The organism is Streptomyces sp. NPDC001728, from assembly GCF_040297565.1.
GTDB lineage: Bacteria > Actinomycetota > Actinomycetes > Streptomycetales > Streptomycetaceae > Streptomyces.
Genome location: NZ_JBEOZK010000025.1, coordinates 1 through 112,058 on the forward strand (window position 1 = coordinate 1; position 112,058 = coordinate 112,058).

Sequence of the window (112,058 nt, forward strand, 5' to 3'; positions counted from 1 at the left end):
CGCCCGGTTACATTCCGAACCCGGAAGCTAAGCCTTTCAGCGCCGATGGTACTGCAGGGGGGACCCTGTGGGAGAGTAGGACGCCGCCGAACAATTTTTAGCCTCAACCCCCGGACCTTGTCCGGGGGTTGAGGCATTTTTGCGTTCTGGCACGGGGGGAACCCTGTGCAACGGGGTGCCGTGGCTGAGGGTAAGGTCAGGGGGCATCGTCCGTACGTTCCCAGCAGGAGGCCCCCGGGTGGAGGTCCAGGAGACCCGCGTTCAGACCGACCGGGTCCTCACCATCCCCAATATTCTCAGCATGGCGCGCCTCGCCGGCGTGCCGCTGTTTCTGTGGTTGATTCTCCGTCCGGAGTTCGGTGGGCCCAACAGTGACGGCTGGGCGCTTCTCGTCCTGATGCTCAGCGGCGTCAGTGACTATCTCGACGGCAAATTGGCCCGGCGCTGGAACCAGATCAGCAACCTCGGCCGGCTCCTCGATCCCGCCGCCGACCGGTTGTACATCCTGTCCACGCTCGTGGGCCTCACCTGGCGCGAGATTCTGCCGTGGTGGCTGACTGCCGCCCTGCTGGCGCGTGAGGCCATGCTGCTGGTGATGGTGGGAATCCTCCGCCGGCACGGCTACCCGCCGCCGCAGGTGAACTTCCTCGGCAAAGCCGCGACATTCAACCTGATGTACGCGTTCCCGTTGCTGCTTCTCAGTGACGGAACGGGCTGGCTCTCGTCACTCGCTGAAGTTTTCGGGTGGGCCTTCGCCGGATGGGGTACAACTCTGTATTGGTGGGCAGGGATCCTCTACGTGGTCCAGGTCCGTCGACTCGTGAAGGCGGATACCGAGGCCGATTGAGCCCGTTCCTCCTGCGCCGAGCAGTGTCGCCGGCAACAACGAGGACGTCCGAGGGCCATTGGGCGGACAGAGGTGAAGTCGGCAGGACCGTCGTCTCTTCAAGGAGGACGCTTCCGACATGAAGGCCGTCGTGATGGCCGGTGGCGAAGGAACCCGACTTCGCCCCATGACCTCGAGCATGCCCAAGCCTCTACTGCCGGTGGTGAACCGGCCGATCATGGAGCACGTCCTACGACTGCTCAAGAGGCACGGTCTCAACGAGACCGTCGTGACCGTGCAGTTTCTCGCCTCTCTCGTCCGGAACTACTTCGGCGACGGCGAGGAGCTCGGGATGGAGCTCACGTATGCCAACGAGGAAAAGCCACTCGGTACAGCGGGAAGTGTGAAGAACGCCGAGGAGGCGCTGAAGGACGACGCCTTCCTCGTCATCTCGGGGGACGCGCTGACCGATTTCGACCTCACCGATCTCATTGCCTTCCACAAGGAGAAGGGCGCCCTCGTCACGGTCTGTCTCGCCAGGGTGCCGAATCCACTGGAATTCGGGATCACGATCGTCGACGAAGAAGGCAAGGTAGAGCGCTTTCTGGAGAAGCCGACCTGGGGGCAGGTCTTCTCGGACACGGTCAACACGGGCATCTACGTGATGGAGCCCGAGGTCTTCGACTACGTCCAGGCGGACACCCAGGTCGACTGGTCGGGTGATGTCTTCCCCCAGCTGATGAAGGAAGGCAAGCCGGTCTACGGCTATGTCGCCGAGGGCTACTGGGAGGATGTCGGCACACACGAGAGCTATGTGAAGGCCCAGGCGGACGTCCTGGAGGGCAAGGTCCAGGTCGACATCGACGGCTTCGAGATCTCGCCCGGGGTCTGGGTCGCCGAAGGCGCCGAGGTGCACCACGACGCCGTTCTGCGCGGACCGCTCTACATCGGTGACTACGCCAAGGTCGAGGCCGACGCCGAGATCCGTGAGCACACCGTCATCGGCTCGAACGTCGTCGTGAAGAGCGGGGCCTTCCTGCACAAGGCCGTCGTCCACGACAACGTGTACATCGGCCAGCAGAGCAATCTGCGCGGCTGTGTCATCGGGAAGAACACCGACATCATGCGGGCCGCCCGGATCGAGGACGGGGCCGTCATCGGGGACGAGTGCCTCGTCGGGGAGGAATCCATCGTCCAGGGGAACGTGCGCGTCTACCCCTTCAAGACGATCGAGGCCGGTGCCTTCGTCAACACCTCCGTCATCTGGGAGTCCCGCGGGCAGGCCCATCTCTTCGGGGCGCGCGGGGTCTCCGGCATCCTGAACGTGGAGATCACGCCCGAGCTGGCCGTACGGCTCGCGGGGGCGTACGCCACGACCCTCAAGAAGGGCTCGACCGTCACCACCGCCCGTGACCACTCACGAGGCGCGCGGGCGCTCAAGCGGGCGGTCATCTCGGCCCTGCAGGCCAGCGCCATCGACGTACGGGACCTGGAGAACGTGCCGCTGCCGGTGGCGCGGCAGCAGACCGCGCGGGGAAGCGCCGGCGGCATCATGGTGCGGACCTCGCCCGGCGTGCCCGACTCCGTCGACATCATGTTCTTCGACGAGCGCGGGGCCGACCTCTCACAGGGCGGGCAGCGCAAGCTCGACCGGGTGTTCGCACGGCAGGAGTACCGACGAGCCTTCCCCGGGGAGATCGGCGACCTGTCCTTCCCGGCGAGCGTCTTCGACTCGTACACCGGCTCGCTGCTGCGGAACGTCGACACCTCCGGGATCGCGGAAGCCGGTCTGAAGGTCGTCGTGGACGCCTCCAACGGCAGCGCCGGACTCGTACTGCCCAGTCTGCTCGGGCGGCTCCAGGTGGACTCGCTGACGATCAACCCCGGGCTCGACGAGTCGCGGCCCACCGAGTCGGCCGAGAGCCGGCGGGCCGGGCTCGTCCGGCTCGGGGAGATCGTGGCCTCGGCGCGGGCCGCCTTCGGAGTGCGGTTCGACCCCGTCGGCGAGCGGCTCTCGCTCGTGGACGAGCGCGGGCGGATCATCGAGGACGACCGCGCGCTCCTCGTCATGCTGGACCTGGTGGCCGCCGAGCGGCGGTCGGGGCGGGTGGCGCTGCCCGTGACCACGACACGGATCGCCGAGCAGGTCGCCGCCTACCACGGCACTCAGGTGGAGTGGACGACCACCTCGCCCGACGACCTCACCAGGGTCGGACGCGAGGAGTCGACGATCTTCGGCGGCGACGGGCGCGGCGGGTTCATCGTGCCCGAGTTCAGCAGCGTCTTCGATGGCGCCGCCGCCTTCGTACGACTCATCGGGCTCGTCGCGCGGACACAGCTCACCCTGAGCCAGATCGACGCGCGGATTCCGCGGGCGCATGTCCTCAAGAAGGACATCCCGACCCCGTGGGCCGTGAAGGGGCTGGTGATGCGCCGGGTCGTCGAGGCGGCGGGCAGCCGGTCCGTCGACACCACCGACGGCGTGCGGGTCGTCGAGGCCGACGGGCGCTGGGTGATGGTGCTGCCCGACCCAGCCGAGGCCGTCACCCATCTGTGGGCCGAGGGGCCCGACGACGCCTCCGCGCAGACCCTGCTCGACGAGTGGGCCGAGGTGGTCGACGGCGCAGGTCGCTGACCCGACGTGGCCGTCCTGTGGGGAGACGCCCGAGAGGCGCCTCCCCACAGGACCGAGGGGGCCATTCGGCGGTAGCCCGTTCGACGTGCGACGATGTGCGGCATGTCGCAGCAGCCCCCCGTTCGGAGCACCGGATCACCACCGCCGCGTCCGGACGCGTCGATGTCGCTGCTGAACAACGTGATCGACCACGCGCTCGACGACGGCTACGCGGAGGCGACCGCCCGGCGGGCCGCCGAGGGCCGGGGGGGACTGCCCCGTAGCCTGCGGGCCAAACTCGGTGTCGCCGCGGGCCTCGTGCTCGCCGCCGCCGTGGTGACCGTGGGCGCGGCCGAGGCGCGGATCTCCGCGCCGGTCGTCGCCAAGGAGCGCCAGGAGCTGATCGACCGGATCGAGACGGAGACGTCCACGGCCGATCAGCTGGAACAGGACGTCGAGCGGATCAGGTCCGAGGTCGGCGAACGCCAGCGGCAGGCACTCCAGCAGCACGGCGGCGACCAGGCCGAGCTGGTCGCGCTCCTCTCGGGCGCGACGCAGGTCCACGGCCCCGGGGTGAAGCTCGTCGTCGACGACGCCAAGGGCACCGACACCGGGGGAGGGGGTCCGCGCGAGAGCAGCGGCTTCTCCGACACGGGCCGGGTACGCGACCGGGACATGCAGCGAGTGATCAACGGACTGTGGGAGTCGGGCGCCGAGGCGGTCGCCATCAACGGCCAGCGGCTCACCTCGCTGTCCGCGATCCGGGCCGCGGGCGACGCCATACTGGTCGACAACAAGCCGCTGGTGCCGCCCTACACGATCCTCGCGGTCGGGAACGGACAGCGGCTGAGCACCACGTTCCAGGACAGCGCCGACGGGCAGTACCTGCACGCGCTGGTGGAGAACTTCGGGATCAGGAGCAGCGTCTCGGCCGAGGGCGACGTACGCCTGCCGGCCGCGCCGAGCCTGACCGTACGTACCGCAGAGCCGAGGGGGGCCGGGGCGGCGACGCCGTCCGGTCGGGCCACGGCCGACACAGGGAAGGGCACATCGTGATCGCCGTACTGGGCCTGATCGTCGGAGTCGTGGTCGGACTGTTGGTCCGCCCCGAAGTTCCGGCGGTGGTCGAGCCCTATCTTCCGATCGCCGTGGTCGCCGCCCTCGACGCGGTCTTCGGCGGCCTGCGGGCCATGCTCGACGGGATCTTCGTCGACAAGGTCTTCGTGGTCTCGTTCCTCTCCAACGTGGTCGTGGCCGCGCTGATCGTCTTCCTCGGCGACAAGCTGGGCGTGGGCGCGCAGCTGTCGACGGGTGTCGTCGTCGTGCTCGGCATCCGGATCTTCTCCAACGCGGCCGCCATCCGGCGCCATGTCTTCCGGGCGTGAGGCCGATGAGCGAGAACCCACAGGATCCGCAGGATCCGAAGCGCCCCCAGGAGCCGCAGGAGCCGCAGGGCCCGCAGCGTCCCCAGGAGCCCGAGAACGTCGGGAAGCCCGGGCGTGCTGCTGAGGCCGGCGAGCCCGAGGAGAGCCCGGAGGCCGTCTACGGCGGGACCGCGGACCACGACGTCCGGGTGGCCGTGACGCCGGCCGGCGCTCCCGGAACCGAGCCCAGTGGCCGGCGGAGGCTGGCCTCCGCGCTCTGGCCGCCACGGGTGACCAGGGCCCAACTCGTCGTCGCGCTGCTGCTGTTCGTCCTCGGTCTCGGTCTGGCCATCCAGGTCTCCTCGACCAGTGACAACAGCGCGCTGCGCGGGGCGCGGCAGGAGGACCTCGTCCGCATCCTCGACGAGCTCGACGACCGCACCCAGCGCCTGGAGGACGAGAAGGCGCGGCTGGAGAAGCAGCGCTCCGAGCTGGAGACCAGCTCGGACCAGGCCGAGGAGGCGCGCAAGCAGACCCAGGAGAAGGAGCAGCAGCTCGGCATCCTGGCCGGCACGGTCGCCGCCGAGGGGCCCGGCATCACCCTGACCGTCGGCGATCCCACCGGGGCCGTCGAGTCCGACATGCTCCTCGACGCCATCCAGGAGCTGCGCGCCGCCGGTGCCGAGGCGATCCAGGTCAACGGTGTGCGGGTCGTCGCGGACAGTTATTTCACCGGTAGTGGTGATGACATGCGGATCGATGGAACGAAGGTGGCCGCTCCGTACGTCTTCAAGGTCATCGGCAAGCCGGAGGATCTCGAGCCCGCGCTCAACATCCCCGGCGGTGTCGTGCAGACCCTGGAGAAGGAGCAGGCCACAGCCACGGTGGAGCGGGCGCCGAAGATCGTCGTCGATGCCTTGCGACCCGCGAAGCGGCCTGACTACGCTCAGTCGTCCTCCCCGTGAGAGGGGACGGAGGGGTCCCGCGACAAGCGCACGACGTTGCGGGGGGTCGGCGCACCACAACGGTGGTGCGTGGTGGAAACTGTCCGGAGGATACGGACGTTGTGAAGGTGTCCGGGTCGGCAGGTGTGATGGATCTCGGTTCGTCCTGCCCCACGGGCGGGTCTGTTTCGGTCAAGGGGAATCGCCCGTGAAGTTGTTTGCGAAGTTGTTCGGCAAGAGCGCACGCGAGGACGGCGGCAACGCCAGGCACCGCGCGTCGCGCCACGCCCAGAGCGAGGAGCAGGGTGGCGAGCGCCCCCTCTTCCGCGACGAGGTCGGTGGCCAGGGTGGTGACATTTCGGGCACTCAGGACGCGTCTTCTGTTGACCCCGCCGGTGCCGCCCGCATAGGTTTCGGAGAACCATCAACCTCAAGTACGGGTGGAGGGTTTACCCCCGATCCGTACGCGACACAGACCTCGGCGGGTCAGCCGCGGCAGGAGGATGCGTCCATGCCGGTGTGCACGAGGTGCGGTCACCGCAATACGGCCGACAGCCGTTTCTGCTCCCACTGCGGTACGCCGCTGCGGGGCGGGGTGGCCCCCGAGCGCGCTTCGGAGACGACGTCCACGATCTCCATCTCCGGGCTTGAGGCCTACGAGGCGGAGATCACCGGCCAGACGCAGCTGCCCTCGCTCTCTCCGGAGGCGCTGGCCGCCGTGGAGGCGCTGCCCTCCGGCTCCGCGCTCCTCGTGGTGCGCCGGGGTCCCAACTCCGGCAGTCGTTTCCTGCTCGACGGCGAGCTGACGACGGCCGGCCGTCACCCCCAGAGCGACATCTTCCTGGACGACTTCACGGTCTCCCGGCGGCATGTCGAGTTCCGGCGGGCACAGGACGGCAGTTTCACCGTTGCCGATGTCGGCAGCCTCAACGGCACGTACGTCAACCGTGAGCCGATCGACTCGGCCGTTCTGTCCAACGGCGACGAGGTGCAGATCGGCAAGTACCGGCTGGTCTTCTACTCGAGCCAGCGAGGCGTGTGACGCCTCGGAGAAGCCCTTCAGGGAAGGTCCATGCTGCGAACACCGACGGGCGGTGCCGGAACCGGCACCGCCTCCGCGGGCGACCGGCTGGTGAGCATCGGCACGGTGCTGAACCAGCTGCGCGACGAATTTCCCGAAGTGACCATCTCCAAGATCCGGTTCCTCGAGGCCGAGGGGCTCGTCGAGCCCCGGCGCACGGCCTCCGGATACCGCAAGTTCAGCCCGCAGGACGTGGAGCGGCTCGCTCAGATCCTGCGGATGCAGCGGGACCACTATCTTCCGCTCAAGGTGATCCGCGAGCACCTCGACGCCCTGGCCCGGGGGGAGCAGATCCCGCTCCCGGCCCCCGGGCGGCGGCGGGACCTGATCGAGGGGGCCTGGGAGACGGACCCCGAGCCGCCCACCGCCGCGCGCCTGGGGCGGGCCGAGCTGATGGCGGCGGCCGAGGTCACCGAGACCGAACTCGCCGAGTGGGAGTCGTACGGTCTGATCTCCGCGACGGAGGGCGGCGGCTACGACGCCGAGACCGTCACCGTCGCCCGGCTCGTCGCGGATCTGGGCCGTTTCGGCCTCGAACCCCGGCACCTGCGGGCCGTGAAGGCGGCGGCGGACCGGGAGGCCGGGCTGATCGAGCAGGTCGTCGCGCCGCTGCGCCGGCACCGTAATCCGCAGACCAGGGCCCATGCGGAGGAGACCGCTCGGGACCTCGCCGCGCAGTCGGTGCGGCTCCACGCAGCCCTCGTACAGACCGCGCTGGGGATTCGGCTCCAGTGACCCCGTAGGGGCTCGGCGGTGGCACGGAGGCGGCTCCGGGGGCGGCAGGGGGGCGGCTCGGCGGTGGCGCGGAGTCCCTTCGGCGGTGGTCTCGGGAGGGGCCCGACTATCCAAACCGGTCGGGCACGTCCTAGGGTTGCTGTGTGAACGAGCTCGACGTTGTGGGTGTCCGGGTGGAAATGCCCTCCAACCAGCCGATCGTGCTCCTGCGTGAAGTGGGAGGCGATCGGTACCTCCCCATCTGGATCGGACCGGGGGAGGCGACCGCCATTGCCTTCGCTCAGCAGGGGATGGCCCCTCCGCGGCCGCTGACGCACGACCTGTTCAAGGACGTGCTGGAGGCCGTGGGACAGGAACTCACCGAAGTCCGCATCACGGATCTGCGTGACGGGGTCTTCTACGCCGAGCTGGTCTTCGCCAGCGGCGTCGAGGTGAGCGCGCGCCCGTCGGACGCGATAGCCCTGGCCCTCCGGACCGGCACGCCGATCTTCGGCAGTGACGGTGTGCTGGACGATGCCGGCATCGCGATCCCGGACGAGCAGGAGGACGAGGTGGAGAAGTTCCGCGAGTTCCTCGACCAGATCTCACCGGAGGATTTCGGGACCAACAGTCAGTGAGGCGCAGCGGCGTGGCCGAGGGCCGTTCGCGGGGTGCTGTCAGGGCATTCGAGTAGCCTTTCCCCGGAGAGAGACACGGGAAACCACTCTCAGGGTGATTATCACTCGGCGTGCCGAGTGTGGCGATCGTTGACGCACCCCGAGTGACTGCCTACCTTCGTGTGGGCAGGTCAAGGACGGAGGGTCGGCGTGATGAGCAGCGCGGACGGTACGGCAGGGAGCTCGCTCGGACGTGTGTCCGGAGAGAGCGGTCCGTATCCGCTTCACGGCAGTGTGGGCGACTTCGGTACGGAGGCCGGTGCGGGCACCGGGCCGGGCGCGGCGGGCGAGGTGGTCGGCTATCGAGGCCCGACGGCCTGCGCGGCGGCCGGGATCACCTATCGACAGCTGGACTACTGGGCACGCACGGGGCTCGTGGAGCCGAGCGTGCGGCCCGCGTACGGGTCGGGGACCCAGCGGCTCTACAGCTTCCGCGACGTCGTCGTGTTGAAGATCGTCAAGAGGTTCCTCGACACCGGGGTCGCCCTCCAGAACATCCGGGCCGCGGTGCAGCACCTGCGCGCCCGGGGCTTCCGCGACCTGGAGCGGATGACGCTCATGAGCGACGGGGCCACGGTGTACGAGTGCTCCTCGCCCGACGAGGTCGTCAGCCTGCTCCAGGGCGGGCAGGGTGTCTTCGGCATCGCCGTCGGAGTGGTGTGGAGGGACGTCGAGGCGGCGCTCTCGCAGCTGCACGGGGAGCGGGTGGACACCGGCGAGACGCTGGTCGGGAACAACCCGGGGGACGAGCTGGCGAGGCGGCGGCGGGACAAGGCCGTCTAGACCGTGGGCGGGTCCCGCTCCGTGCTGGGGCGGGGTCCGCGCTGTACCCGGGCGGGCTCGGGCCGTGCCGGGGCGGCGTTGTCAGTGGCGTAGGGCAGCATCGGACGTGTGAGAGCCGCGCCGACGATCCTGCATCTCGACATGGATGCGTTCTTCGCCGCCGCCGAGCAGGCGGCGAAGCCCAGCCTGCGCGGGAAACCCGTGGTCGTCGGAGGCCTCGGGCCGCGCGGGGTGGTCGCCACCGCCTCGTACGAGGCGCGCCGCTTCGGCGTGCACTCGGCGATGCCGATGGGCCAGGCCCGGCGGCTCGCGCCGAACGCCGCTTACCTCGTGCCCCGCTTCGCCTTCTATCGGTCGATCAGTGAGCAGGTCATGGAACTGCTCGGCCGGCTCTCCCCGCTCGTCGAGCCGCTCAGCCTCGACGAGGCCTTCGTCGACCTGGAGGCGGGGGGCGTGGCCGACGACAGCGCGAGCGCGCGGGCGGCCGGGGAGCGGCTGCGGGTCGACATCCTGGCGACGACGGGACTCACCGGTTCCGTGGGGCTCGCAGGTTCCAAGATGATCGCGAAGATCGCCTCCGAGGAGGCCAAGCCCGACGGGCTCGTCCTGATCGAGCCCGGCACCGAGCGCGAGCTGCTCGGCCCTCGGTCGGTGCGGATCCTGCCCGGGGTGGGGCCGGCCACGGGAGAGCATCTGCGGCGGGCCGGGATGACCACCGTGACCGACCTCGCGGAAGCGGGCGAGGACGAGCTCGTACGGCTGCTGGGGCGGGCGCACGGGGCCTCGCTGTACAGGATGGCCCGGGGGTACGACGACCGGCCCGTGGTGGCCGAGCGGGACGCCAAGTCGGTGTCCGTCGAGGACACCTTCGACGTCGACCTGCACGACCGGGTACGCATCCGGGTCGAGGTCGAGCGGCTCGCGGAGCGTTGCGTGGGGCGGCTGCGGGCCTCGGGGCACTCCGGGCGGACCATCGTCCTGAAGGTGCGGCGCTACGACTTCTCCACGCTGACCCGGTCCGAGACGCTCCGGGGGCCCACCGACGACCCGGGGGTGGTGCGGGAGGCGGTGGGGCGGCTGCTGGAGGGCGTGGACACGACCGGGGGCGTGCGGCTGCTCGGAGTGGGGGTGAGCGGGCTCGCGGACTTCACGCAGGAGGATCTGTTCGCCCAGGCGGAGGCGCGGGGCGCGGCCGAAGCCCGCGCGGAGGGGGAGACGGGGAGCGGCGCCGAAGCCGGTGACCGTGTGGCGGAGGGGGCGGCTGGGGCTGCCGTGTCCGCGCCTGGCGGCGCAGAGGCCGTGACGGGCGGGGAGACGGGCTCAGGAGGGGCCGAGGGAGCCGTGGAGCGGCACTGGTCGCCCGGTCATGACGTACGGCACGCGGTGTACGGGGCCGGGTGGGTCCAGGGGAGCGGGGTCGGGCGGGTCACGGTGCGGTTCGAGGAGCCGTGGTCCGGGCCGGGGCGGGTGCGGACGTTCTCCGTGGACGACCCGGAGCTGGAGCCGTCGGAGCCGTTGCCGCTGGTGCGTCGGGACGTGGGGGCGTGAGGGGCGTGCCCGGCCGTCGGCCGCGGATGTACCCGCACCGACCGTGCGGCTCGGTGCGGGTATGTCGAGGCGGGCCCGCCCGGTGGGCGGGCCGGGCTTCTCGGTCAGGTGCCGTCCTGGCCCGCCAGGCGGCCGAAGTCCGTGTCCGGGGTGTCCGTGGGAGGCGGCGGGAGGGCCATGCTGTAGTGGCGGTAGAGCTGGAGTTCCTGTTCCGGGGAGAGGTGGCGGCCCACGCCGAAGTCGGGCGCGTCCTTGATGAGGGCGCGTTCGTAGGGGACGTGGAGGCCGTCGCCGGCCAGCTCGCTCGGCTCCAGCGGGACGAAGGCGTCCCGGCTGAACAGGCCGGTGCGGACCGCGGCCCATTCGGGGATGCCGGTCGCGTCGTCCAGGTACACCTCGTCCACGGTTCCGATCTTGTGTCCCTTCCGGTCGAACGCCTTGCGGCCGATCAGGCTGCGCGGATCGATGTCGGTCTGCACGGTCCCTCCAACTGGTCGCAACTGCTCTACACCCCTACGAAAGTGCACAACTGGGATGTCGGCCACTTGAGCGACGGCAGCCGCAACCGCGCTGGTAGGCTGGCTGTGGCTGTCGACCCCGTGCGGGAGAGTCCTCCGGAGAAACCTTCCGGTGGACGCCGAAGGAGCAAATCCTCCCCGGAATCTCTCAGGCCCCTGTACCGCGCGGACGAGGTCACTCTGGAAAGCAGAGCGGTGTCCGACGGCATGCGCTCTCACCGACGGTGAAAGCCGGTGTGCCGCGAGGCGTGCCGGTGAAACTCTCAGGTTGAGATGACAGAGGGGGAGGCCGTCCGGGTACCCGCGCCGCGGTGCCCCTCGCAGGTCGTGACGACCAGGAGGCCTCCGTACATGACCGCCAACCGCACTCCGCTCTCCGAGCTCGAACAGGGCATTCCGTTCGAGCAGCGGCACATCGGGCCCGACGCCGAGGCGCGCGCCAAGATGCTCGCCCAGGTCGGTTACGGCTCCCTCGACGAGCTCACGGCCGCCGCCGTGCCGGACGTCATCAAGAACACCGAGGCGCTCGGCCTGCCGTCCGCGCGCACTGAGGCCGAGGTCCTCGCCGAGCTGCGTGACCTCGCCGACCGCAACCAGGTCCTCGCGCCCATGATCGGCCTCGGCTACTACGGCACCTTCACCCCGCCGGTGATCCTGCGGAACGTGATGGAGAACCCGGCCTGGTACACCGCGTACACGCCGTACCAGCCGGAGATCTCCCAGGGTCGCCTGGAGGCCCTGCTGAACTTCCAGACCGTCGTCGCCGACCTGACCGGGCTGCCCACCTCCGGCGCCTCGCTGCTCGACGAGGGCACCGCCGCCGCCGAGGCCATGTCGCTCGCCCGGCGCGTCGGCAAGGTCAAGAACGGTGTCTTCCTCGTCGACGCCGACGCCCTGCCCCAGACGATCGCCGTCATCGAGACCCGCGCCGAGCCGACCGGTGTCGAGGTCGTCGTCGCCGACCTCTCGGCGGGGATCCCGGCCGAGATCGCCGAGCGCGGTGTCTTCGGTGTGCTCCTCCAGTACCCGGGTGCCTCCGGCGCCGTCCGCGACATCAAGCCTCTGATCGACGCCGCCCACGAGCTCGGCGCGATCGTCACCGTCGCCGCCGACCTGCTCGCGCTGACCCTGCTCACCTCGCCCGGTGAGCTGGGCGCGGACATCGCCGTCGGCACCACCCAGCGCTTCGGCGTCCCGATGGGCTTCGGCGGTCCGCACGCCGGCTACATGGCCGTCCAGGACAAGCACGCCCGCTCGCTGCCCGGCCGTCTCGTGGGCGTCTCCGTCGACGCCGACGGGAACCGCGCGTACCGCCTGGCCCTCCAGACCCGCGAGCAGCACATCCGCCGCGAGAAGGCCACCAGCAACATCTGTACCGCTCAGGTGCTGCTCGCGGTCATGGCCGGCATGTACGCCGTCTACCACGGCCCCGAGGGCCTCCAGGGCATCGCGCGCCGCACCCACCGCTACGCCGCGATCCTGGCCGCCGGCCTCACCGCCGGTGGCGTGGAGCTCACCCAGGGCGCCTTCTTCGACACCCTCACCGCCCGCGTGCCCGGCAAGGCCGACGAGGTCGTCGCCGCCGCCCGCGAGGCCGGCGTGAACCTCTACCGCGTCGACGCCGACCACGTCTCGATGTCCTGCGACGAGACCACCGGCCGCGCCCAGCTCACCGCCGTCTGGGGCGCCTTCGGCGTCAAGGCTGACCTCGCCGACATCACAGCCCTGGACGCCACCGCCGAGGAGACGCTGCCCGCCGGGCTGCTGCGCTCCGACGCGTTCCTGACCCACCCGGTCTTCCACGCGCACCGCTCCGAGACCTCGATGCTGCGCTACCTGCGCAAGCTCGCGGACCGCGACTACGCGCTCGACCGCGGCATGATCCCGCTCGGCTCCTGCACGATGAAGCTGAACGCGACGACCGAGATGGAGGCGGTGACCTGGCCCGAGTTCGGTCAGATGCACCCCTTCGCCCCGGTCGACCAGGCGCAGGGCTACGTCACGCTCATCACCGAGCTCGAGGAGCGCCTCGCCGAGGTCACCGGCTACGACAAGGTGTCGATCCAGCCGAACGCCGGTTCGCAGGGCGAGCTGGCCGGTCTGCTGGCCGTCCGCGCCTACCACCGCTCCAACGGCGACGCGCAGCGCACCGTCTGCCTCATCCCGTCCTCCGCGCACGGCACCAACGCAGCCTCCGCGGTCATGGCCGGCATGAAGGTCGTCGTCGTGAAGACCGCCGACGACGGCGAGGTCGACGTCGAGGACCTGCGGGCCAAGATCGCCCAGTACCGCGACGAGCTGTCCGTGCTGATGATCACCTACCCGTCGACGCACGGCGTCTTCGAGGAGCACGTCGCCGACATCTGCGCCGAGGTCCACGAGGCCGGCGGCCAGGTGTACGTCGACGGCGCCAACCTCAACGCGCTGGTCGGTCTGGCCAAGCCGGGCCACTTCGGTGGCGACGTCTCGCACCTGAACCTGCACAAGACCTTCTGCATCCCGCACGGCGGTGGCGGTCCGGGCGTCGGCCCGGTCGGCGTCCGCGCGCACCTCGCGCCGTTCCTGCCGAACCACCCGCTCCAGCCCACCGCGGGCCCGGAGACCGGCGTGGGCCCGATCTCGGCCGCCCCGTGGGGCTCCGCGGGCATCCTGCCGATCTCGTGGTCGTACGTGCGGCTGATGGGCGGCGAGGGCCTCAAGCGCGCCACCCAGGTCGCGGTGCTCGCGGCGAACTACATCGCCAAGCGCCTGGAGCCGCACTTCCCGGTGCTCTACACCGGTCCGGCCGGTCTCGTCGCGCACGAGTGCATCGTGGACCTGCGCCCGCTGTCCAAGGCGACGGGCGTCACGGTCGACGACATCGCCAAGCGCCTCATCGACTACGGCTTCCACGCGCCGACGATGTCGTTCCCGGTGGCCGGCACGCTGATGATCGAGCCGACCGAGTCCGAGGACCTGACCGAGATCGACCGCTTCTGCGACACGATGATCGCGATCCGGGGCGAGATCGAGAAGGTCGCCTCGGGCCAGTGGCCCGGGGACGACAACCCGCTGCACAACGCTCCGCACACCGCGGCGGCGCTGGGCGGCGAGTGGAACCACGCGTACACCCGCGACGAGGCCGTCTTCCCGGCCGGCGTCTCGGCCGCCGACAAGTACTGGCCGCCGGTGCGCCGCATCGACGGTGCCTTCGGCGACCGGAACCTGGTCTGCTCCTGCCCGCCGCTGGACGAGTACGACAACTGAGCCGGGCGGGGCCGTGAGCGGCCCCGGGCATCGAACGAGGGCCGGTTCGGAGGATCTTCCTCCGGGCCGGCCCTCGGCGTTTCCCTCGTAACGTGTCCTCACCGCCGCCCTCAGGCGGCCGTCGTCACCCGGCCCGTCATCAGCGGCCGGTGCGGGGCGATGATCTGCCCGTCCGGCAGCAGCTCACCGGTGTCCTCGAAGAGCAGGACGCCGTTGCACAGCAGGCTCCAGCCCTGCTCCGGGTGGTGTGCCGTCGGTCGGGCCGCCTCCCGGTCGGCGGAGTCGGCGGTGGGACAGGCGGGCTGGTGCTGGCACATGGGTGGGTTCTTTCGCTGCGTCGTGGTGGATGTCCTGCGGCTCTTGGCGCTCATGGCCGCCCCCGTCGGTCGGTTCGGTTCCGGTCCCAGTCTTGCCCCATGGACGGTCTTCCGCAGGGATTTCGCGGCAGCTCGTCCTCTCCTGGTAGGACGCGTCACCCGCAGGGGCGGTTCATCTCAACTGCACCGTCTCTTCGGGTGGTTCGGGGTGGCCCGAGTGGGCTAGTCCGTCCGGGAGGAGTGTTCGGGCGGTGTGTTCGGGCGCGTTCCCGGGGCAGCGGTGCGCCCCGTGACCGGCCGGGTCACGGGGCGGCGGTGACGCGCGTGCGGTGGGTCAGGCGGACGCCGCCCAGCCCAGGAGGGGCGGCGGCGCGAGGCGCGTACGGAGGACGGGCAGGAGATCGGCGACCCGGTACGCCCGGTGGGCGGCGATCCCGGGCGGCGCGGGGGCCAGCGGCACCATCAGATCGGCGGCGGGCGGGGCCGCGGTGACGTCCTCCTCCGGCTCCGCGTGCAGCCAGAGGGTCAGCATGTAGAGCTGCGGCACGGAGAGCAGCCTCGGCTGGTAGGCGCCGGGCAGGGCCTCGGCCTGAAGCAGCGCGCGCTCGGTGGCGGCGACGTACGGACCCTCGAAGAAGTGGGAGAAGGACCAGCCGTCGAGGGTGAGCATGGTGTCCGCGGCGGCGATGGCCCGGTCTCCGCTCCGGATCAGGAACCGCCAGCCGGCGAGCCGGGTGCGGGGCGCGTGGCCCGGCGCTCCGGCGACTCCGAGGATGTGCACGGGCAGCGGATGTTCGGGGCTCAGCGGTCCCTGCGCGGCCCTGAGGGCGGGCGTTCGCGCCTCGCGGACGGCGGTCGGCGAGCCGAGGGCCGCGAGGACGCTGCGGAGGGCCGGCGCAGGGGCCGGGGAGGGTCGGAGCATGATGGGTCGCCTCTCACTCAGGAGACACGGTGAAGCGTGGGCAGGTACGACGGCGCTGTCGGCGGCGGGGCCGGAGGTGGGCCGTACGGCCGCGGCCGGGCGCCAACACTCTGCCTCGTCCGCGGAGTTTATACGACACGTGTTCACAGAGTGTTTCCGCTAGACCGCGCCGGTATTCCTGACAAGGCGTCATCGAGCCGTAGGGCAACGGCAGTCGAAGCGGAATCCCCTGTCTGGTGCCGCCCCCACCTGCGTATTCCTCGCAGAGGCGGACGGCTGAATTCCGACCCCCGGTCAACGGGCAATAGGACATTGGTATATGTCGCTTGTTCCTTGCCCTCGGAATGTGCCGGTGGGGCTCTGCAATCAGCCTATCCTCCGAGAGGTCTCCTCCGCAGGCGTTGTGGATCAGTCGGCCGGGCATCATCGTCCGTGACGCGCGGCCGCCGTGGGCGGCTGCCCACTCGGGGAGGGACGCTTCGATGGGGGAGAAGGTCGTGGCCGACGGGTTCGCCCCGTCCGACCGGCAGCACTACCGGAGAAAGCTCCAGCAGTGCCTCGCGGGACTCGCGAGGCTCCTCGCGGAGAAGAGGTTCGACCGGCCGCGCAATCTGATGGGCGTGGAGATCGAACTCAATCTCGCGGGGGCGGACGGACTGCCCCGCATGCTGAACGGGCCGGTTCTGGAAAAGATCGCGAGCCCCGATTTCCAGACGGAACTCGGAATGTTCAACCTCGAAGTGAACATCGCGCCCCACCAGCTCGGCGGGCGCGTATTCGACCGGCTCGCCGAGGAGATCGGAACCGGAATCGGATACGCCGACCGCAAGGCGGCCGAACTCGACGCGGGCGTCGTCATGATCGGCATACTGCCCACGCTCACCGAGGACGACCTGGTCCTGGAGAACCTGTCGGCCGCCGACCGCTACACGCTCCTCAACGACCAGATCCTCGCCGCCAGGGGCGAGGACTTCACCCTCGACATCCACGGCGTCGAACGGCTGCTCTGCACCTCGGGGTCGATCGTTCCCGAAGCGGCCTGCACCTCGGTGCAGCTGCATCTCCAGGTGACGCCCGCCCGGTTCGCCTCCGTGTGGAACGCGGCGCAGGCCGTCTCGGGCGTACAGATCGCGCTGGGTGCCAACGCGCCCTTCGTCTTCGGGCGCGAGGTGTGGCGGGAGTCCCGGCCGCCGTTGTTCCAGCAGGCCACCGACACCCGGCCGCCCGAGCTGCAGTCCCAAGGCGTCCGGCCGCGCACCTGGTTCGGGGAGCGGTGGGTGGACTCGGTGTACGACCTCTTCGAGGAGAACGTGCGCTATTTCCCCGCGCTGCTGCCCATCTGTGACGAGGAGGACCCGCTGCTCGTCCTGGACCGGGGCCAGGTGCCGCGCCTCCAGGAACTCGTCCTGCACAACGGCACGGTCTACCGCTGGAACAGGCCCGTGTACGGCTGGGTCGACGGGGTCCCGCACCTGCGCGTCGAGAACCGGGTGCTGCCCGCGGGGCCGACCGTCACCGACGTCATCGCCAACGCGGCCTTCTACTACGGGCTGGTGCGCTCGCTCGCCGACGACCCCCGGCCGGTCTGGAAGCGGCTGGCCTTCGAGGACGCCGAGGCCAACTTCGACGCGGCCTGCCGCCACGGCATCGAGGCGGAGCTGCGGTGGCCCCGGGCGGGCCGGGCCGGGGGCGTCGCGACCCTCCCGGCGGTACGGCTGGTCCTCGACGAACTGTTGCCGCTCGCCGCGGCGGGGCTCGACGCCTGGCACATCGAGCCCGCCGACCGGGACTTCTACCTCGGGGTGATCGAACAGCGCTGTCTGCGGGGGGTGAACGGCGCCTCCTGGCAGGCCGACACCTTCCACCAGGCCATGGAGTCGGGCCTCGACCGTGCGGCGGCGCTCGCGGCGACCACCCGCCGCTACCGGACGCTGACGCGGGCCGGGGAGCCGGTGCACACCTGGCCGGTGGGGATCGACTGAGTCCGGATTCCCGGCGCCCGGTGGCGCGGCTGATCATGACAAAGTGGTCGGGGCCGCCGGAAGGGCGGCCGTCGGTGACCGGGAAGTGGAGACAGGCGTGGTGTCGGAGCAACGAGTGAGTGACGCTTCCCTGCCCCCCGAGGGTCTGTCGCGCCGGGTGCTGCGCTCCGAGACGTTCATCGTTCTGGCGCTCTCCCTCGGGGCGAGCGGGGTCTCGTCCCTCATCAGCTTCATCGGCTCGCTCACCAGGACCGGGGCGCTGAAGGAGCAGGCGGCGACGCTCAACGGCTCGTACGCGCCCGGCCGGCCGTGGCTCGACCTGTCCTGGCAGCTCTTCGGCATCGCCACGGCCCTCGTCCCCGTGCTCCTCGTCGCCCACCTGCTGATGCGCGAGGGCTCCGGACTGCGGGCCATCGGCTTCGACCGGACCCGGCCGTGGCCGGACCTCGGGCGGGGGACGCTGGTCGCCGCGGGCATCGGGAGCGCGGGACTCGCCTTCTACCTGGCGGCCAGGGCGACCGGCTTCAACCTGACGGTGGTTCCCGAGTCGCTGCCGGACGTGTGGTGGAAGTACCCGGTGCTGATCCTCTCGGCGGTGCAGAACTCGGTCCTGGAGGAGGTCGTCGTCGTCGGCTATCTGCTCCGCAGACTGGGGCAGTTGGGCTGGACGCCGATGGCCGCGCTGGTGGCGAGTTCGGTGCTGCGCGGCTCCTACCACCTGTACCAGGGGATCGGCGGCTTCGTCGGCAACGTCGTGATGGGCGCGGTCTTCGTCCTGCTGTATCGGCGCTGGGGCCGGGTCGGACCGCTGGTGGTGGCGCACGCGCTGCTCGACATCGTGGCCTTCGTCGGGTATGGGCTGCTCGCGGGCCGGGTGGACTGGCTGCCCACGGTCTGACGCGTGCCTTCGGCAGGGGCGTACGGGTTCTCCGTACGCCCCTGCTCGCGATTTTGCTCGCGGGTGGCCGGCCGGCTTCGCTAGGCGTACAGGTCGCCCTCCATGACCGTGACCGCGTGGCCGTTGAGGAGGGTGCGGTCGCCGCGCAGGCGGGTGCGGACGATGCCGGTACGGGCGCCGCCCTGGAAGCCGACGAGGTCGTCGCGGCCGAAGCGGGCCGACCAGTAGGGGGCGAGCGCGGTGTGGGCGCTGCCCGTCACCGGGTCCTCGTCGATGCCGAAGGCGGGGAAGAAGCCGCGGGAGACGAAGTCGTGGCCGACGGCGGGGTCCTCGGCGGCGGCGGTCGCGATGACGCCGCGCGAGGAGAGCCCTTTCAGGGCGGCGAGGTCCGGCCGGAGCGCGCGCACGGCGGACTCGTCGCGCAGCTCGACGAGGAGGTCCCCGATGTGGGCGGCGGTGTCGTGGACCGCGACGATCTCGGCGCCGAGCGCCGTCTCCAGGCCCTCGGGGACCGGGACGGCGGTGAGGGACGAGGTCGGGAAGTCCATGGTGATGGTGCCGTCGGTCTCGGCGGTGGCGCCGAGGACGCCGCAGCGCGCCGCGAAGCGGACGGTGCCGGTCGCCGTGCCGGTGGAGTGCAGGACGTGGGCGGTCGCCAGGGTGGCGTGGCCGCACATGTCGACCTCGGTGGTCGGGGTGAACCAGCGCAGGGCCCAGTCCGCCGCGCCGTCGGCCTCGCCGGCGGGCAGGGGGTGGGCGAAGGCCGTCTCGGAGAGGTTGACCTCGGCGGCGACCTTCTGGAGCCAGTCGTCGTCGTCGGGGAAGGAGTCCAGGAGGAGGACGCCGGCCGGGTTCCCGGAGAAGGGCCGGTCCGTGAAGGCGTCGACGATTCGGATGCGCATGGGGTGACCGTATCGGGGCCCGGATCGAGCGGACCAAGGCCAATCGCGGGGAACTGGACCCGGACCTGGGGCGGGAGGGGGGCAGTGGCTCGGGCGGGCGGCGCGAAGCAGTCGGGAGTGTTGCTCGGTGAACGGTTCCGATATATCGTTGAGGTATCGCGACAGTTCGACGATGCGATCCCGATGGAAGGAGCGTTGCGATGCGTTCACATGGGCACGAGTACGGAAACGGACACGGAGCCGGGCGTGGAGGCTGTGGCCCCGGGGCTCGTGGGGACTTCGAAGGGCGGCGGGCCGCGTTCGGGCCGTTCGGGCCGGGATTCGGCGGCGGGCCCTTCGGGGGCGGGCGCGGTCGGGGTGGCGGCCGGGGGCGGGCCAGGCGCGGTGATGTGAGGGCCTCGATCCTGGCCCTCCTGAAGGACCGCCCCATGCACGGCTACGAGATGATCCGGGAGATCGGCGAGCGCAGCGACGGGGCCTGGAAGCCCAGTCCCGGCTCGGTCTACCCGACCCTCCAGATGCTGGAGGACGAGGGGCTGATCATCAGCGCGAGCGAGGGCGGCAAGAAGCTGTTCACGCTCACCGACACCGGGCGTACCGAGGCCGAGGCCGGCCCCGAGGCGCCGTGGGAAGAGGCCGGGCGCGGGGTCGACTGGGAGGCCGTGAACGAGATCCGGCAGGCCGGCTTCGGTCTGATGGAGGCGTTCGGGCAGGTCTGGAAGACCGGCAGCGCCGAGCAGCGGCAGAAGGCGGTCGGCGTGATCAACGAGGCCCGCAAGAAGCTGTACCTGATCCTGGCCGACGAGGACTGAGCTGTGCCCGCTCGGCCGGAGGTCGCCTGAGGGCCCCGTGGCGTGTGCCACGGGCCCTCAGGCGCGTCAGGGGGCCGGGGCCCTCAGGCGACCAGGCCCGAGAGCTTGCGCAGCGACTCCGTGAGGGCCGCCGTCGCCGAGTCCTTGAGCTTGCCCGCCATCAGTGAGACCGCCGCGCCCGTGAACTCGCCGTCGATCCGCACGTTCGTCGCGTCCCCGTCCGACGTGAGTGAGTAGCGGGTGGTGACGAGCACCCCCATCGGGCCCTTGCCCTTGATCGCGAGGGCGCGCTCCGACTCCAGCTCCTCGATCGTCCAGAGCACCTCGGCGGGGAAGCCCATCAGCTTCATGTTCTCGGTGAAGGTGCCACCCGCCGCCAGGGTTTCCGGGCCGCCGTTCGGGAAGTTGGTGTGGGTGGCGTTCCACTCGCCGTACGAGGGGAAGTCCATGAGCTGGGCCCAGACCTTTCCGGCCGGTGCCTCGATCCGTGCCTCCGCGCTGACTTCGGCCATGAGACCACCCCTTCACGCGTGCCAACTGGGTTCCGGTGTCGCGGAACGTAGCCGGATGGCCGTGAACATTCAATACTGATGAACCGTCAGTTCTGTGACGGCCGGGCCTGTCCCGTCGCCGATCCACCAGATCTCCGCCGCGTCGAAGCTGTCCGAGGCGCGCGGAGCGCCGTCCTCCTCATGGCAGTGGAAGGCCGCCCAGAACAGGTCGGCGGGCAGTGCCTCCCGGGGTGCGTACACCCGGTAGACGTACTGCCGCCCGTCGAGCGCGAGCAGAGCCACCATCCAGAACATGATCGGAGGACGTACGGAGACGGTCCCGTGGTTGCATCAGGGGCGTGTGGCAAGACGGCGCGCGCCCCCTGAGGGCAACGCGCGCGATCTCATCCGTAAGGAGGAGGAACCGTGCGTGCGTGCCCAACTCCGGTGGGATGCGGACATGCTTCTCCTCGGTGATGCCCGGGGCGCCCCGGTCTGATGAGGTGAGAGGGTGCACCATCCCGTCCCGCTCCCTCAGTCACTCCGGCAGCCCGTCGCCCCGCGCGCGGAGCTCGCGCCCCTCCTGACGCCGTCCCTCGCGACGGTCGTGACGGGCGCGCGCCGAAGAGCCCTCAGGGACGGCGACCGGCAGATCGACACCGCGCACCTGCTGCACTCGCTCATCGAGTCCGACCGCGAGGCCGGCGCCGCCTTCGAGGGCCGTCACGAGCTCGCCCGCGTCCTCGGCTACCTCGTCCAGCGGTCCATCGGCTACGGGCTGCGCTGGCAGCGCTCGGTCGAGGACTCGCCCGCCGGGCGACTGCTGCCCGCCGTGCGCGGGGCCGAGCCCCAGGGCTCGCGGCCCTCGGGCTGGTCGCCGGCCGCGTCGGCCGCCTTCGAGGAAGCCTTCCGCCGGGCCGCCGGCCGGGGTGATTCCCGGGCCCGCGCCGTCGACGTGCTCGCCGCCGTCGCGGCCGACCCCGGCAGCCGGGCCGCCGAGGTGCTGCGCCGCGCGGGGGTCGACACGGACGCGCTGGTCGCGCGGATCACCCGTGGGCTCGAAGCCGGTCCCGACGCCCTGGAGGAGGCACCGGTTCCGGGTGCGTGACGGGAAGCCGTCTCAACAGGTGTAACGGGGGTTACGCGCCTGACCGCGTCCTGTCATCATGGCCCGATGCACGCGTCTCAGGGGAGAAGCGCCGGCCTGGGACTAGCCCTGGCCTCGGCCTTCGCATTCGGTGGTTCAGGAGTGGCGGCCAAGCCGCTCATCGAGGCGGGACTCGACCCGCTCCATGTGGTGTGGCTCCGGGTCGCCGGCGCCGCGCTCGTCATGCTTCCGGTGGCCTGGCGCCACCGCGACCTCCTGCGCCGCAAACCCGCCCTCCTCGTCGGCTTCGGCCTGCTCGCCGTCGCCGGGGTCCAGGCGTTCTACTTCGCCTCCATCTCCCGCATCCCCGTCGGCGTCGCGCTGCTCATCGAATACCTCGCCCCGGCGCTCGTCCTCGGCTGGGTCCGCTTCGTCCAGCGCCGGCCGGTCACCCGCGCCGCCGCCCTCGGCGTCGTCCTGGCCGTCGGCGGGCTCGCCTGCGTCGTCCAGATCTGGTCCGGGCTCACCTTCGACCTCGTCGGGCTGCTCCTGGCGCTCGCCGCCGCCTGCTGCCAGGTCGGCTACTTCGTCCTCTCCGACCAGGGCGCCGACGAGGCGGAGCAGGCCGAGCGGGCCGATCCGGTCGGAGTCATCGCCTACGGACTGCTCATCGGCGCGCTCGTCCTCACCGTGATCGCCCGCCCGTGGGGCATGGACTGGTCGCTGCTCGGCGGCAGCGCCGACATGGACGGCAGCGATGTGCCCGCGTGGCTGCTGCTCGGCTGGATCGTGCTGATCGCGACCGTCCTCGCGTACGTCACCGGGGTCATCTCGGTGCGCCGCCTCTCCCCGCAGGTCGCGGGTGTCGTGGCCTGTCTGGAGGCCGTCATCGCGACCGTGCTCGCCTGGGTCCTGCTCGGTGAGCACCTCGACGCGCCGCAGATCATCGGCGGCGCGGTGGTCCTCGTCGGGGCCTTCATCGCCCAGTCCTCGACGCCGAAGGCGCCGGCGGCGGGGCCGGTGGCGGGGTCCGGGGCGGCTTCTTCGTCAGCCGAGGCGGCGGGGTCCACGGAGGGCCGGGAGGCGGAAGTCTCCGAGTCCGACGGCAGGGACGCCGGGTTGCCCGCCGGGCGGAGCGCCCCCTAGGGTGCCGCTCATGCCTTCGACCGTGCTTCCGCCTCCCGCCGCCTAGCGCGCGCGGAGACACTCCTCGACGAAGACCGGGCTCGGCCGGGCGACTCCTCGCCCCCGAGCGGTTCGTCGCTGCCCGCGCGCGGAGCCGAGCGACCACCTTTCCCTCCTGTCTTCCACGGAGAAGTCACGTGTCGAACTCATCGGAATCCGCCCTGTCCGTCGGGCGGAGCCTGCTCTATCTGATCGTCGCCGGAGTCGCCTGGGGCACCGCCGGTGCCGCCGCCTCGCTGATCTTCCGGATCAGCGACATGGGCCCCCTCGCGCTCTCCTTCTGGCGGTGCGTCGGCGGGCTCGCCCTGCTGCTCGGCGCGCTGGCCCTGCGGCCCCGGCGCGCGGTCGCCCGTACCGCCGGGGAGACGCGCGGCCGTCGGACCGCCCGCATCCTCGGTACGGGGATCGGCCTGACCGTCTTCCAGAGCGCCTACTTCGCCGCCGTCCAGGCCACCGGCCTCGCGGTCGGCACCGTCGTCACCCTCGGCGCGGGACCCGTCCTCATCGCGGTCGGAGCCCGGCTCACCATGGGCGAACGCCTCGGCCGCGGCGGTGTCGCCGCCGTCACCGGAGCGCTCGCCGGGCTCGTCGTCCTGGTCCTGGGCGGCGGAGCGACGGAGGTCCGGCCGCTGGGCGTCGCACTCGCGGTCGTCTCGGCGGCCGGGTACGCGGCGATCACCCTGCTCACCCGGTGGCTCGGCCGCGACGGCGGGCGCACGGACGCCCTGGCGACCACCACCTGGGCCTTCGCGATCGGGGCGGCCGGGCTGCTGCCCGCCGCGCTCGCCGAGGGGCTCGTCCCGCGGACCGACGCGCCGGTGAGCGTCCTGCTGCTGCTCGTGTACGTGGCCGCCGTGCCGACCGCCCTCGCGTACGCGCTGTACTTCGCCGGTGCGGCGGTCGTCCGGGCCGCCACCGTCTCCGTGATCATGCTCCTGGAGCCGGTGAGCGCGGCGGTCATCGCCGTGTCGCTGCTGGGGGAGCGGCTCACCACCGCGATCGTGCTCGGCACCCTGCTGCTGCTCGCCGCCGTCACGGGCCTCGCGTTCGCGGAGGCGCGTGCGGCGGCGGCGGTGCGCAGGCAGGAGGAGGTCGTGGCGGTGTAGGCCTCCGGGCGGGTCAGTCCCCGGCGCGGCGGCGCAGCTGGTGGGCCCGTGCGGCCAGGTCGCCGGGGCCTGCCCGCTCCGCCAGGCGGTCCATGACACGGTCCTGGACCTCCGGCGGTTTGTTGCCGGCGTACTTGAACTTGGCCCGCACCTCGGTCACCTGAAGGCGCAGCACCCTGATCCCCGACAGGAGGCGGCCGAACGGGTCCTCGCCCGGGACGACGGGAGCCGTGCCCCCGTCCGGCTGGAAGTGGGCGACCTGGCGGTTGAGGAGTTCCGCCTTCTCCGCCGGGTCGTCGACCACGTGCGCGGTGCAGCGCAGCTGGACGGCGGCGTAGTACGAGGTGGGGGTGCCGTGCGCGGACGGGGTGCCCTCGGGCGCCGTCCACGAGCCCGGTACGAAGACATGGTCGTCGACCACGCTGAGCAGCACCGCCGGGTTCGCCTCCAGGGCGCGCCAGAGCGGGTTGGGCCGGGCCAGATGGACCAGGGCCTGCCCGTAGGGGCCCGGCTCGGCCTCGTACCGGAAATGGGTCGGCTGGACCCACGGCGGTTCTCCGGGCAGGCCGTTGACGGCGAGCTGCCCGAAGTCGTGCCGGGAGAGCCAGTCGCGCCACTCGCCGTCGTCGTGTGCGGCGTCCCAGGGGTGGATCAGCATCGTCGGTCCTTCCCTCCGTCGTTCGTCGGTATTCGGTGGCCGTACGGCTCAGAGCGCGGCGAGGTAGCCGGGCAGGGGGACGGCCGGGTCGAGGTCGTCGGCCGGGACCGGGGTGCCGTAGCCGCCGCGCACCGGGACGACGCCCGACCAGTGGGGCAGGCCCAGGTCCTCGGCGTCGTCGTTGGGGCCGGCGTCGCGGACTTTCGCCGAGACCTCGTCCAGGTCGAGCCGGAGCACGGCCGTGGCGGCGAGCTCCTTGGCGTTCGCGGGGCGCGAGTCGGCGGAGCGGCCAGGGACGACGTGGTCGACGAGCGCGTCGAGGGCGATGCGCAGCTCGTCGGGGTCGGTGACCTGGTGGGCTGTGCCGTGGACCACGACGGAGCGGTAGTTGAGGGAGTGGTGGAAGGCGGAGCGGGCGAGGACGAGGCCGTCGACGTGCGTCACGGTCAGGCAGACGGGCAGGCCGGGCGAGGCCACGCCGTCGCCGGCGGCGCGCAGCGGCCGGGAGCCGGTGGAGCCGTGCACATAGAGCCGGTCGCCGACGCGGCCGAAGAGCGTCGGCAGGACGACGGGCGCGCCGTCACGGACGAAGCCGAGGTGGCAGACGTAGGCCTCGTCGAGTATCGAGTGGACGAGTGCCTTGTCGTACGAAGCGCGCTGGCGGGCGCGGGTGGGGACGGTCCGGTCGGTCGGCGGGTACGTGTCGGCGGCGGCGGTCATTGTGCACTCCATTGCACTAGTGCATACTTGCGTTTGTGCTAGGAGAGTATCGGATCGAAGGTCGTCGCGCATCGGACATCGCCGCCAGCGTGGAGCGGGGGGTGGCCGCCGGGGCATTGCAGCCCAGCCAACTCCTGCCGCCCATGCGGGAGTTGGCGGCTACGCTCGGCGTGAACCCCAATACCGTGGCCGCCGCCTACCGCACCCTGCGCGAACGCGGGGTCATCGAGACCGACGGGCGGCGCGGCAGCCGGGTGCGCCCGCGCCCCGCCACCACCGCGCGCGGGTCGATCCGGGTGGCGGCCCCCCTCGGGGTCAGGGACGTGAGCAACGGCAGCCCCGACCCCGCCCTGCTGCCCCCGCTCGGAGAGGCCTTCGCCGAGGTCGCGCGGAGGTACGCCGAGCGGCCCGGCATGTACGGGGAGGCCCCCGTCGACGAGGAGTTCGGGCGTCTCGCGCGCGCCGCCTTCGACGCGGACGGGGTGCCCGCCGGGCCCGTCGGCGTCACCTCGGGCTCCCTCGACGCCGTCGAACGGGTGCTCGCCGTCCACCTCAGGCCGGGCGACGCCGTCGCCGTCGAGGACCCGGGCTGGGGCAGTCTCCTCGACCTGGTGCCCGCCCTCGGACTGCACCCCGTGCCGGTCGCCGTCGACGACGAGGGGCCGCTGCCCGAGGAGGTCGAGCGGGCGATCCGCAAGGACGGGGCGCGGGCGGTCATCGTGACCGACCGGGCGCAGAACCCGACCGGGGCGTGTGTGACCGAGGACCGGGCGCGGGAGCTGCGGCGGGTCCTCGCGGCGCACCCCGGCGTGCTGCTCGTCGAGGACGACCACGGGCACGGCATCGTCGCGCAGCCGCTCCACCCGGTGGCCGGCGGCACCGACCACTGGGTGCTGATCCGTTCCGTCGCCAAGGCCTACGGGCCCGATCTGCGGATCGCCGCCTTCACCGGCGACGCCGAGACCGTCGACCGGGTGCTCGGGCGGCAGCGGCTCGGCCCCGGCTGGGTCAGCCGTCTCCTCCAGGGGGTCGTCGCGCACCTCTGGGCCACGGAGGCCGTGGACCCCGCCGCCGTCGCCCGCGCGTACGGGAAGCGCCGCGACGCACTCGTACGGGCGCTGGCCCGGCGGGGCGTCGAGGCGCACGGCCGGGGCGGCATGAACGTATGGGTGCCGGTCGCCGACGAGACCGGCGCGGTGACGGGGCTTCTCGCCGCCGGGTGGGCGGTGGCCCCGGGCGCGCGGTTCCGGATGGACGCCGGGCCGGCCGTCCGGCTCACCGTCTCCGGCCTCGCCGCCGAGGACGTCGAACCCCTGGCGGAGGCGGTGACGCGGGCGACGGGGCCGGTGGTGGCGCGGAGTTACGGGTAGGGGGTGCGCGCCACTGTCAGAGGGAGGCGGCCTGGGGTGCAGGGTCTTGTGGCGTGACGGCGGCCGGGGCCTGGAGGGTGGCGGTGGCCGGGGGCTGTGGCGTGACGGCGGCCGGGTCCCCCTGGGCCGGGTTCCCGGCGCTGCGCCGGGAGGTGCGGGTCTGGGTGAGGGCCGCGCCCGCCAGGACCACGACCGCTCCGACCGGGGTGTTCCAGGTCAGGCCCTCGTCCAGGAGTGCGACGCCCGCCGTCGTGGCGATCACCGGGATGAAGTACGTGACCATGGAGGCCGTCGTCGGGCCCACCTCCGCGACCACGCCGTACTGGAGCAGCATCGCGTAGCCGGTGCCGAGCGCGCCGAGCGCGATCACGGCGAGCAGCGGCAGCAGCTCCACCGAGGTCGGCACGGAAGTGAACAGCGGCGTGACCACGGCCAGTTGCAGCGTCGCGAGCCCCACTTGCGACGTGGCCAGCGAGAGGTTCGAGACGCCGCTGCCGCTGAGGGTCCTGCGGACGTAGATCCAGCCGACCGCGTAACTGAACGAGGCGAGCAGTGCCAGGGCCGTACCCGTCACGTCGAGTCCGGAGAAGCCCTGCCACGCGCCGAGGACGGTGAGCACGCCCATGAAGCCGATGCCGAGCCCGGCCGCGCGGACCCGGGTCGGGCGGTCCTCGGAGAGGGCGACGAGGGAGAGCAGCATGCCCCACAGGGGGGTCGTCGCGTTGCAGATGCCCGCCAGGGTCGAGGGGATCGTCAGTTCCGCGTACGCGAAGAGCGAGAACGGCAGGGCGTTGAGGAGGAAGGCCGCGACCGTCAGGTGACCCCAGACGCGGGCGCCGCGCGGCAGCCGGTCGCGCTTCACGGCCAGCGCGACGGCCAGCACCGCCGTACCGAACAGAAGCCGTCCGAAGGTGACCTGGAAGGGGGCGAAGCCCTCCGTGCCGACCTTGATGAAGAGGAAGCTGAAGCCCCAGATGAGGGCCAGGACGCCGAACCTGACGCGCCAGTCGAGCAGGCGTGAGGTGCGGGCGGGGGACGGGAGGGGTGGGGCTGCGGGGCTCATGACACTCAGGGTGACGGCCGCGATGTCTTAGAACAAGCGAGAATTCCTCGACCCCTACCCTTAGCATCGCTTACATGTTGAACCTGGAGCGCCTGCGCACCCTCGACGCCTTCGCCCGGCACGGTTCGGTGAGCGGGGCGGCCGATGGGCTGCACGTCACCACGTCGGCCGTCTCCCAGCAGCTGTCCAAGCTGGAGCGCGAGGTGGGGCAGCAGCTGCTCGCCAAGAACGGGCGGGGCGTCCGCCTCACGGACGCGGGGCTGCTGCTCGCCGAGCACGCCGCCCGCATCCTCTCCCAGGTCCAGCTGGCCCAGGCCGACATCGAGGCCCAGCGCGGCCAGGTGGTGGGCGAGGTGCGTGCCGCGGCCTTCCCGACCGCGGCCCGGGGACTCTTCCCGGCCGCGCTCGCCGCCCTGCGCGCGGGCCACCCCGACCTCCGGGTCCGTACGGCGGAACTCGAACCGGAGCAGGGCGTGCGCGCGGTGCTGCGCGGCGACGCGGACCTCGCGATCGTCCTGGACTGGAGCAACAAGCGGGCGCCGGTGCCGGGCGGCCTGGAGCGCGCCCATCTCCTCGACGACTCCGCCGACGTCGCCCTCCCCGCCGGGCACCGGCTCGCGGGGCGGGACGCGGTGGACCTGGTGGACTTCGCCGACGAGGAGTGGGTGTCCTGGCCCGAGGGCGAGTTCTGCCACGACTGGCTGATGTTCACCCTGCGCTCCCAGGGCATCGAGCCCCGCATCGGACACCTGGCGGGCGAGCACCACACGCAGCTGGCGCTCGTCGCCGCCGGGCTCGGGGTCTGCGTGACGCCCCGGCTCGGCCGGCCGGTGCCGGACGGTGTGGTGTTCGTGCCCGTACGGCAGCAGGTGAGGCGCCATATCCACGCCACCTGGCGCGCCGACGCCGGGCGCCGCCCCTCCGTGCGGGCCGTGGTGGCCGCGCTGCGGGCGGCGGCGGAGCCACTGGCGAGCTGACGTGCGGGGACCTTCCGGGCGCAGCCCAGGGGTCACCCCAGCTTGCGGAAGTCCCAGGACGCGACCGCGTCCGGTGTCAGGCGCATCCAGGCGTGCCGGCCGTCGTGCGGCATCGCGTCGAGGCGGAAGTTCTTGGCGGCGAAGAGCCGCTCGATCACGTCGAGTTCGGGGCACGGCTCGCCCGTACGGGGTGCCTCGCCGACGAATTCGACCGTGCCCGAGAGCTCTGCCCCGCGCAGCTCCCCGTACTCCTCGCCGTCGTCCACCACGACGGCGATCCTCGGGTCGGAGCGCAGCTCCGCCCAACGCCGGCTGCGGGTCAGGGAGTACAGCCACAGGGAGGAGCCGTCCCAGGCGAACCACAACGCGCTCACATGCGGGCGGCCGTCGGCGGAGACGGTCGCGACCCGGCAGGTGCGCTGTTCGGCGAGGAAGGAGTCGAGCTCGGCCGGGGTCATCATGATCCGGCGTCCACGGCGCTGTGCGACGGTCATCGTCCGCACCCTTCTGGATTTCTGATGAGACGTCAGAAAGCATGGGGGCCCATTCGCGCGCGTGCAAGGGGAGAGCCATGGGACAGAGTGCGAGAGAGCGGCTCGGAGAGTGGATACGACCGGACGGCGGAGTCGCACTGCTCACCGTCGAGTGCCAGCAGGGAGTCGTCGGCCCGGACAGCGCACTGCCCGAACTGGCTGCCGTCGCCCGCGCGTCGGGAGCATTGGGGAATGTCGCCCGGCTCGTGGCCGCCGCCCACGAGGCCGACGTCCAGGTGATCCACGCCGTCGCGGAACGGCGCCCCGACGGACGCGGCGCCAACAGCAACGCCCGGCTGTTCCGGGCCGCCGCCCGGCTACCCGTGCAGCAGCACAGCGGCAGCACGGCGGTACGGATCGCCGAACCGATCCAGGTCGCGGACGAGGACCTCGTCGTACGGCGCCTGCACGGGCTCTCGCCGCTCGCCGGGACCGATGTCGACGCGCTGCTCCGCAACCTGGGCTGCCGGACCCTGATCGTCACCGGTGTCTCGGCCAACGTGGCCGTGCCCAACGCCGTCTTCGACGCGGTGAACCTCGGCTACACGGTGGTCGTCCCCGGGGACGCCATCGCGGGGGTGCCGGCCGACTACACCCCCGCGATGATCCGTCACACCCTCGCGCTCGTCGCCACGATCACCACGACCGACGAGGTGCTCGCCGGCTGGAAAGCGCCCCGGCGCGCCGGAGTTACGGGGGGCGCCGGGGGTGCCGTCAGCCGAGGCTGATCTCGTCGCCCACCACCTGGATCGGCTCCGGCGGCAGCGGCGAGGGCGCGGGGCCGGATTTCACGCTGCCGTCCGAGATGTCGAAGTGGCTCCGGTGGCACGGGCAGACGATGACCCCGTCCTTGACGCCGCTCACGGCGCAGCCCGCATGGGTGCACTTGGAGGAGAAGGCCTTGAACTCGCCGGCCTTCGGCTGGGTGATCACCAGACCCTTGTCGGCGAGGACCTTCCCGCCGCCCACCGGGATGTCCCCGGTACGCGCGAGCGTGCCGCCCTGCGCGGCCGGGTCCTTGTCGTCGGTGCCGCCGCCCCCGCACGCGGTGAGCGCCGCTGCCAGGCCCGCGCCTCCCGCCGCCGCGACCACCGTCCGGCGTGCCACTCCGCTCATGTACTGCCCCTCTTCCCTCGGTGCGCTGGTGTGTCGGCATCTGACGGTACGGCCGTGAGCTGTGTTCCGTTCACAGGACGCGTACTTCGGGAGCCCCACAGTTCGGGGTCCGTACCGGATCGCCACCTCGACCTGGCAGACTGCGGGCCTCACTGCCGCCTCCCCCCACACGTGAGCGGACCGCTCGACCGGGGAAGCGGCAAGCGACTCCTGGAGGCCTCCATGGCGCAGCGGCCCGGACACGCGGCCCACCCGAGCAGGTGCCCCCGCCCGCGACCACCCCGGCGGCGCCGGAGCGGGACGGGCGCCCGATGACGCTGTGCCGCACCCGGCGTGCCGACCCCGACACCCTCCTCGTCCGCAGCGCGCCCGCCGGGGCCGCCGCACCGGCCGCGGCCGTCCTGCTGCTGCACGGCGGCCGGGCCGACGGCCCCGAGCCGCCGCCCGCCCTCAACCTCCCCGCGCTGCGGATGCGGCCCTTCGCCGCCGCCGTCTCCCGCGCCGTGCGGGGCCGGGGCGTCCTCATCGCCGAGGTCCGCTACCGCCACCGGGGCTGGAACGGCGCGAGCGCCGACCCCGCCCAGGACGCCGAGGCCGCGCTCCTGCGCCTGCGTGAACTGGCCGGACCCGTGCCCGTCGTCCTCCTCGGCCACTCCATGGGCGGTCGCGCCGCCCTCCGCGCCGCCGGCGCTCCCGCCGTCCGGGGCGTCGTCGCCCTCGCGCCCTGGTGCCCCACCGACGAGCCCGTGGACCACCTCGGCGGCCGGCGGCTCTACCTGCTCCACGACGAGGCCGACCGCGTGACCTCGGCCCGTGCCTCCTGGGCCTTCGTCCGCAGGGCGCGGGCGGTGGGCGCGGACGCGGCGGGCATCCCGATGCCGACGGGCGGGCACGCCATGCTGCGCGGCGCCCATCTCTGGCACCGCCGCGCCGCCGAACTCACGGCCGCCCTGCTCTCCCACGGCTGAGGCGCCGCCCACGCGTTGGTGCTGGCCGACGACGTGTGCGGGCCGCCTCAGGCGGCGAGCAGTCCCGCGCAGGCCGCCCGGGTCGCCGCGTGGACCGCGCGGGCCAGACGGGCACCCCACAGGGAGCGGGGTCCCGCGAAGGGCTCGGCGGTGGTGCCCGGGGCGGCCGTGGGCGCTGCCACGCACACCGCGTCCGTGGGCGTGCCGGAGGCGTCGGCGCCCAGCTCGACCAGGGCCTGCACCTTGGCCTCGGTGGCGGTGGCGACCGCGTTGACGAGGGCGGCGTCCGTGAGGGGTGCGGGCAGCGACACGATGATGTTGATCGTGCCGGGACGCGGCACCATGACGCCGCCGGTCCCGGGGGCTGCCGCCCAGCCCCGTACCCCGATCCCGGCGGTCACCACGGCCCGCACCCCGCCGTCCACCGCGTGGCGGCGGTCCGCCACGGAGGCCGCCGTCATCAGGCCCACGCCCGTACCTTCGAGCCCCGCCCCGGCGGCCAGTTCACGAAGATGGGCGACCGGGTCGAGGCGGTCGTAGCCGGGCGGGACCTGGGCGTTGAGCACCCACGCGCGCGTGCCGATGCCCCCGCCGAGCACCGCGCTCGACACCATCCGCACGCCCGGCCCCGGCACCCACACCAGGAGCGGCCAGGCACGGCCCTGCTCGGTGTGCGTGAGGAGAGCCGCGTCGTCGAGGGAGGCGCTGGTCAGGAGGGATCGCGAAGGCACCCCCACACCCTAGGGGGTGTCGTATCGACGTCAGGTGGGCGGTAGCCGGGCGTGCGCCTCCGGTGCTGTGACCAGCGTCACTCGCTCCCGCCGTGATGTCCCGGGCCCCGCATCCGCTTGATCATCCGGCGAACGACGCCGCTACGAAGAGGAAGGGTGATCACGTATGGAGTGCGAGAACCTGACGGTGTCCGCGGCCGAAATGGAAGGTCACGCAGCCGCGTTCGTGGAGCGGGCCACCGCGAAAGCACGGCTTCCGCTGGACTACACCGCGGAGAGTCTCCGCGTCGTCGACCGGCTCGTCGACGGACTGAGACGCGGCGGCGCCGCCCGCGAGGAGGTCGCGGGACCGCTGCTGGCGATCGGCGCGTACGTCGGTGAGGTACTGGTCCGCGAGGCCGGGGCGGTCTGGGTGGACCTCCCGCCGGACCATCTGCTCCGCACCGTCTTCACCCACCCCGTCGGCTCCCGGATGCCGGACGGCCGGGTGTGGAACCCGCTCGGCCGGACGGTGAACCGCTTCGAGATCGGACCGGGGGAGTCCCTGCAGACGTACTTCCTCACCCTGCACGGGCGGCGCCCGCCGCGTACCCGCACACGGAGGGTCTGCGCACCTGACGGACGTGTGGCGGGCAGGTGTTGACTGTCTGACAGGATGACCGTGTTCCGGTACGCGGTGGTGACCGGAGGTCGACGAACGTACGGGCTGTGAAGAGGATCGCGTGGACGAGGGGACGGGGCACACGCCCACCACCGCGCGCGACGTGGAACTCGCCTCGGCCGTCGAACGGGCCCAGGAGGGCGACGAAGAGGCGTTCGCCCACGCCTACCGGGCCGTCTACCCGGGACTCCTCGGCTACCTCCGGGGCATCGTCGGCGAGGACGCCGAGGACGTCGCCTCCGAGGCGTGGCTCGAGATAGCCCGCGACCTCGGCCGCTTCCGGGGCGACGGCGTGGGGTTCCGGGGCTGGACCGCGACCATAGCCAGGCACCGGGCCCTCGACCACCTGCGCAGGGCGCGGTCACGGCCCCGCCCGGCCCTGCTCGTACCCGACGAACTCGAACTTCCCTCCCCCGCCGACACCGCGGGGGAGGCGCTCGAGGCCCTCTCGACCGAGCAGGCGGTCGCGCTTGTCATGGGCCTGCCGCGCGAACAGGCCGAGGCCGTGCTGCTCCGGGTCGTCGTCGGTCTCGACGGTCCGACCGCCGCCCGGGTTCTTGGCAAGCGTCCCGGTGCGGTACGGTCCGCCGCGCACCGGGGTCTGAAGCGGCTGGCCCGGGAACTCGGGGGAAGAGGGAGGTGACGGGATGACGTCCGACGAGCGCGGGCACGACGGCCTGGAGCGGGCGCTGCGGGCCGCGCTGCGCGGCGACCGGGGCGGGACGGCGGAGGCCACGGCCGACGAGGGGACCCGGAGAGCTGAGGGGACCGATCGGATGGACGGTGCCGATCGGAGTCGACGGGCGGCCGGGGCCGGCGACATCACGGGCGCGGGGCGGGGCGGGGGCCTTGGCGGTCTCGAAGGCTTCGGCGGCCTCGGGGGTGAGGAGGGTGCGCTCGCCGCCTTCCGTGCGGCGCGTGACGCCGGCCTGCACGGGACCCGGCGGACGCGCCGCCGGGACGACTGGGCCCCCGGTGGCGTACGACGGTTCCGCCAGCGCTCCCTGAGGACGAGCCTCGCCGCGCTCCTCGCGAGCGTGACGCTCGGCGGCGTGGCCATCGCCGCCGTGGACCTGCCCCGCCGCTTCGACGAGGAGCCCGCTCCCGTACCCGCGACGCCCGTTCCCGCGTTCGGCGAGGGGACCATCCGGCCGTCCGGCGGTACGACTCCTCCCGAGGCGACGCCCGTTCCCGCGAGTCCGGCGGGGCGGCCCGGGTCGCCCCCGGCCGACGGGTGGGAGCCTGCGTGCCGCGCCTACGGGGTGGGGAAGAAGGCGGAGAGCAAGGCCAAGGCCAAGGGCAAGGCCGGGGCGAAGGGGAAGGGCGAGCCTCCGAACGGCACGCCCTGCGACGAGCGCGGGCACGACCACGTGCCGTCGTACCCGGGTCAGGGTCTGGGGCAGGGGCAGGGGCAGGGGCAGGACAAGGGGAACGCGCCGAAGAAGGACCTGAAGGGCGCGCCGGAATCCGTTCCGGGAGCCGCGCAGAGGTTCGAGCCGAAGGCCGAACCCCGGGCCGTGCCCGGCCATATGGCGGAGAGGCCGGACCGCGGCTCCCAACGGGCCCTCGACGGGGTGCACATCTCCCCGGGGTAGCCGCCATGAAGATCATTCGTCGGCGCGGCGGACGGTCCGAGATGTTCGTGACCGGCGAGCCATGGGACCCCGCGTACGCCGAGCGGTTCGCGGACGGCACGTGCGACGGCCTGGTGGTCGGAGTGCCCACGTGCCTCAACTCCGGGCCCGCGACCGATCTGGCCTTCCTGCCCGGCGTCCCCGGGCTGCGGAGCCTCCGTGTGCTCAAGGGCCTTCCCGACCTTTCCTCCGTGGCGCGGTGCGTGGAGCTCGTACGGCTGAGCCTGCCCGCGTCCGCGACCCGGGAGCTGGACCTGACCGGGCTCACGGCACTCCGCGCACTGGAGGCCCCGTGGCCGGCCGTGGCCCGTTCCCTTTCCGCGCTGGACTCGCTCGACGAGCTCGTGGCCACGGAGTGGCGCGGCGCCTCCCTCTCCGCGCTCGGACCCAAGCCGGCCCTTCGGAAGCTGCGGCTCGAAACGGGCCGCGATCACGTCACCGACGCGGAAGGGACATCACTCCTCCCGTCCCTCGTCGAACTCCGCCTCTACGGAGGCCGGTTGGCCCACCCGGAGCTGCTGGCCGGAGCCGTGGCGCTGGAGGAGGTGTCCCTGCTGACCGCGAGGACCGGCAGCCTCGCCTTCGTCACGGGACTCCCGCGCCTGCGCCGCCTTGAGCTGGAGAACAGCGGAGACATCGGCTCGCTCGCCCCCGTCAGGGACCATCCGGCCCTCCGCGAGGTGATCCTCTCCGGCTCGACAACGGTGGCCGACGGAGACCTCTCGCCGCTGCTCGGCAACCCCCGGCTGACCTACGTCGCGCTCGAACGCGGCCACGCCCACTACAGCCACGCGCCGCGCGAGGTCCGCAAGGGCTGACGCGGCGGCCGGTTGCCCTGCGACGGCCGCCGCAGGGGGGAGATTCGGGTCCGCCTCGCCTCCGGCGACGGCCGCGCCGGAAGCGATTCGGGTCCGTCTCGCCCGTGATCACCCTCGGTTACGATGCACCTTCCATGGAAGAGATGGGTGGCCTGGGAAAGTGCTCACTGAGGTAGTCGCGACCCGCTATGTCACGCCCCTGCGTGAGGGCGGCTCGCTCCCCGGGATCGTCGAGGCGGACGATTGCGGCACATACGTCATGAAGTTCACCGGCGCCGGACAGGGGCGCAAGACGCTGGTCGCCGAGGTCATCTGCGGGCAGCTCGGCCGGAGGCTCGGCCTGCGGGTGCCGGAGCTGGTGACCATCCGGCTCGACCCGGTCATCGGGCTCTCCGAGCCCGACCAGGAGGTGCAGGAACTGCTCAAGGCGAGCGGCGGGCTCAACCTGGGCATGGACTTCCTGCCCGGTTCGCTGGGCTTCGACCCGCTGGCGTACGAGGTGGACCCGGTCGAGGCCGGCCGGGTCGTCTGGTTCGACGCGGTCATCAACAACGTCGACCGGTCCTGGCGGAACCCGAACATGCTCGTCTGGCACGGCGACCCGTGGCTCATCGACCACGGCGCCACCATGATCTGGCACCACAACTGGCCCGGCGCCCAGGCCTCCGCCGCCAAGCCGTACGACGCCTCCGACCACGTCCTCGCCCGCTTCGCGCCGGACGTCGCCGTGGCCGCCGCCGAGCTCGCGCCGCTCGTCACCCGCGCACTCCTCGACGAGGTCGCCGCCGACGTGCCCGACGAGTGGCTCGTCGACGAGCCCGGGTTCGCGAGCACCGACGAGGTGCGCGCCGCCTACGTCGAGGCGCTGCTGCCGCGCGCCGCCACCATCCACGAGCGGATCACGCTCGGACCGCGTACCGAGAACCGGCCCCAGCAGCCGCCCGGCTGGCTCGCCGAGCGCCTCGCGCCCCGGCCGCACACCACCGAGAAGGACAGCACCCCGTGACCGACCGCGACGTCTTCGAGTACGCGCTGCTGCGCGTGGTGCCCCGGGTCGAGCGCGGTGAGTGCTTCAACGCCGGCGTGGTCGTCTACTGCCGCGCCCGGTCCTATGTGGCTGCCCGGACCCATCTGGACGAGACGAAGCTCTCGGTGCTGGACCCGGCGGCCGACGTGACCGGTGTCCGGGCCGCGCTGAGGGCCGTCGAGGGGGTCTGCCTCGGCGGTGACGCCGCCGGCCAGGCCGCCGGTGACGACGCCGGGCGCCGCTTCCGCTGGCTCATCGCCCCGCGCTCCACGGTCGTCCAGCCCGGCCCCGTGCACACGGGCCTCACCGCCGATCCCGAGGCCGAGGTGGAGCGGCTCCTCGACCTGCTGGTGCGCTGAGCGCGGGCGCGCCGGGACGGGACGGTGCCCCGAGCGCACGCGCCCGGGGACGGGGAGTGACCAGGTGCACCCGGTGGGCCGTTGACACCGGGTGCCAGTGCTTCTAGCGTCTCGTTCTGCGGACGATACTAAGCGGTCGCTCATGTGTGGGACGCAGGAGCGGGTGACCGGTTCGGCCGCGACCAGGGACGATCCAAGGGCGAGGAGAACCAAGCATGTCCACCACCGAGCAGCGCGTAGCCGTCGTCACGGGTGCCGCACGGGGAATCGGCGCCGCCACCGCGCTGCGCCTCGCGGCCGAGGGCCGCGCCGTCGCCGTACTCGACCTCGACGAGGCGGCCTGCAAGGACACCGTCGAGAAGATCACCGCCGCGGGCGGCACCGCCCTCGGGGTCGGCTGCGACGTCTCCGACAGCGCCCAGGTGGAGGCCGCCGTCGCGCGCGTCGCCGCCGAACTCGGCGCGCCGACGATCCTCGTCAACAACGCGGGCGTGCTCCGCGACAACCTGCTCTTCAAGATGTCCGAGTCCGACTGGGACCTCGTCATGAACGTGCACCTCAAGGGTGCCTTCCTGATGGCGAAGGCCTGCCAGAAGCACATGGTGGACGCGGGCTTCGGCCGGATCGTCTCGCTCTCCTCCTCCTCGGCCCTCGGTAACCGGGGCCAGGCGAACTACTCGGCCGTGAAGGCCGGTCTGCAGGGTCTGACCAAGACGCTCGCCAAGGAGCTCGGCAAGTTCGGCATCACCGCCAACGCCGTCGCCCCGGGCTTCATCGTCACCGAGATGACCGCGCAGACCGCCGAGCGCGTCGGCATGGGCTTCGAGGAGTTCCAGGCCGCCGCCGCCTCCATGATCCCGGTGCAGCGGGTCGGCCGCCCCGAGGACGTCGCGAACGCGATCGCCTTCTTCGCGGGCGACGACGCCGGCTTCGTCTCCGGTCAGGTCATGTACGTGGCCGGCGGCCCGCTCAACTGACGCCCGGCGGCGAGAGGAGCACGGCAGACATGACCGCACAGGCACGGCCGGAGCCGTCCGGCAAGGTCGCCCTCGTCACCGGCGCGAGCCGGGGCATCGGCTACGGGATCGCCGAGGCGCTCGTCGCGCGCGGCGACCGGGTCGTCATCACCGGGCGCGGCGAGGAGGCCCTCAAGGAGGCCGTCGAGCGCCTCGGGGCCGACCGGGCGATCGCCGTCCCCGGCAAGGCCCACGACGAGGTCCACCAGGCAGCCGCCGTCGAGGCGGCGATGGACGGCTTCGGTCGTCTCGACTTCCTGGTCAACAACGCCGGGACGAATCCGGTCTTCGGCCCCATCGCGGACCTGGACCTCGGGGTGGCCCGGAAGGTCTTCGAGACGAACGTGGTCTCGGCGCTCGGTTTCGCCCAGCGCAGCTGGCACGCCTGGCAGAAGGAACACGGCGGAGCGATCGTGAACATCGCCTCGATCGCCGGCGTCTCCGCCTCGCCCTTCATCGGCGCGTACGGAATGAGCAAGGCCGCGATGGTCAATCTGACCCTTCAGCTGGCGCATGAATTCGCGCCGCTCGTGCGGGTCAACGCCATCGCACCGGCCGTCGTCAAGACGAAATTCGCGCAGGCGCTCTACGAGGGCCGGGAAGCGGAGGCGGCTGCCTCCTATCCGCTCGGCCGGCTCGGCGAGCCCGAGGACATCGGTGGCGCGGCGGCGTTCCTGACCTCCTCGCAGTCGGAGTGGATCACCGGCCAGACGCTCGTCGTCGACGGCGGGATTTTCCTGAACGCCGGAGTCGGGTGACCGATATCCGGACACTCTCCGGAAACAGTGTCCGGATTGGGCCCGGTTATACGTCGAATGACTCAAGTGCCCCGTCGGGCTCGACGATTGACCTGACGGGGTGCTGCGGTATCGTCGGCCGACCCCCGGCCGAACGAGGAGCGTGCACGTGTTCAACCGGACCAGTCTGCAGGCCGCTGCAGCCCTTGTGTCCATATCCCTGGTAACCGGATGCAGTGTCTTCTCGGACAGTGATTCCGCCGGGGATCAGAGAATCGTCATCGGTACGACGAGTTCTCCCACCACGCTTGACCCGGCCGCCGCCTGGGACAATTCCTGGGAGCTCTTCCGGAATGTCTTCCAGACCCTGGTGAGTTTCCCGACGGGAAGTACGACTCCACAGTCGGACGCCGCCGACTGCAAGTTCACCGACACCTCCAGCCGGGTCTTCGAATGCAAGCTCCTGGAGGGCCTCGTGTTCTCCAACGGGCACAAGCTGGACGCCAAGGCCGTGCAGTACTCGATCGAGCGCATCCGCACGATCAACTTCAAGGGCGGCCCCAACGGGATGCTCGGCTCCCTCGACAAGATCGAGACCGTCGGCGACCGCACCGTCGTCTTCCGGCTCAACAAGTCGGACGCCACCTTCCCGTTCATCCTGGCCACCCCGGCGATGTCCCTCGTGGACCCGGCCGACTACCCGGCCAACGCCCTCCGCAAGGACGGCAAGATCACCGGCTCGGGACCGTACGTCCTCGACTCCTACTCGGAGCGCAAGACGGCGGAGCTGACGAAGAACGCGATGTACAAGGGCTTCGCCGAACGCAAGAACGGCGGCGTGACCATTCGGTACTACGACCAGTCGGACGCGATGGTCGCCGCGCTCAGGAAGAACGAGATCGACGCCACCTACCGCGGCCTCACCGCCGAGGAGGTCGTCGCGCTCCAGGACGACAAGCCCGAGAACAAGGGCCTCCAGCTCGTCGAGTCGACGGGCGCGGACATCCGCTACCTGGTCTTCAACACCCAGGACCCCTCGGTCGCCAAGCTCGCCGTCCGCAAGGCCATCGCCCAGCTCGTCGACCGCGACGAACTGGTCAACAGGGTCTACCAGGGCACCGCCGAGCCCCTGTACTCGATGGTGCCCAAGGGCATCGCCGCCCACACCACCAAGTTCTTCGACCGCTTCGGTTCGCCCGACGCCGCCAAGGCCAAGGAGATCCTCCGCGACGCCGACATCACCGATCCCGTCGAGCTGACCTTCTGGTACACGACGGACCGGTACGGCTCCTCCACGGCCGCCGAGTTCGCCGAGCTCAAGCGGCAGCTCGAGGAGTCCGGCCTCTTCAAGATCACCCTCCACGGAAAGCCCTGGAAGGAGTTCACGGCGGGCTTCCAGAAGGGCGAGTACCCGGTCTTCGGCCGCGGCTGGTTCCCCGACTTCCCGGACCCGGACAACTTCGTCGCGCCCTTCATGGGCAAGGAGAACGTCCTCGGCACCCCGTACGTGAGCCCCAGGATCACCGACGTGCTGATCCCGAAGTCCCGTCGCGAGAGCGACCGGGGGACCGTCACGAACGAGTTCGTGGAGGCCCAGGAGATCATGGTCCAGGACGTCCGGCTGCTGCCGCTGTGGCAGGGCAAGCTGTACCTCGCGGCCCGTGAGGACATCGGCGGCGGCGAGCGCGCGCTCGACCCGCAGACGGTCATGCAGCTCTGGGAGCTGGAGCGCCGGGCCAGCTGGTAGACGGCCTGCGGGGGCCACTGTCAGTGGCCCCCGGTAGGTTCTGGGACGTAGACAGGAACGTCCACCGGAGGTTGTTGACCGTGACCGACACCAGCATGCTGCCCGAGTCCTGGCGGGGCGTTCTCGGCGAGGAACTGCGCAAGCCCTACTTCGCGCAGCTCACCGAGTTCGTCGAGGAGGAGCGCGCCAAGGGACCGGTCTTCCCCCCGAAGGACGAGGTCTTCGCCGCCCTCGACGCCACCCCGTACGACAAGGTCAAGGTCCTGATCCTCGGTCAGGACCCGTACCACGGAGAGGGGCAGGGGCACGGCCTCTGCTTCTCCGTCCGGCCCGGGGTCAAGACCCCGCCCTCCCTGCGGAACATCTACAAGGAGATGCAGGCCGAGCTCGGCCACCCGATCCCGGACAACGGCTATCTGATGCCCTGGGCCGAGCAGGGCGTCCTCCTGCTCAACGCCGTGCTGACGGTCCGCTCCGGCGAGGCGAACTCGCACAAGGGCAAGGGCTGGGAGAAGTTCACCGACGCGGTGATCACCGCCGTCGCCTCGCGGCCCGACCCGGCCGTCTTCGTCCTCTGGGGCAACTACGCCCAGAAGAAGCTGCCGCTCATCGACGAGGAACGGCACGTGGTCGTGAAGGGCGCCCACCCCTCGCCGCTCTCCGCGAAGAAGTTCTTCGGATCGCAGCCGTTCACCCAGATCGACGCGGCCGTCGCGGCTCAGGGACACGAGCCGATCGACTGGCGCGTCCCGGACCTCGGCTGAGCCTCGGCCCGATCGGGGGCGGGTGCGGCTAGCGTCGGCACTCCCAGTGGGTGAGGCGGTGGAGGTCGCGGTGACCGAGCAGCAGCAGGTGTCGGACGACGGGGTCATGACCAGGATCGGGCAGGCCATGATGCTGCTCCACGGCGGCGACCGTGAGGAGGCCCGCAACCGCTTCGGACTGCTGTGGCAGCAGATCGGCCCGGACGGGGACCCCCTCCACCGCTGCACCCTCGCCCACTACATGGCGGACGCGCAGGACGACCCCGACACCGAGCTGGCCTGGGACCTGCGGGCCCTGAGCGCCGCCGAGGGGCTGGCGGAGGAGCGGCTCGCCGCCCATGACTCGACGGCGGCGCTCCGCGCGCTGTACCCCTCGCTCCACCTCAACCTCGCGGCCGACTACCTGAAGCTCCAGCGGCCCGACGCCGCACGGACCCACCTCGCGCGGGCCCGCACGGCCTCGGACCACCTGGACGACGACGGCTACGGCAACGGGGTCAGGGCGGCGATCGAGCGACTGGAGCTGCGGCTCAGGGGGGAGTGAGGGCCGGACCGGATCCGGCTTCGGGCGGGGGCCGGCCCTGGGCTCGTCCGGCCGGGCGGGTTCGTGCGGGCGGACTTTCCGGGATCGGATGGGCTGGTCAGTCGCGTCTCGGTACGACTGGGATGGGCTGGGCCGGTCTGTTCCGGCTAGGTTCGACCGGGCCGGGTGGTCAGTGGCCGTACGTGCCGTGGCAGATGCGGGACGGGTCGCTGCCGGGGGCCCAGCCCCCGTACCGCTCGCCCAGATCGCAGACGTCCGCCCGGGAGACCGGTGGCTTCCTGCGCAGGTCGCTCAGGCTCGGCAGATCGGGCAGCGGCGGCAGGGTCGCCGGGCGCGGACGCTCCCGCTGCCGGGGTACGGCCTCCGGGCGCGGCGCCTCGCTCCTCGGCGGGGCCGCCCGCCGGCGCGGCCCGGCGGTGGGCGACGCACGGGGAGCGGCGGACGGCGGGGGAGCGGGGAGCGCCGCTTCGAGGGCCTCGCGGGCCGGGCCCTCGACGATCTGCGGCGCCACGTCCTGGGCGGGGCGTACGGTCTGCGCGGCGGGCGCGGTGACGGGGGCCGTCGGCGGGACGTCCACCGAGACGCAGCCCGCGAGGGCGGCGAAGGCCGCCCCGACCAGGATCTTCGCTGTGGTTCGGGTTCCATGCACCCGCGTCACTCTGGTGGCCCCACGACGATCTTCGCGCCCCTACCGGCGGGGAATGCCCCGCACGGGTGAGACCTCGCGGGACCGGCCTTGACCGGTCAGTCGCCGGTCGCGCCGTCGATGCGCTCCCGGAGAAGGTCCGCGTGGCCGTTGTGGCGGGCGTACTCCTCGATCATGTGGAGGTAGATCCAGCGCAGGTTGAAGCTCTCCCCGCTGCGGTGCACGCCCACGCCGAGGTGGTCGAGACCGTGCGGGGCGGCCAGGGCGCGCGCATGGACGATCTCCGCCTGCCAGGTGGCGAAGGCCTCCTCGTAGGTGTCCTCCTCCGTGGCATGGATGTCCCGGTCGCGGTCCTCCTCCGTCGAGTAGATCCACTCGGCCTTCTCGCCGGCCAGGACGTTGCGGAACCAGCCGCGCTCGACCTCGGCCATGTGCCGGACCAGGCCCAGCAGATTCAGGTCGGAGGGCGGGGCGGAGGGGGTGCGCAGCTGGGCGTCGTCGAGCCCCTCGCACTTCGTCGCGAGGGTCGCGCGATGGAAGTCGAGCCACTGCTCCAGTGCCTCGCGCTCACCCGAGGTGGTGGACGGGTCGACGCGGGGGACGGATTCGGTGCCTTCGGTGGTCATGGGCGGCATCGTGCCCCAGGATCACCGGCGGCGCCACCGCTTTCACGGCCGCGCGGACGACCCGCCCCCGAGCATGCCCCGGAGCAATTCGTCGAAGCGGGTGCGCAGTTCCGCGCGGTTCGGCACGGCCGAGTGGAAGGAGCCGGCCGCGCAGGAGAACATCAGCCCCTCGCACCATGCGACGAGGGAGAGCGCGTGCGGCTCCGGCGCCGTCGACCCCGCCGCCGTCTCCCGCTTCGGCCCCGGGCTCGTCCTGCGGGGCTTCGACGGCATCGCGGACCGGCGCCCGCCGATCGCCCCGGACCGGCCCGCGTAAGCTGACCAGCGCGAACGGCCCACACGAGCGGGGCCTGTGGACACGACAAGGGAGACCCCGTGAAGGTTGGCTGCATCGGACTCGGCGACATCGCGCAGAAGGCCTACCTCCCCGTCCTCGCCACGCTCCCCGGGGTCGAACTCCACCTCCAGACCCGTACCGCCGCGACCCTCGACCGGGTCGCCGACACCCTCCACCTGCCCGCCGCGCAGCGCCACCGCGACCTCGACTCGCTGCTCGCCGCCGGACTCGACGCCGCGTTCGTCCACGCGCCGACCGCCGTCCACGCGGAGATCGCCGAGCGACTCATCGAAGCGGGCGTCCCCACGTACGTCGACAAGCCCCTCGCGTACGAGTACGCCGACTCGGAGCGGATCGTGGAGCTGGCGGAGAAGCGTGCGGTGGGCCTCGCCCTCGGCTTCAACCGGCGCCTGGCCCCCTCGTACGCCCAGTGCGTCGAGCACCCGCGCGAGCTGATCCTCCTTCAGAAGAACCGGGTCGGCCTGCCCGAGGACCCGCGCACGCTCGTGCTCGACGACTTCATCCACGTCGTCGACACCCTCCGGTTCCTCCTCCCCGGCGAGGTCGAGCACGTCGACGTGCGGGCCAGGATCCGCGAGGGGCTCATGCACCACGTCGTGCTCCAGCTCTCCGGCGACGGGTTCACCGCCATCGGCATGATGAACCGGATGAACGGCTCCACCGAGGAGATCCTGGAGGTCTCGGGGCAGGACACCAAGCGCCAGGTCCTCAACCTCTCCGACGTCGTCGACCACAAGGGCCAGCCGACCCTGCGGCGGCGCGGCGACTGGGTGCCGGTGGCCCGTCAGCGCGGCATCGAGCAGGCCGTACTGGCCTTCCTCGACGCCGTACGCGAGGGGCGGGTCCTCAGCGCGCGCGACGCCCTGCTCACCCACGAGCTGTGCGAGCGCGTGGTCAGTGAGGCGCTGACCCAGGCGTCCTGAGCCGGCCGGGTCATCGGGGGCCTGGGCCGGCCAGGTCCCTGGGGACCTTGGCCCGCCGGATCCGAGGCGGTCGGCTCAGGAGCGGCGCCACCGTTCGTCGACGACGACCGAGCGGAGCCGCCAGCCGTCGGCGGTGCGGCGCGCGGCGAAGACGTAGCGACCGCCGCAGACGAAGTCCTCGCCGGACGCGAAGCGCATCGGGTTGACGTAGTCGGCGCCGATGTCGGCCAGGTCGCCGGTCAGCGGATAGCCGCCCGGCTCCCGGAACAGGACCCGGCGGTTCACGATGAGGTGCTGGCGGACGGGAAAGAGGGGCATCGTCGAGGCCAGCCACTCCGCGACTTCGGCGGCGGACCCCTCGATCCCGCCCGAGCCCCGGTAGTCGGCCCGGCCTTCGGGGGTGAACAGAGCCCGGTAGGCGGTCCAGTCGCCGTCGTCGACGGCGGTCGCGTAGCCGGTGATGAGATCGTCGAGAGCGAGCCGGTCCATCACGGTCGCGAGGTCCACGCGCTGCGTCATCGCCTCAGTCTCCGGCAGCGCCCGCCTCGGGCCAAGGGTCGTGCACGACCCCGCCGGAACGGGCGAACCGATTCCCGCCACGGTGTGCACCGGCCGCCCGTCCGTCCGGGGTCTCCCGGACGGTGCTCAGACCGTACGGGGCGCCGACCCCGCCGCCTCCCGGACGGCCTCGCCGATCCGCGAGGCGTCGCCGACCGCGACCGTCACCAGCCGGTCCGGCGCGAACGCCTCCCGCAGGGCCGCCGAGGCCTCCTCCGTGGTGACGGCCGCGGCCCGCTGGAACGCGCCCGGCAGCGAGGCGGGCGCGCGCCCGTCGAGTACCAGCACGGCGATCTCGTCCGCGACGGCGGAGGCCGTGAGATAGCGCAGTGGCGCGGCGTCGACGATCTGCGCGACCGCCGCCGAGCGCTCCCGCGCGCTGATCCCGTGCTCCGCCACCTCTCGCAGGATGCGCCGGATGTCGCCGAGCGCCTCACCCGTCACCGAGGTCTCCACCGCACCGGTCACCACCGCGAGCGAATGCCGCACGACCGCGAGCAGCCGGCTGTGGAAGCCGTACGTGTACCCCTTGGCCTCCCGCAGTTCGCGGTCGAGGCGGGCGTTGACCGAGCCGCCGAGACTGTGGTTCCCGATCAGCAGCGCGTCCCAGCCGGGCGCCGTGCGCGCGGTCGCCGCGCGGCCGAGGACCAGCCGGGTCTGCACGGCCCCGGGCCGGTCGACCACGATCACCGCCGGGTCGTCCCTGACGGGCGGGGCGGGCGGCGCCGGAAGTGTCCCGGGCTCGCCCTCCCACGTGGACAGGACCCGGCGCAGTGCCGCCTCGGTCCCGTTCCCGGAGAGGTGGCCGGCGACCACCACGGTGGTGACGGCGGGGCGCAGGAACCGGCGGTGGCAGGCGACGACCGCGTCCCGGTCGATCCGGCGGACCGTCTCCTCCGTGCCGCGCGCGGGACGGCTGCGCCGGTCCGAGGCGTCGAAGACGGCGCCGTGCAGCTCCAGCGCGGCCCGGCGCTCCGGGTCCGTCCGGTGACGGACCAGGGCGTGGACGCGCGAGCGGACCAGCCGGTCCACCGAGGCGGCAGGGAGCAGCGGTTCGCGCATGGCGCGGACCAGCAGGGACAGGGCGCGGACGAGGTGGGGGACGGGAACGTCCAGGGTGATCCGCAGGCCCGCGTGCTCGGCGCCGACCCCGAGGGTCGCGCCGCAGTTCTCCAGCTCCTGGATGAAGTCGAGCGAACTCAGCCCCGGTACGCCCTCGACGAGGGCGCTGGTGGTGATGCCGAGGACGCCCTCCAGGTCACGGGGTTCGAGGGCGAGCGGCACGGCCACGACGATCTCGACGCTCAGCACCTCCTGGCCGGGACGGTCACAGGTCAGCAGGGTCACGCCGTTGGAGAGCAGCTCCTCGCGCAGCGCGGGGAACAGCCAGGGCTCGACCGGCACCGGCAGGGGCCGCTGCGGCCGGGCGACGGCGGCCCGGTGGCCGGTGGCGGCCGGGTGGGTCGGGGAGGCGGAGACGGGCACAGTCATACGGGGACCCTTCGCGAAGGACCGGCGGGCGGCGGGGGATCGGAGACGGCTTCGGATACGGGCGGGGCCTTTCGGAGAGGGCCCGACGGGCTGTCCCCCTAGGGGCCCGCTTCGGGCCGTACCCCTACGGGCTGTACCCCTACGGGCTGTACCCCTACGGGCTGTACCCCGAGTGGTAGTTCCCCTAAAGCCCCGTCTTCCGTTCCGGCTCGTACGTCAGGACCGCGCGTCGCGCAGGGGAGAGCAGCCCCGCAGCCGCCGCGCCGACCTCCGCCGCACCGATGTCGAGGACGCCCGCCAGGTGCCGGTCGCAACGGGTGGCGTCGCCGAAGTACGCCTCCTGGGCGCAGAGTTCGTCGGCGCGGCCGGCCGGGTGGGCCAGCCGGTCGTGCCAGTCCCGGCGGATCTGGGCCCGCGCCCCCTCCAGGGCGTCGTCGGTGACCCCGCCGTCGGCGAGCCGCTCGATCTCCCCGTCCACCGCGCGCTCCACGTCCGCGAGCGCGGTCCCGGCCGGGGCCCGCACATTGAGCTGGCCGAGGGACGGGGCCCGCCGCAGCGGCATCAGCGACGCGCGCGCCGTGTGGGCGAGCTGGTCGCGCCGCACCAGCCGGTCGTGGAGGCCCCGGCTGCTCATGCCGCCGAGGAGGGTCAGGGCCAGGTCGACGGCCGCGCAACCGGGTTCGCCGTACGCGGGGAGCTGGTACGCGGCCATGAAGGCGGGTCCCGGCACCCGCTCCACCACGTGCCGCCGCGCCTCGGCCGGGTCCGCGGGCGCGCCCGGCGCGACGGTGCGCGTCAGGTGGCCGACGGCGCCGGGGCCCGTACCGGACGGCGGGATGTGCCCGAAGTGGCGCTCGGCCAGGCCGACGACCGCCTCGGGGGAGACATCGCCGACGACGGAGAGGATCGCCCGGTCCGGGGTGTAGTGGCGGCCGAAGAAGGCGCGGCAGTCGTCGAGGGTCACCGCCCGCAGATCCTCGGGGCTGCCGGCCGGCGTGGCCCGGAAGGGGTGCCCGGCGGGGAAGGACATGGCGACCAGCTGCTCCCAGCCGGTCCCGTAGGGGACGTTGTCGTACCGCTCGCGACGCTCGTTCAGGACCACGTCCCGCTGGGTGGCCAGGCTCTCCGAGGTCAGCGCGTCGGGCAGGCCGCCCATGCGGTCGGCCTCCAGCCACAGCACCAGTTCCAGCTGGCCGACCGGGACGAGGCTGTGGAAGACGGTGCGCTCGAAGCCGGTGGCGGCGTTGGTGTGCCCGCCGGCGTCCTCGACGGCCGCGGTGTGCTCGCCGGCGGGCACCTGCGTCGAGCCCTGGAACATCAGGTGCTCGAAGAGGTGCGCGAGACCGGTCCGCCCGCGCGGCTCGTCACAGGACCCCACCTCGTACCAGAGGCAGATCGCGGCCACCGGCACGGTCGGGTCCCGGGAGACGACCACCCTCAGACCGTTGGGGAGGGTGTGGCGGATGGGGCTGAGGACGGGCACGGTGCTCCTACGGCTCGGTGGGGGGCGCGGTCTTCGGACGGGCGGCGTCTTCGGCGGCAGCCGCCCCGAGCGGCGAGCCGCCCTCGTCGCTGTCCCCGTCCCCGTTCCCGGTGTCCGGGAGCGCGTCGCCCTCGGTGCCCCGGAGCGCCCGGACCGGGCTGAGCAGGGGCCAGAGCGCCGAGGTGAGGAGACCGGCCGCCGACACGTACATGACCTCGGCAAGACCGAAGCGCCCGCCGAGCCAGCCGCCGAGCAGCGCGCCCACCGGCTGGCACCCCCAGCTGACGAAGCGAGTGGTGGCGGTGACCCGGCCGAGCAGGTGGTCGGGGACGAGACTCTGCTTCACCGTCTCGCTGATGACCAGGTTGACCACGACCGCGAAGGTCCAGGTGAAGGTGGAGGCCGACACCAGGAAGACGGACAGCGCGCGGTTGTCCCACTGCACGGCGAGCGGGACGAGGACCGCCGAGACGCCGGGGGCGGCGTACGCGAGGACGAGGGCCCGGCCCTGGCCGAACAGCCGGGTGAGGAACGGGGTCGAGGACGCGCCGAGCAGACCGGCGACGCCGCCCGCCATGCTGGTGGCGCCGAGCAGACCCGGACTGAAGCCGAGGACGCGGAGCACGAAGAGGGTGTGCACCGCGAAGAACATCGCGTGGAAGATGTTGAAGTGGGTGGCGGCCAGGATCATCGGGCGCTGGATGCGGTCGTCCCGCAGCACGAGCAGCCCCTTGAGCACGGCCTTGCGGTGCGACTCCCGCTGCTCCCGCTCTCCGGCCTCCGCCCCGGCCTCGGTCCCCTCGCCGTCGCCCTCGCGCTCGACGTCGTCCGCAGGATCGGCGGGCGCCGGAGCGGCCTTGGGCAGACCGGCCAGCGTGAAGCAGCTGATCACGTACGAGAAGCAGTCCACGACCAGGGCGACCGGCGCGCTCACGACCTGGATGAGCAGACCGGCGAGCCCCGGTCCGGCGACGGTGCCGACAGAGGTGCTGGCCTCCATCCAGGAGTTGGCGCGCTCCAGTTGCCCGCGCGGCAGCAGCCGGGGCAGATAGGCCGACATCGCGCTGTCGAAGAGCAGGGTGAAGGCGCCGACCAGGAAGACGACCCCGTACAGGACGGGCATGGTGAGCGCGTCCAACCAGAAGAGCAGGGGGATCGCGAAGAGCAGCAGTCCCCGGGCCGCATTGGCCACGATCATGAGGGCGCGCCGCTCGTACCGGTCCGCCCAGACGCCGGCCGACAGGCCGAGCAGCAGCACCGCGGCGGACTCGGCGGCCTCCAGGACGCCCATCTGCCACGGGGTGGCCGCGAGGGTGGTCGCGGCGGTGATGCCGATCGCCATGAAGGTGATCTCGGTGCCGGCGAGGGACAGGGTCTCGCCGGTCCACAGACGGAGGAAGCCGGTGCCCCGGAACGGAGCCTTCTTCGGCTTCTCACCGGGCCGTCCGCCGGTGGCCTGCTCCCCGGGGGGCGGCTTGTCGCCCGCCCGCTGCTCTGGTAGTTGCTGCTGATCGGTCATGAGGTCGTCGGACACGTGCACGTGCTCTCTTCGCTGTGGGTGATCTGCTGACGCGTGAAGTCCAGGGCCGCCCGCCGACCCAGGGTGGGGCACGTTCCGCTGCACAGGAACTCGACGATGTCATGCGCGAGCATGGCGGCGACCACTGTATTGGCGGGACCGAAGGAGAAGGGGGCGGGTTCGGTGGCGCGGTCCTCGAACTCCCGGTCGTGGTCGGTGAGTCCGGCGCGCCGGGCCTGTTCGAAACACGTCCAGCAGCCGCCCCGGGCCGGGTCGACCACCGGACCCCACAGGCCGACGCCGACGCCGACCGCGCCGATCGCCGTCGGGGTGCCGGTGCCGACCGCCCAGTCCGCGACCACGGCGGGCAGTCCGGGCGGGGTGTCGGCGGCCACCACCACCAGGTCCAGGTCCTCGGGCAGTGACGCCGCGAGGTCGCCGGTCGTGGCGATCCGCCTCCGTACGCCGACGATCTCGGCACCGGCCCGGATCGCGCCCAGATATCCGGCCAGGGCCTCGGTCTTGGGCCGCCCCAGGTCGGAACGGGTGTACGTGAACTGCCGGTTGAGGTTGTGCAGGGCCACCCGGTCGTCGTCGACGAGCCAGAACCTCCCCACACCTGCCGCCGCCAGGTGCTGGGCGACGATGCCGCCGATGCCGCCGAGGCCGATCACCCCGATCCGGGCGGTGAGCAGCCGGTGCTGGGCCGCGCCGGTGTCCGGGGTGAACAGGCCGAGGTAGTCGACCTGCCGTTCGTACGGCTCGCCCGCGAACTCCGTACCGTACGCGGCGGGTTCGCCCGTGACCCAGCCGAGCTCGCGGAGCTCCGCCAGGAGCGCGGTGGCCGCACCGGGGCGCCAGGCCGCGCCGAGCGCCTCCCGTGTGGTCCCTTCGCGCAGCCGCCGCAGCGCCTCGCCCAGGCCCGGCCGGGCCCCGCCGATGCGGAGCAGCCGGGGGCCGAGGGTCAGCAGCGTCTCGTCCGGGGTCTCGTGGACGGCGACGGCGGGCAGCAGGCGTACGGTGTTCAGCTCCCCTCCAGGTGCTGCCCCATGGCGATCGTGTAGCGGCCGACGGTATCCCGGGTGAAGGGCTCGACCCGGTGCCAGCAGTCCTCGCGGATCGGCATCAGGGAGACGCTGTTGAAGAGGGGTTCGACGAAGAACTCCTCGTCCTCGCCGTGGCGGAAGGCGAGCCGTCCGCCGGACTCGGGGGTGTACTCCTCGTCGAGGTAGAAGTTGACCGCGAGGACCCGGCCGGGCACCAGGTCCTGGTGGGCGCCCAGGGCGTCGGAACGGCGGTACGCGGCCAGCTCCATGGTGGTGCGCTTGCGCAGGACGAGCCCGGTGCCGGAGCCGATCCAGTCGCGCAGCGCGTCGGACAGTACCGAGAAGACGAAGAAGTCCTGAAGGGTGCGCTGGTACGCCGGGTCCATGGCGCCCTCATCGAGTAGGGCGTGGATGTCCTTGACGACGAACTGGGCGATGGTGACCTCGTCCTGCTCGTCGACGTCGTCGTCCCAGAACTCGGTCTTGCCCAGGCGGCCTTCGTACTTGGCGGCGTGCCGCGACCAGGTCGGGATGGCGCGCATCGCGGCGGCGAGGTCCGTGGCGAACTCCGGGCGCAGGAAGTCCCGCAGGTGCAGGGGGTGGACCGCCTCCCCGTGGTACCAGTCGCGCAGCAGCTCGACCGTGGACGCGGTCAGGTACTGCGGCGCGACATAGGGAGCGGCGCCGGCGAGGGCCGGCGGAACCGGCGACGACGGCCGTGTGGTGGTGCTGGACATGGTTCTCCTCACGGACGGGGTGGGGGTGGACGGGGCGGGTCGCGGAGGTCCGGTGCGGACCGGGCGGGGCGCGCCCGGTCCGGGTCGGTCCGGGCGGGTCGCCGATGCGGCCGGTGGCGGCGCGGGCTCAGGTCAGGGCCGGCTCCGGGTGTCCGGTGGCGGCCCCGGCGGTGAGCATCCGGGCCTCGACGAGCTGCCGCAGGACCGCCGTGCCGCCGGCCGTTCCGTACACGTCCGTCAGGTCGCGGCGGGTCAGGGGCCTCCCGTCCAGCCAGGGGACCAGCCCCCTGGCCACGGCGGCGGGCAGGACGGTGCGCTCGCGGCGCAGGACGTGGGTGACGACCAGCTCGTCACCGCGCGGCAGGACGTCCAGGGACGCGATGCCCAGCCGGAACGTCTCGTCCTCACCGGGCAGCCGGTCCAGGAACTCGTCGCCGGTGCGGCGCATATGGGCGGAGCCGTGGCCGATGGCGAAGTCCTGGAAGGCGCGGTGGACGCCGGTGCGTTCCTCGCGGGTCATGGCCGGGTCGATGTTGCCGAGGTGGTTGAGCGCGTACTGCGCCTGGTTGGCGAGCCCGGAGTCCTCGTCCCCGACGACCAGGCCGAAGCGCTCGGGGCGGCGGCCGACCTCGGAGGAGCGGGTCGCCTCGAACGGGAAGACGGTGAAGGACTCGACGCAGTCGGCGAGTTCGGCCACGTCCCGCAGCGACTCCATGGCCTCCTCCAGAGTGGTCGAGGGCAGGTCGGGGATCAGGTTGATCCGCAGTTTCATGCCGGCCTGGTGGGCCTCGCGGATGAAGCGGAGGTTCTCCTCGCGGTCCGCGGACTTGTGGACCAGCTTCAGGACGCGGGTGTTGGTGGTCTCCATGCCGATGACGAGGTACTCGCAGCCGGCCCGGACCATCAGCTGGAGCAGTTCGGCGTCGAAGCGACGGTCCACCATGGCGAAGGAGTTCCAGGTGATGTCCAGGCCGCGGTCGATGACCGCCTGGGAGAATCGGCGGGCGAACGCGGGCGGGATGGACTCGGTGATCAGCTCGAAGCGGCGCACCGCGTGCGTGCTGACCTGGTGCTCGAGCTCGGCCATGAAGCTCTGCACGGAACGCCCCCGGTAGGGCGGGGAGCCGTCGTACAGCTCGACGAAGTCGCAGTAGTCGCACTTGCCCCAGTAGCAGCCGCGCGCCTGGACGATGCCCATCTCGTGGCCGACGAGCCGGGCCATCAGCGCCGGGTCGTACGCGGCGGGCGGCAGCGCGTTGGGGTGCAGCCCGGGCGCGGGCGGAGCGTGGACGGCGGTCGCGGCGGCGGTCTCGGCGGCTGTCTCGGATCCGGCGGGCTTGCCGGATCCGTCCGTTCCGGCGGTTTCGGCGGTTCGGGCGGCGAGGGCGGAGACGCCGGCGACCTCGGTCGGCCGCCAGTCGCCGCTGTCGGCCTGCCGGTACAGGGCGAGCAGCGGGGCCTCGCCGTCGAAACGGACGACCGCGTCGACCTGGCGGTGGACGTCGAGGAGGCGGGAGAGGTCGTCCTCGTTCATCAGGGAGAGCGTCGGGCCACCGAGCACGATCCGTACCTCGGGGCGGATCCGCTTGACGGTCTCCGCGAGCAGCAGCGCGGGCACCAGCTGCGGACCCATGGGGACGGACACGCCCAGGAGGCGGGCGTCCTCGGGCAGCCGGGCGGCCAGGTCGAGCGAGGCGTAGTACGAGCGGAAGACCAGTGTCCGGTCCGAGCGCAGCAGCGCCGGATCGGTCAGCCACTCGGCCTCCGGGTCGATCAGATACGGCTGCGCCAGCGCGGACAGCAGGAACGCCGGGCCGGACTCGGAGGCGAAGACGTGCCGGCCGAGCTCGTCGAAGAGGGCGTCGCGGTGGCGGGCGAGCCAGCGGCCCGCGACCGCGCTCATCTCCTCGGGGTAGCAGCCTTCCAGGCCGACGAGCCGGCCCGCGCCCGCCTCGGCCAGATGGCCGGGGTCGAGCAGGTGCAGGGCGAACTCCTCGTTGAGGTCCCACTGATGGGTGCGGACCTTGCGGCTCTGCAGGAACCCCGCGAGGACGGCGCTCGACGGGAAGTAGCGGCCGAAGCTGGACTCGACCAGCGGGGGGAAGGCCAGGACCACGGAGCCGCCGGCGCTCGGGCCGGGGGCGCCGGGCCGGGCGGGTACGGGGGCTGTCGGTAGGGGTGCCGTCCGTACAGGCAGGGCCGCCTCCGCTACGGCTTCCTCGGGCACGGCGGGGCCGGTCTCGATGCCGGGTGTCATGTCACTTCACCTCACCGGGGGTCGCGGGAACGGCGGCGATGCTGATCGTGTGGCGCCCGACGCGGTCGGCGCGCCAGGGGGTGACCCAGTGCACACAGCCGGGTCGGATCGGCATCACGGACACGCTGTTGAAGCGGGGCGGCATCAGATGCTCGCGGCCTTCCTCGTCGCGGAAGCCGAGGACCCCGCCGTCGCCCGCCCGATAGGCGGGGTCCAGGTACAGGTTGAGGACGAACAGGGTGTCCGACTCGGCGTCGGAGTGCTCCCCGAGCGTGTCGCCGGACCGGTAGCGCGCGAACTCGACGTTGGTGGTCAGCGGCCCGCCCGGGGCCGTCCACCGGTCGAGCACCTCGCGCAGGACCGTGCCCATACCGGCGAAGACGAAGAAGTCGGAGAGCCGGGCGCGGTGCTCGCCCGGGTAGGGCGAGCCGTCGTCGAACAGGGCCGGGATGCCCCGGGCCACCTCACGGACGGCGGCCCGCTCCTCGGGGGCCGCGGCGCGCCACTCCTCCGGGGTCGCCGGCCGGGTGGCGAGCCGGTCAGGGTTCCACAGGACGGCCGAGGCCTCCCAGGTGGGCAGGGCCCGCACCGTCTCGCCGAGCGCCCACGCCTGCTCGTCCGGCAGGAAGCCGTCGAGGTGGACGGGACGGGCGGGGGCGGCGCGCAGCAGGTCGGAGAGCGCGGCGAGCTCGGCGGGGGAGCGGTCGACCGGGCGGAAGGGGGCCTGGCCGGGTGCGACGGAGGTGCCGGGTGCGACGGAGGTGCCGGGTGTGACGGAAGAGTCGGGTGTGACGGCGGCGTCGGTGCCGGGTGTGCCGGGTGTGCCGGGTGTGCCGGGTGTCGCGGAGGCGTCCGCGCCGGGTGCGGTGGTGGTCGGGCTGTGCGTCATGCGGAACGGCCCTTCAGTGGTCGCGGTCGGGCACGGCGGTACGGGGCAGGTCGTCCAGGTGCGCGGTGCCGGTGGCGGCCACGGTGGGCGCGGGGCACCCGGCTCCGGTCAGGGTGACGCTGTTGACCTGGAACAGCGGAACCACCGGCGCGTGGTCGAGCACCACCGCCTCTGTCTCCCGCCAGGCCCGCGCCGCCTCCGGACCCCCGGCCGTACGCAGCGCCCGGTCCAGCGCCGCGTCCACGGCCGGCTCGGCGAACCCGAAGGCGCGGGCCTGCCCGGAGGTGCTGTGGAAGCCGGTGAGGAAGCCCGCCACATGGGCCAGCGGGGCCGGATTGATGCCGTACAGCAGCTCGTAGTCGAGCGTGGCGGCGGCCCGCGCGAAGTGTTCGTAGGAGAGTGGGCGCAGCCGTACGGGATGGCCGAAGCGTTCGTGGACGTCCGCCGCGACGAGGGCCGCTGCGTCCCCGTTCGGTGCGAAGTCGGCGTAACTCAAGGTCAGTTCGGCACGTCGGCACCGTGGCGGGAGGCGACCGGCGGGCGGTGGCCCGGCGGGCCGGCCGTCGCCGCCCGGGTCCGTCCCGCGCGGTTCCCACAGCTCCGTGTAGCGCGGGAGGGGGAGGGCCGCCCGCCGGAGGAGGGCGCTCGCCGACTGCCGGTCGAACCCGGCGGAGAAGGCGCGGCGCCCGGCCGGGGTGGCGAGCGGACTGTCGATGCCGGGACGCACCCAGAGCTGGCAGGCCATGGACAGTCCGCGCACGGTCGCGCCGGGTCGGGCGGCTGCAGCAGTGAACTCAGCAGGATTCAGGCCGGTGTTGACCGAGAGATCGAGCCGGCCGTCGGCCAGGGCGGCGAGGGCGTCGGCCCGGTCGGCGTACACCTGGAAGGCGAGCCGTTCGGGGGTTCCGGGCCCGGTACGGCGGGACGGCTTGCGGCGCAGCTCGATCCGGCCCCGGGCGCGGTCGGCCAGGACCGGCCGGAAGGGGCCGCTCGCGGTCCAGCCGCCGTCGGGCGTCTCCCGGACGGGCGCGGCGCCGGGGAAGGCGAGGAGCTGCGGCAGATAGGGCAGCGGCAGCGGGGAGCGCAGTTCGACGACCGGGGAGCCGTCCGCCGGGTCGGGCACGACCCGGGTGGTCACCGGGGAGCCGGTGCCGTCGGTGTCGTAGGCGGCGGGCAGCGGCAGACCGGTGGGTCCCCAGGCCCGGTGGACCCCGGCGGCGACCTCCTCGGTCCGCACCGGGCTGCCGTCGTCCCAGCGCTGTCCGGGGGCCGGCCTCAGCAGCCAGACCCGTTCCCCGTCGAGCGGGGTGAGCGAGGCGAGTGCGGACGGCGCGGTGCCGGGACCGCGGGCGAGGTCGCGGGTGAGCGGGTCGACCAGGGCGTCCAGGACCGTGGCCTGGTTGAAGTCCACGACATGGAAGGGATCCAGGCTGAGCGGCCAGGCGTCGAGGTCCACCACGAGGGCGGTGTCGCGGCCCTCGGCTCGGGCGTACTGAGTGCCCACTTCGGTCACGGCTCCCCCCGGTCGGTCGGCTGCCGGCGGTGCGCCGGGCGATTCGGCTGGCCGGCCGGGCCCCGGGGCCGTGTACGGTCCCGGGGCCCGGCGGCGGTGATCAGCTGCGGACGCGGTTGCCGAGGAACTCGTTGAGCAGTTCACGCTTGAAGACGAGACCGTCGGTCTCGAGCTCCGGCGTGCCGGCCGTGTCCGCCTGGTGCAGTTCGGCGGTCTCCTGGGTCTCCGGACGCTGAGCGTTGGACTCCATGGTGTTTCCCCTCTCTTCGAGTGGACGGGCGGTCGGGGGCACGGGTGTTGCCCGTTTCCGACCACCCAGTGGTCGCCGAGCCGAACGGGAGGTGCCCCGAACGACCGGTCGGTGGTGACGGTGTCACGGCAATTTCTCTCGCTCAAGACCGCCGTGAGAGATTGAACCGATTCAGACGCGTCACACCGGCCGGCGAGGGGTGGGAGATCGATGGGATTTCTGGAGGTTTCCGGTCTTGAATACTGGTTGGCCGACGGTCGGATGCTTTTTCACGATGCGTCCTTCCGAGTCGGGGACGGCGACAAGGTAGCCCTGATCGGTGCGAACGGACTGGGGAAGACGACGTTGTTGCGCCTGGTCACAGGCGAGTTGAAGCCGGAATCCGGAACCGTACGGGTGGTCGGCGGGCTGGGGGTGATGCCCCAGTTCATCGGTTCGGTGCGGGATTCGACCACGGTGCACGAATTCCTCGTATCCCTTGCCCGGCCGGAATTGCGGCGAGCATTTTCGGACATGGAACGTGCTGAACTCGCCATGATGGAGTCGGACAGCGAGGCCGTCCAGATCCGATACGCCGAAGCGTTGTCCGTGTGGGGCGATGCCGGCGGCTACGACGCCGAGGTCGAATGGGATCTCGTCACCCAGGCCGCACTCCGGCTGCCCTTCGACCTGGCCCGGTTCCGTGAGCTGCGCACCCTCTCCGGCGGAGAGCAGAAGCGGCTCGCCCTTGAGGCGCTGTTCCGGGGCAGTGCGCAGGTGCTGCTCCTGGACGAACCGGACAACTACCTCGACGTACCGGGAAAGCGGCAGCTGGAGGAGACCATGGCGGCCTCCCCGAAGACCGTGCTGTACGTCAGCCACGACCGCGAACTGCTCGCCGCGACGGCCACCCGGGTGCTCACCCTGGAGGCCGGGGGCGTCTGGGTGCACGGCGGCGGTTTCCGCGACTACCACGAGGCCCGTACGGCGCGTCTGGAACGTCTCGACGAGCTGCACCGCCGCTGGTCCGAGGAGCACCAGCGGCTCAAGGACCTGGTCCGCACCCTCCAGCAGCAGGCGAAGATCTCGGCGTCGATGGCAGGGAAGTACCGGGCGACGCAGACCCGGCTGGCCCGCTTCGAGGAGGCCGGCCCGCCGCCGGAGCGCCCGGTCGAGCAGAACGTCCGCATGCGGCTGCGCGGCGACCGTACGGCGCTTCGCGCGGTCCGCTGCGAGGGCCTCGAACTACGGGGACTCACAAAGCCGTTCGACCTGGAGGTGTTCTTCGGGGAGCGGGTCGCGGTGCTGGGCGCCAACGGCACAGGAAAGTCCCATCTGCTGCGGCTGCTCGCTGCCGGCGGCAGCGACCTGGAGCTCTACGAACCGGACCGGCACGGCGAGCCGGTCGCCCACACGGGCACCGCCCGCCTCGGCGGGCGGGTCCGGCCCGGCTGGTTCGCGCAGACCCAGCAGCGGCCCGACCTGATCGGACGCACCCTGGTGGAGATCCTGGGCCGGGGTGACGGGGACCGGGACGGCCGGGAGCGCGGCGGGGCGGTGTCCGCGCTGCGGCGCTACGAACTCCAGGCCCAGGCCGACCAGACCTTCGAGTCGCTGTCCGGTGGCCAGCAGGCCCGCTTCCAGATCCTGCTGCTCGAACTGCAGGGCGCCACACTGCTGTTGCTCGACGAGCCCACGGACAACCTGGACCTGCACAGCGCCGAGGCCCTGGAGGCAGCGCTCGAACTCTTCGAGGGCACGGTCCTCTCGGTCACCCACGACCGCTGGTTCGCCCGCACCTTCGACCGCTTCGTGGTCCTCGACGACGACGGCAAGGTCCGCGAACACGACGGCCCGTACTGGGGCCCGGGCATCCCGGTCTGAGCCGGCAGCGAGAAGGAAGGGCCCGCGCGGGGGAGGCTGCGGGGGCCCTTCGGCGGCACGCCAACCCCGAATGCGCGCTCGTTCGAGGGGCGTTGACTGGTGGAGTACCGGGTCCGGGCGGCGCCAGGCTCTGTTCACCCAATGGCCGGAAGCGATCGGCGGGCGGGCGGTAAAGTCCGCGCCGTGGACATACCTGAATGGTTCTTGTGGGTCGCGCTCGGCATGACCGGCCTCCAGGCCCTGGGCCTCGTCCCCGTCATCCGCCGGATGCGCGACACCGACCCCGCGCTGCGGACCCAAGGGCGTTTCGACCTGCTGGACACCCTCGGCAGCCTGCTCATGTTCGTCGGCCTGATGCTGAGCCTCTTCCTGACGGCATCCTGGGCCTGGCTCTCCCTCGCCGGCCTCGCGCTCGTGGCCGCCGTCTACGCGGTGAAGGGCGCCCGCCTACTCCGCGCCCGCCGCCGGACGACCTGACCCGGAAGACGGCCCGCGGCGCCCGCGCGGGCCGGAACCTCCTCGGAACACCTCGGCCACCGAGACGCATGCTGCGGCCCCGGAAAGGAGGATCATGAGGACGTTCAGGAATTCGTCAGGTCCGAAACTCTGCATGCCGATGTTCAGCAGGGCTGCCACGATGGTCGCGCATTCGACGAGTACCACGACCCCGAAGAGAATCCGCGCGAGCCATCGGGGAACCCGGGTGAACTTCCCGGGGGCCGCGAGCAGCAGGGCGCAGGCGAACAGCGCACCGATCACCGCCACTTCGGCGAGCAGGGAGAACGCCGCTCCGGCCGCGGGCGGGTCCGTGTGGTCGATTTCCGAGGTGTCCTCCAGGAAGACGGCGAGGAGGACCCCCGCCACCACCACATAGGCCACCTGCAGGAACAGGACACCTGCGGCGATCGAGCGAAGAGCCCTCATCTTCAACCGTTGCTCCCTGACCAGAACGACACACTGTGTGCCCCTGTGAAGGGCGCAGGACTGCCGTGATCATAGTCTGCCTGATGGTCCGCCCCGCGGTCGCTCCGGCACAATCGCGGGATGATCGGCAGACGTATCACCTATCGCACCGCGGACGGTGTCCGTATACCCGGGACCTGGCGGCACGCCTTCATCCGTAACGGCAGCTACTTCCTCACCGACCTGTTCATCTACGCCGACGGACTCATCGACTGCTGGGGCCTGGTCACCGTCGAGGAGTTCGAGGAGAAGCTGCGGACCGGCTGGGTGGCCACCACCCTCCCGGACGGCGCCGAGGCATCCGCGCACGATCTGGCGTCCTGGAAGTTCAGTGAGCCGCGGAGCTGGCTCACCCCTGAACTGGTGGTCGCCGAAGTCCGTGACACCATCGACCGGTTGAACCAGCGGCCCGACTCCACCGACCGTTGCCTGGCCGCCGTCGACGTCTTCCTCGCGGATCGGACAGAGGAGAACCGCGCCGCCGCACACACCGCGTTCCTGGCCGTCCCGGCCTCCAACCGCCGCTACGCGCTGGGCGACATGGACAGGAAGGACTGGCCGCTGCGGGTGCTGGTGGCGGGGCCCGGCGGCCGGACCTACCTGCCGAGTGACCCGCCGGTCTCATCGGAGGCGTACGACAGGGCCCTCGCGTACTTCGAGGAGCGCGCCCACTGGCGTGCGCAGCACGACACGCGCGTCCCGGCGGACGGGCCGGAGGTCGCGTACGCCCCGGCGGTCCACCTCTCCGCGTCGTATCCGAACGAGGCGGTGTCCGATCCCGGCCGCCGCGGACTGCGCAACGACTACCCGGCCCCCCTCACCGTCGGGGAGGTCGTCTACCCCTCCGTCGCCCACGCCTACTGGGCCCTGTCGGTCACTCGGCCGGAGGTCCGCAGCGCGATCGCGGCGGCGGACACCGCATTCGCGGCACGCGAACTCGCGGCGGCTGCAGCTCGCCATGAAGGCTGGGAGCACGTCCGCGCCGCCGTCATGACCCGGCTGCTCCGTGCCAAGTACGACCAGCATCCCCAACTGGCCGAGATCCTGCTCGCGACGGACGACGCCACCATGATCTACGACGACATCGACTCGGCCTTCTGGGGTGAGAACGGCGGCCGAGGCCGCAACTGGACCGGCCGTCTCCTCGAACTCGTCCGCTCCGAACTGCAGCTGCGGCGAAACGCGATCCCCGGGCTGTGACCGGGCCGGCCGCGCAGCGAGCGGAACGGCCCGCACACCGTGCGGGGTGTGGGAGGCCGTCCACATCATCGAGGGCCTGCTGAAGAACTTCTCCGAGGTCAAGCCGACCACCGTGCACGCGGACACCCAGGGTCAGTCGCAGCCGGTGTTCGCACTCGCGCACCTGCTGGGCTTCGATCTCATGCCCAGGATCAGGAACTGGAAGGGCCTGACCTTCCACCGGGTGAGCAAGTCCACCGAGTACGTGCACATCGACGCGCTGTTCGGCGAGGTGGGGAAGAACGTCATCGACTGGGACCTGATCGAGTCCCAGTTCCGCCACCCGATGAAGGTCGCGGTCTCCGTACGGGAGGGGGCGGTCCCTTCGTCCACGCTGCTCAAGCGGCTGCGCTCGGGCTCCAAGAAGAACGCCACCTACGCCGCCTTCCGCGAGGTCGGCCGCGTGATCCGCACCGTCCAGCCGCTGTGCCTGAAGACCGCCGGGAGGGTCGGTAGCGCCACGTCGGCCGCCGCTCGGCCAAGCGCCGCGACGTCTTACGCACGGCCGCTTTGACGGGCGGCGACCGAGGCCGGCGCTCGTCTTCGCACGAGCCAGCGTCGCAGTTCGTCGGCTCCCCACACCACGAAGGGGAACGGAATGACGAGCGCGACCATGGCAGGTGTGAGGGCGGCGGTGCCCAGCAGGTGCTGGAAGGGCGGGGCGTAGATGAACAGCGCGGCCAGGGCGAGTTCGAATCCGATGCCCCAGAGCAGCAGGGGGTTGGTGAAGACGCCGATGGAGCGCAGGGAGGCGTGGTCGGTGCGGGCGGCGAAGGCGGTGCCGATCTGTCCGGCGATCATGCCCAGGAAGGTCATGGTGGTGGCCTGCTGGTAGGCGTGGTGGAGGGGGGTGCCGGGGCCGGTGGGGTCGCCGGGGTGCCAGCCGGCGTGGATGAGGACGGTGAAGAATCCCGCCATCTGCAGGACGGCGCAGATGACGCCGAGGAAGAGCCAGGCGCGCAGGAGCATGGAGCCGCGGATGACTCCTTCGGAGCGGGGGCGCGGCACGCGGTCCATCAGGCCGGGTTCGGCGCGTTCGCGGCCCAGGGCGAGGGCGGGCAGGGTTTCGGTGCCGACGTCGAAGGCCAGGAGTTGCAGCACGGTCAGGGGCAGGGGGATCGCTCCGCCGCCCAGGGCGAACACCAGGAAGGGGGTGACCTCGGGGGTGGTGTGGGCGAAGATGTAACAGATGAACTTGCGGATGTTGTCGTAGATCCGGCGCCCGGCGCTTACGGCCGTGACGATGGTGGCGAAGTTGTCGTCGGTGAGGACCATGGTGGCCGCTTCGCGGGCGACGTCGGTACCGGAGCGTCCCATGGCGACGCCGATGTCGGCGCGCCTAAGGGCGGGGGCGTCGTTGACGCCGTCGCCGGTCATGGCGACCACGTGGCCTTCGGCGCGCAGCGCGTCGGCGATCCGTAGTTTGGCCTCCGGTGAGCTGCGGGCGAAGATCGGTTCGCGGTGGTTGCGCAGCAGGTGGTCGAGGTCGTCCTCGGGCATGCGGTCGAGTTCCCCGCCGGTGACCACCCGGGTGTGGGGGCTGCCGATGCCGACCTGGTGGGCGATGGCTGCGGCGGTCAGGGCGTGGTCGCCGGTGACGATGATGACTCTGATGCCCGCGTGATGGCACTGGGCGACGGCCTCGGCGACCTCGGGGCGGGGCGGGTCCGCCATGGCTGCCAGGCCGATCAGGGTCAGGTCCTGCTCGGCTTCGGCGCGGGAATCTGGCGGCGCGGATGCGTCCAGGCGGCGCTGGGCCATGGCCAGGACCCGTAGCCCCTGCCGGGCCAGGGCATCGACCTGCTCCTGGACCTCGCGGCGGGCGTCCTCGGTGAGGGGCTGGGTGCGTGCGTCGCTCTGCAAGATCAGGCTGCAGCGGGGGATGACCGCTTCGGGTGCGCCCTTGGTGTCCGTCCACATTCCGTGATCACGCTCGTCCACGGTCGACATCAGCTTGAGCACCGGGTCGAAGTGGAACTGCCGGCGACGGGCCCGTTCCCGGTCGGCGGGGGGGATGGCGTGGCCCAGACGGTCGGCGGCCTCCAGCAGGGCGAGTTCGGTGGGATCTCCGATCGCGGTGCCGTCGGTGCCGTCGGTGGCGGGATGGGCGTTGTTGCAGCGGGCCATCACCGCGGCGAGGGCGGCGAGGGCGCCGTCGTCCGCCGTGCCGGCGCCGGTGAGGCGCTGGGGTCCGGCTGCGGTCCACACGGTGGCGACATGCATGCGGTTCTCGGTCAGGGTGCCGGTCTTGTCGGTGCAGATCACGTCCGCCGAACCCAGCGTCTCCACCGCGCTGAGCCGCTTGACGACCGCCCCACGCCGCACCAGCTCCCGCACGCCCAGGGCCAGGGCCAGGGTGATCACCGGCAGCAGCCCTTCGGGCACGTTGCCCACCAGCAGGCCGACCGCGAAGACGACCGCGTCGTGGAACGGCAGCCTCGCCCCGTACACCGCTATCGGCAAGAACGCCAGGCCGGTGACCACCGCGATCAGGGCGATCAGCCAGGCCACCCGTCTGACCTGGCTCTCCAGCGGGCTGACCTCGCGCTCCACCCGCTCGGACAGGGCGGCGATGCGGCCCAGCTCGGTGTGCATGCCGGTGGCGAAGACCAGTGCCCGCCCCTCACCCTCCGTGCACACGGTCCCGCTGAACACGAGGTCCCGGGCCTGCAGCAGCGGCACGTGCACATCGGTGAGGTCGGCGGAGCGGTAGGCGGGCATCGACTCGCCCGTCAGCGCCGACAGGTCGACCTCCACCCCACCCGTGATCAGCCGCGCGTCGGCCGAGATCCGGTCCCCCTCCTCCACCACCAGCACATCCCCCGGAACCAGGCCGACCGCATCGACCACCAGCTCCTGCCCGTCACGCAGCACCTTCGCCCGCTCCGGCAGATAGGCCGCCAGCGCCTCCACCGCCCGCTCGGCCTGCATCTCCTGCACGAACGCGAACCCGGCGTTGACCACGATCACCACGACGACGGCCAGCGCCACCGCGACAATCCCCGCCCACCACGCCAGCAGCGCCGCCGCCCACAGCAGCAGCGCCAAGGGGTGCGTGAACTGCCTCGCCAGCTCACCCGGCCAGCGTCGGCCACCGCGCCGGCGCAGCATGTTCGGCCCGTAGTGCACCAGCCGCCGGGCCGCCTCCCGCGAGGTCAGCCCCTCCCGCGTACTGCGCAGGTCCCGCAGCAGCAGCTCCACCCGCTCCTCGGGGTCCAACGACACCGAAGCCGACTCCGGTACCCCGAGCTCGCCCGGCACGGCCCCTCACCCCGAAGTGAGGGCGCGGCCCAGACGTGGGCCCAGCCCGGCTGATGTCCCGAACCGCATCATCACCACCACCTCGCTGCCGACCCCGGATGATCCACCTCCAGCGTGCGCGCGGCTCCCCACGGGGGCCAGTCGCACAGGCGGGAACCGATGACCAACCTGGTCACACGCCCACCCGCAACCGAAATGACGTGCCCCCTGCCCTCACGCCGTGTGCTCGCGCGGAGCACGCTGCGCGCCCCGCCTTCCGCCGTATCCTTGGTCGACGGCGAGCCGGGCGGCCACGAGCCGTGTGCCACCAGCCTGAGCGGTCATACCGCACGGCCGGTCCAGCGAGGTTCCACCCGCTCCCATTCGCGGCCCCACTCGACGAGCCGGTGCCGGTCGGCGGTGATACGGACGATCTCGCGGGCAGCGAAGGCCGCGGCGACGGTACCAACCACGGTGCCGCAGCCCACAGCCAGACCGGCCGACACGGCGGCCTCCGGACGGATGGGAGGCGAGGTGACGCGGCCTTGGCCCTCACACCAGATGCCCACGTGCCCGCCTTCCCGCTGCCCCGCAGCCACCCGTACGACCGCACCGCGGCGCCCGTCGGCGTCATGCCGCTTCACCGGCACCAGCACACCATCCGAACGCGCGCCGCCCTGGTTGTCGGCATCGGCCAGCGATTCCGCGCTGACGACATGGCGTGAGACCAGCTGGGTACGGCGCAGTTCGGCGTAGTGCCCGTAGGCAGCGTTGGCCATGAACCAGGCGGTCCCACCGGATGTGCAGGAGCGTCGGCGTCGACTTCGTACTCATCGGGCTCGGTGCCGACGCTCAGCGGCTCCTGGACGCCGGCGTCTCCTGAGCGGCCGGCATCCAGCGGCACGTATCGGTGGCGCTAGGGGAGGGGCCGAACGGGGTTCTTCGAGGGACTGATCGGGACCTCACGGCCCGGCCCCCCGGCTCGTATCGTGAGATGAGCGGGGCGAAGACCCCTCTCCTCGCCCCTGGCATTCGGCGGGTCCTCCACAGGCACGAGAAGGTGTTCTGGGAAAGGGAGGGAACAGTGGGAGCACTGGTCACCCCTGTCGCCCGGCCTCAGGGGCTCTACGACCGTGAGGCCGAGTGGGACAGGCTTGTCGCGTTCGTCGGCGATCCACGTCCCGGGCCCGCGATCGGTGTCGTCACCGGTCCACGGGGGCACGGCAAGTCGTTTCTTCTCAAGGCCTTGACCCGTGCGACGGGCGGGTTCTATTTCAGCTGCCAGGAAGCCGCTCAGGCCGAGACCCTCCGCGCGCTCGCCCAGCGGTACGCGCGCCATGCCGGTCTCGCACGGGCGCCTCACTGGACGGGATGGAGGGACGCGCTGCTCGCGCTGGCGGTCACGGGGCATGGACCGACCGCATTGGTCGTCATCGACGGATTCCCCGAGGTCGTACGGCAGAGCCCAGGGCTCCCGGCCACGATCAACGAGGTGTGCCATCAGCTGGGCGATGGCCAAGGCGGTTCCTCGCGGCTCCGGCTGCTGCTCTGTGGGAGTACGACACCGGTGATGACCCGACTGCTCAGTGGCGCCGACAGGTGGGTGGACCAGGTCGTGGAGGTGGCACCACTGGACTTCCGGCGGGCAAGGGACCTGTGGGCGATCGAGGACCTCGCGCTCGCGTTGCGCGTGCATGCCGTCGTCGGTGGCAGCGCGGCCTTCCGCTTCGACCCCGCAGGCGACCGTCCCCCCACCGGCTTCGCCGACTTCGACCGGTGGATACAGGAGCGGGTGCTCAGCCCGAGGCTGCCGTTGTTCTGGAAGGCCGGGCACATCCTGGACCGGGTACCGGACAGCTGGGACGTCGCCGTGTGCCACTCCACCGTGGCCGCGCTCGCCGCCGGCCGCTCCACGCCCGGGGAGATCGCCGATTTCCTCGACCGGCCGGCGACGGACGTGCCACACATTCTGTCCCACCTCGAAGAACGCGGCCTGGTCCGCGGTGAGCCCGACGCCTTCCAGCCGGGGCTGATCCACTACCGCATCACCGAACCGCTGCTGGCCTTCGACCACGCGGTGATCCGCCCGCACCGCCCGGAACTCGTAGACGCGGATGTCACGGAGATCGACGAGATCTGGCGGCAGGCCCGGGCCGTCTTCGAAAGAGATGTGGCGGGCCCGTACTTCGCTCGGATCTGCCGGGAGTGGGCGGTCCTGTACGCCCCGGCGGAGCTCTTCGGAGAAGCGCCGGAATCCGCGGTGTCGGGCTCCCTGCCCCACACCACCGGTGAGCCGGTGATCATCGACGTCGTGGTGCGCGGTGAGCAAGGCCGCCGCCCCGGTCCGCTGCTGTCGATCGGGTTGGTTTCCTGGACGCACCCGATGGACACGCCCCACCTCGAACGGCTGCGCGGCCATCTGACGCGCCTCGCCGCTCTCGGCGAGGACACCGGCCGGACCCGCCTCGTCTGCTACTCGGCCGCCGGGTTCAGCCCGGGACTCCGGGCAGCCGAGGAGAACGGGGACGTGCTCCTCGTATCACCCGAGCAGCTGTACGGCGACGGACCGTGGCCGTACACAGCGGAGGAGGGAGGACGCCCGTGAACGACTCGGCACAGCCGTCCCGAACGCGGGAGACCAGGTCCAAGGGCCGGTCCGACCGACGGGAGATCCCGGGCGGTGTCTTCCCGCACCGAGCTTGGCGGCGTATTTCCCGGTGAAGACGATCAGGTCACGTCCCAGGCGCCCCGTGCACACCCTTCGTGTGAGCGCGCTGTGCCTCTGACGATCCGGGCGGAGGAGCGCCGTGAGTGGGCTGGTGATCGTGGGAGCGGACGGCTCTACGTCGAGCCTTGGCGCCGTGGAGGCGGCGGCCAGGGAGGCCCGGTGGCGAGACGCGGAGCTGCGGATCGTGCACGCCTTCCACTGGCCTGTGGCGCGTGTGCCGTTGTGGCAGGCCCTGCCGATGCCGACCCGGGACGAGATCCAGAGGATGTCCGAGGGCCTGGTCACCGCGGCGGTGGAACGAGCCAGGACGGTGGCGCCGACAGTGGACGTCACCCATGTCGTGGTGAGGGGAGCGCCGGTGACGGTCCTTGAGGCACAGTCGCGTGCCGCGGAGCTGTCGGTCGTCGGATCCCGGGGCGTGGGAGGGCTCGTCGGACTGATGGTGGGCTCCACGGCGGTGCATCTTGCGGCACACGGCCGATGTCCCGTGCTCGTCGTGCGGGACCAGTCGGAGCCGGCCGGGCCGATTCTGCTGGGGGCAGACGGCTCCCGGGCCGGCTCGGCAGCGGTGGACTTCGCGTTCGCGGAGGCCGCGCTGCGCGGCGCCGGCCTCGTCGCCCTGCATGCCTGGACCACTTGGAACGCCCCCGTGCCCCCGCCGCAGGACCCCGCCGAACCGTACGCGAGCGCACCGGGCATGCTCGCCGAGGCCGAGGAACGCCTGCTCGCCGAGGCGCTCGCGGGGCACCGGGAGAGCTATCCGGAGGTCCCGGTCGAGCTCCGCTTGGTGCACGGTCCCACGCGCGAGGCTCTGATCGAGGCAAGCGGCGCCGCGCAGCTCCTCGTCGTCGGCGCACGGGGACGCGGTGGCTTCGCGGGCCTGCTGCTCGGCTCGGTGAGCCTGGCGGCGCTGCACCACGCGCACTGCCCCGTCGCCGTGGTGCGACAGCCCGGCCCCCGCTGAACCGCAAACTTTCGGCCGCGGTTTCGGCGACCGTCGAACCGGGCCGGGACTGCTCCCGCTCGTGATCGTGCTTCCACGCTGCGACCCCGGCGATTCCGGACAGTGGGGTTCCCCGTACCGAGCAGTCCACTGGCTCACGACGGCGAACAGGTTGAAATAAAGGAAGGCTGGTCTCGACCGTGGGCCGTTCGGCCCCGGCGGTGCTCTGTCTCGGGGAGAAGACCGGTGGGGGAATGGGGCCGGGTCGGGGGCCCGGCGTTCATGGGGCTCGCGGGACGGGCCAACCGGTGGGTCCCCGCGGCTGGGTCGACGCGGCCGGCTGGTTTCCCTTGATCACCGCGATGTCGTGCGCCTTCTTCTCCTGCACCAGCCAGCGCGTCTGGTCCTGAGGACGGCAGGGGATCGGGGAGACGAAGCGGCAGGCACGGGACCTCAATGTGATCAGCTGGCGTAGACACCCTGATGATCACCGGTCTCGTGCCTGTGCTGTTGCTGCGTCAACTTCCGCCGGGTACAGACGGTCTACGCGATCCCGGGACTTGCAACCGCCCCTGCCGGAACCCCTGGCGGCGGCCCGCTGCTCGCCCTGCCGGCACCTCTACTTCTTCGGCGTGAAGATGAGCAGCCGGTCCAGGAGTAGCGAGGAGAGGGCGGGGCGGGTGAGGGTGTCGGGTTGCATGTAGGCGCGTGCTACGAAGCGGAGCGTGCTCATGTCGACGGGCCGGTTGGTGCCGTGCTGCGCGCAGAAGTCGGTGCTGGTGGGCGGGAGTGTGGTGACGTGCGGGCCGGCCGGTCCGGTGTCGCCGGCGCGGCTGAAGGTCCAGGTGTAGAGCTGGTCCGCGTTCGGCTGGTCGGGGATGAAGTCGCGTGCGCTGCCTTGCAGTTCACGGTTGTTCTTGGCGGCCAGGGCCACGGCGGCCTTGGCGTCGGCGTAGAGGGTGGCGCTCGAGTAGGTCGCCTGGCGGGTGGCCGCGTGGTTCGTGCCGTACGCGACGACGAAGGAGCCGTCCGGCAGGCTGAAGTTCCGGGTGATCGGGTCGTCGGCGTCGTTGGAGAGGGCGCCCACCCCCGTGATGGGCGGATCGATCACCAGGTTGTCCTGCAGCCCCGGGTTCGACTCCTCGAAGCCGCGCTCGACCACTTCGTCGCGCGCCTCATATCCCGGGTGGGCGTCGATGATCCGCTGGCGCAGCAGTTGCAGGGTGGGGTTGAGGTCGAGTTCGGTGGCCCCGGTCCCGGAGACACGCAGGCGAGGGACGGGCAGCGGATCGGGTTCGTACACCGGCGTCGTCTCGTCCCCGGAGCCGCTCTGTGGCCGTACCCGGAAGACCTGGAGCGGAGGTGTGGCGCGGTAGTCGTCGAGCGCCTTCTCGAAACCGGGCTCGGCCACGGCTGTGCGGATGCCGAACAGGAACTGGTCGGAGTCCTGGTCGAGGCCGAGCCGGTACATGGCTGGAGGGATCGTCAGGTTGTTCGTCGCGCGACCCAGCCCGGAGGCGCCCAGCATCCTGTTCACCTCCGTCCGGGTGCGTCCGTTACCCGTGATCACCAGGGCGAACGGGCGGTCGTACGGTGTTCGGCCCTGTGTGCGCACGGTCTTGTTGTTGACCGGGTCGCCGACTGAGGTCCACAGGACCGGGCCGGTCGGCAGGGAGCCTTTCAGCATGGTGAGGTCGAAGGAGAAGTACTCCTCCGGCGGCGGGGTCGTGCCGATCAGGACAATGGCCTCGTCCTGCCGCAGGCGCCACGTCGCGGGTGGGTTGGTGTTGGGCGCCTGACCCGGGACCTCCGGCATGCCGGTGACGATGTAGGGCGACTGGGGATTGGGCCACATGGCGCTGAAGACGGCGCCTTCGCAGTACCTCTTGTTCAGGTCGAAGACTGCCTCGGTTCCCGTCTGCGAGACGTAGCCGGATCTGGCCAGTTGGTGCTTGAACTTCTCGACCTGCCAGCCGGTGTCGGCCGGCGGGGAGGGCTTCCCGTCGGCCGAGGCCACAGATTTCGAGAGGAAGAGGGCGCCGGAGGGGGCTGGTGGCGTGGCTGCCATCGCGGTCGGTGCGGTCAGGAGCACGGCGGTGGCCAGGCCGAGGAGAGCAGGACGTCGGCGCAGGGGAATCGTCGTCATGACAGACCCCTATCCGGCCCGCGCCTCGAGCCCTGGCCACCACGCCGCAGTCATCTCCTGACCTCACTCATCCGGAACACATCCGGCAAGCCGTAGGACCTTGGCCGTGGCCACCTGCTGTGCCGTTCGGCCCTTGGGGGGAAACCGGCAGCGGCTGGTCCGACGCGTCAGTGACTGGACCCGCCAGGAGAGCGGCAAGCGGCGGACCCGGGAGACTGTCTACGCCGTCACCAGCCCGGATACCCACCAGGCCAGCCCTGCTCTGCCTTCGTGGAGTCGATAGTCGACCGGTCGCACGACGGGGCCCGCTGCCGGTCGACGGCGCGATGCGGCCGATCCCGTCGGGCGGCGGCTTCCCCAGCACTCCTCTCCGGAAGATCCTTCGGGACGGGATGTGCCGGCGAGGGGCACGGCCGGGGGCTCCCCCGGGCTCGCCGCCCAGCGGTTCCCAGCGGACGTGCCGCGTGCCGCAGCCCGCCGGGTGAGCATCACGGCGTCGACGGCACCGGCCGACGACCGCATGTACCCCGGCGTGTCGCCCGGTCTGCCAGGTCCCTGCGACCGAGACCGAGCAGGTGCCAGCGCCGGGCCACTCGTCGGCCGATGTCTCCGAGCCGGGCCCGGCGGTGATCGGCACTCCCGCCGCCTGCGTACTTCATGAACACCGTTCCCTCAGTGAGGGACCGGACGGCGCCGCGACGAGCGGACAGGCCGCGGCCGGTGGGTCGGATCCGTGGCGGTCATCCGTGCAGGGGCGGTTCATTGGCGTCGGCGTCGGCCATGCCGAAGCGCAGCAGTTGGTGGCCGAGCTCGACCAGGGCGCGCCCGGCCGCGTATTCGTCGCCGATCTCGGGCGCGGGAGGGTCGTGCGGGTTGCGGTGGGCTTCGGTGCGGCTCTCCAGCCGGTTGTCACCGGTGTCGAGGACGGCGTGCACCTTCGTGGCGTCGCCCTCCTCGAAGAGGTCCACGCGCAGAGTCCACGTCTTGGTACGCGTCGGCTTGTTCGTTGTCTGCTCGTTCATGTCCAGACCTGTCCTCTGAGGGGGTCGGTGAGGGTTCCGTCCCGGGGGGTGGGTGAGTCCTGCCCGGGGCAGTCGCCCGCTGTCGGGCTCGTCGGTGTGACCGCTGGTGCGGTCGTCGCGGACCTCCTTTCCCGGTCGACGAAGCGGGTCAGGGCCCGGGCGCTTCGAGTAACTGGGCGGGAAGACGATGGTGGAGTTCTTCTCGGCGGCGATCTCGGCGAGGATCTGCGGGTACTGCGACCGCGGGACGACGGGGTTGCCGGCGATGACGTCGGTCACCGTGCGCGGGGCGACCTTCGACATCCGGTCCGTCAGCGGGATCCTGAACCGGCTCCCGGGGTCGCGACCCCGCGCCGCGGGCCCAGCCGCAACACCATCCCGCGCTCGTCCGGCCACACGATTGCGACGACCCGATCCGACACGGGAACCACCTTCTTCGTCCAAAGCCCGTATCTCCAGTGTGGCCGCGGCCGAGACTGTGGGACATGGGCCGCCCGGCCCAACGCGAGACAGCGGTCCGACGCAGTCCCCGGGCGCCGCCGTCCGCCGTGGTTTGGCGGTGGCGCCCCCGTCCCGTTCCGCCCGCTCGCGGACGAACGGCGGGGCATCAGTTGCCGTGAGTGGGCAGCCGGGGGACGGCGGGTCACCGAGCCGCCTTCGGGTCTGGCCATCGGGGCAGTGACGGGGTCGTCCGCCTTGGCACTGGGTGGGGGCGGGCGTATCGTGGAAGTTGGCCTGCAGGGCGAGCGAGGGAGTTCGACCGGATGGCCCCGGGTGATGGGCGGAGGCTCCGCGCGGGGTGTTTGTCGACGGTCGGGCTGAGAGGCTGGAAGGTCTGTGAGACCGGAAGGCGACCTCCATCACCTGATCCGGACAATGCCGGCGAAGGGAGCCCACCTTGCAGGTCTCCGTCTGACCGCACGACACCGCTGCGAGACGTGATCAGCTACGCGGCGGCGAGAAGGGACCGCAGCGCGCCCGGAGCGGGCGCGCCGGAGATGTGTTTGTGGTCCGCGGCCGGGCGCCCTGCCTGAGCGGTCCTGACGCCGCCGCCGTAGCTCATGGGGATCTCGATTCCTGAGCGGTTTCTCGGATTCGGTCCCGATGCCCCGGAGTCGTCGCGGACGGGCGCGCCCACCACGGGAGCCCGACATGGGAACCACGACGTCGGTCAACGACGACATCCTGAGGACCCTGTGCGAGATCCCGGGGCCGATCGCGTCGGTGTACCTGAAACTGGAGCCCCGCCCGCAGCGGGCCGGGCTGTCACTACGCGGTCGCATTCTGTGAGCGTGCCGTCGAGCAGTACGTACTCGGGATCGGTCTCCCGCAGGATCCGCGGCAGTCCGGGTGCCCGGCGGGACAGGTGGCCGACGACGGCGGTGACGTAGGCGTGGGCAGTGCCGACGGATATGCCGAAGCCTGTGGCGATCTGCGTGAGGGTGTCGTGCCGGCGGAGGTAGACCAGGCTGACGAGGGCCCGCTGGTGAGGCGGAAGTTTGCAGCGGCGGTCACCCTCACGGTTGACGATGAGCATGGTTACCCACTCGACCAGGGCGTGAGGCAGGTCGCGTGCGGCAGTATAGGGAACCAACGAGGCTCCCGCGCTGCTGAGTTGAGACGTCGAACACCTCTCCCAACGACACGGGAGCCTCGTGCGTCGCGGCATGCCCGCCGGTCACCTGATCAGTGGCCACTCTGAAAGAACTCACTGGTCTGTGACGATCTGGAGTGGGAGCGTGGCCAGGCATGGGCGTTCGAACAGGCGATGGGTCTTGTCTGGTACTACGTCGAGAGCGATCCGACGATGAGCAGAATGCGGCGGCGCCGGACGCTGGACGGCATTCTGGAGTCGAAGAAGTGATGTCGCCCCGATCGTGGCCGTCGTGGTAGGGACGATCGCCTGCCACCCCCACCGACAGCAGCACCAACGGGACCAGATCAACGGAGACGGGACACAATGGCCCAACTCCGCTGACACGAACTGGGTGTTGCGGCTGTGAGCAGCCGAGACGGTGGGGTGGACCCCGCGGCGAGGGCGGCGGCTCACCACGGTGACCGCGGGTCCGCGGCGGTGCGCGACCGTGCCCTGCTGGGGCGAGCATGGAAGTACGGGGCGTCGCGTTGCTCACCATGTCCTCGGGGCTGAGGAGGTCGGATCGTGTTGTTCATGGATCGTCGTGAGGCCGGCCGGCAGCTGGCCGGCCGGCTGGCACATTTCAAGGGAGCCGAGGTGGTGGTGCTGGGTCTGCCCCGTGGCGGGGTCCCGGTCGCCGCTGAGGTCGCCGACGCGCTGGGCGCGCCACTGGATGTCTGCCTGGTGCGGAAACTCGGCGTGCCCTTCCAGCCGGAGCTGGGCATGGGAGCGATCGGTGAGGGCGGTGTGCGCGTGATCAACGATGACGTGCTGCGCGCCGCGCAGGTCACCGCCGATGAGCTGGGCGAGGTCGAGGCACGTGAGCGGGAGGTGCTGGAGAGCCGGGCCCGGCGCTACCGGGGCGGGCGGGCACCGATCGGGCTTGAGGGCCGTACGGTGCTGGTGGTCGACGACGGCGTGGCCACGGGGTCGACGGCGCGCGCGGCCTGCCAGATCGCCCGCGCCCGCGGGGCCGCTCGGATCGTGCTGGCGGTCCCCGTGGCACCGCACGACTGGACGGCACGGCTGGGCGGGGACGCCGACGAGTTCGTATGCCCGCACACCCCGCGGATCTTCTACGCGATCGGACAGTTCTACGTCGACTTCTCCCAGACCGACGACGACGAGGTCGTCGCCTGTCTGGAGGAGGCGAACGCCCGCCCGCTGCGCACCGGCCGGACCGGGCCGCGTCCCGCCGTGCCCGAGGATCGGGAGGCGGACGTACGGGCTGGTGCGGTGGTGCTGCGCGGGCAGTTGACGGTGCCCGCGGGCGCGACCGGCATCGTCGTGTTCGCGCACGGCAGCGGCAGCAGTCGGCACAGCCCGCGCAACCGGTTCGTCGCGGCCGGACTGGGCCGCGCCGGTCTTGGCACGCTGCTGTTCGACCTGCTCACCGAGGAGGAAGAGGCCAACCGGGCCAACGTCTTCGACACCGGCCTGCTCGCCCGGCGTCTTGCGGACGCGACTGGCTGGCTGCGTGGACAGCCCGAGGCCGACGGGCGTGCGATCGGGTACTTCGGTGCCAGTACCGGCGCGGCTGCCGCGCTGTGGGCGGCCGCCGAGCCGGGCACGCGGATAGCGGCGGTCGTCTCCCGGGGCGGCAGGCCCGACCTGGCCGGGCCAAGGCTGCCGGCGGTGACGGCGCCGACGCTGCTGATCGTCGGGGGCCACGACCGGCTGGTGCTCGACCTCAACCGGGAGGCAGAGGCCCGCCTGCGTTGCGAAAGCAGGCTCGCGGTCGTGCCCGGCGCGACCCACCTCTTCGAGGAGCCCGGCGCACTGGAGAAGGTCACCGATCTGGCGCGCGACTGGTTCACCGACCACATGGCCACGGCCTCTCACGCAGCGGCCTGAGGCTCCGACGCCGAACGCGTGCTCCGGTCGCGGATGGTGCTCGGGTGTAAGGCACGATCCCGCAACCTCGTTCGGGGACGCGCCTGGGGCACGTGAGGTGCGATGAAGACCCTGGGAACCGAGCCGTCGCAGGAGGCCACGACAGTTTTCGGCGTCAAGTGCGAGAGGTGCGGAGTGGATCCTGATGAGTGCCCTGCTGGAGATCGACGGAGCCGCGTGCTCCGGAGCGGGCGTGATCGTGCGCCAGGCGATGACCTACGCGGGCGTGACGGGTGCCCCGGTTCGTCTGCGCCACGTCCGGGCGGGCAGATCGCGACCAGGGCTGCGGCGTCAGCATCTCTGCGCGGTGGAGGCGGTCCGCACGCTGGTCGGCGGAAGGTTGCGGGGGCGTCGCTGGGCTCGCGGGAGTTCACCTTCCGTCCGGCCGGTGAGACGCCGCAGGGACGGTACGCGTTCGACGTGGGGACGGCGGGGTCGGCCACCGCGCTGTCGCTCGCGCTGCTGCCCGTCATCGCCGAGGCTCACGAGCCGGTCCACGTCGAACTCACCGGTGGGCTGTTCCAGGAACAGGAACCCTCCCCGTTCCATCTGCGGCACGTGCTCGCACCCCTGCTCGGCCGGATGGGTCTCGCGGTCACGGTCACCCTGGTCCGGCCCGGAAATCCGCCGAGTGGCGGTGGCGTGCTACGGCTCGAAGTACGCCCCGCTCGGGCCGCTCGGGCCCCTGGAGGCCGAGCGGCCCGGGCCGGTGCGATCGGTGTGGGGGATCGCCCTCGCCTCCCACCTGCGAGAACGTTCGGTGAGCCGCCGGGTGGCGGACGGCGCCCGGGAGGTCTTCGCCCGGGCCGGATACGAAGCCCGTATCGAGGAACGCGACGACACGAGCGCTCTCCAGCCGGGCGCCGGGCTCGCCGTGTTCACCGACCTGACGGGCGGGTGGCGGCTCGGAGCCGACGGGGGCCGGAGCCCGCGGACGCCGCGCAGAGACGATCGGGCACGCCACCGCCGAGCGCCTGCTTGAGGACCTGCGAACGGTGCTGGCTGAAGACGGGCGTCTCGCCGGTGTGCTGACGGCTGCCGACATCGTCGCGGCCCTCGCGGGCCACCCGGCAAGGAAGGAGCCGGCGGGCCGTCGGCCACAGACCCCCGCGGTGTTGCCCGGGCTGCCGACGCGGCGGGGCTACCGTGGCACGGCCTTCCCTTGACCGCCTGACGCGTCGCGTGAGCGAGGTCGCGGTGTGAAGATTGGACGGTGCCGTCTGAAGCAGCGGGTATCGCGGTGTTCCGCATACGGCGGACCTGCGTGCGGATGCGTGGGCCCCTACACGCGAGGAGCGCCTGGCGCCGTCGACGACGGGGTGAAGGACGTATTCCACGTGGCCGACGCGGGGTCGTTTCCGGTGACGGGCGCCGCGCGCCGAAGGCCGTCACGCTGCACGGATTGGCCGTGACGCGCGGGCCGGGCGGCTGGACGTGTTCGGTGACGCTCGACGTGTGAGTGCTCGCTCGGTCCGCTCGGTCCTTGCGCAGGAGCCGGTGCACCCGCCGCAGCGGTCAGTTGTTGATGACGTCGTCTGGGGTGAGCCATCCGCGTTCGGCCCCACGTGGCGGAAGAGAAAGTGGCTATACGGTGCCTGGCCTGAGAGAATGTACGGCTTTGCTACCTTCATGGCGGCTTCATCCGGACCCTTGATGGCCGCTGTTCACTGCCCCTACCGGCACGGTGTGGCACGGCCCGCCGTGCAGCGCCGGCGGACGTGCTACTTCGCTTTCCCGTCGGCGACCTTACGGGCTCTGCGCACCGGCGGGGGGTTCCAGGTGCCGTCGAGCGCCTGGGGCGAAGGCGCGTACAGGCGCATGGTGATCCCCAGGGATCCGAGCGGTGCGGGCAGCCAGTTGGCCTGGCGGTCCGGGCCCGGGTCGTGGTGGGAGATGTGGATGTCGAGAGAGCCGTCGGGGTTGTAGGTGAGGGGGTCGCGGTCGCCGAGGGCGAAGCGGTTCAGCTCGTTGGCGGCCTGGAAGCCCTCGGCGTCATACATGGTGACCGACCAGAACGCCCCGGCGGGCGGGAGTTCGTCGGCGTCGAAGTGGAGGACGTATTCGTTCTCGCCGGTCACGGGCGAGCCCTCGGCGTCGGTGGCCAGGACGGGGTAGACGGCGTCTTCGGGAGGGTTGGCGCCGAGGCCGCCGGCGGCGACCACGGCGCGCTTGAAGTAGCTGTTGCCGTACACGCCCATGGTGTCGGTGGACGTCCGCCAGCCGTTGGCCGCCGTACCGAAGGCCGACATGGAGCCGAGGATCGCCTCACGGGCCGCGCTCGCGCCGGCCTCGATCTGCGCGAGGGCGTCCGCGTCGAAGCGGCTCGCGTCGAAGTCACGGCCCGGGACGATGCCCAGGTGCGCGATGCGCGCGAGGACGGAGAAGTCGGCGGCGTGGGGCGGGTTGACCGTCAGCGCCTGCGCGGCGTGGGTGAAGAACCGCGTCGCGCTGAGGCCGTTGACGAGGGTGAGCGCGTCGGTCTCCAGGTCCACACCGGCGTCGGGCACGTGTCCGGCCGGGTTCAGGGCGGCCAGTGTGTATCCGTTCTGGACCTTGTGGACGGCGTCGTAGTCGGCGGGGCCGTTGGTCTGGGTACGCCCGATGAGCCACACGTACGGAGTCGGTGCGTGCAGGAGCGTCGCTCCCGCCGGTGCCTCGCCGCGGTGGCCGGGGCCGACGAGGAGGTAGTCCTGGTCGCCGGTGCCGGTGGTGCGCTGGCCGATGGTGGCGAACACGTCGGTCCACATGTCCATGAGCGGCAGCATGAAGTACCGGCCGACGGTGTCGGAGACGTGCAGGGCCACCGGGCCGGCGGTCAGATCGAGCCAGGCGTTGGAGTACAGGGTGTCGAAGTTGGGCCGGACGACGGCGCGGAAGTCCGCCGGAGGGAACTCACGTAGGTGGTGGAACCGGTTCGGCGGGCCGTAGCCGGGCTTGACGCCTTCGGGCAGGGCAGTGGACTGGCGGCGCGTGACGTCCATCATGACCAGCGGATACAGGTATACGTACGCCTCACGGCTCAGGGTTCGCAGATCCGCCGACAGCATGTCCATGTGTATTCTCGCCTTCGCCCCGGGCAGCGGGTTCCGCCCCACGCCTCGCAACCTGCCGGTCGCAAGGCGGCCCCACAACACGGGCGGGCCGGACGGGTGAGCCCGGGAGGGCGTCAGTCCCGGAAGTCCCGGGCCAGATCGGCGAAGTCCTCCGCGCGTTCGATCTGCGGCATGTGGCCGGTGGCCGTGAAGAGGCGGGTACGGGGCCTTGGGGAAGGGGTGAAGACTGCAGCCTCAGTACACCGGGAACCGATCAGGGCGTTGAGCGGTGCTGCCTGCCGTTGAGGTGCGCCTGCCGGTGCTTAACTCAAGCGCATGATCGCCCGCAGCATCACCTGTGGCATTGCCGTCTCTCTGGCGTTGAGCGCCCTTCTGAGCGGCTCCGCACGCGCGGAGGACAAGCTGTCTGTGACGGGGCCGGACAAGACGGTCGAGGTGGAGCTCGACAGGGACGACAAGACCGGTCTGATGACCGGGAGTGCGCGTCTTGTCTTCAGTACCTCTACCGACCTCGCAGCGCGCCTGATGGCTATGGCTCCGCTCGACACTGCGCACGACGACTCGGACACCGAGTGCACTCAACAGGGCGCCGCAACAGCCACGCTGCAAGGCGCTCCAGCATCGCTGCAGGTGTCGTCCCCCGCCGTGGTGATCGTGAACTTCGCCGTGAACCGAAAGTGCGCTGACAGGCAGGGAACGCTGATTGTGTCGGCAGCGGCTACAGGAGCGGCTGTTGCGCCGGCCATCATCCGGTTCTCGCTGGTTCGCGGAGTGGAAGAAGATCCCGAGTACGAGAACGCCCTCGGCGGAGCGGCGGTGCTCGCGTTGGTCGTCCTGGTCCTGATGATCGTCCCTGGAAGATGGCTGTGGGCCGAGGTCAAGCCAGGGTGGCACTCAAGGATCCTCCCCATCGACGTCCCCTGGGCCGCGAAAGACAGCTGGGTCACCAACATCACTGCGCTCGGTGCGCTCCTGGGGACCTTTCTCGCTGCGACCGGCGTCATTCAGGAGTGGCTGCCCGGAATCTCTCTGTCTCGTTTCCTGACCATGAACCTCCTCTTCGGCGGCCTCATCCTGATCGCACCGGTCGTCTACTCCGCCTCGTGTACCTACCCCCTGGAGGCCGACTCCGGGGACCCCAGGAGACTCAAGCCGACGGGTCACGGCTGGGGCATCGTCGCCTCCGCGTTCGTCACCGTCTTCGGGGTGTTCGGCCAGCTGTCGATGATTCTCGCCATGAGCATCGCCTCAACCGCCGAGCTGTCCGCAAAGTGGCTCGTGAGCGTGGCCTTGGTCCTTTCCGCGGCGGCCGTCGGTCTCTACGCCGTGCTCTTCGTCAGAGGCACCCTTGCAGCGTCGGCCCCGCGTACCGGCGGTGTCCCCACCGAGCAAGGGCCGGCGGCACCGGCCCCTCAATTGCCTCCGAGGTCGGCCGCGCTCTGACACAGCTTCGGGCCAGGCCGCGGTGGCGGCCGCCCGGCTCGCGCAGGGACGCGAGGGAAAGGAGGTCGCGGCGTGTGTCCTGGCATCCCAGGACGGGTGATCGACATCCGAGACGAGGCAGATGTGCGCATGGCGACGGTCGACTTCGGCGGCGTGCGCCGGGACGCGTGCCCGGAGTACACCCCGGAAGCGGGCGTCGGGGACTACGTGATCATCCACGTCGGCTTCGCCATCACCCAGGTCAACGAGGCCGAGGCGCAGCGCATCCTCGCGGTGCTGCGCGCGATGGGCGGCGTGGAGGACGAGTTGGGGGAGCCCCTGCCATGACGGCCGACGCCGCAGTCATCGACACCGGAAGGAATGGAAGAGCTCAGCGATGTCCTCGTGGCCGCCGCGCTGGCGCTGCCCAGCGGCAGCCCGGACCCGCAGAAGGCCCTCCCCGACCGCGTCCAGGCCCTCCTGGACCGCCTTGACCTCAGCTGACCCGCTCCACCCTCTGCGCGGAAGGGCCCGCACGGCCGTGCGGGCCCTTCCGGCGTCATCCCTTGCTGTGCGGACGCGCGCGTTCTAGTGGGGTGTATCCCGCCTCCCCGGTGGGAGATGAGTGGGAGATGATCATGGCGCGTGGTGCTGCGGTCAGGCGCGAGGAATTGCTCGAAAGCGCTACCTGCGCGGCCCTGGTTCAGCCGCCGGATTCGCCCGCGTGCGGGCTGAGCACATCAGCTCCCACCAGCACGAACAGCAGGATGCCGAGGGCGATCCGGTAGATCACGAACGGCATGAAGGACTTCGTGGTGATGAACTTCATGAACCAGGCGATCACCGCGTAGCCGACGCCGAAGGCGATCAGCGTGGCGAAGATCGTCGGGCCCCAGGAGACGTGGCCCTCGCCCGCGTCCTTCAGTTCGAAGACGCCCGAGGCCAGGACCGCCGGGATCGCGAGGAGGAAGGAGTACCGCGCGGCGGCCTCACGGGTGTAGCCCATGAGCAGACCGCCGGAGATCGTCGCGCCCGAGCGGGAGACACCCGGGACCAGGGCCATCGCCTGGCAGAAGCCGAAGATCAGGCCGTCCTTGACGCCGAGGTCCTTGAGCGTCTTGCGCTCGCGGACCACCCGGTGGCGGCCGCCGATCTCGTCGCGGGCGGCCAGCCGGTCCGCGACGCCGAGGACGATGCCCATGACGATGAGCGTGGTGGCGATGAGCCGCAGGTCGCGGAAGGGGCCCTCGATCTGGTCCTTGAAGGTGACGCCCAGGACACCGATCGGGATCGAGCCGACGATCACCAGCCAGCCCATCTGGGCGTCGTGGTCGGAGCGCATCGATTTGTCGGTGAGGGACCGGAACCAGGCCGTGACGATCCGGGCGATGTCCTTGCGGAAGTAGATCAGTACCGCGGCCTCCGTCCCGATCTGGGTGATCGCGGTGAACGCCGCACCCGGGTCTTCCCAGCCGGCGAACGCCGCAGTGAGACGGAGGTGCGCGCTGGAGGAGATGGGAAGGAACTCCGTCAGCCCCTGGACGAGTCCGAGGATGAACGATTCGAACCAACTCATGGGGCTAGGGCCGTCCCGTTTGTACGTGTGCGGTCAGAAGGTCGTGCGCACTGTACCTTCCCCAGATGACGGGCCCGTGCTCAGGCCTCCTGAGGGGTCTTCGGTCCCGTGGTCGTCCAGCCGGGCGCCCGGACGTGGGCGCGGAGGGACTCGGTGTCGGCTTCGCCGCCGCAGTGGGCGCACACGACCCGGGGGCTGAGGACCTCGCCGCACCGGTGTTCCAGGACGACCGGGCGGTGGTCCGCGTTCAGGTGGCGGTCGCCCCAGGCCATCAGGGTCACCAGGACCGGCTGGAGTTCCTCGCCGGCGGGCGTGGCCCGGTACTCGAAGCGCTGCGGGCGTTCGCTGTACGGCACCTTCTCCAGGACGCCCGCCTCGACGAGCCGCTTGAGGCGGGCGGTGAGGATGTCACGGGGGGCACCGGTGTTACGCGCGATCCGGTCGAAGCGGCGCACACCGAGGGAGACCTCTCGCAGCACCAGCAGTGAGTACTTCTCGCCGACGAGCGCGAGAGCGTCTGCGATCGAGCAGGGGCGGGGGGAGGCCTTCATGGGTCCCAGAGTAGGGCAGCATCGGCCTAGTCGGTTTGAAAATCCAACTCACTGCGTTACGTTACTGACGAGTGTTGGTCCAGTTCTCCAACTCAGGAGCCAGTCATGCGCGACGCCGTCATCGTCGAAGCCGTCCGGACCCCCATAGGGAAGGGCAAGGCGGGCGGAGCCCTCTCCCACGTCCATCCCGTCGCCCTCCTCTCCCACACCCTGTGTGCCCTGATCGAGCGCAGCGGCATCGACCCCGCCCTCGTCGACGACGTCATCGGCGGCACCGTCGACCAGGTCGGCGAGCAGGCCATGAACACCACCCGCTACGCCTGGCTCGGCGCGGGGTTCCCCGAGTCGGTGCCCGCCACCACCGTCGACCGGCAGTGCGGTTCCTCCCAGCAGGCCGTCCACTTCGCCGCCCAGGGCGTCGTCTCCGGGGCGTACGACATCGCCGTCGCCTGCGGAGTCGAGTCCATGAGCCGGGTTCCCATGTGGTCCAACGTGCCGCCCGGCGCCGATCCCTTCGGCCCCGGCGTCGCCGAGCGCTACCCCGAGGGCCTCGTCCCGCAGGGCGTCAGCGCCGAACTCATCTCCGCCAAGTGGTCGATCGACCGCGAGGCCATGGACGTGTTCGCCACCGCGTCGCACACCAAGGCGGCCCGCGCCTGGGCCGCCGGACTCTTCGACGCCGAGGTCGCCTCGTACGGGACCGTCCGCCGTGACGAGTCCGTACGCCCCGCCACCACCCCCGAGATCCTCGCCGGGCTCCGGCCGTCCTTCGAGGATCCCGGCTTCGCCGAGCGCTTCCCGCAGATCGACTGGTCCGTCACCGCCGGCAACAGCAGCCCGATCAACGACGGCGCCTCCGCCGTGCTCGTCATGACCGCCGACACCGCCCGCAGCCTCGGGCTGCGTCCCCTCGCCCGGCTGCACAGCTTCGCCGTCACCGGCTCCGACCCGCTGCTCATGCTCACCGGTGTCATCCCCGCCACCGAGAAGGTCCTGCGCCGGTCCGGCCTCTCCCTCTCCGACATCGACCTCTTCGAGATCAACGAGGCCTTCGCGAGCGTCGTCCTCGCCTGGCAGCAGGAGACCGGCGCCGACCCCGCCAAGGTCAACGTCCACGGCGGTGCCATCGCTCTCGGTCACCCGCTCGGTGCCAGCGGCACCCGCCTCACCACCACCCTGGTGCACGCCCTGCGGGCCCGGGGCGCCCGCTACGGGCTCCAGGCGATGTGCGAGGCGGGAGGTCTGGCCAACGCGATGATCGTCGAGGCGCTCTGACCAGCATGCCTCAGTGAGGGCAGCCCCCACCGGGGCGCCTCAGTGAGGCCCGCCCACCGGCTCCGGTGCCGACCCCAGACCCGCTCCCACACCCGGCACCGGAGTCGATGCCGAGGCCGGTGCCCGCAGAGCGTGCCGCTTGCGCCAGGCCACCACCGCCGCGCCGAGGCCGGACAGGACGATGAACCCCGCCGAGAAGAGGAAGGCGGGCGACCCCGGCGACCCCGCCTGGGCGCCCGCCACCACGTACGCCGCCGTGTTCGGCACGGAACCCAGTCCCGTCGCCACGAGGAACGGTACGTATCCCATACGGGAGACCGCCGCGCAGTAGTTGGCCGCCGCGAACGGCACCCCCGGGAACAGCCGGATCGCCAGCATCGAACGGAACCCGTGCCGGCTCAGCTGCCCGTCCGCCGCTGCCAGCCAGCGCCCCCGCAGCAGTGGCCGCAACGCGTCCTGCCCCAGGAACCGCCCGAGGGTGAACGAGATGCCGGCGCCCAGCACCGTCCCCGCGAGCGCCGCCGTGAGACCGACGGCCGAACCGAAGAGGGCGCCCGCCGCCAGATTGAGCACCGGGCGCGGCACGAACGCCGCCGTGCACGCGCCGTACGCGAGACCGAATAGCAGGACGGCACCCGCACCGTTCGTGTGCGGCGGCCAGCCCGAGGCGAGCAGCCGCTGAGGCTCGTAGAGCAGGACGAGGGCCGCCGCCGAGAGCAGCAGCAGCGCGAGCAGCGAGAGGCGCGAGCGCGGCGAGAGCAGGACCCGGGAGCAGCGGACGGCGAAGGAGCCCGGCGGCCGGGGCACGGGAGCGAGCATTCGGGGAGAGTAACGGACGCGTCCATATGATCGCCGTAATGTGCGTCATGTCCGTCCGGGCCGGCCCCGGAGCGCTCCAGGCCCCGGGAGGCAACATGACCGACACCGCCGAGACCGACCGCGCGGTGGCCGCCGACGCCCTCGATGCCACCGATGGCGGTGGCATCCCGCCCAGCGAGCTCGCCGACACCGTCCTGGAGCGGCTCACCACCGTCTACCCTGCCGCGGGGAACCCCTTCCGGGCGCAGGAGATGGTCGCGTACATGAAGGGAGTCGCCCCCTTCCTCGGGCTGCGCACCCCCGAGCGCCGGGCCCTGTCCCGTACCGTCCTCGACGGCACCCCCCGCCCCGACGAGCGCGACTGCGCCGCGGTCGCCCTGCGCTGCTTCGCCCTGCCCGAGCGCGAGTACCACTACTTCGCCGTCGACTACCTGCGCCGCCATGTGAAGCGCTGCTCCTCCGGGTTCCTGCCCGTCACCCGCCGTCTCGTCACCACCACCTCCTGGTGGGACACGGTCGACCACCTGGCCGCCCATGTCGTCGGCGGTCTCGTCGCCGCCGATCCCGCCCTCGGGGCGCGTATGGACGAGTGGATCGAGGACGAGGACCTGTGGGTGGCCCGTACCGCGCTCCTCCATCAGCTCCGCTTCAAAGAGGACACCGACGCCGACCGGCTCTTCGCCCACTGCCTGCGGCGCGCCGCCGACACCGACTTCTTCCTCCGCAAGGCCGTCGGCTGGAGCCTGCGCGAATACGGCAAGACCGCCCCCGGCGAGGTACGCGCCTTCGTCGCCGCCCACACCGACCGCCTCTCCCCGCTCTCCGTCCGCGAGGCACTCAAGCACCTCTGACCCGATCTCTACGGGGTGGAACGGCTGAACCACGCGCGCGCGTGGGCAGGCGTGTCCGCCGTCAAACCCCTCCCGGCACAATGAGAGCGTGAACGAGCAGATTCCCGTCCTTCGCGAGGTCGATCACGGCACCGCGCGCCTCATGCCCGATGTCGACCGGGAGCGGGCCTGGCTGCTGACCGTCGACGGTGCGCCGCAGTCGTACGTCGATCTCGACGATCCCGCGTACCTGGAGTTCGAGTACGCGCGCCGGCTCGCGCACGTCGTCGACGGCGTCGCGGACGACGGTGAGCCGCTCGACGTCCTGCACCTGGGCGGCGGGGCGCTCTCCCTGCCGCGCTACGTCGCCGTCACCCGGCCCGGCTCGCGCCAGGACGTCGTCGAAGCCGACCGGGGGCTGCTCGACCTGGTCGCGGAGCACCTGCCGCTGCCCGAGGGGTCCGGCATCGCCGTGCACGGCGCGGATGCCCGGAGCTGGCTGGAGGCCGCGCCGACGGCCTCCGCCGACCTCGTCATCGGCGATGTCTTCGGCGGCTCGCGCGTGCCCGCCCATCTGACCTCCGTCGAGTACGCGCGCGAGGTGCGGCGCGTCCTGCGGTCCGACGGCGTCTACGCCGCCAACCTCGCCGACGGGGCGCCCTTCGCCTTCCTCCGCTCCCAGCTCGCCACCTTCGCCGCCGTCTTCCCCGAGCTGGCGCTCGTCGCCGAACCGGCCGTGTTGCGCGGCCGACGCTTCGGGAACGCCGTCCTCGTCGCCTCCGGCCGCGAGATCGACACCGCCCACCTGGCGCGGCGGGCCGCCTCGGACGCCTTCCCCGCGCGCGTGGAGCACGGCGAGACGCTCGACCGGTTCACCGGGGCCGCGGAACCGGTCCTCGACGCCGGGGCCGTACCCTCACCCGTTCCGCCCGAGGGCGCCTTCGGGATCGGCTGACGCGGACGGGTCCGTCGGCGCCCGGACAGCGCCGCCGATCTCCTTCGTGTGCGGACGGCGGGTCAGATTCCGTACGTCGGGCACCAGCAGCACCAGCGCCGTGACGACAGTCATCAGGACCGCGGCGCCCCACAGCGCCTCGCTCCGGCCGAAGGCGCTCTCCGCGGGGCCGGCCACCGCGGTCGTCAGCGGCAGCAGTGCCGTGGAGCCGAACCAGTCGTACGCGGAGACCCGGGACAGCTTCTCCTCCGGGATCTCCTGGTGCATCGTCGTCATCCACGACACGCCGAACACCTCGATCGCGACGCCGCTGACGAACATCGCGGCCGTGAGCCCCGCCGCGTCGAGCGGTACGGCGAGCGCCGCCGAGGGCAGGGCGATCGGGAAGACGCACAGCGTCCCGACGAACAGCATCCGGCGCGGTTTCCAGCGGGTCATCAGGACGGCGCCCGCGACCGTCCCCGCGCCGTACGCGGCGAGCGCGATGCCCCAGGGGCGCGACCCGCCCAGCTGGTCCCGGGCCACCAGCGGCCCGAACACCGACTCGACCGCCCCGATCAGCCCCACGACCACGGAGAACTGGGCGACGATCGACCACAGCCACGGCCGTCCGATGAACTCCTGCCAGCCCTCCCGCAGATCGGCGAAGAGCCCGCCGCCCGGAGCACGCTCCGGGGTGCCGCTCACATCGAGGAAGGCGCGCAGCCCGCCCGCGACCGCGAACCCGATCGCGTCGATCACGAGGACCCAGCCCGGCCCGACGAAGGCGACGAGCGCACCGCCGAGCGCGGCGCCGCCGATGGCCGCGCCGTGCATCGCCATCCGGTAGACGGCGAAGGCCCGGCTCGCCTGCTCCCCGGTGACGCTGGACATCAGCATGGCCTCGGCCGCCGGGTTGAAGAAGGCCTGCCCGGTGCCGCACAGGCCGGTGAGCAGCATCATCTGCCAGATCTGGGCCTCGCCGGTGAGTACGAGGGCCGCGAAGGCCGCCTGGGAGACGCAGTTGAGGGCGTTGGCGGCGACCATCACACGGTGCCGGGGGACCCGGTCGGCGACGGCGCCGCCGATGAGCAGGAAGAGGACGAGCGGCAGGAACCGGGCCATCGCCACGAGGCCGACGTCGCCCGCGTCGCCCCCGGACTCGAAGACCGCCCAGGTCGTGGCGATCAGCGCGCCGTGCGTGCCGAGGTTGGTCACGATCGTGGCGGCGGTGAGGAGGACGTAGTTCCGGCCGGCCCACTCGGGCCGGCGGGTGCGGAGCGGGCTGCGGCGGGGGGTGGCGGCGGGTCTGGTCACCCGGGGACTATCCCTGTCGACGGCGTGCGAAGCCAACCGGATATCGGGACGGGCCGTCCTCGGACGGGTCATTTGCTCTCGGCACGGCGGCCCGGGCGCGGCGGCCCGGGCACGGCGGCCGAGCATGGCGGCCGGGGGCCCGGCGCGCCGGTGTACCGCGCGCCGGGAACCCTCCGCCTCAGGAGCCCGAGGAGAGCCGGACCGTGGAGAGGATCTGCATGATCGTCGCGTCCGGCAGCTCGTCCGCGACGCCGTCGGCCGCGTAGAGCACGAAGGTCGAGAAGTCACCCTTGGCGTTCTTGAAGGTGAAGGCGATGGACTTGCCGTCCGTCTCGCACTTGTTGCGCTTCTTGACGTTCGGCGCCTTGGCCGTCGCCATGCTGCCGGTGAGACCCGACTTCGTCTTGTACGGCACGGCCTTGGTGATCTTGATGGTGCTCTGCGGCATGTGCTGCGCGTAGCCGCCCCACACCCAGGTGCCGGCCTCGCTGAACGCGGCGTCCGAGGTGTTCTTGGCGCCCTGGCCGCCCTTGGTGCCTGCGGTGCTGAGGCCCCAGGTCTCGTTGGTGCCGTTCTTGTCGGTGTCGAAGGTGCACCACTCGCTCTTGAGGCGGGTGGGGCTCGACATCGTGACGAGCGGGCTGCCGTCGTTCTTCTTCTCGTCCTCGAAGAAGGTGATCGACCCGGGCTTGAGCACCTCCCAGTCCGGCGGTACGTCGAAGAGAGTGCCGTACTTCGGGTTGTAGACGACCTTCCAGCCCGGGATCGTCGGCTGCTGGGCGGCGCCGTCGCGCGGGTTGGCGATGGTCGGCGAGGTGCTCGGATCCGCCGACCCGTCGGCCGACGGGTCGGCGGATGGGTCCGTCGAGGCCGTCACGGACGGCTTCTTGTCATCGGCGTTGGGCTTCTTGTCGTCGTCGTTGCCGAGCACCAGGAACCCGGTGACACCGGCGGCGACGACCACGGCGGTCGCGGCGACGATCGCGATCAGGGTGGTCTGCTTCTTCTTCCCGCCGTCGGGGCCCCCGGGCTGACCCGGTCCCGGCACCGCGTACTGCGCCGCCACGGTCGGCTGCTGGTACGGGTTCGGCTGCCCGTAACCCGGCTGCTGGCCGTACCCCTGCTGCGGGTAGCCCGGTCCCGCGGGCGGCGGCTGCTGCGGGTAGCCGGGCTGCGTAGGCGGCTGCGGGTACCCGGGCTGCGTCGGCGGCTGCTGGTACGGGTTCGGCTGCTGGTACCCCGACTGCTGGTAGGGGTTCTGATTCTGGTCCTGCGGGTTCTGCTCGCCCCCGGGCGGCTGCTGTCCTGGCCACATGGCCAGTAACCATAGAGGTGCGGGGGCTGCTCGACCACGCCCGCCCCCGGAGCACGCACGCGTGAAGGTGCCCGCGGGGGATGGCCAAGGCTGCTACTCGTGGGTAACATCGAGGTTCATGAGCGCAGACCAGATGACCGTCGGCGAGATGCTCGCCGCCACGGTCCCCATGGCAGGAACCCTCAACCTGGAGTTCCTGGAGACCACCGCCGAGCGGGCCGTCGTGCGCCTGCCGGACCAGTCCGCCTACCACAACCACGTCGGCGGCCCGCACGCCGGAGCGATGTTCACCCTGGCCGAGTCCGCCAGCGGCGCCATCGTCCTCGCCGCCTTCGGCGACCAGCTGAGCCGCGCCGTACCGCTCGCCGTCAAGGCGGAGATCGGCTACAAGAAGCTCGCCATGGGCGTCGTCACGGCCACCGCCACCCTCGGCCGCCCGGCCGCCGAGGTCGTCGCCGAACTCGACGCCGGGCAGCGGCCGGAGTTCCCCGTGCGGATCGACATCACCCGTGAGGACGGCGCCGTCACCGGCGAGATGACCGTGGTCTGGACCCTCCGCCCGAACGCCTGACCAGGACGCCACGCACCGCCCCCGCACCCTCCACCGGGTGCGGGGGCGGCCGTGTTCCGGGGCCACCGCCTCCGCGGGGTCGAGGTCCGTCCGTCCCGACCCGGTAGGCTTCCCCAGCGCGCCCGCCCCGGCGCGCGCCGGGCGAACGAGCAGCTGAGCTGCCGGTACGGGAGGAACCGCGTTGCACGTCCAGGAGTGGCTGGAGACGATCCCCGCGGTCGCCGTCTACGTCCTGGTGGGGGTGGTGATCGGGCTGGAGAGCCTGGGCATCCCGCTGCCGGGCGAGATCGTGCTCGTGAGCTCGGCGCTGCTCGCGTCGCAGCACGGTGACATCAACCCGTACGTGCTCGGTGCCTGCGCCACCGCCGGCGCGATCGTCGGCGACTCGATCGGCTACGCGATCGGCCGCAAGGGCGGGCGGCCACTGCTCGCCTGGCTGGGGAAGAGGTTCCCCAAGCACTTCAGCGAGGCCAACATCGGGCTCGCCGAGAACTCCTTCCAGAAGTGGGGCATGTGGGCGGTCTTCTTCGGCCGCTTCATCGCCCTGCTGCGCATCTTCGCGGGGCCGCTCGCGGGCGTGCTCCACATGCCGTACTGGAAGTTCCTCATCGCCAACGTGCTGGGCGGCATCCTGTGGGCCGGTGGCACGACCGCCGTCATCTACTCGGTGGGCGTCGTCGCGGAGGCCTGGCTCAAGCGCTTCTCCTGGCTCGGCCTGGTCCTCGCCGTACTGATCGGCCTGGCCTCGATGCTGATCGTCAAGAACCGCGCGAAGAAGGCGGCGGCGGCCCGTTCGCAGACGGCGGAGTCGGCGGAACCGGTCCCGGTCGCGGACTGAGCGCGCGCCCCGGAAGGTACGAGCGAGTGGAGGAGGGCGGCACCCGTCTACGGGTGCCGCCCTCCTCCGCGTCGCCGGAGGCCGTACGGCCTCTCAGCCCTCGAAGGCCTCGGCGTGGCCCTTCGCGAGCAGCAGGTACATCTCGGCGTTCAGCTGGATGCCCGCCTTCTCCTCCCCGGTCAGCGGGCGGCGCACCTTCGCGGGGACGCCCGCGACCAGCGAACCGGGCGGGACCTCCATGCCCTGCGGGACGAGAGCCTGGGCGGCGATCAGCGAGCCGGCGCCGATCCGCGCGCCGTTGAGGACGGTCGCGCCCATGCCCACGAGGACGTCGTCCCCGATGACACAGCCGTGCACGGTCGCGTTGTGGCCGACGGTCACCCGCGCCCCGATCGAGACGGGGAAACCGGGGTCGACGTGCACCGTGCAGTTGTCCTGGATGTTGGAGTCCTCGCCGATGGCGATGGGTCCGCAGTCCGCGCGCAGCACGGCGTGGTACCAGACGCTGGCGCGGGCACCGAGGGTCACCTCGCCGAGCACCACGGAGGTGGGGGCGGTGAAGGCGGTCGGATCGATCTGCGGCTCCTTGCCGCCCACACCCTTGATCAACGCCTCTGTCATGGTTCGCTCCTGCTCGTCAGCGGTGGTGTCGCGCCCGGGGGTGCCCCCGGGCGCACCCTATGCCGTGCTCATGACCGACATCACAGCGCACCGCACTGAACAGGCACGACGGCGCCGACTACGGTGTCGGGGTGCCCAGGAACAGAAACACGTTCTCATCCCTGTCCGCCTGGCGGCGCCGGGTCCTCGCCCGCGCCGTGCGGAGCGGCTGGCGCTGGGTGCAGGAGAAGGGTTCCGTCACCGCCGAGCATCCCGGCGAGCTGCGGTTCCGCCGACTGGGCGCGGGGACCCGACTCGCGTTCCCGCAGGGCACCGTCTTCGGCGAGCGGTGGATCGAGATCGGCGAGTGCTGCATCGTCGCCGAGCAGGTCACGCTGACGGCGGGCATGCTGCCGGGCCTCGACCTCGGGACGGACACCGTTCTGACGCTCGGTGACGGCGTCGTCCTCGGCAGGGGCAGCCATGTCATCGCCGACGCGAAGGTGACCATCGGCTCGGACACGTACTGCGGGCCGTACGTCTACATCACCTCGACCAACCACAGTTACGACGACCCCGACGAACCGGTCGGCCGCCAGTGGCCCCGTTCGGAGCCCGTCTCGATCGGCCCCGGCTGCTGGCTCGGCACCGGAGCGGTGATCCTTCCCGGCGCCCGGCTCGGCCGGAACGTGGTCGTCGCGGCGGGCGCGGTCGTACGGGGCGAGGTGCCGGACCACTCGGTCGTGGCGGGAGCCCCGGCCAAGGTCGTCCGCAGCTGGGACCGGGACAAGGGCTGGCAGCCCCCGCTGCGCACCCCGGCCCCGACCCCGATCCCGGACCATGTGACCCCGCAGCAGCTCGCGGCGCTCGCCTCGCTCGCCGCCCCGGAGGCCGAAGGCGCCCGCTGACGGAGGCGGGTGGGGGCCGGTGCGATTCCCGTACGGGCCTCAGCCGGTGGCCAGCAGGACCGTGCCGACGAGGGCGAGGCCCGCGCCCGCCGCCTGGATCGCGCGGAGGCGTTCCTTGAGGACGCCGAAGGCCGCGAGGGCCGTCACCACCGGGTAGAGGCTGGCGAGAACGGCCGCGACGGTGACCGGCCCGTGCTGGGCCGCGATGGCGTACGTGCCGTTGGCGGCGACGTCCGCGAGGCCGACGAAGGCGAGGGCCGGGAGCGCCGCGCGGATGACCCGGGGGCCGTCCTCCGGGACCGCCCGGCCGCCGCGCCGCACCGAGGCGTACAGGGCGCCGCCGCCCACCAGGACGTTGGTGACCCGCTGGACGAACAGGGCGAGGAACAGGCCGGTGACGGTCGTGGAGGCCTCGGCGATCAGGGCCATGACCGAGCCGAAGCCGAAGGCCGCGACCAGGGTGAGCAGGACCGCCTGGCGCTGTACGGGCGCGCCGCGCAGCTCGGGGCCGCCGGCGAGGACCACGCCGAGAATCGCCACCGCGATCCCGGCGAACTGCGCGAGCCCCGGCCGGTCACCGACGAGCAGCCCCACCGAGACGGGGACGACCACGCCGAGTGAGCCGAGCGGGGAGACCACTCCCATGGGGCCGAGCGCGAGCGCCTTGTAGAAGGCGAGCATGGCCGCCGGGCCCACGACGCCCGCCGCGACCGCGTACCAGAGCTGGGGGCCGGCCTCGGTCCAGGCGCCGGTCGTGAGGATGACGGCGCCGAGGACGAGGACGGCGAGGGCCTGGGAGGCCACGACGACGGTGAGTGCGGGGATGCGGCGGGTCAGCAGACCGCCGCCGAAGTCGGCGAGGCCCCACAGCAGGCTGGTGGCCAGGGCGAACAGGGCGGTCATGAGGCCTCGCGGTGACGGACGGCAGTACAGTGCAGTGAACCATGGGGTACACCTCACCGTAGTTCACTGTATTGAACTCTGTCATCCAAAATATTGGACGGAATGTGTCGGACCTCGACCAGCTCACGCAGTCGCTCGCCCGGAACCTGAAGCGCTGGCGCAAGGAGCGGGGACTCACCCTGGACGCCCTCGCCGCGAGGTCGGGCGTCAGCCGCGGCATGATCATCCAGATCGAACAGGCCCGCACGAACCCCAGCGTCGGCACCACCGTGAAGCTGGCCGACGCCCTCGGCGTCTCCATCACGACCCTCCTCGACTACGAGCAGGGCCCCCAGGTCCGGCTCGTCCCGCCGGACCAGGCCGTCCGCATGTGGTCCACCTCCACCGGCAGCCACACCACCCTGCTCGTCGGCACCGAGGCCCGCGGCCCCCTGGAGCTGTGGTCCTGGAGGCTCATGCCGGGCGACGGCAGCGCCTCCGACCCGCATCCCGACGGCACGGTCGAACTCCTGAGCGTGACCGCCGGCGTCCTCACCCTCGTCGTGGACGGCGAGGAACACACCCTGCCCGCGGGCACGTCCGCCGTCTTCGAGGCCAACACGACGCACGCCTACCGCAACGACGGAGCCGACCCCGCCGAGATGACGATGGCCGTCTCCATCCCGCCCGTACGCTGAGACGACCACCCGGGCGCGGGGCGGCGTTGCTAGCGTGACGCGCATGCGCGCACCCATCGGAGCCTTCGACGACGCCCGGCCCGCCCCCGACCGCCTCGACCTGCTGACCGGGCCCGTCGCCGCCGCCGTCCGCCTCTGGACCGGCCCCGTACCGGCCGATCAGCTGCTGTACGTGGACACCGACCCGGCCATCGCCGACACCGCCGCGTTCGTCGAGCACCACGGCTCCGAACTGCTGGACGCGTCCGCGAACTGCGTGGTCGTCGCGGGCAGGCGCGGCGAGACCACCACCCTGGCGGCGTGCGTCGTGAAGTCGGCGACGCGGGTCGACGTCAACGGGGTCGTACGCAAGCGTCTCGGCGCGCGCAAGGCCTCGTTCGCCCCGATGGACATCGCGACCGGCGAGACCGGCATGGAGTACGGCGGCATCACGCCGATCGGGCTCCCGGACTCCTGGCCGCTCCTCGTGGACGCCGCCGTCGTCGACACCGACTGGGTCCTGATCGGCAGCGGGCGCCGCCGCGGCAAGCTCATCCTCCCGGGTAAGGCCTTCGCCCAACTGCCGGGCGCGGTCGTCCTGGAGGGCCTGGGCGTCCCGGTCGGCTGAACACCGCCGACCGGGACGCGGGAGCTGCCACGGCGGCCCGCACCGGCTCAGCCCAGGCGCGGGATCTCGATGGCGGGGCAGCGGTCCATGACCATGTCCAGGCCCGCCGCGCGGGTGCGCTCGAAGGCGGCCTCGTCGATGACGTCCAGCTGGAACCAGACAGCCTTGGCCCCGATCGCGACCGCCTCGTCGGCGACCGCCCCCGCCTGCTCGGCGTTCACGAACACGTCGACGACGTCCACCGGGAACGGGATGTCGGCGAGGGTCGCGTAACCCCGCTCGCCGTGGACCGTCTCCGCCTTCGGGTGGACCGGCACGATCCGCTTCCCGAAGCGCTGGAGGACGGCCGCCACGCCGTACGCCGCGCGCGCGGTGTTCGACGAGAGGCCCACCACCGCCCAGATGTCGCCCGTGGACGTCAGGATCCGCCGTACCGCCTCCGCAGCGGAGTAGCCGGCCGGATCGTCGCTCCCCGTGTTCCCGCCGGTCCCCGTGGTCGTGATGTCGACGCTCATCGCTGGTGCTGCCTTTCCTCGGCGCGGCTCGTCCACTCCGGTCAACGAGCCGCCCCCCGCCCTGATTCCCACCCCGGCCTCATACCTCCCAGGCGAGCCTTTCGGCCTCCCGCGGGCCCTCCACCAGGGACGGAAGACCCGGACCGAAGGTCATCACCGGCCGCGCCGCGTCCCACCCGCGCCAGCCCGGGTCGCCGGTCGAGGCGAACGCCACCCAGGCCGCGTGCATCGCCGACGCCAGCTCCCCGGGCGCGTCCGGGCCCGTCAGGGCGCGCGTCTCCGGCAGGCCGAGCGTGGCGAAGACGAAGCCGAGTTCGAGCGCGTGACAGGCGCCGAGGTCCAGGACGGGGGAGCGCCAGCCGAACTCGTACAGATACGTTCCGCCGGGAGCGCCGGTACGGAGCCGGGCGTCCGCGAGCCGGTTCAGCGGGATGCGCAGCAGCTTGTCCGTGGCCAGTGCGCCGAGCACCTCGCCCGGCTTCTCCCGCGGACGCCCCGCGCGGTACACCCGGGCCGTGCCCGACGGCACCTTCGCCTTCCACAGCAGCAGCCGCTGGACCCAGGGGCCCACCCGGTCCGTGACCCCGCTCGGCACGAACCACAGCCGGTACTCCTCGGTGGTCGTGCCCATCAGCAGGTCCACGTCCGCGGAGGCCCCGTCCGCGAGCGCCCGCGCCGGGTCGCGGGGGACGACCTCTCCGTCGACGGCGATCTGGAAGGACTTCCCGCCGGACAGCGGCGACCCCTTGCCGGTCACCTCCGTCTGCGCGGCCAGCAGCCTGTCCCGGTCCACGCGCGCGATGGCCTCCGCCGTGGCCGGCACCTTGAGCCGCGCGGCCACCGCCTCGGTGGTCCGGCGGGCCTCGGCGAGCGGCAGGGCCATCGGCGCCCCGCTCTGCACGACCGCCCGCCGGAAGAGGCCCTCGGCGAGCGGCGAGGCCAGCAGCGCGGCGATCGAGATCGCGCCCGCCGACTCGCCGAACACCGTCACCCGCTCCGGGTCCCCGCCGAAGGCCCCGATGTTGTCCCGGACCCAGCCGAGCGCGGCGATCTGGTCGCGGAGACCGAGATTGGCCGGGGCGTCCGGGAGCACCCCGAAACCCTCCATGCCGAGCCGGTAGTTGACGGAGACGAGCACCACCCCGTCCCGGGCGAAGGCGGTGCCGTCGTAGACGGGGACCGCGGAGGAACCGTGGACGAGGGAACCGCCGTGGATCCAGACCATGACGGGCCGGCGGGCGGGACTCACGAGGTCACCCCGGCCACCGTCGTCGCGCGGCTCCGCGCCCCCGGCCGTAGGCCACGGCGCCCAGACGTTCAGGTTGAGGCAGGCCTCGCCCGCGACCTCCGGGTCCGGCAGGAGGGCGTCGAGCGGCGGGGCGTACGGGCGCTTCGGCGCCGTCGGGCCGAAGGCGGTGGCCTCCCGGATCCCGTCCCACGGCTCGGCCGGCTCCGGCGCCCGGAACCGCAGCGGGCCCACGGGCGCCCGCGCATACGGCACACCGAGGAAGGCGGCCACCCCGTCTTTCAGGGAGCCCCGCAGGGCCCCGTCCCGCGTCCGGACCTCAGGACCGAGCCCACCGCTCTCCGACATCGCCGCAACCCCTTCTCCCCGACCGCCCCGCCGGTCGCTCCCCACCGACCGGATTCTCCCGGCCGGGGTCTTCCCGGGCCACGCGCGCGCCTGGCCCGACTCCGTGACTACGCGTTCCCCACCAGCGCGCGCTTGAGGACCTTGCCCGTCGGGCCCAGCGGCAGTTCCTCGACGAAGCGCACGATCCGGGGGTACTTGTGGCGCCCGAGGCGCTCCCGCGACCAGTCCACGAGCTCCTCCTCGGACAGCGGGGCCGCGCCCTCCCTGCGTACCACCACCGCGCACACCTCCTCGCCCTTCGCCTCGTCGGGGACGCCGATCACCGCGACCTCCGAGACCGAAGGGTGGCGTACGAGCACCTCCTCGACCTCGCGCGGGTAGATGTTGAAGCCGCTCCGGATGACCAGGTCCTTCTTGCGGTCGACGATCCGCAGGAAGCCGTCCTCGTCACGTACGCCCAGGTCACCCGTACGGAACCAGCCGTCCACGACCGCCGCCGCCGTCGCCTCCGGGTCGTTCAGGTACCCGGCGAAGACGTTGTGCCCGCGCACCACGACCTCCCCGACCTCCCCGTCCGCGAGCGGCACGATCTCCCGGTCGACGGCCGCGTCCGCGATGCCCACCTCGACGCCCCACACCGGGTGCCCGACGGTGCCAGGGCGCCGGCCCAGATGCGGCTGGTTGAAGGTGGCGACCGGCGAGGTCTCCGTCAGTCCGTACCCCTCGAGGACCTGCGCGCGGAAGGTCTCCTCGAAGCGCTCGAGGACGGCGACCGGCAGCGCCGCACCGCCCGAGACGGCGGCGCGCAGGGCCTCGGGACGCAGCTCGGAACCGGCTGCCGCCTCCACCAGCGCGTGGTACATCGTCGGCACGCCCATGAAGACCGTCACGCCCTCGTCGGCCAGCACGCGCAGCGCGGCCGGGCCGCTGAACCGGGGCATGAGCACCAGAGTCGCGCCCTGGCGGAGCGTCCCGTTCATCGCGCAGGTCTGGCCGTAGCTGTGGAAGAGCGGCAGACAGCCGAGGACCACGTCCCCGGCGCCGAGACCGAGGAGGTCCTGCGAGGTCACGGCCGCGTTCATGACGATGTTGAGATGGGTGAGCAGCGCCCCCTTCGGACGGCCCGTGGTGCCGCTCGTGTAGAGGATCACCGCCGGGTCCGCGGGCTCCGCGGGCTCCGGCGCGGCCAGCGGCTCCGCCGCCGACGGCGCGCCCTGGAACGCGCGCACCCCGGCGGCCCGCGCCGCCTCGTCGGCCACCGCCCACAGCGGGCCGCCGCTCACGATCCCCACCGCGCCGCTGTGCTCGAGGACGTACCGCACCTCCTCCGCGACGAGCAGCGCGTGCACCGGCACCACGGTCGCGCCGGCGGCGAGCGCCCCGTAGTACACGCGGAGGAACTCCGCCGTGTTCGGCAGCAGCACCGCCAGCCGGTCGCCCGGCCGCACCCCCGCCTCGCGCAGCCCGGCCGCACACCGCAGCGCCTCCGTCCACAGCTCCCCGTAGGTGAGCCGGGTCGCCCCCTCGACGACCGCGATCCGGTCGGGGAAGTGGCGGGCGGACTCGCCCAGCACGCCGGCGACGCTCAGTGACATGGCACGCTCCAGAAGGCCGGAGTCGACAACTCTGTTGACGACGGGGTGTCGAACGGCTGACACGGCACAGAATCCGTCGTGACACCGCCCGGAAGCCATGTGCAGCTGCCCACCATGTGGCCCGCCGAGCTGGGCAGCGGCCCCACCGTCGCGTCCGACCCGTGGCATTCGCCAAATCCCGGAGTTACGGTGCGAGCCATGACGCACAGCTCGGCCGCACCGGGAGAGTCCGCGGCGACCCGCCCGGACGACGGCCCCATGGAGCGGGCTACGGCGCGCTCCGGTGGAACCCCCACGCCCACGACACGCGCGGGCGCGCGCTCCGGCGGAAGCCACACCCCCCTCGGCGGTGCCGGTGGCTCCGGCGCCCTCCGGCGCACCCTCGCCACCGCGATCCTCGCCGACATCGACCGGCTCACGGACCGCGCCGTCGCCGACATCCACGCCCACTCCGGTACGTACGCCTCCGGGGCCCCCGTCACCCGCGACGACCTCTGGGCGATCTGCCGCGACAACCTGCTGCGCGCCCTGGAGGACTTCGGCGGCCTCGAAGCGACCGGCGGCGACTTCGAGTGGGCGGCCCGCGAGACCGGCCGCCGCCGTGCCGAGCAGGGCGTACCCCTCGACACCGTCCTCCAGGCCTACCGGCGCGGTGGCCGGATCCTCTGGCAGGTCATGGCCGAGCACCTGCGCGTCCGCGCGGAGCGCGGGTCCGACAGCCGGGACATCGAGCTGGACATGGCCGGCGGCGTCTGGGAGACCATCGACCGCTACTCCGTCGCGATGGCCGACGCCTACCGGCTCGCCCAACTGGAACTCCAGAGCCGCCAGGACACCCGGCGCGTCGCCCTCTTCGAAGCGCTGCTCGACGGCCGCGCCGACGACCCGGCCGTCGCCTCGGCCGCCGCCGCCGCGCTCGGCGTCCCCGCGTCCGACCGGTACGTCGTCGTGGTCGCCGCCCAGGACCCGGCCGCACCGCCCCACCCCGCGCCCGTCCTGGAGACACAGGGCATGTGGTCCTTCTGGCGCCCGCGCTCCGGCCGGTACGCCGGCATCGTGCGGCTGCCCCGCCGCGACGCGCCCGCCGGCCGGTCGTCGGCGGTCGGACCCGGCGGGGTTTGCGACCCGGCGGACCCGGCCACGCGCGCGTTGCTCGCCGCGCTGCGCGAGCGGACCGGGGCCACCGCCGGGGTCTCCCCGGAGTTCGAGCGCCTCTCCCAGGCCGGGCGCGCCCTGCGGCTGGCCGAACAGACCCTCCGTACCCTCCCGGCCGGCAGCGGCGAGGTCGCGGTTTTTGACGACCGGCTCGCCCAGGTGCTGCTGAGCGCTCGCACCGACATCGCCGAACGGATCGTCACCGTCCACCTCGGTCCGGTGCTCGCGACCGGCGGCGAGCGGGCCGCGCTCCTCACCACGCTCCGGGTCTGGCTCGAACACGGCTGTTCGGCCTCCCGCGCCGCCGAGCAGCTGTACTGCCACCGCAACACCGTGCTCAACCGCATCGGCCGCGTCGCCGAGCTCACCGGCCGCTCCAGCGAGTCCGGCGAGGCCCGCCTAGGCTGGGCGCTGGCGCTGCGCGCCCTGCCGTACGCGGGGCTCGGGACCCCACCCGAACCGGCGGCCGGGGAGAACGAGGCCGACGGAACGTAGGCCTGGGGCGCCCGCCCGGGATCACCGGGGCCGGTGGAGAGCGGGTCAGTCGCGTCCGCCGGGTCCGGCCCGAGGCAGGCCTGCCGAGACCACCGGGGCTCTTCGGGTCCGGTCCGAAGCAGGCTTGCTGAGACCACCGGGGCTCTTCGGGTCCGGTCCGAAGCAGGCTTGCCGAGACCACCGGGGCTCTTCGGGTCCGGTCCGAGGCAGGCCTGCCGAGACCACCGGAGATCACCGGCTCCCGCGGAACGTAGGCTGGTCGGATGCAGGAGCAGTACCGGACACCGGCCCGTGAGGGCGTGCACGAGACCGAGATCAACCGCTCGCGCTTCCTCTGCGCGCTCGCGCCCGTCGCCGACGAGCGGGAGGCGCAGGAGTTCGTCGCGCGCGTCCGCAAGGAGCACCCGACCGCCACCCACAACTGCTTCGCGTACGTCCTCGGTGCCGACGCCTCCGTCCAGAAGGCGAGCGACGACGGGGAGCCCGGAGGCACGGCGGGCGTCCCCATGCTCCAGATGCTCCTGCGCCGCGAGATGCGGTACGTCGTGGCCGTCGTCACCCGGTACTACGGCGGTGTGAAACTCGGCGCGGGCGGCCTCATCCGCGCCTACGGCGGTGTCGTCGGCGAGGCGATCGACGCGCTCGGCACGGTGACCCGGCAGCGCTTCCGGCTCGCCACCGTCACCGTCGACCACCAGCGCGCGGGCAAGCTGGAGAACGACCTCCGGGCGACGGGGCGGGCCGTCCGTGACGTGCGGTACGCCGAGGAGGTCACGATCGAGATCGGCCTCCCGGACGCCGACATCCCCGCCTTCCGAGCCTGGCTCGCGGACGCCACCGCGGGAGCGGCGTCGCTCGAACTCGGCGGCGAGGCATACGGGGACGCGTGACGGTCACGAAGCGCCGATCGCCGGACGCAGGACGCCGCAGCCCCGTCGCCCCCCGGCGGCGTGACCCTCGACACCGTCCGGCGCCGCCCGCCCCGTACCCCCGGCCCTCCCTCCCCGTGCGGCCCCGACCACACGCCCCGGCGGGATAGCGTGGAGGGCGCACACGACGGGTACCGGCGGCGAGGAGCGACGCACATGCGGGGTGGGACGGCATCGTGAGGCTCCTGCACACCTCCGACTGGCACCTCGGCCGGTCCTTCCACCGGGTCGGCCTCCTCGACGCCCAGGCCGCCTTCCTCGACCACCTCGTGGCCACCGTCCACGAGCACGAGGTCGACGCCGTGCTCGTCGCCGGCGACGTCTACGACCGGGCCGTGCCCCCGCTGCCCGCCGTCGAACTCTTCGACACCGCGCTGCACCGCCTCGCCGAGGCCGGTGTGCCCACCGTCATGATCTCCGGCAACCACGACTCAGCCCGCCGCCTCGGCGTCGGCGCCGGACTCATCGGACGGGCCGGGATCCACCTCCGTACCGACCCGGCCGGCATCGGCACCCCCGTCGTCCTCACCGACGCGCACGGCGACGTCGCCGTCTACGGCCTGCCCTACCTCGAACCGGCCCTCGTGCGCGAACAGCTCGGCGCACCGAAGGCCGGTCACGAGGCCGTGCTCGCCGCCGCCATGGACCGGGTCCGCGCCGACCTCGCCGCCCGGCCCCAGGGCACCCGCTCCGTCGTCCTCGCCCATGCCTTCGTGGCCGGCGGAGCGGCCAGCGACAGCGAGCGGGACATCACCGTCGGCGGGGTCGCCGCCGTCCCCACCGATGTCTTCGACGGCGTCGACTACGTCGCGCTCGGCCACCTGCACGGCAGCCAGACCCTCACCCCGCGCGTGCGCTACTCCGGCTCCCCGCTCGCGTACTCCTTCTCCGAGACCGACCACCGCAAGACCATGTGGCTCATCGACCTCGGCCCGAACGACGGCCCCGAAGCCCCCGACGGTGACGTCACAGGCGCGCTCATCGGTGCCGAACGCCTCGACTGCCCCGTACCGCGCCCCCTCGCCCGGATCCGGGGCCACCTCGACGACCTCCTCGCCGACCCGGCGCTCGCCCCCCACGAGGACTCCTGGGTCGAGGCCACGCTCACCGACCCCGTACGCCCCGCCGAGCCGATGGCCCGGCTCGCCGAGCGCTTCCCGCACACCCTTCACCTGGTCTTCGATCCGGAGCGCACCGACGACACCCCCGGTGCCTCCTACGCCTCCCGGCTCCGGGACCGCACCGACCAGCAGATCGCGGAGGACTTCGTGGCCCATGTGCGCGGCGGCGCGAGCCTCGACGGCGCCGAACGGACCTTGCTGTACGGCGCCTTCGACGACGTACGGGTCGACACGGCCGAGCGCGAGGGGGACTGGTGAGGCTGCACCGCCTGGAGATCACCGCGTTCGGCCCCTTCGGCGGCACGCAGACCGTGGACTTCGACTCCCTGTCCTCCGCCGGGCTGTTCCTGCTCCACGGGCCGACCGGCGCCGGCAAGACCTCCGTCCTGGACGCCGTCTGCTTCGCCCTGTACGGGAGCGTGCCCGGCGTCCGCCAGACCCCCGGGGCGTCCCTGCGCAGCGACCACGCGCCCGTCGGCACGACCACCGAGATCGTCCTCGAACTGACCGTGGGGGACCGGCGCCTGGAGATCACCCGGCGCCCGGCCCAGCAGCGCCCCAAGAAGCGCGGCGGCGGCTTCACCACCGAGAAGGCCCAGACCTGGCTGCGCGCGTACGACCCCGCCACGCGCGCGTGGACCGGCCTCAGCCGCTCCCACCAGGAGGTGGGCGAGGAGATCACCCAGCTCGTCGGCATGAGCCGCGACCAGTTCTGTCAGGTCGTCCTCCTCCCGCAGGGCGACTTCGCACGCTTCCTGCGCGCCGACGCAGAGGCCCGGGGCCGCCTCCTGGGCCGCCTCTTCGACACCCGGCGCTTCGCCGCCGTCGAGGAGCGCCTCGCCGAACTGCGGCGCTCCGCCCAGCAGCAGGTGGAGGACGGGGACGAGCGGCTGCTCGCCCTCGCCCACCGCATGGGTCAGGCGGCCGGCGGCCTCGGCATCTCCCGTACGTCCGTGGAGGGGCGACCCGGTGACCCCGGGCTCGCCGACGGGGTCCTCAGCTGGGCCGCCGTCGCCCGTACGGAGGCCCGCGAGGCCCTGGACATCGCGCGCGTGCGGCTCGACGCGGCCGAGGCCCGCCAGGGCGCGGCGCGCGCCGCGCTCGACGCCGAGAACGACCTCGCCGCCCGCCAGGAACGGCACGCCGACGCCGTCCGCCGTCAGGAGCGGCTCACCGCGCACGCCCCGGAGCGCGACCACCTCCAGGCCGCCCTCGACCGCAGCCTCAGAGCGGACCGGGTGGCCCCCGCGCTGGGAATGCGCCAGGAGGCCGACCAGGCGCACGCCGCCGCGCACTCGGCCAGGGACCGCGCCCGCGCCCTGCTGCACCCCGACCTGGCCGAGGCCGGGGCCGAGCAGCTGACCGCCCTCGAACACCGGCTGCGCGAGGAACTCGGCGGGCTCGAATCGGCCCGCCGCGCCGAGCGCCGCGCCGCCGTGATCGCCGAGGAGCGCGACCACCTCACGCGCGAGGCGCGCGCCGACGACGCCGCCCTCCAGGACGCGGCCCACTGGCTCGCGGGCTGGGAGCAGCGCCGCACCGCGCTCGGCGAGCGCGTCGAGGCCGCGCGGGACGCCGCCGCCCGCGCCGAGCACCTCGCGGGCCGCCTGGAGCCCGCCCGGCGCAGGCTCGCCGCCGCCCGCCGCCGGGACACCCTCGCGAGGGACACACGGTCCGCCGAGGCGCGCCTCACGGAGGCCCGGGAGCAGCGGAACGCCGCCCACGAGAACTGGCTGGACGTCAAGTCCCGCCGTCTGGAGGGCATCGCCGCCGAACTCGCGATCACCCTCGCCCCGGGCGACCCCTGCCAGGTCTGCGGCTCCACCGCCCACCCGGCTCCCGCCCGCACCACCGCCGACCATGTCGACCGGGCCGCCGAGGAGTCCGCCTACGCGGTCTACGCCCGCGCCGACGAGACCCGTACGGCCGCCGAGAGCGAACTCGCCGTCGTCCGCGAGTCCTGGGCCACGGCGCGCGCCGAGGTCCTGGCGGGCGGCCCGGCCGAGGAGGACGGCGCGCGCACGACCGAACCCGGTGTCGACGAACTCGCCCGCGAGGTCGAGGAGTTGAGTGGCCGTCATGCCGACGCGCACGCGCTCGCCGCGCAGACCCACAGCGCGCGGGAGGCGCTCGCACGCGCCGAGCGGGAGTACGAGGGGCGGGTCGGCGCGCAGCGGGAGGCCGAACGCCGGGTCGCCGCCCGCACCTCGCGGCGCGAGGCCCTCGACGGTGAGATGGCCGCACTGGAGGAGGAACTCGCCCGGGGGCGCGGGGCGTTCGCCAGCGCCGCCGAGCACGCCACCCGGCTGGAACGGCGGATCGCCCTCCTGGTCGACGCCACCGGAGCCGTACGCGACGCCGAACTCGCCGCCCAGCGCCTCAAGGAGGCCGACGACCGGCTCGCCGACGCCGCCTACCGCGCGGGGTTCACCACCCCGGCCGAGGCCGCAGCCGCCCTCCTGCGCGAGGGCGAGCGCCGCGACCACCAGCGGCGCGTGGACGCCTGGCAGGCCGAGGCGGCGGCGGTCGCCGACCGGCTCGCCGAGCCCGGCACCGCGGTCGCCGCCGGCCTGCCGCCCGCCGACCCCGGGGCCGCCGCTGCCGCCCACACCGCGGCCGAACGCGCGCTCCGCGAGGCCGATTCCGTGCTGTCCGCCGCCCGCGAACGCGTCACCGGCCTCGGCGGTCTCTCCCGCCAGGCGGTGACCGAGGTCCGCCGCCTCGGGCCGCTGCGCGAGGAGTACGACCGAGTCGCCCGGCTCGCCGCCCTCACCGCGGGTACCTCCGCCGAGAACGAGCGCCGGATGCGCCTGGAGTCGTACGTCCTGGCGGCCCGTCTCGAACAGGTCGCCGCCGCCGCGACCGCCCGCCTCCAGCGGATGTCCGCGGGCCGTTACACCCTGGTCCACTCCGACGCGCGCGCGGGCGGCAAGCGGGCCGGTCTCGGTCTGCACGTCGTCGACGCCTGGACCGGCAACGAACGCGACACCGCGACCCTCTCCGGCGGCGAGACCTTCTTCGCCTCGCTCGCCCTCGCCCTCGGCCTCGCCGACGTGGTCACCGAGGAGGCCGGCGGCATCCGGCTCGACACCCTCTTCATCGACGAGGGCTTCGGAAGTCTCGACGAGCAGACCCTCGACGAGGTCCTCGACGTCCTCGACTCGCTGCGCGAGCGCGACCGAAGCGTCGGCATCGTCAGCCACGTCGGTGACCTGCGCCGCCGTATCCCGGCCCAGCTGGAGGTCGTCAAGGGACGGCAGGGCTCGGCGGTGCGGCTGCGGACCGGCGGCGCGGACCTCGGGGGCTGAGGGCCCGCCGGGGAAACGCTCAGCGGCTCAGCGACCGCCGGGGCAGCGGCGACGAGTAGACCACACTGGTCGTCACCGCGCCGAGCGTGGCGATCTTCCCCGTGATCTCCTCCAGGTGCCTCATCGAGCGCGCCGCGACCTTCAGCACGAAGCAGTCGTCACCGGTGACGTGGTGCGCCTCGAGGACTTCGGGCGTGGTGTCGATCAGGTCGTGGAACGGCTTGTAGTTGCCGTGCGGATAGCGGAGCCGTACGAAGGAGAGGATCGGGAGCCCCAGCCGGTCCTGGTCGACGATCGCCGTGTATCCGGCGATCACCCCGGCCTCTTCGAGGCGCCGCACCCGCTCGGTCACGGCGGACGGCGACATCGACACCGTGCGGGCCAGGTCGGCGAAGCTGGCGCGGCCCTCGGACTGGAGGGCTTCGAGGATGCGCCAGTCGGTGGCGTCGGGGGTGTACTCGCTGGTCATGCAGCAGGAATAGCAGGGGAATCCCCGGCCGATCAACTGATCGGCCGGGAATCCCGCCGGACACGTCCTCAGAGCCGGGAAAGCTCCTCGACCAGGTCGTCGAGGCCCAGCGGGCCCAGCGAGAGCGCCGCCATGTGCCAGGCCTTCGCGTCGAAGGCCTCCCCGTGCGCGGCCCGCGCGTTGGCCCGGCCGAGCAGCCAGGCGCGCTCGCCCAGCTTGTAGCCGATGGCCTGCCCCGGCACCGACAGATACCGGGTCATCTCGCTCTCCACGAACGACGGCGGACGGCTGCTGTGCCGCTGGAAGAACTCCTGCGCCAGCTCCGGGGTCCACCGCTCGCCCGGGTGGAACGGCGAGTCCGCCGGGATCTCCAGGCCGAGGTGCATGCCGATGTCCACGATCACCCGGCACGCGCGCATCATCTGGCCGTCGAGGTAACCGAGGCGCCGCTCGGCGTCCGGCAGGAAGCCGAGTTCGTCCATCAGACGCTCCGCGTAGAGCGCCCAGCCCTCCATGTTCGCGCTGACCTTGCCGATCGTCGCCTGGTAGCGGGAGAGCCGGTCGGCGACGTGCACCCACTGCGCGATCTGGAGGTGGTGGCCCGGAACGCCCTCGTGGTACCAGGTCGACACCAGGTCGTACTCGGGGAAGCGCGTGGTGCCGTCCACCGGCAGCCAGGTGCGGCCGGGGCGCGAGAAGTCCTCGGACGGACCGGTGTAGTACGGGGCCGCGGCGCCGCCGGGCGGGGCGATCCGCGACTCCACCCGCCGTACGCGCTCGGCCAGTTCGAAGTGGGTGCCGTCGAGCGCCTCGACGGCCTCGTCCATCAGCTTCTGGAGCCAGACCCGCACCTCCTCCACGCCCTCGATGTGCGCGCCGTGCTCGTCGAGATGGGCCAGCGCCTCCCAGGGGCCGGCGCCGGGCAGGATGCGCTCGGCCTCGGTCCGCATCTCGCCGAGCAGCCGGTGGTACTCGGTCCAGCCGTACGCGTACGCCTGGTCGAGGTCGAGTTCCGTGCCGTTGAAGTAGCGGGTCCACCGCTGGTACCGCTCGCGGCCCACCGTGTCCGGCGCGTCGGCGACGGCGGGGGCGTACACGTCCCGCATCCAGTCCCGCAGCGCCGTGACCGCCTCGGTCGCCTCCCGGCCGGCCTTCACCAGCCCGGCGCGCAGATCCTCCGGCAGATCCGCGGGGCCCGTGGCCGCGAACTCCTCGAACCAGCCCGGCCTTCCGTCCCCGGCACCCGCCCACTCGGTGAGCTGGTCGACGAAGGTGGCGGTCGCGCGCGGCCCGCCGAACAGCTTGCGCTCGAGCCCCAGCGCGAGCGAGGCACGGTAGCCATCGAGGGCGGCCGGGACCGCCCGGAGCCGGGACGCCACCGCCGTCCAGTCCTCCTCGGTCTCCGTCGGCATGACGGTGAAGACGATGCGGACGCTGTGCGCGGGCGAGCGCATGTTGCTGACCGCGCAGAGGGCCTCCTCGGCCTCGTGCACGGCGAGTTCGGCCGTCAGACGCTCCCGCAGCAGCCGGGCGCAGCGGCGTTCCGCCGGGACGTCCGCGCCCGGGGCGCGTTCCGCCTCGTCGAGCCGGGCGAGCGTACGGCCGGCGAGGTCGGCCACCGCCCGCTGGCCGGCCGGCGAGAAGTCGGGCAGCAGTCCGGCGCTCTCCTTGACTCCCAGGTACGTACCGGTGATCGGGTCGAGGGCGATGAGTGCGTCGACGTGGTCGTCGGCGACCTGGCGGGGCAGCGGGCTGCTGGAAGTCTCTGGCATGGGGGTCATCCTGGCGCCTCCGGCGGGCCCGCGTCACCCTCGTCCGGCCTCAGTCGGCTGACAAGGAAGGGCCCGCCGAGGGCGGCAGAAGCGGCCCGCACTCCCACTGCTGGAAGATCAGCCGGGTCTCCACACGGGCCACCTCGCGGCGCGACGTGAACTCGTCGAGCACGAGTCGTTGCAGGTCGGAGGGGTCCGCCACGGCCACGTGCACCAAGTAGTCGTCTGGCCCCGTCAGATGGAAGAGGGCCCGGGACTCCGGGAGGGCGCGGATCCGGTCGACGAACGGGCCGATCAGTTCCCGCCGGTGCGGGCGGACCTGGACGAGGAGCAGCGCTTCCAGTCCACGGCCGAGTTTGGCCGGATCCAGTCGTAGCTGATGTCCGAGGATCACACCCGTGCGCCGCAGCCGTGCGACCCGGTCCAGGCAGGTCGAGGGGGCCACCCCGACCTCGGCGGCGAGTTCCCGGTAGGTGGTCCGGGCGTCGTTCTGCAGGAGGCGAAGAATGTGCAGATCGACCGCGTCCAGTACGACAGAATCAGCCATTCGGCGAACGTAGCACGGGCTTTCCCCCCTACTTCCCGGTATCCGTTCACAGTGCCGCCATGGACGCCATGGACTACGGCCCCTCGGCCACCCCGAGGGCCCTCGCCACCGAAGCCGTGCACGCCGGCCGCGAAGACCTCGCCTCGCTCGGGCTGCACGCCCCGCCGCTCGACCTGTCCACCACCTACCCCTCGTACGACGCCCGGGCCGAGGCCGCCCGCATCGACGAGTTCGCCACCACCGGCGCGCGGCTCGACGGGCCGCCCGTCTACGCCCGCCTCGACAACCCCACCGTCGCCCGCTTCGAGGAAGCCCTCGCCCGCCTCGAAGGCACCGAGGCCGCCGTCGCCTTCGCCAGCGGCATGGCCGCCCTCACCGCCGTCCTGCTCGCACGGGCGAGCCAGGGACTGCGCCATGTCGTCGCGGTCCGCCCCCTGTACGGGTGCAGCGACCACCTGCTCGACGCCGGGCTGCTCGGCACCGAGGTGACCTGGACCGATCCGGCGGGCATCGCGGACGCGATCCGGCCCGACACCGGCCTGGTGATGGTCGAGTCGCCCGCCAACCCGACCCTCGCCGAGGCGGACATCCGCGCCCTGGCGCACTCCTGCGGCTCCGTGCCGCTCCTGGTCGACAACACCTTCGCCACCCCGGTGCTCCAGCGGCCGGTCGAGCAGGGTGCCCGGATCGTGCTGCACAGCGCGACCAAGTACCTCGGCGGGCACGGGGACGTCATGGGCGGGATCGTCGCCTGCGACGAGGAGTTCGCCCGCACCCTGCGGCAGGTCCGCTTCGCCACCGGCGGGGTGCTGCACCCGCTCGCCGGCTATCTGCTGCTGCGCGGTCTCTCGACCCTGCCGGTACGGGTCAGGGCGGCGTCGGCCACGGCGGCGGAGCTCGTACGGCGGCTCGCCACCGACCCCCGGATCGCGCGGGTCCACTACCCGCGGATCGGCGGCGCGATGATCGCCTTCGAGGTGTACGGCGACCCGCACGACGTCATCGCCGGAGTCCGGCTGATCACCCCGGCGGTCAGCCTCGGCAGCGTCGACACCCTGATCCAGCACCCGGCCTCCATCAGCCACCGGATCGTGGCCGAGGGGGACCGGCGCTCGGCGGGCGTCAGCGACCGGCTGCTGCGGATGTCGGTCGGACTGGAGGACGTCGAGGACCTGTGGCGGGACCTCACGCAGGCACTCAGCTGTTCACCTTCCGAGCAGCCCCTTGCCGTGGCCTCCGCTTCCGCCGCCGCTACCGGTTCCGCTGCTCCTGCCGCGGCCGGCCGGTCGGCCGAGGTGCCGGGGCCAGCCGGGCGGTGATCACCAGCGTGCCTTCCTCGATCTGGTAGTCGAGGGGCAGGTTGAGGGCGCGCATCGCGGCCACCATCCCGGTGTTGGACGACTGGGTGACGGCGTACACGCTCGCGCAGCCGGCCTCCTCGGCCATGGCCACGAGCCGGCCGAGGAGTTCGGCGCCGATGCCGCGCCGCTGCCAGTCGTCCTCCACCATCAGCGCGACCTCCGTCTCGTCGCCGTCCCACAGCAGGTGGCCGAGGGCGACGAGACGGCCGGAGGTCGTCTGGACGGCGAGGGTGCGGCCGAAGCGGGGACTGAGCAGATGGTCGAGGTACCGGTCCGCGTCGCCGACCGGGCCGTGGTAGCGCAGCCCGAGGGTGCGGGCCGAGCAGCGGTCGTGCATCGCGCGCGCGGCGCGCAGATCGCGCTGGTCGGCGCGCCGGACGGTGATCTCGTTGCCCTCGGGCAGGGTCAGTACGTCCTGGCTGCGCGGGACGCGCGGGCCGAGCCGCGCGTCGAGCTCCACGAGGGCGCGGGCGCGGGCGAACTCGGTCGGGGTGAAGGGAAGGTAGGGCCGCTCCACGATGTGCGTGCCGCCGTCGGGGTCGCGCAGCCGCATCACCGTCTCCTCCAGGACCCCTTCGACGGGGGCGGGCTCGCCGGTGGGGCGGCCCGTGAGCGAGACGGCCGGAACCGAGTGGAGCGTGCAGCGGCCGAGGAGCTGGCGCAGCGCGAGCGGCAGTTCGGCGGCGTCGAGGGCGGTACGGGTGGCCAGGCCGAGGACCCGGGTGGGGGTGTCCACGAGGTCGTGGGCGTCGGCCCGTTCGGTCCAGGTGTTCCGGCCGCCGGCCACCGCCGTCTCGCGGGCCAGGTCCTGGGCGGAGAGGTCGGCGGGGGCGCGCAGCAGGAACTCGTCGACCGTGCCGTCGGCGAGCGGATGTGTCTGGAGGGTGAGGATGTCCACGCGCAGTCCGGCCAGGGTCGTGCACAGCGCGGCGAGGCTGCCCGGGGTGTCCGCGACGGTGGTCCGCATCCGCCACAGCGTGGTCTCGACGGGGCCCTCGGACTCCGTCTCTTCCCCTTCCGCCGGCCTCTCCGCGGAGGCAGCGGACCCGGCGGAAGGGGACGGGGAGGCGGCGGAGTGCCCGCCGGTGTGAGCGGCGGGCGGGGCATGGTCGGCATGACCGCGCCTGCGTGCCCACCAGGTGTGGAAGGCGGCGGTGGCGGCCAGCGCGATCGCCGAGAAGACCAGGAGGTAGGGGCCGTCGGGACCCTTGGCGATGGTCTTGGCGATCGTGTCGGCCACCACCACGGCGGTGAACAGGGCGGCGAGCTCGATCAGGTCGTGCCGCCAGTGGTGGGGGCGTCGGGTGCTCTTCGAAGACGTCACATCGGTCATGACCTCACTGTGACCCAGTGGTGTTGCGTGATCACGAACGCTTTGTGACTGACGGGTTAAGCGCCGATCTAGTGGCTTAAAGAGCGATTCAGACCGTTTCTGTCAGAGGGTGACCGGCCCCCTGACGGAGTGCGCTCAGCAGTCGTCTGGCCTGCACCACCAGCTGTGTCGAAGCCCTTCCCGAGGCGAGCCCGTCGAGTCCGGCGACCTCGTCGCGCGCCCCGCACCGCTCCACGCAGTCGGCGGCGACCGCGAGGACCTCGCCGAGACCCCGTACCGGCTTCGGCGCCGCGAGCAGCTCCGGAAGCATCGCCGCGAGTATCGCCCAGACCGTCCCGTAGGCGCCGGTCGCTGCCGCCGTCCGGGCCGCGTCCGCCAGCCGGTTCGGCTTGACCGACGCGTCCTCGACCAAGCGGGCCAGTTCCGTGCCGAGCCGCCGGGCGTCGAGATCGCCCCGCGCCGCCAGCACGAGCACCGCGTCCACGGCGCGCAGCCGGTCGTCCGCGTCCCCGAAGCCGAGGCCGAACGCCAGGACCACATGGACCGCGTGGCCCACTGGGCCATCGGCCTCGGCCAGCGCCGTCAGGGGTTCGGTCGCACCCCGCGCGTCCCCGTCGACGCCGTGCGCGAGGGTCGGCAGGAGACAGGCCGCGAGCACCTCACGGTCGGCCGGCAGCACCGGGGGCCACTGGGCGCGGCCCTCCACCCAGTGGTGGCAGGGGCGGGGCGTCGCCTCCAGGGCGCCCCCCAGCCACTCGAAGGCGGGCGGGAACTCCGCCCGCACCACGGGGCTCTCGCGGAGTTCCACCACGATCCGGTCCATCGGCCAGAGCCTGTGCAGGGTCTTGTCCTCGTCCCGGCGCAGGAACCGTACGGTCGCCCCGACGGTCTCCCGGCACAGCCAGGCGGAGAGCCGCCGGCCGGCCGGTGTCTCGAGCGCCGCCGCCTCCTCGGCGGCCCGGACCGCCGTCGGATGGGCCCGCAACACCCGGACCAGGGCCTGTGCGAGATCGGCCGGAGCGGGCTCGACTCCCGCGTCCCGGTACTTCCGCAGCCGCTCCACCAGCACCAGCGGGTCGATCGCCCCGGTGTGTCCGGTCGGCGTGGCCAGCAGGAACGGCAGCGAGTCCGTGCCGACGAGGTCGGCGGCCTCCCACAGCCGGGCGTCGAGGACCCCCGAAAGGGCCTGGTGGAGACAGGGATCCGCGCCGTGTCCCGCGGTCCGGCGGAATTCGACCAGAGCCGGGTTCAGCACACCGAGCAGCCCGGCGAGGACGACATGGATCCCATGGGTCTCGTGCGTGAAGTAGTGGGTCTGCTGCTCCCACCGAGGCTGCGGGAAGGCGTCCCGTACCGCCTCCGCCACGGCCTCCCGGTCCCGGTGCGCGAGCCGTACCAGCCCGTCGAGCGCCCGCTCGAACGCCACGGGATCATCGGAGAGGCGCTTCACCACCAGCTCGGCCACCAGCTCCTCGACCGTCGTCGCCGGGGGCGCGAGCGGCTGCGGCTCGGGAAGGGGCGGCAGGATCTCCTCGTACGGACCCAGGTCCGGCGCTCCCAGGGCATCCCCGAACAGCCGGGCGGCCTCCGCCCGGTGCGTGGGGCTCAGCTCACCCGCCCGCTCGGCCAGTTCACACCGTACGGAGGGGTCGGCGGCCGGCAGATGGCGGCCCACCAGCTTCAGCGCCCGCCCCTGGAGATCGGTGTCCTCCTGCCCGAAGACCTCCGCCACGGCGGGCAGCAGCGCGTCCGCCGCACCGGGCTCCCGGGCCAGCACCTTGCCCACCAGGGCCAACTGGGCCCGTACCAGCTTCTTCTCGGTACGGAAGAGCACCGCACTCGTCATCTCGGCCAGGGCGGAGGCGGGCAGCGCCCCGTCGGCCGCAAGCCCCGCCAGGGCCTCCTGCGCGTATCCGGCGACCGTCGACGGCGCGTCCGCCGCCATCCCCACGAGGTCCGGGACCCGCTCCAGGAACTCCGCCGGGGTCGGCGCGACCAGCCGCAGCACCTCCATGGGGAACCTCAGGTCACGGGGCCGGCCGCCCCGCAGCAGCCGGGAGACGGCGGCGTCCAGGACCCCGGAGCGGTCGAGCACTCCCTCACCGGCCAGGGCCACCACCGCCGTGGGCCAGTGCTCCGGGGAGTCGTCCGGGACCGCCCAGGTCAGCTGCTCGGGAGTCTCCGGCATCGACAGGGCGTGGACCAGGAGCACCGGCGACTGCGGGTCCTGCCTCAGCCGCTCCAGGAGCGTCGGCCCCGCGGGCCTCTCCGCGTGACGGCGAACGGTACCGATCTCCCGCGACCAGGCGAGGACGTAGCCGTCGGTCGCGGGCGTCGGGCAGCCCGACCGCTCGACCAGGCCCCGGATCATCCCGTAGCTCTGCTCCGCCACGGCGGGGCGGGCCGCGAGCCGGCCCGCCACCTCCGCCAGCCACTCCGGAGTCCGGTCTCCGACCGCCCGGAGCGCCATCGCGGCCCCCTCCGAGCGCCAGGGCATCAGATCACGGGCGCCGAGCCAGGACGCCGCCGCTGCCGCCCCCGTGTGACAGCCCGCCCCCGCCACGTACAGCGCGCGCCGGACCCGGACCGCGTCGTTGGGGCGGATCCCCTCCAGGGAACGCACCCCGGTACGCAGCTCCTTCAGCCGCGCGAGGGCCACCTTGCGCTCGGCCGCGCCCAGCGGCTTCAGCAGCTCGGGCACCTCGAAGGCCTTGCCTTCACGCACGGCCTCGATCAGCTTCTCGATCCCCATGACGTCCTCCGCCCCCATGACTCTCCCTGCCCCCATGACCTCGTCCGTCCCCTGCACTTCTGCCATGCCTGTCGTGCCTGCCGAGCCTGTCGTGCTTCCTGTGCCCCGCGCCCCGCGCTCCGTCATCGCGCCGCGCCCGGTATCGCTTCCGGCGTCACTTCCGGAGCCGTACCCGGCACCGGTCCCGCCGCCCCCGCACCCCGCCGGGCCATCCGGACCGCGAGCGCGTGCTTGCACGGGCCCCGCCGCCCCCGGTGGTCCGCCCACCACTGACAGGTGCAGGCGATCACCCCGTCCGCCACCCGCACCCGGTAGCGCCGGTCACCCGAGGCCACCGTCGCCAGGTCCCCGTCCAGCACCACCGCACCCTCCGTGACCAGCCGGCGGGCACTCACCAGGCGCGGGTTGTGCCGCTCCGCCCGGTCCGCGTCGTACGGCAGCTCCCGGTGGAAGTAGGCCGCGTCCGCCACGTCGTACCCCACCCGGCCCGCCGTACCGAGCCGGGTCAGCGCCGCGCGCACCCGGTCGACGGTGAGCCCCGCCCGCGCAGCTAGTTCGGCCGTGTCGATCCTCGGCTCCCAGGCCAGGAGGACCGAGACCAGCTCGGCGTCCTGCGCCGCCTCGTCCGTCGCGAGGGCCTCCAGGACCCCGCCCTCGCCGGAGAACCCCCGCGCGGGGTCGGGCGACAGCGTGAGCGTCAGCCGCATCCCGGGCAGCGTCACCTCCCAGGCGCTCGCCGTGGCGAAGGCGCCGTCCGGCACCGGGCCGTACACCCGGAGGCCCGTCGCGTGCCGCAGCACCCGCTCCAGGGCGGCCAGCCGGTCCGGCCCCGGCAGACACACCGCGCCCGCTCCCGGCCGGGTCGTCGGACGCAGGGTCCGGCCGGACTGCGCGATCCACAGCGGGCCGCGCCCCTGGGACCGGCCGCGCGGCAGGGACCGCAGGAACCGGACGGCCTCCGCCCCGGTCAGCTCCGCCCGCAGGTCGAACCGGGCCGAGGCGACCTGCGCCTCCGCGAAGCCCCGCAGCCAGCGGTCCGGCAGCGGGACCCTCTTCTCCACGACCGAGCCGGAGAGGGTGGTCACCGCCATCTCCTCGGGGCCCACCCGCAGATGCAGCGGATCGTCCCCGGTCATCCGCGACAGCGCGTCGCGCAGCGGGTCGTTGACGTCGACGTTGGTCGTGCCGTGCCCCGTCTCCGTACCGCCGAGTCCCTCGTCGAGCACGTCCAGGCGCGCGTACACCCCGCCACAGCCGGAGAACGACTCGAACCGCAGCCGGTCGCCGTTCCCCGTCACCACCGGGTCCAGCGAACCCGGCCGCATCCGCTGGTCGTAGCGGGCCGCCGCCACGTCGGCCACCGCGAGCAGCCCGCGCGCGGCGATCCGCGGTGCGGCCAGGAAGCCGGAGAAGAAACGGGGGTGGGCCTCGGCCCCCCGGGGCGTGAGACCCCCCGCCGTCTCCAGGCCGAGCAGTCGGCCGGAGCC

General features: G+C 72.4%; 105 protein-coding genes, 1 rRNA gene, 4 pseudogenes and 1 riboswitch (1 of these 111 running past the window's edge). Of the genes and pseudogenes, 62 read left to right on the forward strand and 48 right to left on the reverse strand.

Translation table 11 applies throughout. The features are described 5' to 3' along the window. The 11 genes from rrf to ABT154_RS29145 form a co-directional block, all read left to right on the forward strand. Window positions 1–92 (forward strand): 5S ribosomal RNA (rrf, locus tag ABT154_RS29095); the annotation flags it as partial. Window positions 93–238: 146 nt separating this feature from the next. Further along, complete coding sequence (gene clsA, locus ABT154_RS29100) at window positions 239–847, forward strand: cardiolipin synthase ClsA (RefSeq protein WP_056555572.1); 609 nt, start codon at window positions 239–241, stop codon at window positions 845–847. Between the two features lie 118 nt (window positions 848–965). Continuing rightward, complete coding sequence (locus tag ABT154_RS29105; RefSeq protein ID WP_351860653.1) at window positions 966–3,461, forward strand: sugar phosphate nucleotidyltransferase; 2,496 nt, start codon at window positions 966–968, stop codon at window positions 3,459–3,461. A gap of 102 nt (window positions 3,462–3,563) precedes the next feature. Continuing rightward, complete coding sequence (locus tag ABT154_RS29110) at window positions 3,564–4,496, forward strand: DUF881 domain-containing protein (RefSeq protein ID WP_351860654.1); 933 nt, start codon at window positions 3,564–3,566, stop codon at window positions 4,494–4,496. Next, complete coding sequence (locus ABT154_RS29115) at window positions 4,493–4,825, forward strand: small basic family protein (RefSeq protein ID WP_015032176.1); 333 nt, start codon at window positions 4,493–4,495, stop codon at window positions 4,823–4,825. Before ABT154_RS29110 ends, ABT154_RS29115 begins: the two co-directional genes overlap by 4 nt. Before the next feature lie 5 nt (window positions 4,826–4,830). After that, entirely contained in the window at window positions 4,831–5,769 is a 939-nt protein-coding gene (locus ABT154_RS29120) for a DUF881 domain-containing protein (protein WP_502969612.1), read from the forward strand. A 79-nt stretch (window positions 5,770–5,848) separates the two neighbouring features. Continuing rightward, on the forward strand, window positions 5,849–6,790 hold the full coding sequence (locus tag ABT154_RS29125; RefSeq protein ID WP_351860822.1) for an FHA domain-containing protein: 942 nt from the start codon (window positions 5,849–5,851) through the stop codon (window positions 6,788–6,790). 30 nt (window positions 6,791–6,820) lie between these two features. Then, window positions 6,821–7,564, forward strand: coding sequence for a transcriptional regulator FtsR (gene ftsR, locus ABT154_RS29130; protein ID WP_351860658.1), 744 nt, complete (start codon window positions 6,821–6,823; stop codon window positions 7,562–7,564). A 143-nt stretch (window positions 7,565–7,707) separates the two neighbouring features. After that, window positions 7,708–8,181, forward strand: coding sequence for a bifunctional nuclease family protein (locus ABT154_RS29135; protein ID WP_017238433.1), 474 nt, complete (start codon window positions 7,708–7,710; stop codon window positions 8,179–8,181). Between the two features lie 192 nt (window positions 8,182–8,373). Next, window positions 8,374–9,003, forward strand: a complete 630-nt coding sequence (gene bldO, locus ABT154_RS29140; protein ID WP_351860660.1) for a whiB transcriptional repressor BldO — start codon at window positions 8,374–8,376, stop codon at window positions 9,001–9,003. A gap of 108 nt (window positions 9,004–9,111) precedes the next feature. Then, window positions 9,112–10,551: a DNA polymerase IV gene (locus ABT154_RS29145; protein WP_351860662.1), complete on the forward strand. Its 1,440-nt coding sequence runs from the start codon at window positions 9,112–9,114 to the stop codon at window positions 10,549–10,551. A gap of 104 nt (window positions 10,552–10,655) precedes the next feature. On the opposite strand, the gene ABT154_RS29150 is transcribed toward ABT154_RS29145, so the two are convergent. Continuing rightward, window positions 10,656–11,030 carry a PRC-barrel domain-containing protein gene (locus tag ABT154_RS29150; RefSeq protein WP_317877426.1) on the reverse strand — a complete coding sequence of 125 codons (375 nt, stop codon included), beginning with the start codon at window positions 11,028–11,030 and terminating at the stop codon, window positions 10,656–10,658. Between the two features lie 113 nt (window positions 11,031–11,143). Continuing rightward, window positions 11,144–11,243, forward strand: a riboswitch (glycine riboswitch). A gap of 177 nt (window positions 11,244–11,420) precedes the next feature. On the opposite strand from ABT154_RS29150, the gene gcvP reads away from it, so the two are divergent. After that, the gene (gene gcvP / locus ABT154_RS29155; protein ID WP_351860664.1) at window positions 11,421–14,315 is read left to right on the forward strand and encodes an aminomethyl-transferring glycine dehydrogenase; all 2,895 of its coding nucleotides are present in this window, start codon (window positions 11,421–11,423) and stop codon (window positions 14,313–14,315) included. 110 nt (window positions 14,316–14,425) lie between these two features. Here the strand turns inward: gcvP and ABT154_RS29160 are convergent, their stop codons facing one another. Further along, complete coding sequence (locus tag ABT154_RS29160) at window positions 14,426–14,632, reverse strand: DUF5999 family protein (RefSeq protein ID WP_317877428.1); 207 nt, start codon at window positions 14,630–14,632, stop codon at window positions 14,426–14,428. 334 nt (window positions 14,633–14,966) lie between these two features. Beyond that, window positions 14,967–15,554 (reverse strand): hypothetical protein, encoded by a 588-nt coding sequence (locus tag ABT154_RS29165; protein ID WP_351860666.1) that lies wholly within the window; start codon window positions 15,552–15,554, stop codon window positions 14,967–14,969. 482 nt (window positions 15,555–16,036) lie between these two features. On the opposite strand from ABT154_RS29165, the gene ABT154_RS29170 reads away from it, so the two are divergent. Both ABT154_RS29170 and ABT154_RS29175 read left to right on the forward strand, forming a co-directional pair. After that, window positions 16,037–17,536: a glutamate-cysteine ligase family protein gene (locus ABT154_RS29170; protein ID WP_351860668.1), complete on the forward strand. Its 1,500-nt coding sequence runs from the start codon at window positions 16,037–16,039 to the stop codon at window positions 17,534–17,536. Window positions 17,537–17,651: 115 nt separating this feature from the next. Next, window positions 17,652–18,434 (forward strand): CPBP family intramembrane glutamic endopeptidase, encoded by a 783-nt coding sequence (locus tag ABT154_RS29175; RefSeq protein WP_351860670.1) that lies wholly within the window; start codon window positions 17,652–17,654, stop codon window positions 18,432–18,434. Window positions 18,435–18,514: 80 nt separating this feature from the next. Here ABT154_RS29175 and ABT154_RS29180 read toward each other — a convergent pair whose 3' ends face one another. Beyond that, window positions 18,515–19,336, reverse strand: coding sequence for a PhzF family phenazine biosynthesis protein (locus ABT154_RS29180; protein WP_351860672.1), 822 nt, complete (start codon window positions 19,334–19,336; stop codon window positions 18,515–18,517). Window positions 19,337–19,536: 200 nt separating this feature from the next. Here ABT154_RS29180 and ABT154_RS29185 point away from each other — a divergent pair, with 200 nt between their 5' ends. Next, window positions 19,537–20,148 carry a PadR family transcriptional regulator gene (locus tag ABT154_RS29185; RefSeq protein ID WP_351860674.1) on the forward strand — a complete coding sequence of 204 codons (612 nt, stop codon included), beginning with the start codon at window positions 19,537–19,539 and terminating at the stop codon, window positions 20,146–20,148. 83 nt (window positions 20,149–20,231) lie between these two features. On the opposite strand, the gene ABT154_RS29190 is transcribed toward ABT154_RS29185, so the two are convergent. Continuing rightward, the gene (locus ABT154_RS29190) at window positions 20,232–20,660 is read right to left on the reverse strand and encodes a type II toxin-antitoxin system Rv0910 family toxin (RefSeq protein WP_351860676.1); all 429 of its coding nucleotides are present in this window, start codon (window positions 20,658–20,660) and stop codon (window positions 20,232–20,234) included. 69 nt (window positions 20,661–20,729) lie between these two features. Beyond that, the gene (locus ABT154_RS29195) at window positions 20,730–20,954 is read right to left on the reverse strand and encodes a hypothetical protein (protein WP_332434059.1); all 225 of its coding nucleotides are present in this window, start codon (window positions 20,952–20,954) and stop codon (window positions 20,730–20,732) included. Between the two features lie 196 nt (window positions 20,955–21,150). Between ABT154_RS29195 and ABT154_RS29200 the strand changes: the two genes are divergently transcribed. The 3 genes from ABT154_RS29200 to ABT154_RS29210 all read left to right on the forward strand — a co-directional run bounded on the left by ABT154_RS29200 (window position 21,151) and on the right by ABT154_RS29210 (window position 24,017). Then, window positions 21,151–21,747 (forward strand): Clp protease N-terminal domain-containing protein, encoded by a 597-nt coding sequence (locus tag ABT154_RS29200; RefSeq protein ID WP_502969613.1) that lies wholly within the window; start codon window positions 21,151–21,153, stop codon window positions 21,745–21,747. Window positions 21,748–21,813: 66 nt separating this feature from the next. Next, window positions 21,814–22,872: an EamA family transporter gene (locus ABT154_RS29205; RefSeq protein WP_351860678.1), complete on the forward strand. Its 1,059-nt coding sequence runs from the start codon at window positions 21,814–21,816 to the stop codon at window positions 22,870–22,872. 176 nt (window positions 22,873–23,048) lie between these two features. After that, a complete protein-coding gene (locus ABT154_RS29210) occupies window positions 23,049–24,017 on the forward strand; it encodes a DMT family transporter (protein WP_351860679.1) in 969 nt (322 codons plus the stop codon). Window positions 24,018–24,030: 13 nt separating this feature from the next. Here the strand turns inward: ABT154_RS29210 and ABT154_RS29215 are convergent, their stop codons facing one another. After that, a complete protein-coding gene (locus ABT154_RS29215) occupies window positions 24,031–24,675 on the reverse strand; it encodes an FMN-binding negative transcriptional regulator (RefSeq protein ID WP_351860681.1) in 645 nt (214 codons plus the stop codon). Between the two features lie 48 nt (window positions 24,676–24,723). Further along, a complete protein-coding gene (locus ABT154_RS29220) occupies window positions 24,724–25,395 on the reverse strand; it encodes a pyridoxamine 5'-phosphate oxidase family protein (RefSeq protein ID WP_351860682.1) in 672 nt (223 codons plus the stop codon). Between the two features lie 35 nt (window positions 25,396–25,430). Here ABT154_RS29220 and ABT154_RS29225 point away from each other — a divergent pair, with 35 nt between their 5' ends. Continuing rightward, entirely contained in the window at window positions 25,431–26,765 is a 1,335-nt protein-coding gene (locus ABT154_RS29225; protein ID WP_351860684.1) for an aminotransferase class I/II-fold pyridoxal phosphate-dependent enzyme, read from the forward strand. A gap of 16 nt (window positions 26,766–26,781) precedes the next feature. Here ABT154_RS29225 and ABT154_RS29230 read toward each other — a convergent pair whose 3' ends face one another. After that, window positions 26,782–27,828, reverse strand: coding sequence for a DMT family transporter (locus tag ABT154_RS29230; protein ID WP_351860686.1), 1,047 nt, complete (start codon window positions 27,826–27,828; stop codon window positions 26,782–26,784). Between the two features lie 74 nt (window positions 27,829–27,902). Here ABT154_RS29230 and ABT154_RS29235 point away from each other — a divergent pair, with 74 nt between their 5' ends. Next, window positions 27,903–28,805 carry a LysR family transcriptional regulator gene (locus tag ABT154_RS29235; protein WP_351860688.1) on the forward strand — a complete coding sequence of 301 codons (903 nt, stop codon included), beginning with the start codon at window positions 27,903–27,905 and terminating at the stop codon, window positions 28,803–28,805. A gap of 32 nt (window positions 28,806–28,837) precedes the next feature. Here the strand turns inward: ABT154_RS29235 and ABT154_RS29240 are convergent, their stop codons facing one another. Continuing rightward, the gene (locus ABT154_RS29240) at window positions 28,838–29,299 is read right to left on the reverse strand and encodes a pyridoxamine 5'-phosphate oxidase family protein (protein WP_351860690.1); all 462 of its coding nucleotides are present in this window, start codon (window positions 29,297–29,299) and stop codon (window positions 28,838–28,840) included. Between the two features lie 77 nt (window positions 29,300–29,376). Here ABT154_RS29240 and ABT154_RS29245 point away from each other — a divergent pair, with 77 nt between their 5' ends. Continuing rightward, the gene (locus tag ABT154_RS29245) at window positions 29,377–30,066 is read left to right on the forward strand and encodes a cysteine hydrolase family protein (RefSeq protein ID WP_351860692.1); all 690 of its coding nucleotides are present in this window, start codon (window positions 29,377–29,379) and stop codon (window positions 30,064–30,066) included. Here ABT154_RS29245 and ABT154_RS29250 read toward each other — a convergent pair. Next, window positions 30,053–30,454 carry a Rieske (2Fe-2S) protein gene (locus ABT154_RS29250; protein WP_351860693.1) on the reverse strand — a complete coding sequence of 134 codons (402 nt, stop codon included), beginning with the start codon at window positions 30,452–30,454 and terminating at the stop codon, window positions 30,053–30,055. The genes ABT154_RS29245 and ABT154_RS29250 overlap by 14 nt on opposite strands. A 311-nt stretch (window positions 30,455–30,765) precedes the next feature. Here ABT154_RS29250 and ABT154_RS29255 point away from each other — a divergent pair, with 311 nt between their 5' ends. After that, the gene (locus ABT154_RS29255) at window positions 30,766–31,422 is read left to right on the forward strand and encodes an alpha/beta fold hydrolase (protein ID WP_351860695.1); all 657 of its coding nucleotides are present in this window, start codon (window positions 30,766–30,768) and stop codon (window positions 31,420–31,422) included. Window positions 31,423–31,469: 47 nt separating this feature from the next. On the opposite strand, the gene ABT154_RS29260 is transcribed toward ABT154_RS29255, so the two are convergent. After that, a complete protein-coding gene (locus ABT154_RS29260; protein WP_351860697.1) occupies window positions 31,470–32,153 on the reverse strand; it encodes an adenosylcobinamide amidohydrolase in 684 nt (227 codons plus the stop codon). Between the two features lie 202 nt (window positions 32,154–32,355). Here ABT154_RS29260 and ABT154_RS29265 point away from each other — a divergent pair, with 202 nt between their 5' ends. The 11 genes from ABT154_RS29265 to ABT154_RS29315 all read left to right on the forward strand — a co-directional run bounded on the left by ABT154_RS29265 (window position 32,356) and on the right by ABT154_RS29315 (window position 41,460). Further along, window positions 32,356–32,796, forward strand: coding sequence for a hypothetical protein (locus ABT154_RS29265; RefSeq protein ID WP_351860698.1), 441 nt, complete (start codon window positions 32,356–32,358; stop codon window positions 32,794–32,796). Between the two features lie 79 nt (window positions 32,797–32,875). Next, window positions 32,876–33,457 carry an RNA polymerase sigma factor gene (locus ABT154_RS29270; RefSeq protein WP_351860700.1) on the forward strand — a complete coding sequence of 194 codons (582 nt, stop codon included), beginning with the start codon at window positions 32,876–32,878 and terminating at the stop codon, window positions 33,455–33,457. Between the two features lie 4 nt (window positions 33,458–33,461). Continuing rightward, complete coding sequence (locus tag ABT154_RS29275) at window positions 33,462–34,409, forward strand: hypothetical protein (RefSeq protein ID WP_351860702.1); 948 nt, start codon at window positions 33,462–33,464, stop codon at window positions 34,407–34,409. Between the two features lie 5 nt (window positions 34,410–34,414). After that, window positions 34,415–35,266: a leucine-rich repeat domain-containing protein gene (locus ABT154_RS29280; RefSeq protein WP_351860704.1), complete on the forward strand. Its 852-nt coding sequence runs from the start codon at window positions 34,415–34,417 to the stop codon at window positions 35,264–35,266. A 160-nt stretch (window positions 35,267–35,426) separates the two neighbouring features. After that, entirely contained in the window at window positions 35,427–36,272 is an 846-nt protein-coding gene (locus ABT154_RS29285) for a HipA family kinase (RefSeq protein ID WP_351860705.1), read from the forward strand. After that, a complete protein-coding gene (locus tag ABT154_RS29290; protein WP_351860707.1) occupies window positions 36,269–36,652 on the forward strand; it encodes a DUF3037 domain-containing protein in 384 nt (127 codons plus the stop codon). The genes ABT154_RS29285 and ABT154_RS29290 overlap by 4 nt, the downstream gene beginning before the upstream one ends. A 215-nt stretch (window positions 36,653–36,867) precedes the next feature. Further along, window positions 36,868–37,629, forward strand: a complete 762-nt coding sequence (gene fabG, locus ABT154_RS29295; protein WP_351860709.1) for a 3-oxoacyl-ACP reductase FabG — start codon at window positions 36,868–36,870, stop codon at window positions 37,627–37,629. A gap of 29 nt (window positions 37,630–37,658) precedes the next feature. After that, the gene (locus ABT154_RS29300; protein ID WP_351860711.1) at window positions 37,659–38,426 is read left to right on the forward strand and encodes an SDR family oxidoreductase; all 768 of its coding nucleotides are present in this window, start codon (window positions 37,659–37,661) and stop codon (window positions 38,424–38,426) included. A gap of 148 nt (window positions 38,427–38,574) precedes the next feature. Further along, a complete protein-coding gene (locus ABT154_RS29305) occupies window positions 38,575–40,152 on the forward strand; it encodes an ABC transporter substrate-binding protein (RefSeq protein WP_351860713.1) in 1,578 nt (525 codons plus the stop codon). Window positions 40,153–40,232: 80 nt separating this feature from the next. Then, window positions 40,233–40,916, forward strand: coding sequence for a uracil-DNA glycosylase (gene ung / locus ABT154_RS29310; protein ID WP_317875942.1), 684 nt, complete (start codon window positions 40,233–40,235; stop codon window positions 40,914–40,916). A 70-nt stretch (window positions 40,917–40,986) separates the two neighbouring features. After that, a complete protein-coding gene (locus tag ABT154_RS29315) occupies window positions 40,987–41,460 on the forward strand; it encodes a hypothetical protein (protein WP_351860715.1) in 474 nt (157 codons plus the stop codon). A gap of 169 nt (window positions 41,461–41,629) precedes the next feature. Here ABT154_RS29315 and ABT154_RS29320 read toward each other — a convergent pair whose 3' ends face one another. From ABT154_RS29320 to ABT154_RS29330, 3 genes and pseudogenes are all read right to left on the reverse strand, one after another. Next, on the reverse strand, window positions 41,630–42,109 hold the full coding sequence (locus ABT154_RS29320) for a hypothetical protein (protein WP_351860717.1): 480 nt from the start codon (window positions 42,107–42,109) through the stop codon (window positions 41,630–41,632). 95 nt (window positions 42,110–42,204) lie between these two features. Then, window positions 42,205–42,732: a DinB family protein gene (locus tag ABT154_RS29325; RefSeq protein ID WP_351860719.1), complete on the reverse strand. Its 528-nt coding sequence runs from the start codon at window positions 42,730–42,732 to the stop codon at window positions 42,205–42,207. 42 nt (window positions 42,733–42,774) lie between these two features. Next, window positions 42,775–42,957 (reverse strand): annotated as a pseudogene (locus ABT154_RS29330) (TetR/AcrR family transcriptional regulator); the annotation flags it as partial. A 150-nt stretch (window positions 42,958–43,107) separates the two neighbouring features. Between ABT154_RS29330 and ABT154_RS29335 the strand changes: the two are divergent. Then, window positions 43,108–44,013 carry a Gfo/Idh/MocA family protein gene (locus ABT154_RS29335; protein WP_351860721.1) on the forward strand — a complete coding sequence of 302 codons (906 nt, stop codon included), beginning with the start codon at window positions 43,108–43,110 and terminating at the stop codon, window positions 44,011–44,013. Between the two features lie 75 nt (window positions 44,014–44,088). On the opposite strand, the gene ABT154_RS29340 is transcribed toward ABT154_RS29335, so the two are convergent. The 5 genes from ABT154_RS29340 to ABT154_RS29360 all read right to left on the reverse strand — a co-directional run bounded on the left by ABT154_RS29340 (window position 44,089) and on the right by ABT154_RS29360 (window position 49,795). Continuing rightward, entirely contained in the window at window positions 44,089–44,532 is a 444-nt protein-coding gene (locus ABT154_RS29340; RefSeq protein WP_351860723.1) for a nuclear transport factor 2 family protein, read from the reverse strand. A gap of 126 nt (window positions 44,533–44,658) precedes the next feature. Then, complete coding sequence (locus tag ABT154_RS29345; RefSeq protein WP_351860725.1) at window positions 44,659–46,062, reverse strand: M16 family metallopeptidase; 1,404 nt, start codon at window positions 46,060–46,062, stop codon at window positions 44,659–44,661. A gap of 184 nt (window positions 46,063–46,246) precedes the next feature. Continuing rightward, window positions 46,247–47,545: a M16 family metallopeptidase gene (locus ABT154_RS29350; RefSeq protein ID WP_351860727.1), complete on the reverse strand. Its 1,299-nt coding sequence runs from the start codon at window positions 47,543–47,545 to the stop codon at window positions 46,247–46,249. 7 nt (window positions 47,546–47,552) lie between these two features. Further along, on the reverse strand, window positions 47,553–49,079 hold the full coding sequence (locus tag ABT154_RS29355) for an MFS transporter (protein ID WP_351860729.1): 1,527 nt from the start codon (window positions 49,077–49,079) through the stop codon (window positions 47,553–47,555). After that, complete coding sequence (locus ABT154_RS29360) at window positions 49,061–49,795, reverse strand: HesA/MoeB/ThiF family protein (RefSeq protein WP_351860826.1); 735 nt, start codon at window positions 49,793–49,795, stop codon at window positions 49,061–49,063. The genes ABT154_RS29355 and ABT154_RS29360 overlap by 19 nt, the downstream gene beginning before the upstream one ends. Here ABT154_RS29360 and ABT154_RS29365 point away from each other — a divergent pair. Next, window positions 49,697–50,128: a hypothetical protein gene (locus ABT154_RS29365; RefSeq protein WP_351860731.1), complete on the forward strand. Its 432-nt coding sequence runs from the start codon at window positions 49,697–49,699 to the stop codon at window positions 50,126–50,128. The two genes, ABT154_RS29360 and ABT154_RS29365, sit on opposite strands and share 99 nt — an antisense overlap. On the opposite strand, the gene ABT154_RS29370 is transcribed toward ABT154_RS29365, so the two are convergent. The 5 genes from ABT154_RS29370 to ABT154_RS29390 all read right to left on the reverse strand — a co-directional run bounded on the left by ABT154_RS29370 (window position 50,089) and on the right by ABT154_RS29390 (window position 55,756). Next, window positions 50,089–50,847, reverse strand: a complete 759-nt coding sequence (locus ABT154_RS29370) for a 2OG-Fe(II) oxygenase (RefSeq protein WP_351860733.1) — start codon at window positions 50,845–50,847, stop codon at window positions 50,089–50,091. The genes ABT154_RS29365 and ABT154_RS29370 overlap by 40 nt on opposite strands. Window positions 50,848–50,974: 127 nt before the next feature. Next, complete coding sequence (locus tag ABT154_RS29375; protein ID WP_351860734.1) at window positions 50,975–53,104, reverse strand: radical SAM protein; 2,130 nt, start codon at window positions 53,102–53,104, stop codon at window positions 50,975–50,977. A gap of 1 nt (window position 53,105) precedes the next feature. Next, on the reverse strand, window positions 53,106–53,993 hold the full coding sequence (locus tag ABT154_RS29380; protein WP_351860736.1) for a 2OG-Fe(II) oxygenase: 888 nt from the start codon (window positions 53,991–53,993) through the stop codon (window positions 53,106–53,108). Window positions 53,994–54,006: 13 nt separating this feature from the next. Then, window positions 54,007–55,497, reverse strand: coding sequence for an ABC transporter substrate-binding protein (locus ABT154_RS29385; protein ID WP_351860738.1), 1,491 nt, complete (start codon window positions 55,495–55,497; stop codon window positions 54,007–54,009). A 109-nt stretch (window positions 55,498–55,606) separates the two neighbouring features. Further along, window positions 55,607–55,756, reverse strand: coding sequence for a hypothetical protein (locus ABT154_RS29390; protein WP_317875724.1), 150 nt, complete (start codon window positions 55,754–55,756; stop codon window positions 55,607–55,609). 210 nt (window positions 55,757–55,966) lie between these two features. Between ABT154_RS29390 and ABT154_RS29395 the strand changes: the two genes are divergently transcribed. Continuing rightward, complete coding sequence (locus ABT154_RS29395) at window positions 55,967–57,619, forward strand: ABC-F family ATP-binding cassette domain-containing protein (protein WP_351860740.1); 1,653 nt, start codon at window positions 55,967–55,969, stop codon at window positions 57,617–57,619. Between the two features lie 183 nt (window positions 57,620–57,802). Continuing rightward, a complete protein-coding gene (locus ABT154_RS29400) occupies window positions 57,803–58,096 on the forward strand; it encodes a cation efflux transmembrane domain-containing protein (RefSeq protein ID WP_351860742.1) in 294 nt (97 codons plus the stop codon). Here ABT154_RS29400 and ABT154_RS29405 read toward each other — a convergent pair. After that, window positions 58,067–58,543: a hypothetical protein gene (locus ABT154_RS29405; RefSeq protein ID WP_351860744.1), complete on the reverse strand. Its 477-nt coding sequence runs from the start codon at window positions 58,541–58,543 to the stop codon at window positions 58,067–58,069. The genes ABT154_RS29400 and ABT154_RS29405 overlap by 30 nt on opposite strands. A 120-nt stretch (window positions 58,544–58,663) precedes the next feature. On the opposite strand from ABT154_RS29405, the gene ABT154_RS29410 reads away from it, so the two are divergent. Together ABT154_RS29410 and ABT154_RS29415 are read left to right on the forward strand one after the other, a co-directional pair. After that, window positions 58,664–59,782, forward strand: coding sequence for an NADAR family protein (locus ABT154_RS29410; RefSeq protein ID WP_351860746.1), 1,119 nt, complete (start codon window positions 58,664–58,666; stop codon window positions 59,780–59,782). A 46-nt stretch (window positions 59,783–59,828) separates the two neighbouring features. Then, the gene (locus ABT154_RS29415) at window positions 59,829–60,335 is read left to right on the forward strand and encodes a Tn3 family transposase (RefSeq protein WP_351860748.1); all 507 of its coding nucleotides are present in this window, start codon (window positions 59,829–59,831) and stop codon (window positions 60,333–60,335) included. Here the strand turns inward: ABT154_RS29415 and ABT154_RS29420 are convergent. Both ABT154_RS29420 and ABT154_RS29425 read right to left on the reverse strand, forming a co-directional pair. Then, window positions 60,317–63,046: a cation-translocating P-type ATPase gene (locus tag ABT154_RS29420; RefSeq protein WP_351860750.1), complete on the reverse strand. Its 2,730-nt coding sequence runs from the start codon at window positions 63,044–63,046 to the stop codon at window positions 60,317–60,319. The genes ABT154_RS29415 and ABT154_RS29420 overlap by 19 nt on opposite strands. 356 nt (window positions 63,047–63,402) lie before the next feature. Further along, entirely contained in the window at window positions 63,403–63,840 is a 438-nt protein-coding gene (locus ABT154_RS29425) for an Rv1733c family protein (protein WP_351860752.1), read from the reverse strand. A gap of 305 nt (window positions 63,841–64,145) precedes the next feature. On the opposite strand from ABT154_RS29425, the gene ABT154_RS29430 reads away from it, so the two are divergent. Both ABT154_RS29430 and ABT154_RS29435 read left to right on the forward strand, forming a co-directional pair. Further along, the gene (locus ABT154_RS29430) at window positions 64,146–65,666 is read left to right on the forward strand and encodes an AAA family ATPase (protein ID WP_351860753.1); all 1,521 of its coding nucleotides are present in this window, start codon (window positions 64,146–64,148) and stop codon (window positions 65,664–65,666) included. Window positions 65,667–65,868: 202 nt separating this feature from the next. After that, entirely contained in the window at window positions 65,869–66,753 is an 885-nt protein-coding gene (locus tag ABT154_RS29435) for a universal stress protein (RefSeq protein WP_351860755.1), read from the forward strand. Between the two features lie 598 nt (window positions 66,754–67,351). Here the strand turns inward: ABT154_RS29435 and ABT154_RS29440 are convergent. Further along, window positions 67,352–68,878, reverse strand: coding sequence for a hypothetical protein (locus ABT154_RS29440; protein WP_351860757.1), 1,527 nt, complete (start codon window positions 68,876–68,878; stop codon window positions 67,352–67,354). A gap of 740 nt (window positions 68,879–69,618) precedes the next feature. Then, on the reverse strand, window positions 69,619–69,900 hold the full coding sequence (locus tag ABT154_RS29445; RefSeq protein WP_351860759.1) for a dsRBD fold-containing protein: 282 nt from the start codon (window positions 69,898–69,900) through the stop codon (window positions 69,619–69,621). Window positions 69,901–71,052: 1,152 nt separating this feature from the next. On the opposite strand from ABT154_RS29445, the gene ABT154_RS29450 reads away from it, so the two are divergent. Next, window positions 71,053–71,190 carry a hypothetical protein gene (locus ABT154_RS29450; RefSeq protein ID WP_351860831.1) on the forward strand — a complete coding sequence of 46 codons (138 nt, stop codon included), beginning with the start codon at window positions 71,053–71,055 and terminating at the stop codon, window positions 71,188–71,190. Here the strand turns inward: ABT154_RS29450 and ABT154_RS29455 are convergent. After that, window positions 71,159–71,494 (reverse strand): annotated as a pseudogene (locus ABT154_RS29455) (helix-turn-helix domain-containing protein); the annotation flags it as partial. The gene ABT154_RS29450 and the pseudogene ABT154_RS29455 overlap by 32 nt on opposite strands. 108 nt (window positions 71,495–71,602) lie before the next feature. Between ABT154_RS29455 and ABT154_RS29460 the strand changes: the two are divergent. The 4 genes and pseudogenes from ABT154_RS29460 to ABT154_RS29475 form a co-directional block, all read left to right on the forward strand. After that, window positions 71,603–71,764 (forward strand): annotated as a pseudogene (locus ABT154_RS29460) (aminoglycoside phosphotransferase); the annotation flags it as partial. Window positions 71,765–72,061: 297 nt separating this feature from the next. After that, the gene (locus tag ABT154_RS29465) at window positions 72,062–73,390 is read left to right on the forward strand and encodes a phosphoribosyltransferase family protein (RefSeq protein WP_351860760.1); all 1,329 of its coding nucleotides are present in this window, start codon (window positions 72,062–72,064) and stop codon (window positions 73,388–73,390) included. Between the two features lie 184 nt (window positions 73,391–73,574). Then, window positions 73,575–74,089: pseudogene (locus ABT154_RS29470) on the forward strand (RNA 3'-terminal phosphate cyclase); the annotation flags it as partial. 49 nt (window positions 74,090–74,138) lie between these two features. Continuing rightward, window positions 74,139–74,411: a hypothetical protein gene (locus tag ABT154_RS29475; protein ID WP_351860827.1), complete on the forward strand. Its 273-nt coding sequence runs from the start codon at window positions 74,139–74,141 to the stop codon at window positions 74,409–74,411. A 739-nt stretch (window positions 74,412–75,150) separates the two neighbouring features. Here ABT154_RS29475 and ABT154_RS29480 read toward each other — a convergent pair. Next, entirely contained in the window at window positions 75,151–76,482 is a 1,332-nt protein-coding gene (locus tag ABT154_RS29480; protein ID WP_351860762.1) for a DUF1254 domain-containing protein, read from the reverse strand. Window positions 76,483–76,797: 315 nt separating this feature from the next. Between ABT154_RS29480 and ABT154_RS29485 the strand changes: the two genes are divergently transcribed. The 3 genes from ABT154_RS29485 to ABT154_RS29495 all read left to right on the forward strand — a co-directional run bounded on the left by ABT154_RS29485 (window position 76,798) and on the right by ABT154_RS29495 (window position 78,408). Continuing rightward, complete coding sequence (locus tag ABT154_RS29485; RefSeq protein WP_351860764.1) at window positions 76,798–77,925, forward strand: hypothetical protein; 1,128 nt, start codon at window positions 76,798–76,800, stop codon at window positions 77,923–77,925. A 72-nt stretch (window positions 77,926–77,997) separates the two neighbouring features. After that, window positions 77,998–78,252, forward strand: coding sequence for a HypC/HybG/HupF family hydrogenase formation chaperone (locus ABT154_RS29490; protein WP_351860766.1), 255 nt, complete (start codon window positions 77,998–78,000; stop codon window positions 78,250–78,252). 33 nt (window positions 78,253–78,285) lie between these two features. Further along, on the forward strand, window positions 78,286–78,408 hold the full coding sequence (locus ABT154_RS29495) for a hypothetical protein (protein WP_351860768.1): 123 nt from the start codon (window positions 78,286–78,288) through the stop codon (window positions 78,406–78,408). A gap of 199 nt (window positions 78,409–78,607) precedes the next feature. Here the strand turns inward: ABT154_RS29495 and ABT154_RS29500 are convergent, their stop codons facing one another. Both ABT154_RS29500 and ABT154_RS29505 read right to left on the reverse strand, forming a co-directional pair. After that, complete coding sequence (locus tag ABT154_RS29500) at window positions 78,608–79,480, reverse strand: undecaprenyl-diphosphate phosphatase (RefSeq protein WP_351860770.1); 873 nt, start codon at window positions 79,478–79,480, stop codon at window positions 78,608–78,610. 80 nt (window positions 79,481–79,560) lie between these two features. Then, the gene (locus ABT154_RS29505) at window positions 79,561–80,031 is read right to left on the reverse strand and encodes a winged helix-turn-helix transcriptional regulator (RefSeq protein ID WP_351860772.1); all 471 of its coding nucleotides are present in this window, start codon (window positions 80,029–80,031) and stop codon (window positions 79,561–79,563) included. A 105-nt stretch (window positions 80,032–80,136) separates the two neighbouring features. Between ABT154_RS29505 and ABT154_RS29510 the strand changes: the two genes are divergently transcribed. Then, a complete protein-coding gene (locus ABT154_RS29510) occupies window positions 80,137–81,306 on the forward strand; it encodes a thiolase family protein (protein ID WP_351860774.1) in 1,170 nt (389 codons plus the stop codon). 39 nt (window positions 81,307–81,345) lie between these two features. Here ABT154_RS29510 and ABT154_RS29515 read toward each other — a convergent pair whose 3' ends face one another. Next, a complete protein-coding gene (locus tag ABT154_RS29515) occupies window positions 81,346–82,125 on the reverse strand; it encodes a TVP38/TMEM64 family protein (RefSeq protein ID WP_351860776.1) in 780 nt (259 codons plus the stop codon). Window positions 82,126–82,220: 95 nt separating this feature from the next. On the opposite strand from ABT154_RS29515, the gene ABT154_RS29520 reads away from it, so the two are divergent. Together ABT154_RS29520 and ABT154_RS29525 are read left to right on the forward strand one after the other, a co-directional pair. Continuing rightward, window positions 82,221–82,976, forward strand: a complete 756-nt coding sequence (locus ABT154_RS29520) for a DNA alkylation repair protein (RefSeq protein ID WP_351860778.1) — start codon at window positions 82,221–82,223, stop codon at window positions 82,974–82,976. A gap of 88 nt (window positions 82,977–83,064) precedes the next feature. After that, window positions 83,065–83,910, forward strand: coding sequence for a spermidine synthase (locus tag ABT154_RS29525; RefSeq protein WP_351860780.1), 846 nt, complete (start codon window positions 83,065–83,067; stop codon window positions 83,908–83,910). On the opposite strand, the gene ABT154_RS29530 is transcribed toward ABT154_RS29525, so the two are convergent. Then, complete coding sequence (locus ABT154_RS29530; protein ID WP_351860782.1) at window positions 83,872–85,206, reverse strand: MFS transporter; 1,335 nt, start codon at window positions 85,204–85,206, stop codon at window positions 83,872–83,874. The two genes, ABT154_RS29525 and ABT154_RS29530, sit on opposite strands and share 39 nt — an antisense overlap. A 178-nt stretch (window positions 85,207–85,384) precedes the next feature. Next, window positions 85,385–86,521 (reverse strand): DUF8017 domain-containing protein, encoded by a 1,137-nt coding sequence (locus ABT154_RS29535; RefSeq protein WP_351860783.1) that lies wholly within the window; start codon window positions 86,519–86,521, stop codon window positions 85,385–85,387. Between the two features lie 133 nt (window positions 86,522–86,654). Between ABT154_RS29535 and ABT154_RS29540 the strand changes: the two genes are divergently transcribed. Continuing rightward, window positions 86,655–87,092, forward strand: a complete 438-nt coding sequence (locus ABT154_RS29540; RefSeq protein WP_351860829.1) for a DUF4442 domain-containing protein — start codon at window positions 86,655–86,657, stop codon at window positions 87,090–87,092. A 181-nt stretch (window positions 87,093–87,273) separates the two neighbouring features. Continuing rightward, a complete protein-coding gene (locus ABT154_RS29545; RefSeq protein WP_351860785.1) occupies window positions 87,274–87,930 on the forward strand; it encodes a DedA family protein in 657 nt (218 codons plus the stop codon). 93 nt (window positions 87,931–88,023) lie between these two features. Here the strand turns inward: ABT154_RS29545 and ABT154_RS29550 are convergent, their stop codons facing one another. After that, complete coding sequence (locus ABT154_RS29550) at window positions 88,024–88,551, reverse strand: gamma carbonic anhydrase family protein (RefSeq protein WP_351860786.1); 528 nt, start codon at window positions 88,549–88,551, stop codon at window positions 88,024–88,026. Window positions 88,552–88,682: 131 nt separating this feature from the next. Here ABT154_RS29550 and ABT154_RS29555 point away from each other — a divergent pair, with 131 nt between their 5' ends. Next, complete coding sequence (locus ABT154_RS29555) at window positions 88,683–89,438, forward strand: acyltransferase (protein ID WP_351860788.1); 756 nt, start codon at window positions 88,683–88,685, stop codon at window positions 89,436–89,438. A 39-nt stretch (window positions 89,439–89,477) separates the two neighbouring features. On the opposite strand, the gene ABT154_RS29560 is transcribed toward ABT154_RS29555, so the two are convergent. Next, window positions 89,478–90,341: an EamA family transporter gene (locus ABT154_RS29560; protein WP_351860790.1), complete on the reverse strand. Its 864-nt coding sequence runs from the start codon at window positions 90,339–90,341 to the stop codon at window positions 89,478–89,480. Window positions 90,342–90,445: 104 nt separating this feature from the next. On the opposite strand from ABT154_RS29560, the gene ABT154_RS29565 reads away from it, so the two are divergent. Next, window positions 90,446–91,018, forward strand: coding sequence for a helix-turn-helix domain-containing protein (locus ABT154_RS29565; RefSeq protein ID WP_351860792.1), 573 nt, complete (start codon window positions 90,446–90,448; stop codon window positions 91,016–91,018). Between the two features lie 43 nt (window positions 91,019–91,061). Continuing rightward, window positions 91,062–91,625 carry a YbaK/EbsC family protein gene (locus ABT154_RS29570; protein ID WP_351860794.1) on the forward strand — a complete coding sequence of 188 codons (564 nt, stop codon included), beginning with the start codon at window positions 91,062–91,064 and terminating at the stop codon, window positions 91,623–91,625. A 47-nt stretch (window positions 91,626–91,672) separates the two neighbouring features. Here the strand turns inward: ABT154_RS29570 and ABT154_RS29575 are convergent, their stop codons facing one another. The 3 genes from ABT154_RS29575 to ABT154_RS29585 form a co-directional block, all read right to left on the reverse strand. Continuing rightward, the gene (locus tag ABT154_RS29575; protein WP_351860795.1) at window positions 91,673–92,140 is read right to left on the reverse strand and encodes a CoA-binding protein; all 468 of its coding nucleotides are present in this window, start codon (window positions 92,138–92,140) and stop codon (window positions 91,673–91,675) included. 79 nt (window positions 92,141–92,219) lie between these two features. Continuing rightward, window positions 92,220–93,734 (reverse strand): carboxylesterase/lipase family protein, encoded by a 1,515-nt coding sequence (locus ABT154_RS29580; RefSeq protein WP_351860797.1) that lies wholly within the window; start codon window positions 93,732–93,734, stop codon window positions 92,220–92,222. Window positions 93,735–93,841: 107 nt separating this feature from the next. Further along, window positions 93,842–95,329 carry a long-chain-fatty-acid--CoA ligase gene (locus tag ABT154_RS29585; protein WP_351860799.1) on the reverse strand — a complete coding sequence of 496 codons (1,488 nt, stop codon included), beginning with the start codon at window positions 95,327–95,329 and terminating at the stop codon, window positions 93,842–93,844. Window positions 95,330–95,527: 198 nt separating this feature from the next. On the opposite strand from ABT154_RS29585, the gene ABT154_RS29590 reads away from it, so the two are divergent. From ABT154_RS29590 to ABT154_RS29605, 4 genes are all read left to right on the forward strand, one after another. After that, window positions 95,528–96,979: a PucR family transcriptional regulator gene (locus ABT154_RS29590; RefSeq protein WP_351860801.1), complete on the forward strand. Its 1,452-nt coding sequence runs from the start codon at window positions 95,528–95,530 to the stop codon at window positions 96,977–96,979. Between the two features lie 263 nt (window positions 96,980–97,242). Further along, window positions 97,243–97,869 (forward strand): YigZ family protein, encoded by a 627-nt coding sequence (locus ABT154_RS29595; RefSeq protein ID WP_351860803.1) that lies wholly within the window; start codon window positions 97,243–97,245, stop codon window positions 97,867–97,869. A 215-nt stretch (window positions 97,870–98,084) separates the two neighbouring features. After that, the gene (locus ABT154_RS29600; protein WP_351860804.1) at window positions 98,085–99,287 is read left to right on the forward strand and encodes an exonuclease SbcCD subunit D; all 1,203 of its coding nucleotides are present in this window, start codon (window positions 98,085–98,087) and stop codon (window positions 99,285–99,287) included. Continuing rightward, window positions 99,284–102,337, forward strand: a complete 3,054-nt coding sequence (locus ABT154_RS29605; protein ID WP_351860806.1) for an AAA family ATPase — start codon at window positions 99,284–99,286, stop codon at window positions 102,335–102,337. The genes ABT154_RS29600 and ABT154_RS29605 overlap by 4 nt, the downstream gene beginning before the upstream one ends. 19 nt (window positions 102,338–102,356) lie before the next feature. Here ABT154_RS29605 and ABT154_RS29610 read toward each other — a convergent pair whose 3' ends face one another. From ABT154_RS29610 to ABT154_RS29620, 3 genes are all read right to left on the reverse strand, one after another. Next, window positions 102,357–102,806: an Lrp/AsnC family transcriptional regulator gene (locus ABT154_RS29610; protein ID WP_351860808.1), complete on the reverse strand. Its 450-nt coding sequence runs from the start codon at window positions 102,804–102,806 to the stop codon at window positions 102,357–102,359. A gap of 68 nt (window positions 102,807–102,874) precedes the next feature. Beyond that, a complete protein-coding gene (locus ABT154_RS29615) occupies window positions 102,875–104,578 on the reverse strand; it encodes a DUF885 domain-containing protein (protein ID WP_351860810.1) in 1,704 nt (567 codons plus the stop codon). A gap of 49 nt (window positions 104,579–104,627) precedes the next feature. Continuing rightward, window positions 104,628–105,125 (reverse strand): Lrp/AsnC family transcriptional regulator, encoded by a 498-nt coding sequence (locus ABT154_RS29620; protein ID WP_073816058.1) that lies wholly within the window; start codon window positions 105,123–105,125, stop codon window positions 104,628–104,630. 59 nt (window positions 105,126–105,184) lie between these two features. On the opposite strand from ABT154_RS29620, the gene ABT154_RS29625 reads away from it, so the two are divergent. Further along, window positions 105,185–106,444, forward strand: coding sequence for a trans-sulfuration enzyme family protein (locus tag ABT154_RS29625; protein ID WP_351860812.1), 1,260 nt, complete (start codon window positions 105,185–105,187; stop codon window positions 106,442–106,444). Here ABT154_RS29625 and ABT154_RS29630 read toward each other — a convergent pair. The 3 genes from ABT154_RS29630 to ABT154_RS29640 all read right to left on the reverse strand — a co-directional run. Next, window positions 106,377–107,819, reverse strand: a complete 1,443-nt coding sequence (locus tag ABT154_RS29630; RefSeq protein ID WP_351860813.1) for a GNAT family N-acetyltransferase — start codon at window positions 107,817–107,819, stop codon at window positions 106,377–106,379. The genes ABT154_RS29625 and ABT154_RS29630 overlap by 68 nt on opposite strands. Window positions 107,820–107,907: 88 nt before the next feature. Next, entirely contained in the window at window positions 107,908–110,637 is a 2,730-nt protein-coding gene (locus ABT154_RS29635; RefSeq protein ID WP_351860815.1) for a DUF7824 domain-containing protein, read from the reverse strand. 56 nt (window positions 110,638–110,693) lie between these two features. Then, window positions 110,694–112,058, reverse strand: partial view of an SWIM zinc finger family protein gene (locus ABT154_RS29640; RefSeq protein ID WP_351860816.1) — the 3' portion only. It continues 57 nt past the right edge of the window; only the last 1,365 of its 1,422 coding nucleotides appear in the window; its start codon lies beyond the right edge, outside the window; it ends in the stop codon at window positions 110,694–110,696.

What these genes read in the sequence shown, in the direction of transcription:
- ABT154_RS29540 (WP_351860829.1), top strand. Translation starts at nt 86,655, where the DNA reads ATGACCGTCGGCGAGATGCTCGCCGCCACGGTCCCCATGGCAGGAACC.
- ABT154_RS29300 (WP_351860711.1), top strand. Translation starts at nt 37,659, where the DNA reads ATGACCGCACAGGCACGGCCGGAGCCGTCCGGCAAGGTCGCCCTCGTC.
- ABT154_RS29590 (WP_351860801.1), top strand. Translation starts at nt 95,528, where the DNA reads ATGACGCACAGCTCGGCCGCACCGGGAGAGTCCGCGGCGACCCGCCCG.
- ABT154_RS29255 (WP_351860695.1), top strand. Translation starts at nt 30,766, where the DNA reads ATGACGCTGTGCCGCACCCGGCGTGCCGACCCCGACACCCTCCTCGTC.
- ABT154_RS29390 (WP_317875724.1), bottom strand. Translation starts at nt 55,756, where the DNA reads ATGGAGTCCAACGCTCAGCGTCCGGAGACCCAGGAGACCGCCGAACTG.
- ABT154_RS29610 (WP_351860808.1), bottom strand. Translation starts at nt 102,806, where the DNA reads ATGACCAGCGAGTACACCCCCGACGCCACCGACTGGCGCATCCTCGAA.
- ABT154_RS29495 (WP_351860768.1), top strand. Translation starts at nt 78,286, where the DNA reads ATGGAAGAGCTCAGCGATGTCCTCGTGGCCGCCGCGCTGGCGCTGCCC.
- ABT154_RS29170 (WP_351860668.1), top strand. Translation starts at nt 16,037, where the DNA reads ATGGGGGAGAAGGTCGTGGCCGACGGGTTCGCCCCGTCCGACCGGCAG.
- ABT154_RS29180 (WP_351860672.1), bottom strand. Translation starts at nt 19,336, where the DNA reads ATGCGCATCCGAATCGTCGACGCCTTCACGGACCGGCCCTTCTCCGGG.
- ABT154_RS29240 (WP_351860690.1), bottom strand. Translation starts at nt 29,299, where the DNA reads ATGACCGTCGCACAGCGCCGTGGACGCCGGATCATGATGACCCCGGCC.
- ABT154_RS29500 (WP_351860770.1), bottom strand. Translation starts at nt 79,480, where the DNA reads ATGAGTTGGTTCGAATCGTTCATCCTCGGACTCGTCCAGGGGCTGACG.
- ABT154_RS29235 (WP_351860688.1), top strand. Translation starts at nt 27,903, where the DNA reads ATGTTGAACCTGGAGCGCCTGCGCACCCTCGACGCCTTCGCCCGGCAC.
- ABT154_RS29485 (WP_351860764.1), top strand. Translation starts at nt 76,798, where the DNA reads ATGATCGCCCGCAGCATCACCTGTGGCATTGCCGTCTCTCTGGCGTTG.
- ABT154_RS29165 (WP_351860666.1), bottom strand. Translation starts at nt 15,554, where the DNA reads ATGCTCCGACCCTCCCCGGCCCCTGCGCCGGCCCTCCGCAGCGTCCTC.
- ftsR (WP_351860658.1), top strand. Translation starts at nt 6,821, where the DNA reads ATGCTGCGAACACCGACGGGCGGTGCCGGAACCGGCACCGCCTCCGCG.
- ABT154_RS29105 (WP_351860653.1), top strand. Translation starts at nt 966, where the DNA reads ATGAAGGCCGTCGTGATGGCCGGTGGCGAAGGAACCCGACTTCGCCCC.
- ABT154_RS29395 (WP_351860740.1), top strand. Translation starts at nt 55,967, where the DNA reads ATGGGATTTCTGGAGGTTTCCGGTCTTGAATACTGGTTGGCCGACGGT.
- ABT154_RS29595 (WP_351860803.1), top strand. Translation starts at nt 97,243, where the DNA reads ATGCAGGAGCAGTACCGGACACCGGCCCGTGAGGGCGTGCACGAGACC.
- ABT154_RS29185 (WP_351860674.1), top strand. Translation starts at nt 19,537, where the DNA reads ATGCGTTCACATGGGCACGAGTACGGAAACGGACACGGAGCCGGGCGT.
- ABT154_RS29425 (WP_351860752.1), bottom strand. Translation starts at nt 63,840, where the DNA reads ATGGCCAACGCTGCCTACGGGCACTACGCCGAACTGCGCCGTACCCAG.
- ABT154_RS29635 (WP_351860815.1), bottom strand. Translation starts at nt 110,637, where the DNA reads ATGGCAGAAGTGCAGGGGACGGACGAGGTCATGGGGGCAGGGAGAGTC.
- ABT154_RS29630 (WP_351860813.1), bottom strand. Translation starts at nt 107,819, where the DNA reads ATGACCGATGTGACGTCTTCGAAGAGCACCCGACGCCCCCACCACTGG.
- bldO (WP_351860660.1), top strand. Translation starts at nt 8,374, where the DNA reads ATGAGCAGCGCGGACGGTACGGCAGGGAGCTCGCTCGGACGTGTGTCC.
- ABT154_RS29265 (WP_351860698.1), top strand. Translation starts at nt 32,356, where the DNA reads ATGGAAGGTCACGCAGCCGCGTTCGTGGAGCGGGCCACCGCGAAAGCA.
- ABT154_RS29570 (WP_351860794.1), top strand. Translation starts at nt 91,062, where the DNA reads ATGCGCGCACCCATCGGAGCCTTCGACGACGCCCGGCCCGCCCCCGAC.
- ABT154_RS29195 (WP_332434059.1), bottom strand. Translation starts at nt 20,954, where the DNA reads ATGTTCTGGATGGTGGCTCTGCTCGCGCTCGACGGGCGGCAGTACGTC.
- ABT154_RS29370 (WP_351860733.1), bottom strand. Translation starts at nt 50,847, where the DNA reads ATGTCCAGCACCACCACACGGCCGTCGTCGCCGGTTCCGCCGGCCCTC.
- ABT154_RS29535 (WP_351860783.1), bottom strand. Translation starts at nt 86,521, where the DNA reads ATGTGGCCAGGACAGCAGCCGCCCGGGGGCGAGCAGAACCCGCAGGAC.
- ABT154_RS29520 (WP_351860778.1), top strand. Translation starts at nt 82,221, where the DNA reads ATGACCGACACCGCCGAGACCGACCGCGCGGTGGCCGCCGACGCCCTC.
- ABT154_RS29580 (WP_351860797.1), bottom strand. Translation starts at nt 93,734, where the DNA reads ATGTCGGAGAGCGGTGGGCTCGGTCCTGAGGTCCGGACGCGGGACGGG.
- ABT154_RS29190 (WP_351860676.1), bottom strand. Translation starts at nt 20,660, where the DNA reads ATGGCCGAAGTCAGCGCGGAGGCACGGATCGAGGCACCGGCCGGAAAG.
- ABT154_RS29450 (WP_351860831.1), top strand. Translation starts at nt 71,053, where the DNA reads ATGGGAACCACGACGTCGGTCAACGACGACATCCTGAGGACCCTGTGC.
- ABT154_RS29220 (WP_351860682.1), bottom strand. Translation starts at nt 25,395, where the DNA reads ATGACCGCCGCCGCCGACACGTACCCGCCGACCGACCGGACCGTCCCC.
- ABT154_RS29280 (WP_351860704.1), top strand. Translation starts at nt 34,415, where the DNA reads ATGAAGATCATTCGTCGGCGCGGCGGACGGTCCGAGATGTTCGTGACC.
- ABT154_RS29120 (WP_502969612.1), top strand. Translation starts at nt 4,831, where the DNA reads ATGAGCGAGAACCCACAGGATCCGCAGGATCCGAAGCGCCCCCAGGAG.
- ABT154_RS29325 (WP_351860719.1), bottom strand. Translation starts at nt 42,732, where the DNA reads ATGACCACCGAAGGCACCGAATCCGTCCCCCGCGTCGACCCGTCCACC.
- ABT154_RS29250 (WP_351860693.1), bottom strand. Translation starts at nt 30,454, where the DNA reads ATGAGCGGAGTGGCACGCCGGACGGTGGTCGCGGCGGCGGGAGGCGCG.
- ABT154_RS29380 (WP_351860736.1), bottom strand. Translation starts at nt 53,993, where the DNA reads ATGACGCACAGCCCGACCACCACCGCACCCGGCGCGGACGCCTCCGCG.
- ABT154_RS29620 (WP_073816058.1), bottom strand. Translation starts at nt 105,125, where the DNA reads ATGGCTGATTCTGTCGTACTGGACGCGGTCGATCTGCACATTCTTCGC.
- ABT154_RS29625 (WP_351860812.1), top strand. Translation starts at nt 105,185, where the DNA reads ATGGACGCCATGGACTACGGCCCCTCGGCCACCCCGAGGGCCCTCGCC.
- ABT154_RS29560 (WP_351860790.1), bottom strand. Translation starts at nt 90,341, where the DNA reads ATGACCGCCCTGTTCGCCCTGGCCACCAGCCTGCTGTGGGGCCTCGCC.
- ABT154_RS29375 (WP_351860734.1), bottom strand. Translation starts at nt 53,104, where the DNA reads ATGACACCCGGCATCGAGACCGGCCCCGCCGTGCCCGAGGAAGCCGTA.
- ABT154_RS29585 (WP_351860799.1), bottom strand. Translation starts at nt 95,329, where the DNA reads ATGTCACTGAGCGTCGCCGGCGTGCTGGGCGAGTCCGCCCGCCACTTC.
- ABT154_RS29615 (WP_351860810.1), bottom strand. Translation starts at nt 104,578, where the DNA reads ATGCCAGAGACTTCCAGCAGCCCGCTGCCCCGCCAGGTCGCCGACGAC.
- ABT154_RS29515 (WP_351860776.1), bottom strand. Translation starts at nt 82,125, where the DNA reads ATGCTCGCTCCCGTGCCCCGGCCGCCGGGCTCCTTCGCCGTCCGCTGC.
- ABT154_RS29275 (WP_351860702.1), top strand. Translation starts at nt 33,462, where the DNA reads ATGACGTCCGACGAGCGCGGGCACGACGGCCTGGAGCGGGCGCTGCGG.
- ABT154_RS29550 (WP_351860786.1), bottom strand. Translation starts at nt 88,551, where the DNA reads ATGACAGAGGCGTTGATCAAGGGTGTGGGCGGCAAGGAGCCGCAGATC.
- ABT154_RS29340 (WP_351860723.1), bottom strand. Translation starts at nt 44,532, where the DNA reads ATGACGCAGCGCGTGGACCTCGCGACCGTGATGGACCGGCTCGCTCTC.
- ABT154_RS29480 (WP_351860762.1), bottom strand. Translation starts at nt 76,482, where the DNA reads ATGGACATGCTGTCGGCGGATCTGCGAACCCTGAGCCGTGAGGCGTAC.
- ABT154_RS29575 (WP_351860795.1), bottom strand. Translation starts at nt 92,140, where the DNA reads ATGAGCGTCGACATCACGACCACGGGGACCGGCGGGAACACGGGGAGC.
- ABT154_RS29205 (WP_351860678.1), top strand. Translation starts at nt 21,814, where the DNA reads ATGCACGCGTCTCAGGGGAGAAGCGCCGGCCTGGGACTAGCCCTGGCC.
- ABT154_RS29405 (WP_351860744.1), bottom strand. Translation starts at nt 58,543, where the DNA reads ATGAGGGCTCTTCGCTCGATCGCCGCAGGTGTCCTGTTCCTGCAGGTG.
- ABT154_RS29505 (WP_351860772.1), bottom strand. Translation starts at nt 80,031, where the DNA reads ATGAAGGCCTCCCCCCGCCCCTGCTCGATCGCAGACGCTCTCGCGCTC.
- ABT154_RS29160 (WP_317877428.1), bottom strand. Translation starts at nt 14,632, where the DNA reads ATGTGCCAGCACCAGCCCGCCTGTCCCACCGCCGACTCCGCCGACCGG.
- ABT154_RS29410 (WP_351860746.1), top strand. Translation starts at nt 58,664, where the DNA reads ATGATCGGCAGACGTATCACCTATCGCACCGCGGACGGTGTCCGTATA.
- ABT154_RS29440 (WP_351860757.1), bottom strand. Translation starts at nt 68,878, where the DNA reads ATGACGACGATTCCCCTGCGCCGACGTCCTGCTCTCCTCGGCCTGGCC.
- ABT154_RS29510 (WP_351860774.1), top strand. Translation starts at nt 80,137, where the DNA reads ATGCGCGACGCCGTCATCGTCGAAGCCGTCCGGACCCCCATAGGGAAG.
- ABT154_RS29245 (WP_351860692.1), top strand. Translation starts at nt 29,377, where the DNA reads ATGGGACAGAGTGCGAGAGAGCGGCTCGGAGAGTGGATACGACCGGAC.
- ABT154_RS29110 (WP_351860654.1), top strand. Translation starts at nt 3,564, where the DNA reads ATGTCGCAGCAGCCCCCCGTTCGGAGCACCGGATCACCACCGCCGCGT.
- gcvP (WP_351860664.1), top strand. Translation starts at nt 11,421, where the DNA reads ATGACCGCCAACCGCACTCCGCTCTCCGAGCTCGAACAGGGCATTCCG.
- fabG (WP_351860709.1), top strand. Translation starts at nt 36,868, where the DNA reads ATGTCCACCACCGAGCAGCGCGTAGCCGTCGTCACGGGTGCCGCACGG.
- ABT154_RS29345 (WP_351860725.1), bottom strand. Translation starts at nt 46,062, where the DNA reads ATGACTGTGCCCGTCTCCGCCTCCCCGACCCACCCGGCCGCCACCGGC.
- ABT154_RS29230 (WP_351860686.1), bottom strand. Translation starts at nt 27,828, where the DNA reads ATGAGCCCCGCAGCCCCACCCCTCCCGTCCCCCGCCCGCACCTCACGC.
- ABT154_RS29445 (WP_351860759.1), bottom strand. Translation starts at nt 69,900, where the DNA reads ATGAACGAGCAGACAACGAACAAGCCGACGCGTACCAAGACGTGGACT.
- ABT154_RS29215 (WP_351860681.1), bottom strand. Translation starts at nt 24,675, where the DNA reads ATGCTGATCCACCCCTGGGACGCCGCACACGACGACGGCGAGTGGCGC.